The 111,723-nt window shown below is 61.6% G+C and carries 106 protein-coding genes, 10 tRNA genes, 1 pseudogene and 2 riboswitches (2 of these 119 running past the window's edge); of the genes and pseudogenes, 61 read left to right on the top strand and 56 right to left on the bottom strand.

Annotated features, from left to right (window positions below; translation table 11 throughout):
• The 12 genes from tapN to J9885_RS16945 form a co-directional block, all read left to right on the top strand.
• Positions 1 to 112, top strand: the end of a protein-coding gene (gene tapN / locus J9885_RS16890; protein ID WP_210550139.1) for a PilN family type IV pilus biogenesis protein TapN. The gene continues 458 nt to the left of window position 1, outside the view; 112 of the gene's 570 nt are visible here — the last part of the coding sequence; its start codon lies off the left edge, out of view; its stop codon occupies positions 110 to 112.
• Positions 109 to 708 (top strand): PilO family type IV pilus biogenesis protein TapO, encoded by a 600-nt coding sequence (gene tapO / locus J9885_RS16895; RefSeq protein WP_210550140.1) that lies wholly within the window; start codon positions 109 to 111, stop codon positions 706 to 708. Before tapN ends, tapO begins: the two co-directional genes overlap by 4 nt.
• Before the next feature lie 2 nt (positions 709 to 710).
• Positions 711 to 1,238, top strand: coding sequence for a pilus assembly protein PilP (locus tag J9885_RS16900; protein ID WP_043762127.1), 528 nt, complete (start codon positions 711 to 713; stop codon positions 1,236 to 1,238).
• Positions 1,239 to 1,254: 16 nt separating this feature from the next.
• A complete protein-coding gene (locus J9885_RS16905; RefSeq protein WP_210550141.1) occupies positions 1,255 to 3,480 on the top strand; it encodes a type IV pilus secretin PilQ family protein in 2,226 nt (741 codons plus the stop codon).
• 191 nt (positions 3,481 to 3,671) lie between these two features.
• On the top strand, positions 3,672 to 4,190 hold the full coding sequence (gene aroK / locus J9885_RS16910) for a shikimate kinase AroK (RefSeq protein WP_043762117.1): 519 nt from the start codon (positions 3,672 to 3,674) through the stop codon (positions 4,188 to 4,190).
• A 17-nt stretch (positions 4,191 to 4,207) separates the two neighbouring features.
• Positions 4,208 to 5,290, top strand: a complete 1,083-nt coding sequence (gene aroB, locus J9885_RS16915; RefSeq protein ID WP_210550142.1) for a 3-dehydroquinate synthase — start codon at positions 4,208 to 4,210, stop codon at positions 5,288 to 5,290.
• On the top strand, positions 5,280 to 6,845 hold the full coding sequence (locus tag J9885_RS16920) for an AAA family ATPase (RefSeq protein WP_210550143.1): 1,566 nt from the start codon (positions 5,280 to 5,282) through the stop codon (positions 6,843 to 6,845). Before aroB ends, J9885_RS16920 begins: the two co-directional genes overlap by 11 nt.
• A gap of 70 nt (positions 6,846 to 6,915) precedes the next feature.
• A complete protein-coding gene (locus tag J9885_RS16925; protein ID WP_043762112.1) occupies positions 6,916 to 7,788 on the top strand; it encodes a Dam family site-specific DNA-(adenine-N6)-methyltransferase in 873 nt (290 codons plus the stop codon).
• Positions 7,789 to 8,003: 215 nt separating this feature from the next.
• The gene (gene rpe, locus J9885_RS16930) at positions 8,004 to 8,675 is read left to right on the top strand and encodes a ribulose-phosphate 3-epimerase (RefSeq protein WP_210550144.1); all 672 of its coding nucleotides are present in this window, start codon (positions 8,004 to 8,006) and stop codon (positions 8,673 to 8,675) included.
• Complete coding sequence (locus J9885_RS16935) at positions 8,665 to 9,330, top strand: phosphoglycolate phosphatase (RefSeq protein ID WP_210550145.1); 666 nt, start codon at positions 8,665 to 8,667, stop codon at positions 9,328 to 9,330. Before rpe ends, J9885_RS16935 begins: the two co-directional genes overlap by 11 nt.
• A gap of 17 nt (positions 9,331 to 9,347) precedes the next feature.
• Complete coding sequence (gene trpS / locus J9885_RS16940) at positions 9,348 to 10,352, top strand: tryptophan--tRNA ligase (RefSeq protein ID WP_210550146.1); 1,005 nt, start codon at positions 9,348 to 9,350, stop codon at positions 10,350 to 10,352.
• Between the two features lie 123 nt (positions 10,353 to 10,475).
• On the top strand, positions 10,476 to 10,691 hold the full coding sequence (locus tag J9885_RS16945) for a hypothetical protein (protein WP_210550147.1): 216 nt from the start codon (positions 10,476 to 10,478) through the stop codon (positions 10,689 to 10,691).
• A gap of 238 nt (positions 10,692 to 10,929) precedes the next feature.
• Here J9885_RS16945 and J9885_RS16950 read toward each other — a convergent pair whose 3' ends face one another.
• The 6 genes from J9885_RS16950 to J9885_RS16975 all read right to left on the bottom strand — a co-directional run bounded on the left by J9885_RS16950 (position 10,930) and on the right by J9885_RS16975 (position 16,336).
• Complete coding sequence (locus J9885_RS16950; RefSeq protein WP_043762104.1) at positions 10,930 to 12,237, bottom strand: TRAP transporter large permease; 1,308 nt, start codon at positions 12,235 to 12,237, stop codon at positions 10,930 to 10,932.
• Between the two features lie 2 nt (positions 12,238 to 12,239).
• Positions 12,240 to 12,800 carry a TRAP transporter small permease gene (locus J9885_RS16955; protein ID WP_210550148.1) on the bottom strand — a complete coding sequence of 187 codons (561 nt, stop codon included), beginning with the start codon at positions 12,798 to 12,800 and terminating at the stop codon, positions 12,240 to 12,242.
• Between the two features lie 52 nt (positions 12,801 to 12,852).
• Positions 12,853 to 13,863, bottom strand: a complete 1,011-nt coding sequence (locus tag J9885_RS16960) for a TRAP transporter substrate-binding protein (protein ID WP_134697124.1) — start codon at positions 13,861 to 13,863, stop codon at positions 12,853 to 12,855.
• Positions 13,864 to 14,197: 334 nt separating this feature from the next.
• Positions 14,198 to 14,671, bottom strand: coding sequence for a YhcH/YjgK/YiaL family protein (locus J9885_RS16965; protein WP_210550149.1), 474 nt, complete (start codon positions 14,669 to 14,671; stop codon positions 14,198 to 14,200).
• Positions 14,672 to 14,760: 89 nt separating this feature from the next.
• Complete coding sequence (locus J9885_RS16970) at positions 14,761 to 15,381, bottom strand: bifunctional 4-hydroxy-2-oxoglutarate aldolase/2-dehydro-3-deoxy-phosphogluconate aldolase (protein WP_043762099.1); 621 nt, start codon at positions 15,379 to 15,381, stop codon at positions 14,761 to 14,763.
• Entirely contained in the window at positions 15,365 to 16,336 is a 972-nt protein-coding gene (locus J9885_RS16975; RefSeq protein WP_210550150.1) for a sugar kinase, read from the bottom strand. Before J9885_RS16975 ends, J9885_RS16970 begins: the two co-directional genes overlap by 17 nt.
• Before the next feature lie 308 nt (positions 16,337 to 16,644).
• Between J9885_RS16975 and kdgR the strand changes: the two genes are divergently transcribed.
• The gene (gene kdgR / locus J9885_RS16980; protein WP_152552636.1) at positions 16,645 to 17,436 is read left to right on the top strand and encodes a DNA-binding transcriptional regulator KdgR; all 792 of its coding nucleotides are present in this window, start codon (positions 16,645 to 16,647) and stop codon (positions 17,434 to 17,436) included.
• Positions 17,437 to 17,513: 77 nt separating this feature from the next.
• On the opposite strand, the gene J9885_RS16985 is transcribed toward kdgR, so the two are convergent.
• The 3 genes from J9885_RS16985 to kduI all read right to left on the bottom strand — a co-directional run bounded on the left by J9885_RS16985 (position 17,514) and on the right by kduI (position 19,773).
• Positions 17,514 to 18,029 (bottom strand): YgjV family protein, encoded by a 516-nt coding sequence (locus tag J9885_RS16985; RefSeq protein ID WP_210550151.1) that lies wholly within the window; start codon positions 18,027 to 18,029, stop codon positions 17,514 to 17,516.
• A gap of 63 nt (positions 18,030 to 18,092) precedes the next feature.
• A complete protein-coding gene (gene kduD / locus J9885_RS16990) occupies positions 18,093 to 18,854 on the bottom strand; it encodes a 2-dehydro-3-deoxy-D-gluconate 5-dehydrogenase KduD (protein ID WP_043762093.1) in 762 nt (253 codons plus the stop codon).
• 82 nt (positions 18,855 to 18,936) lie between these two features.
• Positions 18,937 to 19,773, bottom strand: coding sequence for a 5-dehydro-4-deoxy-D-glucuronate isomerase (gene kduI, locus J9885_RS16995; RefSeq protein ID WP_210550152.1), 837 nt, complete (start codon positions 19,771 to 19,773; stop codon positions 18,937 to 18,939).
• A gap of 465 nt (positions 19,774 to 20,238) precedes the next feature.
• Here kduI and J9885_RS17000 point away from each other — a divergent pair, with 465 nt between their 5' ends.
• From J9885_RS17000 to J9885_RS17025, 6 genes are all read left to right on the top strand, one after another.
• Positions 20,239 to 20,820 (top strand): aminodeoxychorismate synthase component II, encoded by a 582-nt coding sequence (locus J9885_RS17000; protein ID WP_210550153.1) that lies wholly within the window; start codon positions 20,239 to 20,241, stop codon positions 20,818 to 20,820.
• A 278-nt stretch (positions 20,821 to 21,098) separates the two neighbouring features.
• Positions 21,099 to 22,316 (top strand): aspartate aminotransferase family protein, encoded by a 1,218-nt coding sequence (locus J9885_RS17005; RefSeq protein ID WP_134697130.1) that lies wholly within the window; start codon positions 21,099 to 21,101, stop codon positions 22,314 to 22,316.
• 75 nt (positions 22,317 to 22,391) lie between these two features.
• Entirely contained in the window at positions 22,392 to 23,411 is a 1,020-nt protein-coding gene (astA, locus tag J9885_RS17010) for an arginine N-succinyltransferase (protein ID WP_042078978.1), read from the top strand.
• Positions 23,412 to 23,472: 61 nt separating this feature from the next.
• Positions 23,473 to 24,942 carry a succinylglutamate-semialdehyde dehydrogenase gene (gene astD / locus J9885_RS17015; RefSeq protein ID WP_210550154.1) on the top strand — a complete coding sequence of 490 codons (1,470 nt, stop codon included), beginning with the start codon at positions 23,473 to 23,475 and terminating at the stop codon, positions 24,940 to 24,942.
• Between the two features lie 68 nt (positions 24,943 to 25,010).
• Positions 25,011 to 25,808 carry a DUF1338 domain-containing protein gene (locus J9885_RS17020; RefSeq protein ID WP_043762087.1) on the top strand — a complete coding sequence of 266 codons (798 nt, stop codon included), beginning with the start codon at positions 25,011 to 25,013 and terminating at the stop codon, positions 25,806 to 25,808.
• Between the two features lie 181 nt (positions 25,809 to 25,989).
• The gene (locus J9885_RS17025; protein ID WP_210550155.1) at positions 25,990 to 26,241 is read left to right on the top strand and encodes a hypothetical protein; all 252 of its coding nucleotides are present in this window, start codon (positions 25,990 to 25,992) and stop codon (positions 26,239 to 26,241) included.
• Positions 26,242 to 26,280: 39 nt separating this feature from the next.
• Here the strand turns inward: J9885_RS17025 and J9885_RS17030 are convergent, their stop codons facing one another.
• The 6 genes from J9885_RS17030 to pnuC all read right to left on the bottom strand — a co-directional run bounded on the left by J9885_RS17030 (position 26,281) and on the right by pnuC (position 30,134).
• A complete protein-coding gene (locus J9885_RS17030; protein ID WP_210550156.1) occupies positions 26,281 to 26,922 on the bottom strand; it encodes a beta-phosphoglucomutase family hydrolase in 642 nt (213 codons plus the stop codon).
• A 154-nt stretch (positions 26,923 to 27,076) separates the two neighbouring features.
• Positions 27,077 to 27,460, bottom strand: a complete 384-nt coding sequence (locus tag J9885_RS17035) for a DUF1622 domain-containing protein (protein ID WP_210550157.1) — start codon at positions 27,458 to 27,460, stop codon at positions 27,077 to 27,079.
• A gap of 67 nt (positions 27,461 to 27,527) precedes the next feature.
• On the bottom strand, positions 27,528 to 27,851 hold the full coding sequence (yqfB, locus tag J9885_RS17040) for a N(4)-acetylcytidine aminohydrolase (protein ID WP_210550448.1): 324 nt from the start codon (positions 27,849 to 27,851) through the stop codon (positions 27,528 to 27,530).
• Positions 27,852 to 27,890: 39 nt separating this feature from the next.
• Positions 27,891 to 28,562, bottom strand: coding sequence for a Crp/Fnr family transcriptional regulator (locus J9885_RS17045; protein WP_210550158.1), 672 nt, complete (start codon positions 28,560 to 28,562; stop codon positions 27,891 to 27,893).
• A 127-nt stretch (positions 28,563 to 28,689) separates the two neighbouring features.
• Complete coding sequence (locus J9885_RS17050) at positions 28,690 to 29,415, bottom strand: nucleoside phosphorylase (RefSeq protein WP_210550159.1); 726 nt, start codon at positions 29,413 to 29,415, stop codon at positions 28,690 to 28,692.
• The gene (gene pnuC / locus J9885_RS17055; RefSeq protein ID WP_210550160.1) at positions 29,412 to 30,134 is read right to left on the bottom strand and encodes a nicotinamide riboside transporter PnuC; all 723 of its coding nucleotides are present in this window, start codon (positions 30,132 to 30,134) and stop codon (positions 29,412 to 29,414) included. The genes J9885_RS17050 and pnuC overlap by 4 nt, the downstream gene beginning before the upstream one ends.
• Positions 30,135 to 30,400: 266 nt before the next feature.
• Between pnuC and J9885_RS17060 the strand changes: the two genes are divergently transcribed.
• On the top strand, positions 30,401 to 32,233 hold the full coding sequence (locus J9885_RS17060) for an SLC13 family permease (RefSeq protein WP_210550161.1): 1,833 nt from the start codon (positions 30,401 to 30,403) through the stop codon (positions 32,231 to 32,233).
• A 178-nt stretch (positions 32,234 to 32,411) separates the two neighbouring features.
• Here the strand turns inward: J9885_RS17060 and J9885_RS17065 are convergent.
• From J9885_RS17065 to lolB, 14 genes are all read right to left on the bottom strand, one after another.
• Positions 32,412 to 32,495: transfer RNA gene (locus tag J9885_RS17065), tRNA-Leu, on the bottom strand.
• A gap of 8 nt (positions 32,496 to 32,503) precedes the next feature.
• Positions 32,504 to 32,580 (bottom strand) — tRNA-Met (locus J9885_RS17070).
• 36 nt (positions 32,581 to 32,616) lie between these two features.
• A tRNA-Gln gene (locus tag J9885_RS17075) sits at positions 32,617 to 32,691 on the bottom strand.
• Positions 32,692 to 32,735: 44 nt separating this feature from the next.
• Positions 32,736 to 32,812, bottom strand: a tRNA-Met gene (locus tag J9885_RS17080).
• A gap of 38 nt (positions 32,813 to 32,850) precedes the next feature.
• Positions 32,851 to 32,925 (bottom strand) — tRNA-Gln (locus tag J9885_RS17085).
• Positions 32,926 to 32,966: 41 nt separating this feature from the next.
• A tRNA-Gln gene (locus J9885_RS17090) sits at positions 32,967 to 33,041 on the bottom strand.
• 41 nt (positions 33,042 to 33,082) lie between these two features.
• Positions 33,083 to 33,157, bottom strand: a tRNA-Gln gene (locus J9885_RS17095).
• Between the two features lie 8 nt (positions 33,158 to 33,165).
• A tRNA-Met gene (locus tag J9885_RS17100) sits at positions 33,166 to 33,242 on the bottom strand.
• Between the two features lie 1,495 nt (positions 33,243 to 34,737).
• On the bottom strand, positions 34,738 to 35,829 hold the full coding sequence (ychF, locus tag J9885_RS17105) for a redox-regulated ATPase YchF (protein WP_043762075.1): 1,092 nt from the start codon (positions 35,827 to 35,829) through the stop codon (positions 34,738 to 34,740).
• 91 nt (positions 35,830 to 35,920) lie between these two features.
• Entirely contained in the window at positions 35,921 to 36,517 is a 597-nt protein-coding gene (gene pth, locus J9885_RS17110) for an aminoacyl-tRNA hydrolase (RefSeq protein ID WP_210550162.1), read from the bottom strand.
• A gap of 361 nt (positions 36,518 to 36,878) precedes the next feature.
• Positions 36,879 to 37,826 (bottom strand): ribose-phosphate pyrophosphokinase, encoded by a 948-nt coding sequence (locus J9885_RS17115; RefSeq protein WP_010673845.1) that lies wholly within the window; start codon positions 37,824 to 37,826, stop codon positions 36,879 to 36,881.
• 185 nt (positions 37,827 to 38,011) lie between these two features.
• Positions 38,012 to 38,086: transfer RNA gene (locus J9885_RS17120), tRNA-Gln, on the bottom strand.
• Entirely contained in the window at positions 38,066 to 38,965 is a 900-nt protein-coding gene (gene ispE / locus J9885_RS17125) for a 4-(cytidine 5'-diphospho)-2-C-methyl-D-erythritol kinase (RefSeq protein ID WP_246876999.1), read from the bottom strand. Before ispE ends, J9885_RS17120 begins: the two co-directional genes overlap by 21 nt.
• Positions 38,965 to 39,543: a lipoprotein insertase outer membrane protein LolB gene (lolB, locus tag J9885_RS17130; RefSeq protein ID WP_210550163.1), complete on the bottom strand. Its 579-nt coding sequence runs from the start codon at positions 39,541 to 39,543 to the stop codon at positions 38,965 to 38,967. Before lolB ends, ispE begins: the two co-directional genes overlap by 1 nt.
• A 125-nt stretch (positions 39,544 to 39,668) precedes the next feature.
• Here lolB and hemA point away from each other — a divergent pair, with 125 nt between their 5' ends.
• From hemA to J9885_RS17165, 7 genes are all read left to right on the top strand, one after another.
• A complete protein-coding gene (hemA, locus tag J9885_RS17135; protein WP_210550164.1) occupies positions 39,669 to 40,928 on the top strand; it encodes a glutamyl-tRNA reductase in 1,260 nt (419 codons plus the stop codon).
• 51 nt (positions 40,929 to 40,979) lie between these two features.
• Complete coding sequence (prfA, locus tag J9885_RS17140; protein ID WP_043762070.1) at positions 40,980 to 42,068, top strand: peptide chain release factor 1; 1,089 nt, start codon at positions 40,980 to 40,982, stop codon at positions 42,066 to 42,068.
• Positions 42,068 to 42,901, top strand: a complete 834-nt coding sequence (gene prmC / locus J9885_RS17145) for a peptide chain release factor N(5)-glutamine methyltransferase (protein ID WP_210550165.1) — start codon at positions 42,068 to 42,070, stop codon at positions 42,899 to 42,901. The genes prfA and prmC overlap by 1 nt, the downstream gene beginning before the upstream one ends.
• 43 nt (positions 42,902 to 42,944) lie before the next feature.
• Entirely contained in the window at positions 42,945 to 43,328 is a 384-nt protein-coding gene (locus tag J9885_RS17150) for a SirB2 family protein (RefSeq protein WP_134696349.1), read from the top strand.
• Positions 43,329 to 43,339: 11 nt separating this feature from the next.
• On the top strand, positions 43,340 to 44,140 hold the full coding sequence (locus J9885_RS17155; RefSeq protein WP_210550166.1) for a tetratricopeptide repeat protein: 801 nt from the start codon (positions 43,340 to 43,342) through the stop codon (positions 44,138 to 44,140).
• 97 nt (positions 44,141 to 44,237) lie between these two features.
• Positions 44,238 to 45,092 carry a 3-deoxy-8-phosphooctulonate synthase gene (kdsA, locus tag J9885_RS17160; RefSeq protein ID WP_043762065.1) on the top strand — a complete coding sequence of 285 codons (855 nt, stop codon included), beginning with the start codon at positions 44,238 to 44,240 and terminating at the stop codon, positions 45,090 to 45,092.
• 290 nt (positions 45,093 to 45,382) lie between these two features.
• Positions 45,383 to 46,666, top strand: coding sequence for a dicarboxylate/amino acid:cation symporter (locus J9885_RS17165; protein ID WP_043762064.1), 1,284 nt, complete (start codon positions 45,383 to 45,385; stop codon positions 46,664 to 46,666).
• Between the two features lie 83 nt (positions 46,667 to 46,749).
• Here J9885_RS17165 and grcA read toward each other — a convergent pair whose 3' ends face one another.
• A complete protein-coding gene (grcA, locus tag J9885_RS17170) occupies positions 46,750 to 47,130 on the bottom strand; it encodes an autonomous glycyl radical cofactor GrcA (protein WP_043762063.1) in 381 nt (126 codons plus the stop codon).
• A 637-nt stretch (positions 47,131 to 47,767) separates the two neighbouring features.
• Here grcA and ung point away from each other — a divergent pair.
• Entirely contained in the window at positions 47,768 to 48,454 is a 687-nt protein-coding gene (gene ung, locus J9885_RS17175; RefSeq protein WP_210550167.1) for a uracil-DNA glycosylase, read from the top strand.
• Positions 48,455 to 49,154: 700 nt separating this feature from the next.
• Here the strand turns inward: ung and J9885_RS17180 are convergent.
• Positions 49,155 to 49,370 (bottom strand): DUF1107 family protein, encoded by a 216-nt coding sequence (locus J9885_RS17180; protein WP_210550168.1) that lies wholly within the window; start codon positions 49,368 to 49,370, stop codon positions 49,155 to 49,157.
• A 181-nt stretch (positions 49,371 to 49,551) separates the two neighbouring features.
• Between J9885_RS17180 and yfcD the strand changes: the two genes are divergently transcribed.
• From yfcD to J9885_RS17195, 3 genes are all read left to right on the top strand, one after another.
• Positions 49,552 to 50,067, top strand: coding sequence for an NUDIX hydrolase YfcD (yfcD, locus tag J9885_RS17185; protein ID WP_210550169.1), 516 nt, complete (start codon positions 49,552 to 49,554; stop codon positions 50,065 to 50,067).
• A 96-nt stretch (positions 50,068 to 50,163) separates the two neighbouring features.
• A complete protein-coding gene (locus J9885_RS17190) occupies positions 50,164 to 50,637 on the top strand; it encodes a peroxiredoxin (RefSeq protein ID WP_210550170.1) in 474 nt (157 codons plus the stop codon).
• A 123-nt stretch (positions 50,638 to 50,760) separates the two neighbouring features.
• Positions 50,761 to 51,729, top strand: a complete 969-nt coding sequence (locus tag J9885_RS17195; RefSeq protein ID WP_210550171.1) for a calcium/sodium antiporter — start codon at positions 50,761 to 50,763, stop codon at positions 51,727 to 51,729.
• A gap of 68 nt (positions 51,730 to 51,797) precedes the next feature.
• Here the strand turns inward: J9885_RS17195 and J9885_RS17200 are convergent, their stop codons facing one another.
• A complete protein-coding gene (locus J9885_RS17200) occupies positions 51,798 to 52,946 on the bottom strand; it encodes a type III PLP-dependent enzyme (protein ID WP_210550172.1) in 1,149 nt (382 codons plus the stop codon).
• Positions 52,947 to 53,453: 507 nt separating this feature from the next.
• Positions 53,454 to 53,564, top strand: a riboswitch (glycine riboswitch).
• A 107-nt stretch (positions 53,565 to 53,671) separates the two neighbouring features.
• Here J9885_RS17200 and J9885_RS17205 point away from each other — a divergent pair.
• Positions 53,672 to 55,048 carry a sodium:alanine symporter family protein gene (locus tag J9885_RS17205; protein WP_210550173.1) on the top strand — a complete coding sequence of 459 codons (1,377 nt, stop codon included), beginning with the start codon at positions 53,672 to 53,674 and terminating at the stop codon, positions 55,046 to 55,048.
• Between the two features lie 103 nt (positions 55,049 to 55,151).
• Here J9885_RS17205 and J9885_RS17210 read toward each other — a convergent pair whose 3' ends face one another.
• Positions 55,152 to 55,853, bottom strand: a complete 702-nt coding sequence (locus tag J9885_RS17210; protein WP_210550174.1) for a protein ligase — start codon at positions 55,851 to 55,853, stop codon at positions 55,152 to 55,154.
• A 242-nt stretch (positions 55,854 to 56,095) separates the two neighbouring features.
• Here J9885_RS17210 and J9885_RS17215 point away from each other — a divergent pair, with 242 nt between their 5' ends.
• Positions 56,096 to 57,235, top strand: a complete 1,140-nt coding sequence (locus J9885_RS17215) for a GGDEF domain-containing protein (RefSeq protein ID WP_210550175.1) — start codon at positions 56,096 to 56,098, stop codon at positions 57,233 to 57,235.
• 21 nt (positions 57,236 to 57,256) lie between these two features.
• Here the strand turns inward: J9885_RS17215 and J9885_RS17220 are convergent, their stop codons facing one another.
• Both J9885_RS17220 and J9885_RS17225 read right to left on the bottom strand, forming a co-directional pair.
• Positions 57,257 to 57,505, bottom strand: coding sequence for a YciN family protein (locus J9885_RS17220; RefSeq protein ID WP_043758882.1), 249 nt, complete (start codon positions 57,503 to 57,505; stop codon positions 57,257 to 57,259).
• A 130-nt stretch (positions 57,506 to 57,635) separates the two neighbouring features.
• Entirely contained in the window at positions 57,636 to 59,015 is a 1,380-nt protein-coding gene (locus J9885_RS17225; protein WP_134697256.1) for an MATE family efflux transporter, read from the bottom strand.
• Between the two features lie 120 nt (positions 59,016 to 59,135).
• On the opposite strand from J9885_RS17225, the gene J9885_RS17230 reads away from it, so the two are divergent.
• Both J9885_RS17230 and J9885_RS17235 read left to right on the top strand, forming a co-directional pair.
• Positions 59,136 to 59,993, top strand: coding sequence for a helix-turn-helix transcriptional regulator (locus J9885_RS17230; RefSeq protein ID WP_210550176.1), 858 nt, complete (start codon positions 59,136 to 59,138; stop codon positions 59,991 to 59,993).
• Positions 59,994 to 60,048: 55 nt separating this feature from the next.
• Positions 60,049 to 61,743, top strand: a complete 1,695-nt coding sequence (locus tag J9885_RS17235; RefSeq protein ID WP_043758888.1) for an NAD-dependent malic enzyme — start codon at positions 60,049 to 60,051, stop codon at positions 61,741 to 61,743.
• A gap of 76 nt (positions 61,744 to 61,819) precedes the next feature.
• On the opposite strand, the gene J9885_RS17240 is transcribed toward J9885_RS17235, so the two are convergent.
• The 4 genes from J9885_RS17240 to J9885_RS17255 form a co-directional block, all read right to left on the bottom strand.
• On the bottom strand, positions 61,820 to 62,908 hold the full coding sequence (locus J9885_RS17240; protein ID WP_210550177.1) for an OmpA family protein: 1,089 nt from the start codon (positions 62,906 to 62,908) through the stop codon (positions 61,820 to 61,822).
• Between the two features lie 230 nt (positions 62,909 to 63,138).
• Entirely contained in the window at positions 63,139 to 64,140 is a 1,002-nt protein-coding gene (gene ompA, locus J9885_RS17245) for a porin OmpA (RefSeq protein ID WP_043758892.1), read from the bottom strand.
• A 413-nt stretch (positions 64,141 to 64,553) separates the two neighbouring features.
• Entirely contained in the window at positions 64,554 to 65,573 is a 1,020-nt protein-coding gene (gene ompA / locus J9885_RS17250; RefSeq protein ID WP_043758893.1) for a porin OmpA, read from the bottom strand.
• 306 nt (positions 65,574 to 65,879) lie between these two features.
• Complete coding sequence (locus tag J9885_RS17255) at positions 65,880 to 66,473, bottom strand: hypothetical protein (protein ID WP_210550178.1); 594 nt, start codon at positions 66,471 to 66,473, stop codon at positions 65,880 to 65,882.
• Between the two features lie 257 nt (positions 66,474 to 66,730).
• Between J9885_RS17255 and J9885_RS17260 the strand changes: the two genes are divergently transcribed.
• Together J9885_RS17260 and J9885_RS17265 are read left to right on the top strand one after the other, a co-directional pair.
• Positions 66,731 to 66,997, top strand: coding sequence for a helix-turn-helix transcriptional regulator (locus tag J9885_RS17260; RefSeq protein WP_005298604.1), 267 nt, complete (start codon positions 66,731 to 66,733; stop codon positions 66,995 to 66,997).
• Positions 66,998 to 67,192: 195 nt separating this feature from the next.
• The gene (locus J9885_RS17265; protein ID WP_210550179.1) at positions 67,193 to 68,554 is read left to right on the top strand and encodes a sodium-dependent transporter; all 1,362 of its coding nucleotides are present in this window, start codon (positions 67,193 to 67,195) and stop codon (positions 68,552 to 68,554) included.
• 63 nt (positions 68,555 to 68,617) lie between these two features.
• Here the strand turns inward: J9885_RS17265 and J9885_RS17270 are convergent, their stop codons facing one another.
• Together J9885_RS17270 and J9885_RS17275 are read right to left on the bottom strand one after the other, a co-directional pair.
• Positions 68,618 to 69,481, bottom strand: coding sequence for a patatin-like phospholipase family protein (locus J9885_RS17270; RefSeq protein WP_210550180.1), 864 nt, complete (start codon positions 69,479 to 69,481; stop codon positions 68,618 to 68,620).
• A gap of 34 nt (positions 69,482 to 69,515) precedes the next feature.
• Positions 69,516 to 71,072 carry a diguanylate cyclase gene (locus tag J9885_RS17275; RefSeq protein WP_210550181.1) on the bottom strand — a complete coding sequence of 519 codons (1,557 nt, stop codon included), beginning with the start codon at positions 71,070 to 71,072 and terminating at the stop codon, positions 69,516 to 69,518.
• A gap of 210 nt (positions 71,073 to 71,282) precedes the next feature.
• Between J9885_RS17275 and J9885_RS17280 the strand changes: the two genes are divergently transcribed.
• From J9885_RS17280 to J9885_RS17290, 3 genes are all read left to right on the top strand, one after another.
• Complete coding sequence (locus J9885_RS17280; protein ID WP_210550182.1) at positions 71,283 to 72,335, top strand: efflux RND transporter periplasmic adaptor subunit; 1,053 nt, start codon at positions 71,283 to 71,285, stop codon at positions 72,333 to 72,335.
• Positions 72,335 to 75,514 (top strand): efflux RND transporter permease subunit, encoded by a 3,180-nt coding sequence (locus J9885_RS17285; RefSeq protein ID WP_210550183.1) that lies wholly within the window; start codon positions 72,335 to 72,337, stop codon positions 75,512 to 75,514. The genes J9885_RS17280 and J9885_RS17285 overlap by 1 nt, the downstream gene beginning before the upstream one ends.
• A 196-nt stretch (positions 75,515 to 75,710) precedes the next feature.
• Positions 75,711 to 78,107: a YgiQ family radical SAM protein gene (locus J9885_RS17290; protein ID WP_210550184.1), complete on the top strand. Its 2,397-nt coding sequence runs from the start codon at positions 75,711 to 75,713 to the stop codon at positions 78,105 to 78,107.
• Positions 78,108 to 78,371: 264 nt separating this feature from the next.
• Here the strand turns inward: J9885_RS17290 and J9885_RS17295 are convergent, their stop codons facing one another.
• Together J9885_RS17295 and J9885_RS17300 are read right to left on the bottom strand one after the other, a co-directional pair.
• Complete coding sequence (locus J9885_RS17295) at positions 78,372 to 79,871, bottom strand: hypothetical protein (RefSeq protein ID WP_210550185.1); 1,500 nt, start codon at positions 79,869 to 79,871, stop codon at positions 78,372 to 78,374.
• Positions 79,871 to 81,526 carry a hypothetical protein gene (locus J9885_RS17300; RefSeq protein WP_210550186.1) on the bottom strand — a complete coding sequence of 552 codons (1,656 nt, stop codon included), beginning with the start codon at positions 81,524 to 81,526 and terminating at the stop codon, positions 79,871 to 79,873. The genes J9885_RS17295 and J9885_RS17300 overlap by 1 nt, the downstream gene beginning before the upstream one ends.
• A 484-nt stretch (positions 81,527 to 82,010) precedes the next feature.
• Between J9885_RS17300 and J9885_RS17305 the strand changes: the two genes are divergently transcribed.
• Positions 82,011 to 82,238, top strand: a complete 228-nt coding sequence (locus J9885_RS17305) for a hypothetical protein (RefSeq protein ID WP_043758907.1) — start codon at positions 82,011 to 82,013, stop codon at positions 82,236 to 82,238.
• Between the two features lie 32 nt (positions 82,239 to 82,270).
• On the opposite strand, the gene J9885_RS17310 is transcribed toward J9885_RS17305, so the two are convergent.
• Positions 82,271 to 82,774 (bottom strand): DinB family protein, encoded by a 504-nt coding sequence (locus tag J9885_RS17310; protein ID WP_210550187.1) that lies wholly within the window; start codon positions 82,772 to 82,774, stop codon positions 82,271 to 82,273.
• Between the two features lie 214 nt (positions 82,775 to 82,988).
• On the opposite strand from J9885_RS17310, the gene J9885_RS17315 reads away from it, so the two are divergent.
• The 3 genes from J9885_RS17315 (at position 82,989) to aqpZ (ending at position 85,581) form a co-directional block, all read left to right on the top strand.
• On the top strand, positions 82,989 to 83,897 hold the full coding sequence (locus tag J9885_RS17315) for a Gfo/Idh/MocA family oxidoreductase (RefSeq protein ID WP_210550188.1): 909 nt from the start codon (positions 82,989 to 82,991) through the stop codon (positions 83,895 to 83,897).
• A 174-nt stretch (positions 83,898 to 84,071) separates the two neighbouring features.
• Complete coding sequence (gene ruvC / locus J9885_RS17320; protein ID WP_043758913.1) at positions 84,072 to 84,593, top strand: crossover junction endodeoxyribonuclease RuvC; 522 nt, start codon at positions 84,072 to 84,074, stop codon at positions 84,591 to 84,593.
• Positions 84,594 to 84,894: 301 nt separating this feature from the next.
• Positions 84,895 to 85,581, top strand: coding sequence for an aquaporin Z (gene aqpZ / locus J9885_RS17325; protein ID WP_134696645.1), 687 nt, complete (start codon positions 84,895 to 84,897; stop codon positions 85,579 to 85,581).
• Between the two features lie 116 nt (positions 85,582 to 85,697).
• On the opposite strand, the pseudogene J9885_RS20205 reads toward aqpZ, so the two are convergent.
• A pseudogene (locus tag J9885_RS20205) lies at positions 85,698 to 85,806 on the bottom strand (lytic transglycosylase domain-containing protein); the annotation flags it as partial.
• 17 nt (positions 85,807 to 85,823) lie between these two features.
• Complete coding sequence (locus J9885_RS17335) at positions 85,824 to 86,585, bottom strand: lytic transglycosylase domain-containing protein (RefSeq protein ID WP_167576856.1); 762 nt, start codon at positions 86,583 to 86,585, stop codon at positions 85,824 to 85,826.
• A gap of 337 nt (positions 86,586 to 86,922) precedes the next feature.
• On the opposite strand from J9885_RS17335, the gene J9885_RS17340 reads away from it, so the two are divergent.
• Entirely contained in the window at positions 86,923 to 87,381 is a 459-nt protein-coding gene (locus J9885_RS17340; protein ID WP_043759036.1) for a GNAT family N-acetyltransferase, read from the top strand.
• Between the two features lie 4 nt (positions 87,382 to 87,385).
• Here J9885_RS17340 and J9885_RS17345 read toward each other — a convergent pair whose 3' ends face one another.
• Positions 87,386 to 87,928, bottom strand: a complete 543-nt coding sequence (locus J9885_RS17345) for a DUF1439 domain-containing protein (RefSeq protein ID WP_043758926.1) — start codon at positions 87,926 to 87,928, stop codon at positions 87,386 to 87,388.
• 96 nt (positions 87,929 to 88,024) lie between these two features.
• On the opposite strand from J9885_RS17345, the gene cls reads away from it, so the two are divergent.
• On the top strand, positions 88,025 to 89,506 hold the full coding sequence (cls, locus tag J9885_RS17350; protein WP_043758928.1) for a cardiolipin synthase: 1,482 nt from the start codon (positions 88,025 to 88,027) through the stop codon (positions 89,504 to 89,506).
• A 107-nt stretch (positions 89,507 to 89,613) separates the two neighbouring features.
• On the top strand, positions 89,614 to 90,879 hold the full coding sequence (locus J9885_RS17355) for a DUF945 family protein (RefSeq protein WP_134696647.1): 1,266 nt from the start codon (positions 89,614 to 89,616) through the stop codon (positions 90,877 to 90,879).
• Between the two features lie 61 nt (positions 90,880 to 90,940).
• Here the strand turns inward: J9885_RS17355 and purU are convergent, their stop codons facing one another.
• Entirely contained in the window at positions 90,941 to 91,777 is an 837-nt protein-coding gene (purU, locus tag J9885_RS17360; protein WP_246877001.1) for a formyltetrahydrofolate deformylase, read from the bottom strand.
• Positions 91,778 to 91,983: 206 nt separating this feature from the next.
• Positions 91,984 to 92,138: riboswitch (FMN riboswitch) on the top strand.
• Positions 92,139 to 92,242: 104 nt separating this feature from the next.
• On the opposite strand from purU, the gene ribB reads away from it, so the two are divergent.
• Together ribB and J9885_RS17370 are read left to right on the top strand one after the other, a co-directional pair.
• Positions 92,243 to 92,896, top strand: coding sequence for a 3,4-dihydroxy-2-butanone-4-phosphate synthase (gene ribB, locus J9885_RS17365; RefSeq protein ID WP_043758934.1), 654 nt, complete (start codon positions 92,243 to 92,245; stop codon positions 92,894 to 92,896).
• Between the two features lie 225 nt (positions 92,897 to 93,121).
• Positions 93,122 to 93,364 (top strand): Lpp/OprI family alanine-zipper lipoprotein, encoded by a 243-nt coding sequence (locus J9885_RS17370; RefSeq protein WP_010634682.1) that lies wholly within the window; start codon positions 93,122 to 93,124, stop codon positions 93,362 to 93,364.
• 134 nt (positions 93,365 to 93,498) lie between these two features.
• On the opposite strand, the gene J9885_RS17375 is transcribed toward J9885_RS17370, so the two are convergent.
• Both J9885_RS17375 and J9885_RS17380 read right to left on the bottom strand, forming a co-directional pair.
• On the bottom strand, positions 93,499 to 94,347 hold the full coding sequence (locus J9885_RS17375) for a tetratricopeptide repeat protein (protein ID WP_210550190.1): 849 nt from the start codon (positions 94,345 to 94,347) through the stop codon (positions 93,499 to 93,501).
• Positions 94,344 to 95,066, bottom strand: a complete 723-nt coding sequence (locus J9885_RS17380; protein ID WP_210550191.1) for a 4'-phosphopantetheinyl transferase superfamily protein — start codon at positions 95,064 to 95,066, stop codon at positions 94,344 to 94,346. Before J9885_RS17380 ends, J9885_RS17375 begins: the two co-directional genes overlap by 4 nt.
• A gap of 277 nt (positions 95,067 to 95,343) precedes the next feature.
• Here J9885_RS17380 and J9885_RS17385 point away from each other — a divergent pair, with 277 nt between their 5' ends.
• The 3 genes from J9885_RS17385 to J9885_RS17395 all read left to right on the top strand — a co-directional run bounded on the left by J9885_RS17385 (position 95,344) and on the right by J9885_RS17395 (position 97,896).
• A complete protein-coding gene (locus J9885_RS17385) occupies positions 95,344 to 95,832 on the top strand; it encodes an NlpC/P60 family protein (protein ID WP_010673526.1) in 489 nt (162 codons plus the stop codon).
• A gap of 151 nt (positions 95,833 to 95,983) precedes the next feature.
• Complete coding sequence (gene rlmF / locus J9885_RS17390) at positions 95,984 to 96,937, top strand: 23S rRNA (adenine(1618)-N(6))-methyltransferase RlmF (RefSeq protein WP_102948762.1); 954 nt, start codon at positions 95,984 to 95,986, stop codon at positions 96,935 to 96,937.
• 233 nt (positions 96,938 to 97,170) lie between these two features.
• Positions 97,171 to 97,896 (top strand): MaoC family dehydratase, encoded by a 726-nt coding sequence (locus J9885_RS17395; RefSeq protein WP_043758946.1) that lies wholly within the window; start codon positions 97,171 to 97,173, stop codon positions 97,894 to 97,896.
• 282 nt (positions 97,897 to 98,178) lie between these two features.
• On the opposite strand, the gene J9885_RS17400 is transcribed toward J9885_RS17395, so the two are convergent.
• Both J9885_RS17400 and J9885_RS17405 read right to left on the bottom strand, forming a co-directional pair.
• A complete protein-coding gene (locus tag J9885_RS17400; protein ID WP_210550192.1) occupies positions 98,179 to 99,165 on the bottom strand; it encodes a DUF481 domain-containing protein in 987 nt (328 codons plus the stop codon).
• A gap of 21 nt (positions 99,166 to 99,186) precedes the next feature.
• Positions 99,187 to 100,104, bottom strand: a complete 918-nt coding sequence (locus J9885_RS17405; RefSeq protein WP_210550193.1) for a L,D-transpeptidase family protein — start codon at positions 100,102 to 100,104, stop codon at positions 99,187 to 99,189.
• A 365-nt stretch (positions 100,105 to 100,469) separates the two neighbouring features.
• Here J9885_RS17405 and J9885_RS17410 point away from each other — a divergent pair.
• A tRNA-Ser gene (locus J9885_RS17410) sits at positions 100,470 to 100,559 on the top strand.
• 115 nt (positions 100,560 to 100,674) lie between these two features.
• On the opposite strand, the gene J9885_RS17415 is transcribed toward J9885_RS17410, so the two are convergent.
• The 4 genes from J9885_RS17415 to J9885_RS17430 are packed head-to-tail and all read right to left on the bottom strand — an operon-like array spanning position 100,675 to position 103,917.
• Positions 100,675 to 101,316, bottom strand: coding sequence for a flavodoxin (locus J9885_RS17415; protein ID WP_210550194.1), 642 nt, complete (start codon positions 101,314 to 101,316; stop codon positions 100,675 to 100,677).
• Positions 101,317 to 101,332: 16 nt separating this feature from the next.
• Entirely contained in the window at positions 101,333 to 101,971 is a 639-nt protein-coding gene (locus tag J9885_RS17420; RefSeq protein WP_210550195.1) for an SDR family oxidoreductase, read from the bottom strand.
• Positions 101,972 to 102,020: 49 nt separating this feature from the next.
• Positions 102,021 to 102,950, bottom strand: a complete 930-nt coding sequence (locus J9885_RS17425; protein ID WP_095592663.1) for an alpha/beta hydrolase — start codon at positions 102,948 to 102,950, stop codon at positions 102,021 to 102,023.
• 49 nt (positions 102,951 to 102,999) lie between these two features.
• The gene (locus J9885_RS17430; protein ID WP_210550196.1) at positions 103,000 to 103,917 is read right to left on the bottom strand and encodes an alpha/beta hydrolase; all 918 of its coding nucleotides are present in this window, start codon (positions 103,915 to 103,917) and stop codon (positions 103,000 to 103,002) included.
• Positions 103,918 to 104,040: 123 nt separating this feature from the next.
• Here J9885_RS17430 and J9885_RS17435 point away from each other — a divergent pair, with 123 nt between their 5' ends.
• The 8 genes from J9885_RS17435 to J9885_RS17470 all read left to right on the top strand — a co-directional run.
• On the top strand, positions 104,041 to 104,964 hold the full coding sequence (locus tag J9885_RS17435; RefSeq protein ID WP_210550197.1) for a LysR family transcriptional regulator: 924 nt from the start codon (positions 104,041 to 104,043) through the stop codon (positions 104,962 to 104,964).
• A 184-nt stretch (positions 104,965 to 105,148) separates the two neighbouring features.
• A complete protein-coding gene (locus J9885_RS17440; protein ID WP_210550198.1) occupies positions 105,149 to 106,723 on the top strand; it encodes an arylsulfatase in 1,575 nt (524 codons plus the stop codon).
• Between the two features lie 52 nt (positions 106,724 to 106,775).
• Positions 106,776 to 108,071, top strand: coding sequence for an anaerobic sulfatase maturase (locus J9885_RS17445; protein WP_210550199.1), 1,296 nt, complete (start codon positions 106,776 to 106,778; stop codon positions 108,069 to 108,071).
• Positions 108,068 to 109,066, top strand: a complete 999-nt coding sequence (locus J9885_RS17450; RefSeq protein ID WP_210550200.1) for a MoxR family ATPase — start codon at positions 108,068 to 108,070, stop codon at positions 109,064 to 109,066. The genes J9885_RS17445 and J9885_RS17450 overlap by 4 nt, the downstream gene beginning before the upstream one ends.
• Positions 109,066 to 109,971: a DUF58 domain-containing protein gene (locus J9885_RS17455; protein WP_134695857.1), complete on the top strand. Its 906-nt coding sequence runs from the start codon at positions 109,066 to 109,068 to the stop codon at positions 109,969 to 109,971. The genes J9885_RS17450 and J9885_RS17455 overlap by 1 nt, the downstream gene beginning before the upstream one ends.
• 34 nt (positions 109,972 to 110,005) lie before the next feature.
• The gene (locus tag J9885_RS17460; RefSeq protein ID WP_043758959.1) at positions 110,006 to 110,446 is read left to right on the top strand and encodes a DUF4381 family protein; all 441 of its coding nucleotides are present in this window, start codon (positions 110,006 to 110,008) and stop codon (positions 110,444 to 110,446) included.
• Positions 110,439 to 111,422 carry a VWA domain-containing protein gene (locus tag J9885_RS17465; protein WP_043758960.1) on the top strand — a complete coding sequence of 328 codons (984 nt, stop codon included), beginning with the start codon at positions 110,439 to 110,441 and terminating at the stop codon, positions 111,420 to 111,422. The genes J9885_RS17460 and J9885_RS17465 overlap by 8 nt, the downstream gene beginning before the upstream one ends.
• On the top strand, positions 111,415 to 111,723 hold the 5' portion of the coding sequence (locus J9885_RS17470; RefSeq protein ID WP_210550201.1) for a VWA domain-containing protein. 1,218 nt of this gene lie beyond the right edge of the window; only the first 309 of its 1,527 coding nucleotides appear in the window; its start codon is at positions 111,415 to 111,417; its stop codon lies off the right edge, out of view. The genes J9885_RS17465 and J9885_RS17470 overlap by 8 nt, the downstream gene beginning before the upstream one ends.

Raw genomic sequence — 111,723 nt, forward strand, 5'->3', positions numbered from 1 at the left:
GCAGCTCAGCACCATCTTCACGGCGGAGGTGGCCCCCATCGCGCTGAGCCAGTTCTCCATGATGTTCCAGATTGCCACGACGATGCCGAGCGCGGCTAAGGGGCAAAAATGAATCTGCAGCAGTTCAACCAACTGGAACTCAATGACATCGCGCGCTGGCCCAGGGTCGCCCAGGGCGTGTTCATTTTCTTCTGCTGTGCGCTGCTGGGAGGGGCTATTTACTACTATGTGATTGCCAGTTCCCTGACTGCCTTGAACCAGGAGGCGGAAAAAGAAACGTCGCTAAAAGCCCAATTCGAGAGCAAGGCGATGCTGGCCGCCAATCTGGAGGCATACAGGAAGCAGATGGTGCAGTTGGAGCATCTGGTGGACGCCCAGCTCAAACAGTTGCCCAACACCCATGAAGTGGCTGGATTGCTGGATGACATCAGTTTCATTGCCACCGACAACGGTCTCACATTGAACAGGATCAACTGGGAGCCGGAGATCAAGCATGAATTTTCGACCGAGTTGCCCATGCGTATCGAAGTGGTGGGCACCTATCACGAGCTCGGCAAGTTCACGGCGGACATGGCCGCGTTGCCGCGCATCGTGATCCTGGATTCGTTTCAGCTCAGTCAGGGCAAGGGACAGGACGACGTGATCGGCATGTCCATGCAGGCCAAAACCTACAAATACAACGGTAAAAGCGTGGAGCAGAAGCCATGAGCATGAGAGTGAGCGCACTCCTCTTGTCGGCGCTGTTGTTGACGGCTTGCGGCGGGCAGGAGGACATGGATGAATACGTCAGACAGACCAAGGCAAGGAAGCCCATTCCGATCGAACCCTTGCCGGAGATAAAGCCGTTCTCGCCCATGGCCTATCAGCGCAACGATCAGCGAAGCCCCTTCATTGCCCCCCAGCCGGAGACCAGCTCCAGGATGGATGCCAAGGCCAAGCCTGATTGTGCCCAGATAGTGGCCAATCGGGAGAAGGAAGTGCTGGAACGTTATTCGCTGGCCAGCCTGAGCATGAAGGGATCCATCGGCAAGCAAGGGCAGCTATGGGCATTGATCAATACCCCGGACGGGCAGGCCGTGCGTGTCGGGCTCAATCAGCATATGGGGCTGGATCAGGGGAGAGTCATCAAGATAACGAATACGCATGTTGACTTGATGGAGACAGTACCGGATGGCAAAGGATGCTGGGTCACCCGAGAAACCCAGCTGGCCATGGCCAATCTCGACGCAAAACTATGATCAGGGATGAGCAGAGATGAGAACAACAATAAGAAGGATGACCGGTGTGGCGCTGTTGTGTCTGGGCGGATGCACTCAGGTATGGGCGGTACCCGCGTTGCAGGAGGTCAAGGTGAACCCCCTGCTGGCCGATCAGCTCTTGCTGGAGCTCAGTTTCAGCGAGCCCGTGAGCGGTTTTACCGACAGGCTATCGTATGAACCCAATCAGCTGCTGTTGCATGTGCCCGGAGCGGTCGGGGCATTGACGGTCAACCCGCTGCCCATCAAGCAACAAGGGGTGAACAATCTCAAGGTCGAGGGAAAGGGGCAGGGGCTCGACATCAGGATAGCGCTCGATCAGCTGACCCCTTATCAGGTTCATCAGCAGGGTAACAAACTGCTGGTGTCGCTGGGGGAGAAGGCCGGTCAGCCGGTAGCTTCTGCGGACACCCCTGTAGCCACCAGCCAGTCTGCGCTTGTCAGAAGTCAGCCGGTGACCCAATCCGCGTTGATCGACACCCAGCGGGTCGCCCAGAACCAGGCCCAGTATCAGGCACAACCTGCTGTAGCACAGACCCCGGCCGTGGTGCCGGCTCCTGCCGCTGCCAGCAAGCCCGTGCTGTCCGTCTCGCCCGCCAGCACGGGAGGCGCCTATTTCAACTCGGTCAAGGGCGTTGATTTTCGTCGTGGCAAGGAGGGGCAGGGGGAGTTCCTCGTGACCCTGGACAACAGCTCGGCCGCCGTGGACGTCAGCAGCCGCGGTCAGAAGGTGTTTGCCAAGTTCCACGGCACCCGGGTGCCGGACGATCAGCTCAATCTCATCAATGTGCAGGACTTTGCCACCCCGGTCTCCCAGGTGGAGGTGTTCCGCCAGGGCAGCGACACCCTGTTTGAACTCTCGGTCAACGGCCAGTTCGATTACCGTTACGATCAGGCCGACAAGATGTTCATCATCGAGGTGAAGAAGCGGGTGGCCACCACGGCGGCCAGGCAGTATCAGGGCAAGCCGATTTCGCTCAACTTCCAGGATATTCCGGTGAGAACCGTGTTGCAAATCATCGCCGATTTCAACAATCTCAACCTGGTGACCACAGACTCCGTCTCCGGCAACATCACCTTGCGTCTCGACGGCGTGCCCTGGGAGCAGGCGCTGGACATCATCCTCAAGGTGAGGGGGCTGGACAAGCGGCTGGACAACAACATCCTGCTGGTGGCACCGGCAGACGAGATCGCTGCCCGCGAGAAGCAGCAGCTGGAGAGCCGCAACCAGGTGGCCGATCTCGCGCCGCTCTACACCGAATACCTGCAGATCAACTATGCCAAGGCATCCGAAGTGGCCGCCCTGCTCTCCTCCGAGAGCACCAAGCTGCTCTCTCCCAGAGGTGCGGTGAGTGTGGATGAGCGTACCAACGTGCTGGTGGTCAAGGACACTGCGGACGTCATCGGCAACGTCAAACGGATGCTGGACATCCTCGACATCCCGGTCAAGCAGGTGGTGATCGAGGCGCGCATGGTGACCATAGACGACGGCTTCGACGAGGCGCTGGGGGTGCGCTGGGGCGTGACCAAGACGGACGGCCACGGCAACGGCACCTCGGGCACCATAGAGGGGAATGACGGCGCTGGCAACAATGACGGCAGCTCCACCATCACCCGTCCCGGCGTGGAGGACAGGCTCAACGTCAACCTGCCGGTGACCAATGCCGCCGGCACCCTGGCGTTCCAGGTCGCCCGTCTGGCCAATGGTACCCTGCTGGACCTTGAACTCTCCGCCCTCGAGAAGGAGAGCAAGGCCGAGATCATTGCAAGTCCCAGGGTCACCACCGCCAACCAGAAGCCGGCCCTTATCGAGCAGGGGACCGAGATCCCCTATGTGGAGTCTTCTTCCAGCGGGGCGACCTCGGTCACCTTCAAGAAGGCGGTCTTGAGTCTCAAGGTCACTCCGCAGATCACCCCGGACAACAGGGTCATCCTCGACTTGACCGTGACCCAGGATACCAAGGGGGAAACCGTGCCAACGGGTACCGGAGATGCGGTTTCCATCAACGCCCAGTCGATCACCACCCAGGTGCTGGTCAACAATGGCGAGACCCTGGTGCTGGGGGGCATCTATCAGCAGACCATCAAGAGCGACGTCAGCAAGGTGCCGCTGCTGGGCGACATCCCCGGCCTTGGCTATCTGTTCAAGAAAACCACCAATGAAAACAAGAAGCGTGAACTGCTGATTTTCGTGACGCCGAGGATAGTCACCGACGCCCTCTGAAAACTTTACATGTGAGAGCAAAACACATATAACCTTACGCCCCGATGAGGCTGGGGCGTAAGGGCTGCGGTTGCCAGTCCTGGTTTCTATTGAGATAATCCCCCTCCTGATCCATCGCAAGATAAGGTTCATAGGTACCCCGGTCGAGAGTTTACCGGGGCCATACAGTTTGTAATTACTAACGAAAAGACATGGCTGAGAAACGCAATATTTTCCTGATAGGTCCCATGGGTGCGGGCAAGAGCACCATAGGTAGACATCTGGCAGAACAACTGCACATGGAGTTTTTCGACTCGGATCATGAAATTGAGCGCCGCAGTGGTGCCGATATCGGCTGGGTGTTCGATGTTGAGGGTGAAGAGGGTTTCCGGATCCGCGAAGAGAAGGTGATCGGTGAACTTGCCGAGCATCAGGGTATCGTGCTGGCAACGGGTGGCGGTGCCATCAAGAGCCGCGAGACCCGCAACAAGCTCTCTGCCCGTGGCATCGTTGTCTACCTCGAAACCACCATTGAAAAGCAATTGGCGCGGACCCAGAGAGACAAGCGTCGCCCCCTGTTGCAAACCGAAGAGCCGCCCCGGGAAGTGCTGGAGCGTCTGGCTCTCGAGCGCAACGCCCTGTATGAAGAAGTCGCCGACTTTGTCATCCAGACAGATGATCAGAGTGCAAAAGTTGTCGCCAATCAAATCGTCAAGTTGATCGGCATGTAATCCATTAGAGGACGTCCATGGAAAGGTTGAAGGTCGAACTGGGTGAACGCAGCTACCCGATTGAGATAGCTGCTGGTCTGTTGCAACGTCCCGAGGTACTGGCGCAGACGATCAGGGGCAAGCGGGTCATGATAGTGACCAACACCGTGGTCGCGCCCTTGTATCTCGAGCAGATCATCCAGTTGCTGCCCGGCTTTCAGGTGGAACACCTGATACTGCCGGACGGCGAGGCCTACAAGACTCTGGCGACCTTCGAGCGGATCATGTCCGCTCTGCTGGAAACCAGCCATGGCCGTGACACCACCCTCATCGCTCTGGGGGGCGGCGTGATAGGCGACGTTGTGGGCTTTGCTGCGGCAAGTTATCAACGAGGCATTCCGTTTATCCAGGTGCCGACCACGCTGCTCTCCCAGGTCGACTCTTCCGTCGGCGGCAAGACCGCCGTCAACCATCCCCTCGGCAAAAACATGGTGGGCGCCTTCTATCAGCCCAAGCATGTGATCATCGACACCGACTGCCTCAAGACATTGCCGGCCCGTGAGTTTGCCGCCGGCATGGCCGAGGTGATCAAGTACGGCATCATCTGGGATGAGCCCTTCTTCTCCTGGCTCGAAGCCAACATGACGCGCCTGCAAGAGCTCGATGCCGATGCACTCTCCTACGCCATTCGCCGTTGCTGCGAGATCAAGGCCGAGGTGGTCGGGCAGGACGAGACCGAGCAGGGGGTGCGCGCCCTGCTGAATCTGGGCCATACCTTTGGTCATGCCATTGAGGCAGAGCAGGGTTATGGCAACTGGCTGCACGGCGAAGCCGTGGCGGCGGGCACCATGCTGGCGGCGGACACGGCCCTGGCCCGTGGCGACATGACCGCAGAGGAAGTGGCGCGGGTCCGCGCCCTGCTGCTGGCGGCCAATCTGCCGGTGACGGCGCCGACCGAGATGGACTTTGCCGCCTTCATTCGCCATATGCGCCGCGACAAGAAGGTGCTGGAAGGCAAGCTGCGACTGGTGTTGCCGGTCGGGATCGGACGTGCCCAGGTCGTGGCCGATGTGACAGATGCGCAATTGATGGCTGTGATCGAGTCTGGTCGTGACCACTAACAAACTGCTCAAACTGCCCTCCCAGCGGCAGCTGGTCGACCGGCTGCTGCACCTGATTGAGTTCAATCACCCCTTTATCTTCCTCTCTGGCAAACCGGGTAGCGGTCGTGGCACGCTCTGCGAGTCACTGCTTGCCCAGCTGCCCGAGTCGGTGCGCGTGGCCAGCCTCATCGGCAGCCCTGCCATGAAGATGGCGGATGTGCGCCAGCTGCTGCTGCAGCAGGTGGTGGTGCGTCCCCTGTTCAATCCTCAGGACGCGCTGGCCGACAGCTTCTTCCGCATGCTGGGCGACAAGCCCGCCAGCTTGCTGCTCATCATCGAGCGCGCCGACACGCTGCCTGCCGAGCTGGTGGGGGAGTTGTGGGCGCTCTGTCGTCACAATGACACCCTGGCTTCTCCCCATAAACTGGCTATCCTGCTCTCCGGCGGTGACGACTGGTGTCGCACCCAGAAGAGCGGCCTCAAGGGGCGAGCCATGCCCGCCCTCGAGCTGGAGGTCCTGCCACTGAGCGCGCCGGAGCAGCGCATCTTCTTGTATGAAAAGGCCAAGGAGCTCAAGATACCGACGGCCCTCTTGCCCAAGCCGAAAGTGGAAGAGATCCTGAGTGGGGCGGGCGGACACCCTTCCGCCATCATGCAGTTACTGGAGGATATCATGACCGACAGAAGGCCCAAGAAACGTCCGGCCCCATTGCCCGTCAAGAAGATGGCGACCGTGCTTGCCCTGGTGGCGGCCGGCTTGCTGGCCCTGAGTTACCTGCCCCTGTTCGATGAAGGGAGCAAGGATGACACCCAGGAATCGTCCCAGGGGATGGCGTTGCCCGACCCCGTCACGACGGATCCGCTGAACGTCGGCACGGCGAGTGCAGCCCAAGGCACCCAGGAGAGCGGCGCCAGCACCGGCATCTCGACAAGCAATCAGGTCGCCCGGGATTGGCAGTCCGATGCCAAGCCTTTGCCCAAGAAGGTCGAGAGCGAGACGGTCACCACGGAATCGACCAACTACGAGGGGCGCCGTGTGGTTATCTCCGACGAAGTGGTCGAGAAACTGATGAAGCAGCCCAGCGTCAGCGGCGCCCTGCCCACGACGGTGGTGGACGAGCTGATGGGGGGCTCCCGGGCGGTGCCGACCCAGACGACGCAGACCAATGCGCAGACCAAGGCGCAAGGCAGCACGCCGCCAGCCAAACCGGCCGAGCAGGGGAGTGTGGCCAAGCCAGCTTCCGGCACGACGGCTGCGGCGCCGGCCCCCAGAGTGGCGTTGACGCCGGTCGCGACCCTCAACCAGAAGTCGAAGAGTCACTACAGCATTCAGCTGATGGGGGCGAGCAACACCAAGGCCGTCGACAGCTTCGTGGCGGAACACGGGCTGGCGGGCAAGGTCTGGGTCTACAAGACGAGTTTCCGTGGCAGTCCCTGGTATGTGGTGGTACAGGGAGACTACGCCAGCAGCACCCAGGCCAAGGCGGCTATTCGCAAACTCACCCCCGCCTTGCTGAAGGGACAACCCTGGCCCAAGTCATTTGCCCAGATACAAAAAGAACTGAAGCAATAGCCAGCCGCCCGGAGAAGGGGGTAGAATCACCCCCCTTTTTTGGGCATTGCCTTGTCAACACCGGATATCCATGAAAAAAACACGCGCGTTTTTAAAATGGGCCGGGGGAAAATACTCCCTGGTCGAAGAGATCGCCGAGCGCTTGCCGGCCGGGCGTGTGTTGCTGGAGCCCTTCGTCGGGGCGGGATCCGTGTTCCTCAACACGGATTACGATGCCTATGTGCTCAACGACATCAATCCGGATCTCATCGGTCTCTACAACCATCTCAAGGAGCAGCCTGACCGCTTCATCGCCGAGGCGCGCAAGCTCTTCGTGGCCGAGCACAACCACAAGACCGCCTACTACCGTCTGCGCACCCAGTTCAACCAGGCCGAGGCCGGGTTCGAGCGTGCCCAGTTGTTCCTGTTCCTGAATCGGCACGGTTTCAACGGCTTGTGCCGTTACAACAAGAAAGGCGGGTTCAACGTTCCTTTCGGTTCCTACAAGAAGCCCTACTTCCCGGAGAAGGAGCTGTGGGCCTTCGCCGAGAAGGCGCAGAAGGCGACCTTCATCTGCGAGAGCTATGCCGATGCCATGGCGCGCGCCGAGGAAGACTGGGTGATCTACTGCGATCCCCCCTATGCCCCCCTCTCCACCACGGCGAGTTTCACCACCTACTCGGCGGGCGGCTTTACCCTGGACGATCAGGCCCTGCTGGCCCGGCTGGCACGCCATACCGCCGCCCACAAGGGGGTGCCGGTGCTCATCAGCAACCACGACATCGAACTGACCCGGGAGCTCTATCGCGGGGCCCGGCTCGACGAGATCCTGGTCAAGCGCACCATCAGCCGCAACGGCGGCGGGCGCAACAAGGTGGCCGAGTTGCTGGCGCTCTATCCTCCCGGCATCGAGCCCGAGCAGGGCTATTATCCCGGCGAGGCGGAGCTGGTCGTCGTCGGTTGAGTCATCAACGGTCCCTGCGGGGACCGTTGTCGTATCGGTGGCGCGGGCGGGGATGGGGTTTGTGCGGCAGGGGCGTTGTCTGCCTCATTCGTGGGCCCTGTCTGCCGGCGGCAAGCACGGAGGCCTGTTTCCGTTGTAGATGCGGGTCGTTTTCATCGCCCTTTTGCGATAAAATTGCGCCGTTTTTTCTGCCACGCTGCCAATGGATGACGCTGATGAAAGACTTTCTGATTGCCCCCTCTATCCTCTCCGCCGACTTTGCCCGCCTGGGCGAGGACGTGGCCAAAGTGCTGGCCGCCGGAGCCGACGTGGTTCACTTCGACGTGATGGACAACCATTATGTCCCCAACCTGACCATAGGCCCCATGGTGTGCCAGGCCCTGCGCGACTACGGCATCCAGGCCCCCATCGACGTGCACCTCATGGTCAAGCCGGTGGATCGCATCGTGCCCGACTTCGTCAAGGCGGGTGCCAATCTGATCACCTTCCACCCGGAAGCCTCCGATCACGTGGATCGCACCCTGGGTCTCATCAAGGAGCAGGGCTGCCAGGCCGGTCTGGTGCTGAACCCCGCCACGCCGCTCACCTGCCTCGACTACGTGATGGACAAGCTGGACGTGATCCTGCTGATGTCGGTCAACCCGGGCTTCGGTGGTCAGAGCTTCATCCCCGGTACCCTCGCCAAGCTGCGCCAGGTGCGCCGTCTGATCGACGAGAGCGGCCGCGACATCCGTCTGGAGATCGACGGTGGCGTCAAGGTCGAGAACATCCGCGAGATCGCGGCCGCCGGTGCGGACATGTTCGTGGCGGGCTCCGCCATCTTCGGCAAGCCGGACTACAAGGCGGTGATCGACGAGATGCGGGCGGAGCTGTCCCATGTCCGTTGAGCGTCCCTTTGACCTGGTGCTGTTCGACCTCGACGGCACCCTGATCGACAGCGCTCCCCAGCTGGCGCTGGCGGTCAACCGTACCCTGGCGGATCTGGGTCTGGCCGAGGCCGATGAGGCCGTGGTACGCACCTGGGTCGGCAATGGCGCCGACAAGCTGATCCAGCGCGCGCTGGATTACCGCGAGGCGCCCACGCTGTTTGCCCGCGCCCGCGCCCTGTTTGACCAGCACTACCAGGCCTGCCTGCTGGAAGGGCTGGACATGTATGAGGGGGTCGAGCAGAGCCTGCGTCGCCTGCAGACCCTGGGTTACCAACAGGCCGTGGTGACCAATAAGCCGAGCCACTTCGTGCAGCCCATCCTGGATGCCCTCGGCATCGGCGACTGCTTCGCCCTCTGGCTGGGGGGCAACTGCGTGCCCGTCAAGAAGCCGAGCCCGGAGCCGCTGCTGCACGCCTGCCACGAGCTCGGCGTCAGCCCCTCCCGCACCCTGATGGTGGGGGACTCCGAAAATGACGTGCTGGCCGCCCAGGCTGCCGGCATGAAGGTGGTGGGGCTCACCTATGGCTACAACTATGGCCGTCCCATTGCAGATTCCCGCCCGGACTGGGTTTGCGAGCAGTTTGCACAGCTCGATGCCCTGCTGGCCGAATAACAAGGATCAACACATTCATGGCTAAACCAATCGTATTGAGCGGGGCCCAACCCTCGGGCCAGCTGACCATCGGCAACTACATGGGCGCTCTGCGCCAGTGGGTCAGCATGCAGGACGAGTACGACTGCCTCTACTGCATCGTCGATCTGCACGCCATCACCACCCGCCAGGAGCCCGCCGCCCTGCGCAAGGCCTGCCTCGACGCCGCCGCCCTCTATCTGGCGGTCGGCATCGACCCGGCCAAGAGCACCGTCTTCATCCAGTCCCACGTGCCCCAGCACGCGGAGCTCGGCTGGATCCTGAACTGCTACACCCAGATGGGTGAACTGTCCCGCATGACCCAGTTCAAGGACAAGTCCGCCCGCTTCGAGAACAACGTCAACGTCGGTCTGTTCGGCTATCCGGTGCTGATGGCAGCTGATATCCTGCTCTACCAGGCCAATCAGGTGCCGGTCGGCAACGACCAGAAGCAGCATCTGGAGCTGACCCGCGACATCTGCACCCGCTTCAACAACCTGTACGGCGAGGTGTTCACCCTGCCGGAGCCCTTCATCCCGACCGAAGGGGCCCGGGTGATGAGCCTGCAGGATCCTACCAAGAAGATGTCCAAATCCGACGACAACGAGGCGAACTTCATCGGCCTGCTGGAAGATCCCAAGCAGATCGTCAAGAAGATCAAGCGGGCGATGACCGACTCCGACGAGCCGGCTGTGGTGCGCTTCGATCCCGAGAACAAGCCAGGGGTCTCCAACCTGCTGACCCTGATGTCCGGGGTGACCGGTCGCTCCATCCCCGAGCTCGAGCAGCACTTCGAAGGCAAGATGTACGGCCACCTCAAGAGCGAGACGGCGGATGCCGTGGTCGCCTTGCTGGAGCCCATCCAGGCACGCTTCCGCGAGCTGCGTCAGGATGAGGCTCACCTGCAGGCCATTTTGGCGGCTGGCGCACAAAAGGCACGGGAAAGGGCTGAAAAAACCCTGGCCAGTGTATATGATGTCGTCGGCTTCGTTCCTCGAGCCTGACATACTGGGAAGGTGTAGTCGTAGAGAGCCGGGTATTTGCCTGGCTTTCTTTGTTTTACCCGTCCCCCGGTCTGTCGGTACATTTTTCAGCGTCACACACGGGCGATCGCCCCAAGAGAAAGCATGTCTGTCGAATCACATATCCTGATTGAAGAGCTGGGTGACAAGGGCCACTGGCTGCGCAAGTTTCGCAAGGCCAAGAACCTCAACACCCTGCAGCTGATGGTCTCCAACGCCATCGACAAGCACCACAAGACCCCGGCCATCGCGGCAGCCATCTACCTGGCCGAGTGCCAGCGCGAGCGCGAGCTGGAGCAGGGACGCCTGCTGGACCGTTGAGGTCTGCCTGACCGAGCATCCTCCGTGGCGGGCGTCTCTCCCCGCCGCTCAGTTTTCTGCCTTATCCTCTTCCGTGTGCCGTGTGCCGTGTGCCGTGTGCATGCGCCAGCGCCCGTCCATATTCCCTGCCTGTTCTCTCTTACTGCCAGCACCATCATGAAAAAACCGGGTGCATGGTGCACCCGGTTGATTTCCGATCTGGGTCGGCGACACCTCGCCGCCGTGCCGTGCTCTGGCGTCAGTTGACCAGTCCCATCGCCTGGGGCAGTGCCATGGAGATGGCTGGCACATAGGTGACCAGCAGCAGCACCAGCGCGATGACCGCAAAGAAGGGCAGCAGCGGCTTGATGACCCCCTCAATCTTGATCTCCCCTATCTTGCAGCCAGTGAACAGGATGGGGCCGACCGGTGGCGTGATGGTGCCGAGGGAGAGGTTGAAGATCATCATGATGCCGAACTGCACCGGATCCATGCCGAACTGGGTGCAGATTGGCAGGAATATAGGGGTGAAGATCAGCACCGCCGGGGTCGGGTCCATGAAGGTGCCCACCAGCAGCAGCACCAGGTTCATGATGAGCAGGATGAGCAGGAAGCTGTCGGTGAAGGAGAGCAGGCCCGAGGCGATCAGCGCCGGGATCTTGGTGAAGGCCATCACCCAGGACATGATGGAGGAAGCCGCCAGCATCAGGATCACGATGGCCGTCATCTTGGCGGTCGCGAGGAAGATGGCGGGCAGGTCGGCCGCCTTGATGTTGCGGTAGCAGATGCCCAGGGCCAGGGAGTAGACCACGGCGATGGCAGACGCTTCGGTGGCGGTAAAGATCCCGCCCAGAATGCCGCCGATGACCACCACTATCATCATCAGGCTGGGCACCGCATCCAGCAGCAACTTGAGGTGCTGCCCCTTGAGAGAGCCCTTGTCTGCCACGTAGCCGCGGCGCTTGGCGATGAAGCCGGCCACCAGCATGACGCCCAGACCCCACAGGATGCCGGGAATGTAGCCCCCCATGAACAGGGCGGTAATGGAGACGCTGCCTGCCACTGTGGCATAGACGATCAGCGAGTTGCTGGGGGGGATCAGCATGCCGGTCGGGGCCGAGGCGATGTTCACCGCGGCGCTGAAGGCGGGGTCGTAGTTATCCTTCTTCTGGATCGGGGACATGATGCCGCCGATGGCCGCCGCGGAGGCGACGCCGGAACCGCTGATGGATCCGAACAGCATGTTGGCCACCACGTTGGTCTGGGCCAGGGGACCGGGCAGGAAGTTGCTGAGGATCTTGGCGCAGTTGATCAGGCGGATGGCGATGCCGCCGTTGTTCATCAGGTTGCCGGCCAGGATGAAGAAGGGAATGGCCAGCAGGGCGAAGGAGTCCAGACCGACGAAGACCCGCTGGGCCGAGGTCAGGATGGCGCCGTCAAACGGCAGGATCAGGGCCATCGCCAGGAAGGAGGAGAGCCCGATGCTGATACTGATGGGGGCGCCGATGAACAGCAGGAAAAAGGCACCGATGAACATCACCAGCGCAACAACAACCGCAATATCCATGGTTACACCTTTTGCTTGAAGGAGAATTGCTTGGCCAACCCGTACTGGTTGTACAGGCAATAGAAGAGGGTCAGCGCGCCGCACAGGGGGATGGCGGCATAGATGACCCCGACGGGGATCTGCAGCGCGGAGTCGAGCTGCCCCATCTGGCGATTCATGCCGATGTAGCCGCCCACCGTCAGGACCAGCAGGGCAAAGGCCGCGGTGGCCAGCTCGCCGAGCATCTCCATCAGGATGCGGACATTGTGAGGCATGCGATCGCGCATGAAGGTGATGGCCATGTGCTCGCGCAGGCCGAAGACATAGGCGCTCCCGATCAGCACCAGCCAGATGAAGAGGTAGCGGGAGAGCACTTCGCTCACGGCGCTCGGGCTGTTGAACAGATAGCGGGTCACGACCTGGTAGGTGACCAGCACCGTCATCACCCCCACGAGGGCGATGCAGAAATAGGCGACGGCGAGATCCACCCTCTGCTTGAACCTGGCCAGGGCGGCGCAGAAACCGCCCTGAAGGGGGAGCTCATGAGGTGCAGGGTGAGAAGCCGATGGGCGAGGGGATGTCATGATGGATCCTTATAGGAGGGGCCACCATGGCAGCCCCTGACAGCAGCAGGCATCAGTTGGCTAATGCGCGGATCTTGGTGAAGATGTCTTTCTGCTCCGGGGTGGTCAGCAGGGTCTCTTGCAGCGGCTTGCAGCGCGCCTGGAAGGGGGTGATGTCCACTTCGGTGAAGGTGGCCCCCTGGCTGGTGGCGGTCTGCTTGGCCGTTTCCAGCGCCTGGGCGAAGAGGTCGAACTCGGTCGCCGTACTCTCCTTGGCCAGCTTGCGGAAGGTGGCCTGATCGGCGGCATCCATCTGTTCCAGGAAGTTCTCGTTGACCACCAGCAGATCGGCCACCATCACGTGACGGGTGTAGGAGAAGTGGGGGGCCACTTCGTACTGCTTCAGGTCGGCGTAGGTGATCTCGTTGTTTTCAGCCCCGTCCAGTACCCCTTGCTGGATGGCGGAGTAGACTTCTCCCTGACCCATGGGCACGCCGGTGCCACCCATGCAACCCAGCATCTTGACCATGGTGTCGGACTGCATGACGCGGATCTTCTTCCCTTTCATGTCTTCGGGCGTCTGGATGGGGGCACCCTTGACGTACATGCTGCGGGCGCCGGCGGTATAGGCGGTCAGCACCTCGAAGCCGTTGCCCTTGGTGGAGCTGAACAGGGCGCTCAGGGTATCGCCGGTAAACACTCTGCGCTGGTGCTCCGGGTTGTCATAGATGTAGGGCATGGCGAGGACGGAGAAGTTCTTGTTGAAGTTCTCGACCAGGGGGTTGGCGACCACCGCCAGCTGGATGGCGCCGGACTGCACCAGCTCCAGGGCGGCACGCTGATCACCCAGCAGCTCGTTCGGGTGGATCTCCAGCTTGTACTTGCCGCCGGTGGCGGCTTCCAGTTTCTGGCTGAAGTCTTCGAGCGCCTTGAACTGGGGGTTGTGTTCGGACTGGTTGAACGCCGTCTTCAAGATCACGGGACCAGCAGCCTTGCTGTCTTCACCACATCCCGCCAGCAGCAGACTCGCGGCGACCACTGTGCCAATCAGAGACAACTTGGGCAGAGCATTCATTGTACGCATGTGTGACCCCTTCTGGGTTTGGTTATTTTGATGATGCTCATGCTACGCGAATCCGGCGCCATTTCAGTGATCAAACTCAAGTTAATGAAATGGCGTTCCGGATTTGTGGAAATCAAAAATCAAAATTTGTGATTGCAGATTGCTGCCGGGATTGAAGGGCGATTCATTTGGGCTTTAGATGTCATTTCTCGGGGGAGAAAAAGGGGAGCCTGGGCTCCCAAGGGACAACGGAAAGGGGGAGAAACTGCGGTGAGGGGAGGCCGGCTGACCGGCGTTTGGCTCTGGGCGGTCGGGAAAACCGAACGCCCCTAGAACTTGGGAGCAGAGAGGCGCCTCACTGGGTGGCGAGCCATTCCTTGCAGATCTTGAACACGACCTTGCGGATCCTGGCCGGGGCGCCGACCTGGCAGGTGGGCCTGTGTACCTCGCCGGGGTAGAAGACGGCGAAGTCGCCGGCCGCCAGCTGCAGTCGGCTGGTGATCGCCGGGTTGTCCAAAAAGATAAGGTCTGGACGGGTCTCCTGATAGGCGTGGGGGGAGGAAACGGTGGGACTGAGGGCGATCCCCTCCTGCCCGGACAGCACTATCTGGATATCCAGGTAGCGGTCGTGAAATTCGCTCCTCAGATTCGCCTCCTCGTCCGTGGTGGGGGTGGAGACGAGATAGAAGACGGCGTCGTCGATGACCTCGTGCCTGCCTTCCTCCTGCTGCTGCAGGCGCTGCAGGGAGAGCTCGGGACGGGAGAGGAGCCGCAGCAGGGCGGGGGGCAGCATGGCGATGTCGAGCTGCTTCAGGTTGCCAACGATCATGGGCAATGTCCTTGGGTGGGGCCATCGCCGTGGCGGGGATGGCATCGGGAACGGAAAAGGTGGGCCCGTTGCGGCGGGCCCGACCGGGATCAGAGGGCCATCATGGCCTGCTTGGTGAGGGCACCAATCTTGTCCCATTCACGGTTGTCGATGAGGTTGGCGGGCACCATCCAGGTGCCGCCGCAGGCGAAGACCGCGGGCAGGGCGAGGTAGTCCTTCACGTTGCTCGGGCTGATGCCGCCGGTGGGCATGAAGGAGACCGGGTAGACGGCGCTCATGGCCTTGAGCATGCCGAGCCCGCCGGAGGATTCCGCCGGGAAGAACTTGAGGGTGTTCAACCCGAGTTCCATGGCCTGCTCGACCAGGCTGGGATTGTTGACGCCGGGGATGATGGTCGCCCCGCGGGCCTGGCAGTATTGCACGATGCGCGGGTTGAGCCCCGGACTCACGATGAAGTCGGCGCCCGCCTCGATGGCCTGGTCGACCTGGGCCGTGGTCAGCACGGTGCCGGCACCGATCAGCATCTGGGGGAAGGCCTGGCGCATGCGGCGAATGGCCTCGGCGGCGGCCGGGGTGCGGAAGGTGATCTCGGCGCTGGGCATGCCGTTCTCCATCAGGGTGCGGCCGAGGGCGACGGCGTCGTCGGCGTCCTGGATGGCGATGACGGGAATGACTTTCAGCAGGGCGAGTTGTTCAAGCAGTGTGGACATGGGAAACCTCGTTGGAGTGTTGGTCTGTCGTGACGGATTGCGGCATGGCTGCCAGGGGGATGATGGCGCCCCGATGTTGAATGACGGTGCTGGCAAGTTGATGGGCGTAGCGGGCCGACTCGGCCACGGGTTGCCCGGCCAGCCGGGTGGCGAGATAACCGGCGCTGAAGGAGTCGCCGGCCGCGGTCGTGTCGATCACGCGCGCCTTGGGCAGGGCCACGGCCGGCACCTCGCAGCGCTCCGCATGGCGGACGATGAGGCAGGGCTCGGCGCCGCGCTTGATGACGATCTCGTCCACGCCAAGAGCCCGGGTCCGGGCCAGGCACTGGTCTTCATCGCTGTCGCCCCAGAGCGCCACGTCGTCATCCAGGGTCAGGAAGGCGAGATCGGTCAGGGCCAGCATGGCGCCATAGGTCTGCTGCGCGGCTTCCCGGCTCTCCCACAGGCGCGGGCGATAGTTGTTGTCAAAGGCGATCCTGACGCCGGTGGCGCGGCAGTCGGCCAGCAGCCGCAGCAGGGTCAGCCTGTCATCCGGTGACAGGATGGCGAGGCTGATCCCGCTCAGGTAGATGTAGTCCACATCGTGCAACTGCTGGCAGATGGCGACGGCTTGCGGGGTCTGCAGCCAGTAGCGTGCCGCCGCATCGCTGCGCCAGTAGTGGAAGGTGCGCTCCCCCCTGTCATCGGTTTCGATGAGGTAGAGGCCCGGCAGCTTGTGGTCGAGGCGCTGCACCAGAGCGGTGTGCACCCCCTCCTGCTGCCACTGCGCGAGCATGGCCTCGCTCATGGGATCGGTGCCGAGGGCGCTGACATAGTGCACCGAGACCTGTGGATTGGCCCGCGCCAGGTAGACGGCGGTGTTGAGGGTATCCCCTCCGAAATGGCGCACGATGCCTGCCTGGTTTTCCGACAGCTCGATCATGCACTCGCCGATGACGGCGACCTTGACTGACATAACTCCTCCCGCGTAATCCGCGTTGGTGACCTGGCCATTTTATTTAATGGTGCTTCAATAAAAAACTATTGAAACGTAATTTCATTAAATTTGTGACGTTGGTCTTGTGTCTGGCGGGAGAGAGGTTTTCTAGGGGGAGGCGAGGCGGTGGGAGGAGCGGGATGCGGTGGGACCCTGCGTGAGCAAGACCACATTCTCTACCTATAAATGATGGATTTGGCTGGATAATTGTCAGCATCCCTATGATGCCAGGTTCATTTTAAATACAATGAAACGGCCAACCATTTTTTTGGAAATGAATCATGTCGATGATAGACAACTCACCAGAATCGGTGTCATCGGTACTCAAGGTATTCGGCATACTGCAGGCGCTGGGGGAACAAAAAGAGATCGGGGTGACCGAGCTCTCCCAGCGGATCATGATGTCCAAGAGCACCGTCTACCGCTTCTTGCAGACCATGAAGACCCTGGGGTACGTCTCCCAGGAGGGGGAGACGGACAAGTATGCCCTCAGCCTGAAGCTGTTCGAGCTCGGTGCCAAGGCGCTGGAGCACCAGGATCTGGTGCAGATTGCCGACGAGCAGATGTACCGTCTCGGCAAGCAGACCAAAGAGACCCTGCACCTGGGGATGCTGGACGAAGACAGCATCGTCTACCTGCACAAGATCGACTCCGAATACAACCTGCGGATGTACTCCCGCATCGGCCGTCGCCGCCCGCTCTACAGCACCGGCCTTGGCAAGGTGATGATGGCCTGGTTGCCGGAGACCGAGGTGCGCGCCATGCTGGCGGGCGTCACCTTCGAGCGCTTCACCGAGCACACCCTGGCGGACGTCGATGCCCTGCTGGTGGAGCTGGCCCAGGTGCGCGAGCAAGGCTATGCGGAAGACAGGGAAGAGATGGAACACGGTCTGCGCTGCTTTGCGGTGCCCATTTACAGCCGTATGGGGCGGATCATCGCGGGGCTTTCCCTGTCCCTGCCCTTGGTGCGCTTCCACGAGGAGGACAAGGCCTCTCTGGTGGCCCAGCTGCATGAGGCGGCGGCCAGGATCTCTGCCGGTCTCGGCTTCCACGACTACCCCTTCGGCCATCGCGGCTGAAGCGGCTTCATCGCAATGCAAAAGAGCAGGCTCCGGCCTGCTCTTTTTGTTTCTGCCCCGGCATCGGGCCCTGGTACTTATCCCCGGGCGTCCTGGGGAGTGGTCTTGTAGAGCCGGAAGATGGTGTGGCTGTTGATGACGAAGAAGATGCTCTCCTGCAGGATGCCGCCGATGGAGCCCGCCCAGATATTGTGGGTCAACCAGCAGACGGTGCTGCACAGCATGCACAGCCTCATGGCGACGCCGTTCAGGCGAAACAGGGCATAGGTGCTGAGGGTCGTGCCGATCAGGGTGAATATCTGGGCCGGGTGGCCAATCTGGGGAATGACCAGCAACCAGGCCAGCGCCAGAAACAGCACCATGACACCGAGGCCGCGGTAGTAACCGGACACCCAGTTGCGCACCGCACAGAGCAGGCAGTTGATGGCGGCCACCGAGGATCCCAGCAGCAGAAAGTGCAGCCCCATCAGGGTGCCATTGAGGGTGAGGTGGAGCCGAAGCTTGCTGTCCTGGCGCTGCATGAACGCCGTGGCACCCACCAGGCAGGCCAGCAGGCCGATCCCCTGGGCAAACCAGAGACTGTCGAGGAACATGGTGTCTTCCTGTCAGAGCAACGACAAAAGGCGCCGGGTGGCGCCTTGTCTATGAAGCGGGGATCAACGGGCCAGCCAGCCACCGTCCACGGCGACGGTGTAGCCGTTGATGTAGTCCGAGGCGGAGGAGGCCAGGAATACCACGGGGCCCATCATGTCGTCCGGCACACCCCAGCGACCCGCCGGGATCCGCTCCAGGATGGCGGCGTTGCGGTCATCGTCGGCACGCAGGGCGGCGGTGTTGTTGGTGGCCATGTAGCCGGGGGCGATGGCGTTGACGTTGATGCCCTTGCTCGCCCACTCGTTGGCCAGCAGGCGGGTGATGCCCATGACGCCGCTCTTGGAGGCGGTGTAGGAGGGCACCCGGATGCCACCCTGGTAGGAGAGCATGGAGGCGATGTTGACGATTTTGCCACCCTCGCCCTGGGCCATGAACTGCCTGGCCACCGCCTGGGACATGAAGAAGACGCTCTTGATGTTGATGTTCATCACGTCGTCCCAGTCCTTCTCGCTGAAGTTGATGGCGTCTTCCCGGCGGATGATGCCGGCGTTGTTCACCAGCACGTCGACACGACCGAAGTGGGAGACCGCCTGATCCACCAGCGCCGGCAGGGTGTCCACCTTGCTGACATCCGCCTTCAGGCTCAGGAAGCGGCGACCGATGGCCTCGACCTTGGCGATGGTGTCGGTGGGCTCGACGATGTTGATGCCGACGATGTCACAACCCGCCTCGGCGAGTCCCAGAGCCATGCCCTGGCCCAGACCGGTGTCGCAACCGGTGACGATGGCGACCTTACCTTTCAGATCGAATGCATTGAGAATCATGTTGTTACCTCTAAGCCACAGGAGGGCGTGGGATTAAGTGTCTCGCAGGAGCCGCCTGGGCGGCTCGCGAGGGGGAAGCCGGTCAGCGCAGGTCCTGGACGGCGACATGGTCCATGTCACCGAATACCTGGTTCTCGCCCACCATTCCCCAGATGAAGGTGTAGGCCTGGGTGCCGACGCCGGAGTGAATGGACCAGCTCGGGGAGATGACGGCCTGTTCGTTGTGCACCAGCAGGTGACGGGTCTCGTCCGGCTTGCCCATCATGTGGAAGACGGCGGCGTCTTCCTTCATGTTGAAGTAGAAGTAGACCTCCATGCGGCGCTCGTGGGTGTGGCAGGGCATGGTGTTCCACAGGCTGCCCTCTTCGAGCTGGGTCATGCCCATGACGAGCTGGCAGGTCGGCAGCACGTCCGGCACCAGGTACTTGTAGATGGTGCGACGGTTGCTGGTGGCCGCATCCCCCAGGGTGGCCGGAGAGGCCTGATCCTGGGTGACCTTGCGGGTCGGGTAGCGGGTGTGGGCCGGGGCGCTGTTGTAGTAGAACTTGGCCGGCTGGGCGGTATCCACGCTGGCGAAGCTCAGCTCGCGGGCGCCCTGGCCGACGTAGAGGGCCTCGGCCCTGCCCACTTCATAGGTTGTGCCATCCACCACCACCAGGCCGGGGCCGCCGATGTTGATGAGGCCGAGCTCGCGCCGCTCCAGGAAATAGGTGACCCCGAACGCCTTGCCGAGCTCGTCGGAGAAGGTGAGCGGTGCATCGAGGGGCATGATGCCGCCGAACACGATGCGATCGATGTGGCTGTAGGTCATGGTCAGCTGGTTCGGGGTGAAGATCTCCTCCACCAGAAACTCACGGCGCAGGCCCTGGGTGTCGAGCTGTTTGGCGTGATCGCTGTGGATGCTTTGACGAGTTTGCATGTTGAACCTCAGTGCCTGGCCGCAAGCGGCATGGATGACGATATGTCGGGGAATCCTGTCGTTGAAGGCACGATAGCAAAATGAAAAACTGCGATCAAATTAAAATGAAACTTCGTTTTATGTTTTTGCGATGAAGGTTGCAGTTTTGAATTTCAAGGGGGCGTCTCTCAGTTCACGACGGAATGCGGGCCGGCTCGTCGCCGATCCTTGTCAGGCGGCTGCGCCTCGCCCCATCGTCGCCACAGGGAGGTACCTGACCGGGACGAGGTGTGGCCATCATGACAAGGAAGAGGAGGGGCGATCCCGGCCGCAGGGGGCCGGCCACCCAGGGCGGCCCTGTCGGCGGTTATCGGGCCGCAGGCGTTTATTAACCGGGGCAGACGTGCCAGAATGCGCGGCGTTTGTCTGCCGACGCTCGCAATGGGCTGTCCGATCACCGTCTCTGTTTACTCCCAGGGTTTTTGCATGCTGCTACTCATCGACAACTACGACTCCTTTACCTGGAACCTGGTGCAATATTTTGGTGCCCTGGGGCAGGAGGTGCTGGTGAAGCGCAACGACGAGCTGAGCCTGGAGGAGATAGCCCGGCTTGCTCCCCGCCATCTGGTGATCTCCCCCGGCCCCTGCACGCCGAACGAGGCGGGCATTTCACTGGCGGCCATCTCCCGTTTTGCCGGCGAGATCCCCATTCTCGGCGTCTGCCTCGGCCACCAGTCCCTGGCCCAGGCGTTCGGCGCCCGGGTGGTGCGTGCCCGCCAGGTGATGCACGGCAAGACTTCTCTCATCCGCCATCGGGGGGAGGGGGTGTTCAGGGGGCTCAACAACCCGCTGCGGGTGACCCGCTACCACTCTCTGGTGGTGGAGGCGCAGACGTTGCCGGATTGTTTCGAGGTCACCGCCTGGAGCGAGCACGCCGATGGCAGTCGGGACGAGATCATGGGGCTGCGACATAAAACACTGGCGCTGGAAGGGGTTCAGTTCCATCCGGAGAGCATCCTGAGCGAGCAGGGCCACCAGCTATTGGCCAATTTTTTGGCCGTTTCCTGAAAAAATTGTGACGTGCGCCTCAAAACCGAGATGAGGCGAAAAAAATTTTCCCTGACACTTTATTCACCCTCCTCCCTGTCCAAATTATCTCTTGCCAACACCCCCTGAGCCGTTATGCAATGCGGTTGCCTAAAATCTCACGGGCAATCGAACAATGTTCCTCATAGGCGGTCAAGTTACAGACTTTTTACTTTTTTTCTGTGATAATTCCGCCACGTTTACACGGATTTAACTTTTGGGCGGTGGATTATTCTGCCGCGGGATAGCAGGAGAGCAATATGTCAGAGTTGTTGGCAGTGACACGTGAAGTGTTTGATGAAGTGATGGTTCCCAACTATGCACCGGCCAAGATCATTCCGGTCCGCGGCGAGGGATCACGTGTCTGGGATCAGGAAGGCCGCGAGTATGTCGACTTCGCGGGCGGGATCGCGGTCAATGGCCTGGGCCATTGCCATCCCAAGCTGGTCGAAGCCCTGAAAACCCAGGGTGAGAAGCTGTGGCACCTCTCCAATGTGATGACCAACGAGCCGGCCCTGCGTCTGGCCAAGAAGCTGGTCGCCGCCACCTTCGCCGAGAAGGTCTATTTCTGCAACTCCGGTGCCGAAGCGAACGAAGCCGCCCTCAAGCTGGCCCGCCGCTACGCCATCGAGAAGTTCGGGGCCCACAAGACCCAGATCATCGCCTTCCACCAGGGCTTCCACGGCCGTACCTTCTTCACCGTCAGCGTCGGCGGTCAGGCAGCCTACTCCGATGGCTTCGGTCCGAAGCCCGCCGACATCACCCACGTGACCTACAACAACTTGGAAGAGCTGGCCTCCGTCATCTCCGACAATACCTGTGCCGTGGTGATGGAGCCGCTGCAGGGGGAAGGTGGCATCATTCGTCCCACCGACGAGTTTGCCCGTGGCGTGCGCGAGCTGTGCACCAAGCACAACGCCCTGCTGATCTATGACGAAGTGCAGTCCGGTGTCGGCCGTACCGGCGAGCTCTATGCCTATATGGGTCTGGGCGTCACGCCGGACATCCTCACCAGCGCCAAGGCGCTGGGCGGCGGCTTCCCCATCGGCGCCATGCTGACCACCACCGAGATCGCGGCTCACCTGAAGGTGGGTACTCACGGCTCTACCTACGGCGGCAACCCGCTGGCTTGCGCCGTGGCCGAAGCGGTGCTGGACGTGGTCAACACCCCGGAAGTGCTGAGCGGCATCAAGCAGCGCGAGCAGCTGTTCCGCCAGGGTCTGGAAGCCATCAACGCCAAGTACCACTGCTTCAGCGAAGTGCGCGGCCAGGGTCTGCTGCTGGGCGCCGTGCTGAACGATGATTTCAAGGGCCGCTCCCGCGACTTCCTGCTGGCCTCCGTCGATCAGGGCCTGCTGGCGCTGGTAGCGGGCACCAACGTGGTGCGCTTCACACCGTCCCTGGTGATCCCGGAAGCGGACATCAAGGAAGGTCTGGCCCGGTTCGAGAAAGCAGTCGCCCAGGTGGTCAACGCCTGAGGCTAGTTGAGGTGGGGAACCCGCCCGGCAGGAGCCGGGCCCCCACCTGTCGTCAATGAAAGGGAGTTGTCATTTATGTTGGTTATCCGTCCTATCGAGCAGCGCGACTTCGCCGGCCTCAAAACCTGTGCCATCGAATCCGGCACCGGCATGACTTCACTGCCGGTCAACGATGAGTTGCTGCAACGCAAGATCGATGCCTCGACCCAGACCTTCCTGGACAAACCGGCCGGCAAGGGAGATTGTCTCTACTTCTTCGTGGCCGAGGATCTGGAAACGGGCGAGATGGTCGGCACCTGCGCCATCGACGCCGCCGTCGGCCTGTCCCAACCGTTCTACAACTATCACATCGGCAAGGTGGTGCACTCGTCACCCAAGCTCGGCATCTACAACGTGGTGGAGACACTCACCCTCTCCAACGACTACACCGGCAATTCCGAGCTCTGCACCCTGTTCCTGCGTGAATGTGCCCGCGAGGGGCTCAATGGCCGCCTGCTTTCCAAGCATCGTTTCCTGTTCATGGCCGAGCACCCCGAGCTGTTTGACAGTACCGTCTTTGCCGAGATGCGTGGCGTCTCCGATGGCAACGGTCACAGCCCCTTCTACGAGTGGCTGCAAAAGCATTTCTTCTCGATGGATTTCCCCACCGTCGACTATCTGACCGGCATCGGCAAGAAGCGCTTCATCGCCGAACTGATGCCCAAGTACCCCATTTACGTGAACCTGCTGAGCAACGAGGCGCGCGCCGTCATCGGCCAGACCCATGAAAAGACCCGTCCGGCCATCAAGATGCTGCAGGACGAAGGCTTCGTGAACCGCGGCTATGTCGACATCTTCGATGCCGGCCCCACCGTCGAGTGCGAGGTGAAGAACATTCGCAGCGTGCGCCGCAGCCAGAAGCTGGCGGTGCTGGTGGGCGAGCCCATCGGCGGCCACACCTACCTCATCTGCAACGCCAGGTTCGAACAGTACCGTGCCTGCTACGGCAACATCCGGGTCGATCTGGACAAGCACGAAGCCATCATTCCGCCCAAGATGGCGGCCGCCCTCAAGGTGGAAAATGGCGACATGGTACGGGTCGTCGATCTGGAATAACGGGTAAATCCGCATTGAGACAGGCTGCCGAGGCGGCCTGTGCACCACAGGGAGTGAATTGATGATGTCTTTAGTCCAGTTTATCGATGGCCAGTGGCTGGCCGGTGAAGGCAAGCCGTTCGAATCAAAAGATCCGGCCAAGAATCAGGTGATCTGGCACGGGGAAGCCGCCAGCCAGACCCAGGTCGATGCCGCCGTCAAGGCCGCCCGCAGCGCCTTCTACCATTGGTCCGATCTGGCCCTCGAGGAGCGTCTGGCCATCGTGCGCCGCTACGCCGACCTGCTCGGCGAGCACAAGGAGGCGCTGGCCCTGACCATCGCTCGCGAAACCGGCAAGCCCCTGTGGGAGACCCGCACCGAGGTCGCCGCCATGCAGGGCAAGATCGCCATTTCCATCCGCGCCCATGACGAGCGCACCGGCACGGTCGAGAACCCCATGCCGGGCGCCAAGGCGTTCGTGCGCCACAAGCCCCACGGCGTGGTCGCCGTGTTCGGCCCCTACAACTTCCCGGGCCACCTGCCCAACGGTCACATCGTTCCGGCGCTGATCGCCGGCAATACCGTGGTGTTCAAACCCTCCGAGCTGACCCCCATGGTCGCCGAGACCATGGTCAAGGTGTGGCAGGAGGCGGGGCTGCCCAAGGGCGTGCTCAACCTGGTGCAAGGGGAAGTGGACACCGGCAAGGCGCTGGCCGGCAATCCGGACATCGACGGCCTCTTCTTCACCGGCTCGTCCCGCACCGGCCACTTCCTGCACCAGCAGTTTGCCGGTCAGCCGGGCAAGATCCTGGCCCTGGAGATGGGCGGCAACAACCCCCTCATCGTCAAGGACGTGAGCGACATCGACGGTGCCGTGCACGCCATCGTGCAATCCGCCTTCATCACCTCGGGCCAGCGCTGCACCTGTTCCCGTCGCCTGTTCGTCGAGCGCGGCGAGCGGGGCGATGCCCTGGTCAAGCGGCTGGTGGACGTGGTCGGCCAGATCAAGGTCGGTCTCTATGATGCCGCCGAGCAACCCTTCATGGGCGCCATGATCAGCGAGCGCGCAGCGCTGGGCATGGTCGAGGCCCAGGCCAACCTGCTGCGCCTCGGTGGCCAGAGCCTGCTCACCCTCAAGCACCTGGAAGCGGGCACCGGCTTCGTCTCCCCGGGCATCATCGACGTGACCGCGGTCAAGGCGCTGCCGGACGAAGAGTACTTCGGCCCGCTGCTGCAGCTCATTCGCTACGACGACTTCGACGCCGCCATCGACCAGGGCAATGCCACCAGCTTCGGCCTCTCGGCCGGCCTGCTCGGTGACAACGAGGCGGACTGGAACCACTTCTTCAAGCGGATCCGCGCCGGCATCGTCAACTGGAACAAGCCCATCACGGGCGCCTCCAGTGCCGCGCCGTTCGGCGGCATCGGGGCCTCCGGCAACCACAGGGCGAGCGCCTACTACGCCGCCGACTACTGTGCCTACCCGGTTGCCTCCGTCGAAGACAGCAAGGCCGCCATGCCGGAGCAGCTGTCTCCCGGCCTGACCTTCTGATAACAAGAAAATAAAAGAGGGGCACCCAGAGGTGCCCCTGTCTGTACCCGCAATCAAAGGAAAGAGAGATGCAAAAGGATATCGATACCCTGTTTGGCCATCTGTGGGACAACTACATTCGGGTCACCCCCAGTGCCCACAAGGTACATCAACTGCTTGGGGGCGGCGCGCCCATCATCAACGATCACGTGGCATTCCGGACCTACAATCTGCCCAAGCTCGGTCTCGAGAAGCTGGCGGCCCACTTCCGTGCCCTGGGGTACGAGGAGAAGGGGGAGTACGTGTTCAAGGCCAAGAAGCTCTATGCCAAGCACTTCGAGCACGCTGACCCGGACGCTCCCAAGGTGTTCATCAGCGAGCTGAAGGTGGAAGAGCTCTCCGAGACGGCCCAGGCCATCATCCACAAATTGGTGGATCAGGTGCCGGAGCACCTGACCGATACCGCCGCCTTCCTCTATGCCGGCGCGCCCTGGCAGGTCTCCCACTCCGACTACCAGACCCTGCTGGCGGAGAGCGAGTACGCGGCCTGGATGGCGGCCTGGGGCTACCGTGCCAACCACTTCACCGTCAACATCAACCGCCTGGCTGACTTCGACACCATCGAGCAGGTCAACGCCGCGCTCAAGGCGGCGGGCTTCGTGCTCAACACCGTTGGCGGCGAGGTGAAGGGGGATCCCGAGGTGATGCTGGAACAATCCTCCACCATGGCGGACAAGGCCGAGGTGGCCTTCAGCGACGGCGTGCGCGCCATCCCGAGCTGCTTCTACGAATTCGCCCTGCGCTACCCCCAGGCAGACGGCGTGCTCTACCCGGGCTTCGTCGAGGCCTCTGCCGACAAGATCTTCGAATCCACCAACGCCATGTGATGGCTGCCGTGAGCAAAACGCCCCGCCCGGGGCGTTTTTTTATGGATTTTCGCCGGCCTGACACGATCTTTACCTCCCCTTGACCCATCAGCCCGCGGCGAGCCGCTAGCATGATGCCGCCCGCTGCCGTGGGCCATCGCCGCACCGTGCCGGCGTATGCCACCCGTTTTGGAGTCATGTCATGAAGATTGTTCTGCCCTTGCTGCTATCCCTCACCACCCTGACCGCCGCCGCGGGCGATCAGGGCAGCCGTACCCCGCCCAAGCCCCCGCGCGAGATGTCGGCCGAGATGAAGGCGGCGTTCGATAGCTGCAAGGAGCATGGCAAACCGGGGGAGTCGGAGTTTGACAACTGCATGTCAGATCTGGGGGTTGAGCGGCCGGATGGCCCGGCCCCGACGGGTGGAAAAGAAGGGGAACCTGAGGCCGAGTAAGCTGGTGCGGACCCGCCGGTCAGGCCGGGCCCGCGTCAGTCATACCCGTTGCAGCGCGCCTTCGGTGGCCAGCAAGGTGGTCATGCCCGCGGCCTTGCCCGCCTGAATGCCGATCCGGGTGTCTTCGAACACCAGGCAGTTGGCCGGGTTGGCGCCGAGCAGCTCGGCCACCCTGAGGAAGGTATCGGGATGTGGCTTGTGGTTGTCGACGTCGTCGGCGCTCACCAGCACGGGAATGAAGGCGTCGAGCCCGGTCTGGCGCAAGATGTGCGCCGCATGCTCCCGGGATGAACCCGTGCCTATGCCCATGGGCACCTTGCCGTGGTACTGCCTGACCAGATCCCACATGGCGGGAAACACCCGGACGTCGTCAATCCGTGCCAGATAGAGGGCGACCTTGCGTTGGGCGAAGGCCTCCACGTCGATCTCCAGCCTGTGCTGCTCTGCCAGCATGGCCACTATCTTGCGGGTGGGGATGCCGCCGTACTCGTTGAGCTGCACCCGATCGAACGGCAGACCGAATTCGGCGCTGGTCGCCTCCCAGGCATCCAGGTGCAGGGGCATGGAGTCCACCAGGGTGCCATCCATGTCGAAGATCAGGGCGTCGTAGTCTGCGCATTGAGCGCGTTCAAACGGCGCGTGTTCTGGCTGCGAGTGTTCAAGCGGGGCATGTTCGGGCATGGGGCGTCCTCTGTGGCAAAGGCCCACCCTACCAGATCCGGGCCGCAGATGCCGCATCCCAGGTCACGATAGGCTGCGGTGCGGGCCTGAGGCCCATTTGACCAGGGCGCTCGCGTTCACTTGGCTTTGGCTGTCGCGGCACAGGGCGCAGCCTTCAGCGCCGAGCATCCTGGCGCGCCAGGGCCCCTTGCCCCTGCTGGCGTTCGGCCTGGGCGTCCAGCTCCTTGCCGAGGAAGTAGTTCAGGAAGGTGCGGATCACTGCGATGATGGCGAGGCGGACCAGCTCCTCCTTGCTCGGCGCCACCGTGGTGGCCAGGATGTCGGCGGCGAGCTGGAACTCCAGCGCCAGGATGAGCCAGCTGCCGAAACAGAGCCGGATGCGGGGGAAGCCGGGCTCGTGATCCCGCCCCCGCACCGCCAGCCAGAGGGTCTTGCCGAGCCCCATCACTACGCAGGCGATGGAGATGAGCTCCAGCAGCAGCTGGAACAGCTCGACCCCGTGCATCATGCCCTCTCGCAGGCTCACTATCTCAAGCACTCGGGTCACCTCCCTGTTTCAAAAGAGGACACTATTAACACATCGCTCGGCAAAGACCAAATCCGGCTCAGGCAAGCAGTTTGAATTCAATGACATAGAGTGGCGGCAGGGTGGGGTAGATATCGCGGATGACCTGTTTGAGCTCAGGGAGGGTCATGTTCTCCTGGCGGGCGTGCTCGTCGTTCAGATCCTCGAAGGCGACGGCCTTGACGGAGATCACTTCGATGGTGCCAAAGGGCTGGTGCTCCGGGTTGGTGAACAGCGCCAGGCGCTGGCCGGGCTGCCAGTTTGCCTCGCTCTCGTCGCGGATGGTGATGGTCTTGCGGCCGGCCTGGATGTCGGCGACGAAGCGGCTGAAGAAGGTGAACTCGGGGTAGTGTGAAACAGACATGTTTGATGCAGGCATGGGGACTCCTATGGTGAATGAAGGTCAAAGATCGAGATAGGTACGCAGCCTGGCCAGATCGGCGATGATAGGGCCGTCGGGGCCATCGGCGACGATGCCCTGTTCGATCAGCTCCTTGAGGGCGCGCCGGTAGACCCGCTCCGTGGTGCCGAAGCGCGCCGCCTCGTGGGCCCGCTTGCGCGAGCCGAGCATGGGGGTGCGCTGGCGTTCGCGCCACAGCTCGAAGGCGATGTTGTAGGCGATGGGGTGCAGCAACCGGCTGGTGGTGATGTCCAGGGTATCCAGGTAGTCGCTGGCGAGCGCCGCGGCGAAGAAGAGGGTCAGCTCGGGCTCGGCCAGCAGCCGTTTGGCCAGCTTGTCGGCGCAGATGACGGCGGCGTCCAGCTCGGTCTCGGCCACCACGCTCCACTGCACCGGGGTGGCGCTGAAGAACTCCATCTCGCCGAAGATCTGGCGCTGGCACTCGATTTCGCCGAGCTGAAACAGCCGCCCGGAGTGCACCGCACTGTTGAGGGAGACGCGTCCCTGCGCCACCAGATAGAGGTGCTCGCACTGCTCCCCCTGGCGCATGATGGGGTCGCCCGGCAGGTAGCGGCGCGAATAGAGGGTGCAGGCCGCCAGCGCCACGGCAAAGCGCGGCTCGAGTGCGGCAAGCTCGGCGTGAAAGCGACCGAGGGGATAGGGCTGTTGCTGCATGGGGAAGGCCCGACTTGACGAGGGCCATGAGGCTAACAAGGGCGGGGGCGGGATGCCAGCATCGGCGCCCCCGAATGTGCCGGGCTTAACGTTTTGCCGGGGCCGCAACGTGCCCCGGCAGACCCGGCTATTGCGTCAGGGCGTGGAGGGCGGCGGCGATGGCCAGCCGCTCGCCGACCATCATGGCGGCTTCGCTGGCGGCGTAGTCGCTCACCCCCTCTTGCACATCCTGCTCGAAGGCCACCACGTTGCAGAGCACGGCGGCCACCCGCACCTTGCGCAGGCGCCCCACGGCGAGCAGGGAGGCAGTCTCCATGTCTGCCCCCAGCACCCCCCGCTGGTGCCAGTAACGACACACCGCCTGCTCGTCATCCCGGTAGAAGCTGTCGTGGGAGCGCACCAGACCGTGCCAGTGGGGATGCTCGCTGGCGGCGAGATGGGCGAGCAGGGCGGCCTGCAGGCGGATGTCGGCGCAGGCGGGGTACTCAGGCGGCAAATAGGCCTGCGATGCGCCTTCGCTGCGCACCGCCCCCTCCACCACGATAAGATCCCCCAGCGCGATCTCATGCTGCAGGGCGCCGGCGGAGCCGACCCGGATGAGGATACGGGCTCCCGCCTGGACCAGCTCCTCCAGCGCGATGACGGCGGAGGCGCCGCCGATGCCTGTGCTGCACACCGTAATGGGCAGCCCCTGATGGCGGCCGTTGATGAGGCGAAACTCCCGGTGCTGGCCCAGCACGTCACACTCATCGAGCTGGCCGGCGATGCGGTCGACCCGGGCCGGGTCGCCGCACAGCACCACCCGCTCGGCGATCTGATCCGGGCGGCATTGCAGATGGGGCAGCAGGCTCATGCGATCACTTCCTGTTGCGGACGTTTGGCGCTGACCATCCACAGGCGAGTGCCGTTGGCGGCGATGAACAGCAGGATCAGGTACTCCAGGGACATGGCATAGACCCCCTGGGCGGCATAGACGCCGATGCTGATGATGTTGATGACCACCCAGAGGATCCAGTTCTCCACGTACTTGCGGGTCATCAGGATCTGGGCCACCACGGAGAGCACCGTCATGCTGGCATCCCAGAAGGGGAAGGCATCGGGGGAGGGCTCGGGCGTGGCAAGATTGGCGCCAAACAGGTTGAGCAGGGTGACGGCAGTGCGCGCCAGGGCGGCGAATACCGGGTCGATGTAGAGGGTCAGCAGGGCGATGGCCAGCACGCTCACGGCGGCGGTGGCGACGAGTTTGGACTTGCTGAGCCAGCGGATCTGCAGAATATCCCCCTGGGCGTTGGCCGGACGGGTCCAGGCGTACCAGCCATAGAGGTTGGCGCAGAAGAAGAACAGCTGCAGCAGCAACAGGCCGTAGAGCTGGATCTGGAAGAAGATGATGGCGAACAGGCTGACGTTGATGAGACCGAACAGGTAGTTGATGGTCTTCTCCTGGCTGGCGCACCAGATGCAGGCCAGCCCGAACAGGGTGCCGATGGCCTCGATCCACGACATGGCGTAGCCACCGCCCAGGGGGATGGTCACCAGGGTGTGATTGATGCTGAACCACTCGAATATGCTCATTTTCGATTCCTTTGAAAATTGGGGGCGTGAACCGGGCGTATTCTAGGGGTGACGCGAGGGCGTTTGCAGGACTTTTGTCCGCCCCGGGCCGAGCCATCTCAAAGAATGAGCAAAGAGAAGGGCAACTTTAGGCCCCCGATGACACCCTGATATGCGATGATGCCCTGCCCCTTTATTGATATGTCACAAAAGGGGGATGAGCTGGCTGTGGTCTGATGGGATCCGCCCCGGTGCGCTCGGGGTGGCGAGGAACGAAAGGAGCGAGTGTGAATTCCGAGTTGATCTGGGTGCTCAGCATGCTGGTGGGCGCCATCTTCCTGTTTATTACCAACAAGGTACGCATGGATGTGGTGGCCTTGCTGATCATCATACTGTTCGTGGTGAGCGGCACCCTGACCCTGCCGCAGGCCCTGGCAGGCTTCAGTGATCCCAACGTCATCCTGATCGCCGCCCTGTTCGTGGTGGGGGAGGGGCTGGTGCGCACCGGCATCGCCTATCAGGTGGGGGACGCGCTGGTGAAGGTGGCTGGCAGCAGCGAGACCCGCATGCTGGTGTTGCTGATGGTGGCGGTGGCCACCCTGGGCGCCGTCATGAGTTCTACCGGCGTGGTGGCCATCTTCATCCCCGTGGTGCTGAGCGTGGCGAACCGGATGGGGATCCCGCCCGGGCGACTGATGATGCCGCTGGGTTTTGCCGGCCTCATCAGCGGCATGATGACCCTGGTGGCAACGCCGCCCAACATGGTGGTGAACAGCGAGCTGATGCGCCACGACATTCACGGCTTCGGCTTCTTCAGCTTCACTCCCATGGGGGTCATCATTCTGGTGATGGGGATCCTCTACATGCTGCTGATGCGCACCTCCCTGGTGCGTGACGAGGAGGAGGGGAAGCACAAGCAGAGCGGGCGCAGCACCATGCGCGATCTCATTCGCGACTATCGGCTGGCCGGGCGAGCGCGTCGCCTGGCACTGCGGCCCGACTCCCCCCTGATCGGCCAGACCCTCGACGAGCTGCAGCTGCGAGCGCGCTACGGGGCCAACGTCATCGGGGTGGAGCGCTGGCGCAAGTTCCGCCGGGTGATGGTGACCGTCTCCGGCGTCACCGAGTTTCAGGCCAAGGACGTGCTGCTCATCGACATGTCCGATCCCGAGGTGGATGTGCGGGAGTTCTGCAGCGAGGCGCGGCTCGAACCCATGATACTGCGCGGGGAGTACTTCTCCGATCAGGCGCGGGAGGTGGGCATGGCCGAGGTGTCGCTCATCCCCGGCTCCCGTCTGCTCGGCAAGAGCATCCGCGAGGTGGCGTTTCGCTCCCACTACGGCCTCAACGTGGTGGGGATCCGTCGCGCTGGCGAGGCGCTGACCGGCAAGCTGGTGGACGACGCCCTGCAGATGGGGGACACCCTGCTGGTGGTGGGGAACTGGAGCCTCATTCGCCAGCTGCAGACCCATCATCGCGACTTCCTGTTGCTGGGCCTGCCCGCCGAGGTGGACGAGATGGCGCCGGCCCGCAGCCAGGCCATTCACGCCCTGATCGCGCTCGGGGTCATGATAGTGCTGATGGTGACGGACCCCGTGCCCAACGTCATCGCGGCGCTCATCGCCTGCCTGATGATGGGCAAGTTCCGCTGCATCGATCTGGAGAGCGCCTACAAGTCCATTCACTGGCCGACCCTGATCCTCATCGTCGGCATGCTGCCCTTCGCGCTCGCGCTGCAGCAGACCGGCGGGGTGGATCTCATCGTCGGCGCGCTGATCTCGGCGGTGGGGGAGATGGGGCCGCGGGTGATGCTGGCCAGTCTGTTTGTGCTGTGCGCCGTCATCGGCCTCTTCATCTCCAACACGGCGACGGCGGTGCTGATGGCGCCCATTGCGCTAGGCACGGCGCAGCAGATGGGCATCTCCCCCTATCCCTTTGCCATGACGATCGCCATCGCCGCCTCGGCGGCCTTCATGACGCCGGTCTCCTCGCCGGTCAACACCCTGGTGCTCGGGCCCGGCAACTACAGGTTCGTGGATTTCGTGCGCATCGGCGTGCCCTTCACGGCGCTGGTGATGGTGGTGAGCGTCATCGCCATCCCCTGGTTCTTCCCGTTCTGACGGCATCGATGAGAAAGGCGGCCTGCGGGTCGCCTTTTTGTTGACTGACTCTCAGGGACAGGATCGGAGGGGGTTCAGGGAATATGTTGGCGTGTAAACGGGGGAAGAGAAACATCGGGAGGCAAACGCTGGATACAAAAAAACCAGCCTAGGCTGGTCTGTTTGGTACTGCTTTCGATGGTGCGGAAGGAGAGACTCGAACTCTCACGCCTAGGGCGCCAGAACCTAAATCTGGTGCGTCTACCAATTTCGCCACTTCCGCAAGAATAATGGTGGCTATGACGGGATTCGAACCTGTGACCCCCGCATTATGAGTGCGATGCTCTAACCAACTGAGCTACATAGCCGTCTTGTGCACGACTTTCGTCGAATACAAGCAAAAATGGCTGGGGCACTAGGATTCGAACCTAGGTATGGCGAGATCAAAACCCGCTGCCTTACCGCTTGGCGATGCCCCAACAGTGTTCTTTGCAATCACTTGATTGAAGGAACGTTTTTTAAATGGTGGCTATGACGGGATTCGAACCTGTGACCCCCGCATTATGAGTGCGATGCTCTAACCAACTGAGCTACATAGCCATTGCTATCAACCACCGGAGTGGAAGAGAACAGAAAAATGGCTGGGGTACTAGGATTCGAACCTAGGGATGGCGAGATCAAAACCCGCTGCCTTACCGCTTGGCGATACCCCAACAGCGATGCCTGACAGAGACTATCAAACATCTTTTAAAAATGGCTGGGGCACTAGGATTCGAACCTAGGTATGGCGAGATCAAAACCCGCTGCCTTACCGCTTGGCGATGCCCCAACAAGGATGCCTGACAGAGACTATCAAACATCTTTAAAAAATGGCTGGGGTACTAGGATTCGAACCTAGGGATGGCGAGATCAAAACCCGCTGCCTTACCGCTTGGCGATACCCCAACTAGAGATGGTGGCTATGACGGGATTCGAACCTGTGACCCCCGCATTATGAGTGCGATGCTCTAACCAACTGAGCTACATAGCCAACCTTGCTTCCAGTGCTTCGTTGCCTCATCACTGTGCGGCCGGAATTATGCGTATCTGGCTCTGGGGCGTCAACCCTTTTTTCCCCAGAAAAACGCAAAAGCGGTGTGTTTGGCGACTTCTTCGCCCGTGCTGCACAAAAGCCCAACAATTCTCGCATTTTCAGCCCTTGCCGAGGCATTTTCGGGTGAGTGTCACCCGGGGGCGGCAGGCCAATAGAGGGTCCCGGCAGCATGGAACCGGATGAGGGCGTGGCGGGACAAGAGAGTTAATATCAGCGAAATCATGCCGTTGCTTTCATTTGTTGCCTGTTTTTCGCGCCGTCACTCGAGCCGCTGCATTCCGCCCAGCCAGAGGTGGGCACCAAACCTGCTAGGTGGGGTGGTCTTTGACGACAAGAGAGGAAAACGCCTGTTCAGGGGCCAAGCCGGCCTGCCACCTCCTCTCTGGCTGGCGATGACAGTGGTTTTCAACGATGGCGCCCTGTTTTTGGCTGAAACCGCGATCTTCTCTACGCGCTCGAGGGCAGGCAACGTGCCAGCTGTCTTTGCCTTCGTGAGTGCGTGGGCATCTTCCTGCGTGCTGGCCTCGATAAGAGAGGATGAGTGGAGGCAATGTCTTGTACAGTAGTTTTAATGTTAATTATTTGTAGAAACTCTTTTGATAATGAGTTGAGAGCGCCTGCGTATTGAATTCAAAAAAGATTTTGGTTGGCAGGCCAGCGAGGGTCAATGTGGACCTTGGCCATAAGGAGTCCTGTGCGAGCGACTGAACTAAAATGATACTCGCAAGTCCAGCCCATTGGCTGGACAGAGGACGTTGATATGAAAACGTTAAAGCTTGCCTTGCTAATAGCAGCACCGCTATTTCTCGCCGCCTGCTCCTCCTCGCCCATTCCCGATGATCCCACTTCATCGGGGGGGGCTTCCTGGGAAGAGATGAGAAGTCCTTATGGCAAAGGAGGGGGTCGAAATTACTTTGTGGCTATCACGCCACAGGTTGATCAGAGAGAAGTCGTTGTTGTAACAAGATAAGTGTACAGCCCTGGCTCGCTTCCCCGGGGCCTACACCGTTGTTCTTCCCCGTCTCGGCATACTCTTCCCCAGCGAAAAGCCCGCTCTCTCCCATCCCGATATCTGAAGAGATCACCCAGAGTGCTTTCTTCAGGATCCGTCTGTTTCGTGGACATTCGTTTTATTGATTCCTGCCCCACGCATGCCACAAAGCGGCGATCTCGCCTTGTGCGCTGGAAGCGGCAATATGGGAGCAAGAAAAGGCATTGAGAGAAGGGGGTGAGCAATCCCGATGACGTACAGAGGGGCGCCGTTGCAGGGGATGGTGATTGGTGGGGGAGATGGAAGGCCGGCTGGCCGGGATGACTGATGAGGGCGGGACTATGGTCGCAGCCTGACAGCAAGCGGGGTTGCTTCCTGGCTCGAACGGTGCCGAGCTCAGGGAGCAACCCCGCCATCAATGCGCTTTGATGGCGCAGGTGATTACACGTTGAACAGGAAGTTCATGATGTCGCCATCTTTGACGATGTAGTCCTTCCCTTCGGCGCGCATCTTGCCCGCTTCCTTGGCGCCTTGCTCACCCTTGTAGGTGATGAAGTCGTCGAAGGCGATGGTCTGGGCGCGGATGAAGCCTTTCTCGAAGTCGGTGTGGATCTTGCCTGCCGCCTGCGGGGCAGTGGCGCCGACCGGAATGGTCCAGGCGCGTACTTCCTTCACCCCGGCGGTGAAGTAGGTTTGCAGGTTCAGCAGCTCGTAACCGGAGCGGATCACCCGGTTCAGGCCCGGCTCTTCGATGCCCAGATCCGCCATGAACTCGGCGCGATCTTCGTCGTCCAGCTCGGCGATGTCCGCCTCGATGGCGCAGCAGACCACGACTACCACGGCGTTCTCGGCGGCGGCGATCTCACGCACCTTGTCCAGGAAGGGGTTGTTCTCGAAGCCGTCTTCCGCCACGTTGGCGATGTACATGGTGGGCTTGAGGGTCAGGAAGTTGAGGTGGGCAACGGCGTCCAGCTCCTCCTTGTCCAGCTTCATGCCACGGATCATCTGGCCGTTTTCCAGTGCCACCTTGATCTTCTCCAGCACTTCCACTTCTAGCTTGGCATCCTTGTCGCCGCCCTTGGCACGCTTGGACTGGCGGTTGATGGCGCGCTCGCAGGCGTCCAGGTCGGAGAGGGCCAGCTCGGTGTTGATCACCTCGATGTCGTCGGCCGGGGAGACCTTGCCTGCGACGTGAACGATGTTCTCGTCTTCAAAGCAGCGCACCACGTGGCCGATGGCCTCGGTCTCACGGATGTTGGCCAGGAACTGGTTGCCCAGGCCCTCGCCCTTGGAGGCTCCGGCGACCAGGCCGGCGATGTCCACGAATTCCATGGTGGTCGGCACGACACGCTGCGGATTGATGATGGCCGCCAGCTGGTCGAGACGAGGATCCGGCATGGGAACCACACCCGTGTTCGGCTCAATGGTGCAGAACGGGAAGTTGGCGGCTTCGATGCCGGCCTTGGTCAGCGCATTGAACAGGGTGGATTTGCCTACATTGGGCAGGCCCACGATACCGCATTTAAAACCCATGGATTGTTACCTTACTTGATGGATGCTGTTTGAGGGCCGCGCGGGCGACCCGTCGTGTTGTTCGCGCCTGGCGTCTTGCCAGGCTCCGTGTTCAGACTTTCTCGGCCTTGAAACTGTGCAGGCGGTTCATGGCCTTGGTCATGTCCTGCTTGAACAGGATGTCGGTGGCGCGCAGGGACTCGTCCAGTGCGGCTTCGATCAGGCTCTGTTCACTGCTGGGTGCCTTGGTGAGCACGAAGCCGGCGACCAGCTCCTTGGCACCGGGATGACCTATCCCCAGACGCAGCCGGAAAAAGTTATTGTTGTTGCCCATCCTGGCGATGATGTCCTTGAGGCCGTTGTGGCCACCGTGGCCGCCACCCTGCTTGAACTTGGCGATGCCGGGGGGCAGGTCAAGCTCGTCGTGGGCCACCAGGATCTCTTCAGGGGCTATCTGGTAGAAACGCGCGAGCGCTGCCACGGCCTTGCCGGAGAGGTTCATGTAGGTGTTCGGGATGAGCAGGCGTACATCCTGCCCGTCCACCAGGATGCGGGCGGTGTGGCCGAAGAACTTGGACTCTTCGCGCAGGCTGACATTGTGCCAGCGGGCCAGCTGCTCCACATACCAGGCCCCCGCATTGTGGCGGGTCTTGGCATATTCGGGGCCGGGATTTCCCAGCCCGACAATCAGTTTGATTTGACTTGTCACGCTTGATGTCTTCACTCGCTACTTGCCATGAGCGGATGGCCCGGGGCAATGGGACGCAATATTCTAGCCGCCGACTGGCGATCACTCAACCAAAGTGCGGCAACGGTCAGCGAAAAGCCGGGATCCTGTGGTCATGGGCTGGCCCCTGATGGTTTTTCACGTCGACATGTTGGTGTCTGCCCGGCGGCCTGGGGGCGAAGCGCAAGCGCCGTGGCATCAAGCGTGAAGTGGGAAGCCGGGGTCAGCTTTGCGGGCGCAGGTGTGGCCGCTCAGGTCGGTGGGGATCCCGGGAGGTTGCGGTGTGCAGGAGACCAAAAAAACAAAAACCGCCGTTCGGCGGTTTTTGTCACAACGGGGTCTATCAATGCTCGAACATGGCAGAGATGGACTCTTCGTTGCTGATACGACGGATGGCCTCTGCCAGTACGGAAGAGAGGGTCAGCTGCTTGACCTTGCCGACTGCCTTCATCTCCGGGGTGAGCGGGATGGAGTCGGTGATGATCAGCTCGTCGATCACGGAGTTCTTGATGTTTTCAACGGCAGTGCCGGAGAAGACAGGGTGGGTCGCATAGGCGAACACGCGCTTGGCACCGCGCTCTTTCAGCGCTTCGGCGGCCTTGCACAGGGTACCACCGGTGTCGATCATGTCGTCGACGATGACGCAGTCACGGCCGGCTACGTCGCCGATCAGGTGCATGACCTGGGAGACGTTCGGGCGGGGACGACGCTTGTCGATGATGGCGATGTCGGTGTCGTCCAGCAGCTTGGCGATGGCACGGGCACGGACCACGCCGCCGATGTCCGGCGACACGACCACGGGGGATTCGAGGTTCTTGGCCTTCATGTCTTCCAGCAGCACAGGGCTGCCGAACACGTTGTCGACGGGGACGTCGAAGAAGCCCTGGATCTGCTCGGCATGCAGGTCAACGGTCAGCACACGGTCCACACCCACGCTGGAGAGGAAGTCGGCGACGACCTTGGCGGTGATGGGCACACGGGCGGAGCGGACGCGGCGGTCCTGACGGGCATAACCAAAGTAGGGGATAACGGCAGTGATACGGCCAGCTGAAGCACGACGCAGTGCGTCCACCATGACGATCAATTCCATCAAATTGTCGTTGGTCGGGGCACAGGTGGATTGAATGATGAAGATATCGCCACCGCGTACATTCTCGTTGATCTGTACGCTGATCTCGCCGTCGCTAAAGCGACCTACGGCAGCATTGCCGAGTTTGATAAACAGGCGATCTGCGATCTTCTGGGCTAGTTCCGGCGTTGCGTTACCAGCAAACAGCTTCATGTCAGGCACGGTTTGAAACCTCGGGGTTGCATCCAGTATGTGGGGAGTCTGATTCCAGACCCGGATCGTTTGGGGGCAAACGATTCAGCAAGATGACGGACAAGGTCACAGCACAGGAAAAATGGCCCCGCATCACCCCCTACAGGGTGGGTGGACAGGGGGGCGTCCACCTCTGATGCGTCATCATGCCAGTTTGGCTGGGGTACTAGGATTCGAACCTAGGAATGGCGAGATCAAAACCCGCTGCCTTACCGCTTGGCGATACCCCAATCACTGACTTGTTGCAAAGTGGCGAAGAGTGGTGATATGTTCTCGCCCTTGGCGACAAACCCATCCCAGCCTTCCGGCACTTTGGCCAACACCTTCCGAGCAGCCATTTCGTCTTCAAATTGAGCAAAGACGCAGGCGCCAGTGCCCGTCATTCTTGACGGCGCGTATTCTAGCAACCAGCCGAGCGCATTGGCAACCTCGGGGTGGCGCTTTTTCACCAGCAATTCGCAATCGTTTTTCCACTCTCCGTCCAGCAGGTTGTGCAATGCCATTTTCGGGGTATTTCTCGGCAGATCCGGATCCTGGAACACGGCCGCCGTTGCGACATGGCAGTCTGGCTTGAGCACCAGATACCAGGCAGAAGGCACCTCGACCGGCTGCAATCGTTCACCCACCCCCTCGGCAAAGGCGGCCTTGCCGCGCACGAACACCGGCACGTCGGCGCCGAGTTGCACGCCGAGTTCGGCCAGCTCGTCTTCACTCAAGCCGGCTTGCCAGAGGTGGTTCAAGGCCACGAGGGTGGTGGCCGCATCGGACGAGCCGCCGCCGATGCCGCCACCCATGGGCAGCACCTTCTCCAGCCGGATGTGGGCCCCCTGGGGGCTTGGCAACCTGGCCTGGAGCAGGCGGGCGGCGCGGATGATGAGGTTCTGCTCATCGGGCACGCCGGGGATCGCGGGGCTCAGGGTGAGCTGGTCGCTGGCCGGGATCGGCTCGAACGCGAGCCAGTCGCCGTGATTGAGGAAGATGAACAGGGTCTGCAGCTCGTGGTAGCCGTCGGGGCGGCGACCGTTGACGTGCAGGAAGAGGTTGAGCTTGGCCGGTGCAGGCCAGCGGATCTGGCCCGGGCTCATCATGGTGCTGTGCTCCTGGGTCATCACTGTGCCAGCGTCCACTGGTTGATCTGCAGCTTGAGGCGGCTCTCCTGACCCGTCATGGTCAGCAGGTGCGGCAGGCGGTAACCGTCCTGATCCCGGTAGTCGCCATAGACGATCTGCCACTGGCCATCGCGCACGCTGGCGAGGCTGGCGTCGGGGTTGAGTTCGAACTCGGCGTTGCCCGGCAGCCCCTTGATCCACTCCGGCAGCCCGGCCACCGGGATGTGCCAGCCGGTGAGCTGGTAGACGAGCGCCTCGGCATCCTGGCTCTGGTGCAGCTTGCCGTCGTTGTCGAGCAGGCTCACCTCCCCCTTGTTGCGGGAGAGCTCCAGGATGTGGGTGCCGATGAGGCTGGTGAGGTTGAGGCGGTAGTCGTCGCCGTTTTGCTGCCAGTTGAGGCGGGCGCTGCCCTTCTGCCGGGCGGTGATGATGGCCATCTTGCCCGACAGCTGCCAGTGGGTGAGGCGCTCGAGACGGGCTCGCTCCTGCTGCCAGTTGACCTGATCCCGCTGGGGTTGAGTGGTGGTACAGCCCGCCAGCACCAGCAGGCAGGCGAGGGAGAAGATACGCAAGAACAAGGTCGTGCTCCGAACAAAAGGTTTGCCACAGTATACGGGGCGGCCGTATCGCTTTTAAAGACTTACCCTTTCTCGTACAATTGTCGGCCTTTACACCCTGTGCATGAAACGATCATCACCCATCCATGAGTCTGCTTGCCCTCGGAATCAACCACAACACCGCCAGTGTCGCCTTGCGGGAGCGGGTCGCCTTTGGCCCGGACCGCATCGATCGCGCCCTGCGTGAGCTGGTGGAGCAGCCTGGCGTCAGCGAGGCGGTGATCGTCTCCACCTGCAACCGCACCGAGCTCTACTGCAGCCTGGAGCAGGGGCAGGGGGAGCAGGTCCTGAACTGGTTGCAACGCTTCCACGAACTGGAGGCGAGCGAGGTGCTCTCCGCCATCTACCAGCACAGGGACGAGGAGGCGGTGCGCCACCTGATGCGGGTCGCCTGCGGCCTCGACTCCCTGGTGCTGGGGGAGCCGCAGATCCTGGGGCAGATCAAGCAGTCCTACGCCCATGCCCAGCAGGCGGAAGCGGTGAAGGGATCCCTGGAGCGGTTGTTCCAGAAGTCCTTCTCGGTGGCCAAACGGGTGCGGACCGACACCGAGATCGGCGCCAGCGCGGTCTCGGTGGCCTTCGCCGCCGTGAGCCTGGCCCGGCGCATCTTCTCCGATCTCTCCCAGACCAAGGTGCTGCTGGTCGGTGCCGGCGAGACCATCGAACTGGTGGCCCGTCATCTGCGCGAGCAGAACGTCACCCGCATGATGGTGGCGAACCGCACCCTGCAGCGGGCCCAGCTGCTGGCCGAGGAGTTCGGTGCCCAGGTGATGACCCTGGAGGAGATCCCGGACTACCTGCACGAGGCGGACATCGTCATCAGCTCCACCGCGAGCCCCTTGCCCATCCTCGGCAAGGGCATGGTGGAGCGGGCGCTGAAGGCCCGCCGCTTCAGGCCCATGTTCCTGGTGGACATCGCCGTGCCTCGCGACATCGAGGCCGAGGTGGACGAGCTCTCCGACGCCTACCTCTACACGGTGGACGATCTGCAGGGCATCATCGAGCAGAACCTCGAGACCCGCAAACGGGCGGCCGCCGAGGCGGAGCTCATTGTCCAGGAAGAGCGCGACGACTTCATGGGCTGGTATCGCAGCCAGCACTCGGTGGATCTCATCCGCGATTATCGCCACCAGTCCCAGCAGGTGGCCGACGAAGAGCTGCAACGCGCCCTGCTGGCCCTGCAACAGGGCGAGCATGCCGAGCAGGCCCTCAAGGCACTGGCGCACCGCCTCACCAACAAATTGATCCACGCACCGACCCAGGCCCTGCGCCAGGCCGCCGCCCAGGGGGATACCCACAAGCTGGCCCAGCTGCGTCAGGTGCTGGGGTTGTCACAAGAGTCATAGTGTTGGGGCGGCCCCCTGGCCGTCCCGTCCTCCATCGAGAATCCAAGAGTTATGAACCCGTCATTGATCAGAAAGCTGGAAGGCCTCATCGAGCGCCACGAAGAAGTACAGGCCCTGCTCGGGGAGCCCGGGGTCGCCTCGGATCAGGACAGATACCGCGCCCTGACCCGGGAATATGCCCAGCTGGAAGACATCGTTCACGGCTTCCAGCGCTTCCGTCAGGCGGAGGAGAACCTCGAAACCACCCGGCTGATGCTGGAAGAGGAGGATGCCGACCTGCGCGAGATGGCGCAGGAGGAGTTGCCGCTGGCCAAGGCCGAGTTCGAGGCCCAGGAGCAGGCGCTGCAGGTGATGCTGCTGCCGCGCGACCCCAAGGATGACAACAACTGCTATCTGGAAATCCGCGCCGGCGCCGGTGGCGACGAGGCGGCCATCTTCGCGGGGGATCTGTTCCGCATGTATTCGCGCTACGCCGAACGCCAGGGGTGGCGCGTCTCCATCGTCAGCTGCAACGACGGCGAGCACGGCGGCTACAAGGAGGTGATCGCCAAGGTGGATGGCGAGCATGTCTACGGCCGTCTCAAGTTTGAATCCGGTGGTCACCGGGTACAGCGAGTGCCGGAGACCGAATCCCAGGGGCGGGTCCACACCTCCGCCTGCACCGTCGCCGTGTTGCCGGAAGTGCCGGAAGCCGAGCAGATCGAGATCAACCCCTCCGAACTGAAGATCGACACCTTCCGCGCCTCCGGGGCCGGCGGCCAGCACGTCAACAAGACCGACTCCGCCATCCGCATCACCCACCTGCCCACCGGCCTGGTGGTGGAGTGCCAGGACGAGCGCTCCCAGCACAAGAACCGCGCCAAGGCGATGTCGGTGCTCTCCGCCCGCCTGCAGGCGGCCGAGGATGAGCGCCACCGCGCCGCCGAGCAGAGCACCCGCCGCAACCTGGTGGGCTCCGGCGATCGCTCCGAGCGTATCCGCACCTACAACTACCCCCAGGGGCGCCTCTCCGAGCACCGCATCAACCTCACCCTGTATCGCCTCGGCGAAATCCTGGAGGGGGATCTGGACTGCGTCATCACCCCCCTGGTGCAGGAGTATCAGGCCGATCAGCTCGCCTCCCTGGCCGAGAGCAACTGATGCAGATCCAGCAGGCCCGCGCCCACATCTTGGCGACGTTGGCCTCCGGGGAGTCCCCCCGCGCCGATGCCGATGCCCTGCTGTGCCATCTGCTGGAGTGTCGGCGCAGCTACCTGATGACCTGGCCGGAGCGCGAGCTCGATGCGGCCCAGCAGGCGACCCTGCAGGGCTGGCTGGCGCGCCGTCTGAACGGCGAGCCCATCGCTCACCTCATCGGGGAGCGGGAGTTCTGGTCGCTGCCGCTGAAAGTGAGCCCGGCGACCCTGATCCCGCGCCCGGATACCGAGGTGCTGGTGGAGCAAGCGCTGGTGCGGCTGCCGAGCGGCCTTTGCGCCCTGCTGGATCTCGGTACAGGTACCGGCGCCATCGCGCTGGCGCTCAAGTCCGAGCGACCCGATGCCGATGTATGGGCCGTGGACAGGATGCCGGAGGCCGCCGCCCTGGCCCGCGCCAACAGCGCCGCGCTGGGCTTGCCCGTCACGGTGCGGGACGGCAGCTGGTTCGAGCCGCTCTCGGGCGCCCCGCGCTTTGCGATGATCGTCTCCAACCCCCCCTACATCGACGGGGCGGACCCGCACCTCGATCAGGGGGACGTGCGCTTCGAGCCCCGCTCCGCTCTGGTGGCGGACGAGCAGGGACTGGCGGATATCCGCCTTATCGTGGCAGGCGCACCTGCCCACCTGGTTCCCGGTGGCTGGCTACTGCTGGAGCACGGCTGGGATCAGGGGGCCGCAGTGCGTCAACTCCTGCTGCAGCAGGGCTACGGCCAGGTGGAAACCGTGCGCGATTACGGTGATAACGAGCGAGTGACCCTGGGGCGGCTGGCTCGGTGATGATGACGGGCGGGAGGCTCCCGCCCTGGTGCAAGGAACTGTTATGTATGTTGCTCTCAAGCATCTGCACCTCGCCCTGATAGCCGGGGCCGTGCTGATGTTCATACTGCGCTTTTACTGGTTGCAGACCGGCTCCGCTCTGGCAGGGGGCGCCCGCACTCTCAAGGTGAGCGGCTGGCTCAACGGCCTGGTGGTGCTCACCGGCGTGCTGCTCTGCATGTTGCTGGGCCTCAATCCCTTGAACAACGCCATCCCCTGGCTCGCGGAGAAGCTGACCTCGGTGCTGGTGGTGGTGTTCCTGGCCATGATGGCCCTGCGCCTGGCACGCAGCAACGGCATTCGCTGGTTTGCCTTCCTGGGGGCCCTGGGGTGGATCTTCTTTATCGCCAAGCTTGCTGTCCTGAAACAGGCCAGCCTGTTCGGTTAGGGATGACGACGATGATACGCGTGGACGAATGGACCGATTTCGAAGCCCATGACATCGCCGAGCTGGCGCTGTCGGTGAGCGACGAGATCCGGGGGCAGGGTGGGAGCGGGGAGGCCGAACTGGCCCGCCTCGACGCCTGGCTGGACGAGGCGATTGCCGAGGGGGACTGCGACGAGGTGCGCCGTCAGCTGTTGCAGGGGTTCTACCAGACCCTGGGGTTTCGTGGCGACTGGCAGGATTACTTCTCTTCGGCCAATTGCGACCTGAACCAGGTGCTGACCAGACGCAAGGGCATACCGGTGAGCCTTGGCATTCTCATCATCCAGCTGGGGCGCAAGATCGGCCTGGATGTGGAGGGGATCTGCTTCCCCGGCCACTTCCTGCTGAGCTTCGCCGGTCTGGACGGGGAGGTCTATGTGGACCCCTTCAACGGTGACGAACTGAGCCGGCACCGCATTGAGCTGCTGCTGCGCGGTGCCCTCGGCAACCTGGCCATCCTGAGCGACGATCATTTGCAGCCTGCGGGCCAGTGGGAGATCATCGAGCGCCTGCTCAACGTCAGCAAGGGCGCCCTGCTGCGGGAGGAACGGATGACAGAGGCGCTGCGTTGCAGCGAACTGCTGCTGCGCATGAAGCCCGGCGATCCGCTGGAGACGCGGGACCGGGGCTTCATCTATGAGCAGCTGGACTGCCCGCGCTTCGCCGCCGACGATTTCGAATATTTTATCGAGCAATGCCCGGATGACCCTGTGGCCGATGTGCTGAAAACCCAGCTGGCCACGCTGGATCTGACCCCCAAGCCCCTCCATTGAGGAAGGGGCGAGATGAAACGTATCAAGGTCGACGTGCCCAGGCACAGCGGCTTAGCTTGGATTCGAACTCCAAGTCCCTTCACTGAGGAAGCCTGAGATGGAACAGAAGAATATCAAGGTCAATGGCATCGACGTCGCCAACGACAAGCCCTTCGTGCTGTTTGGTGGCATGAACGTGCTGGAATCCCGCGACATGGCCATGGCGGTGTGCGAGAAGTACGTGGAAGTGACCAGCCGGCTGGGCATCCCGTTCGTGTTCAAGGCGAGCTGGGACAAGGCCAACCGCTCCTCCATCCACTCCTACCGCGGCCCGGGTCTGGAAGAGGGGATGAAGATCTTCCAGGAGCTCAAGGCAACCTTCGGCATGCCGGTCATCTCCGATCTTCATGAACCGCACCAGGCCAAGGCGGTCGCGGAAGTGGTGGACGTCATCCAGCTGCCCGCCTTCCTGGCGCGCCAGACCGACCTGGTGGAGGCCATGGCCCGCACCGGCAACGTCATCAACATCAAGAAGCCGCAGTTCCTGAGCCCGAGCCAGATGAAGAACATCACCGACAAGTTCGAGGAGTGCGGCAACGATCGATTGATCCTGTGCGAGCGCGGCGTCAACTTCGGTTATGACAACCTGGTGGTCGACATGCTGGGCCTGGGCGTCATGAAGAAGAGCACGGGCGGCTACCCCGTCATCTTCGATGTGACCCACTCCCTGCAGTGCCGTGACCCCATGGGCGCCGCCTCTGGCGGTCGCCGCGAGCAGGTGGCCGAGCTGGCCCGTGCCGGCATGGCGGTGGGCCTGGCGGGTCTGTTTATCGAATCCCACCCTGATCCCAAGGTGGCCCGTTGCGACGGCCCGAGCGCCCTGCCGCTGGAGAAGCTGGAAGGCTTCCTCAAGCAGATGAAAGCCATCGACGATCTGGTCAAGGGCTTCGAGCCCCTCGACACCTCCGTCTGATCCCTCCGCTTTCCCGGACAACAATGCCCCGCCATGCGGGGCATTTTTTTATATTGAATATTCGAATGGCACTTGTTGTTGTCATATAACACCCATGTTTCCGTGGTGTTAATGATGTTAAATATGTTGTGTGATTGATGTCTCTTAATTGCCCTTTTTGACGTGCAAGAGTAGCGACCGTCTGGATGGTGAAAGGTATGAAGCGGGTGGGATAGCCAACTATCTCGCCGCGGATCGCTGCATGCATTTTTTGCCATCACCCGAGTCAATTAATTAACAGGACGTTGAGCATGCATAAGAAAATAGTCAGCAGCCTCTACTTTCAGGTGATATTGGCAATCACCATCGGCATATTGCTGGGGCATTTTTATCCAAGCCTGGGCGCCGATATGAAACCCCTCGGTGATGGCTTCGTGAAATTAATCAAGATGATCATCGCCCCCGTTATTTTCTGCACCGTGGTGACGGGGATCGCCGGCATGGAGAGCATGAAGGCGGTGGGCAAGACTGGGGCCATCGCGCTGATCTATTTCGAGGTGGTGAGCACCCTGGCCCTCATCATCGGCCTGTGCGTGGTCAACCTGCTGCAGCCCGGGGCCGGCATGAACGTGGACCCCTCTTCGCTCGACGCCAGCGCCATCTCGGTCTATGCGGATCAGGCCCAGTCACAGGGCATCGTCGCCTTCCTGCTGGACGTGATCCCGGCTAGCGTGATCGGGGCCTTCGCCGGTGGCAATATCCTCCAGGTGCTGTTATTTGCTGTCCTGTTCGGCTTCTCCCTGCATCATATCGGGGAGAAGGGAAAAACCATCTTCAATATCATTGATGGCTTCTCCCATGTTATTTTCGGGATCATCAACATGATCATGAAATTGGCACCGATCGGGGCATTTGGTGCCATGGCCTTCACCATAGGAAAATATGGCATCGGCTCCCTGGTGCAGCTGGGGCAATTAATCGCAAGCTTCTATCTGACCTGCCTGCTGTTTATTTTCCTGGTGCTCGGCAGCATCGCCAAGGCCAATGGTTTCAGCATTGTTCGCTTTATTTCCTACATCCGTGAAGAGTTGTTGATCGTGCTGGGAACCTCCTCCTCCGAATCCGTCTTGCCGCGCATGCTGGTGAAGATGGAGGCGCTCGGCTGCAAGAAGTCGGTGGTGGGTCTGGTGATCCCGACTGGTTACTCTTTCAACCTGGACGGGACTTCCATCTACCTGACCATGGCCGCCGTCTTCATCGCCCAGGCAACCAATACCCCGCTGGACTTGTTCCACCAACTCACCCTGCTGGTGGTGCTGCTCATCTCCTCCAAGGGGGCGGCCGGGGTGACCGGGAGCGGCTTCATCGTGCTGGCGGCCACCATCTCGGCGGTGGGACACCTGCCGCTGGCGGGGCTGGCGCTGATCCTCGGGATCGATCGCTTCATGTCGGAGGCCCGCGCCCTGACCAACCTCATCGGCAACGGCGTCGCGACCCTGGTGGTGGCCCGCTATTGCGATCAGCTTGATGAGGAGAAGATGCAGGAGGCCCTGGCGAAACCCGTGGCGGCCAAGCCGGTGGATCTGCGGGGCTGAATCGCCCTTTGATCATGAGGGTTACCCATAAAAAAACGGCCCGCGCGGGCCGTTTTTTTCATTCGTTTCTTGCGCAGAGTGACTTACAGGCTCTGGGTGAAGGTACGGGTGACCACGTCACGCTGCTGTTCCGGAGTCAGTGCATTGAAGCGCACGGCGTAGCCGGAGACGCGGATGGTCAGCTGCGGGTACTTCTCCGGGTTGGCGATGGCGTCTTCCAGGGTCTCGCGGCGCAGCACGTTGACGTTCAGGTGCTGACCCCCTTCGACCACCGGCTCGCTCTGGACCGGCAGTTCACGGTATTCGAACTGGCCGAGATCAGCCAGGTTGACTTCCTGATCGGCGGCGAAGCTGTCGCCCTTGGCGCAGATGCAACGAGCTTGCTGCTTCTCTTCGTCCAGCAGCCAGAAAGAGTTCAGCAGTGCGGTATTGGCGGACTGGGTGATTTGGATGCCCTTGATCATGGTATGACTCCTCATAGGAAAGCGGATTCAACGGTAAGCACATTACCCTGATGTTTTTAAACCACCTGGATGACGGGATGATTTAACGGGGCCTTGCCTTACACCTTTACTTCGTTGGGGTCATATATATCATGATGGTAATAATACGAAAATTGATCCAAATCAATAAATGCGCGTTTTTTCGGCGCAGCAAGATATTAATTTATTGAGTTTAATCAAAAAGAGATCATTTTTGCGATTTCGTAAGATATATAAATTATGCATTTTTTAATATTCATATCTAGTAAATTAACTACACCTTTGGTCCTTTTTTCATGTCACGGGATGGCTGAGGGGGAGGGGGAAGGCATGAACTCCCCCCCTGCCCGTGGCAGGAGGGAGCCGTCTCCCGGGCTATCCCCCTTGGTCGAATGCTCGTCTTCATACACTGAAAGCAGGCTGCGCGAGCCGCACCCATGGCGGGCAGCCCTGGCCGGGCTGCGGTTGCGTCTTGCCGCCCGGGCCCCTATCCTGAGCCCCTTGCTTCGTTGACCGGGGTGACGCGGCGCCGGCCTGGACAGAAAGGTGGCGTCGGAGCAGGGGAGGCTGGTGCGCCAGCCTGGGTTGTCGGTGTGATTTGTGAAGAGAGGAGACGGGCGTGCTGACCTGGAAAGATGTGATTGGCTCGGAGAAAGAGCAGGAGTACTTCAAGACGACCCTGGCGACGGTCAGGGCCGAGCGGGAGGCTGGCAAGGTGATCTATCCGCCGGCGACCGAGGTCTTCAACGCCTTCAAGCTGACCGAGCTGGACGAGGTCAAGGTGGTGATCCTGGGGCAGGATCCCTATCACGGCCCGGATCAGGCTCACGGCCTCTGCTTCTCCGTGCTGCCCGGCGTGCGCACGCCTCCTTCCCTGGTCAACATCTACAAGGAGATGCAGCGGGATCTGCCCGGTTTTGTCACACCGGATCACGGTTTTCTGGAGTCCTGGGCCAGGCAGGGGGTGCTGCTGCTCAATACGGTGCTGACGGTGCAGGCGGGCATGGCCCACTCCCACGCCCACCTGGGTTGGGAGACCTTCACCGACAGGGTCATCGAGCAGATCAACGCGAGCCGCGAGGGGGTCGTGTTCCTGCTGTGGGGGGCCCACGCCCAGAAGAAGGGCCGCTTTATCGACAGGTCGCGCCACCATGTGCTGAGTGCTCCCCATCCCAGCCCGCTCTCCGCCCATCGCGGCTTCATCGGCTGCGGTCACTTCTCCGAGGCAAACCGCCTGCTGACCCAGCAGGGGATGAGCCCCATCGACTGGCTCTCGGTCTGCCGCGACAGCCCCGAGCCGGCCTGACACTCTTTGTGTACGGCTATGTCTCCATACCTGTTGCATGAGGCGCCCTGGTGCCTCATGCAAGTACAGTCTGATGCTCATTATCCTTATCCTTCCATGACGCTCCAACATCCTGCGTCGAATCAGGTAATGCTTCAGGCCAGATAGCAGCCCCTGTCTTGCAACCATGACCACCGGGATGTCATTCCGTCCCGTTTCTCAGATTCGTCCTTTACCGCTCCGCTGTATGGCGGGACGTGACCAGACTGGTTCGCCTTTGAAGGACGCCAGAAAGAGGTCCTCATCTACGTCCACAATCCAACCTTCATGGTCCGCCCGGTGCTCTGCCATGGCGCGCAGAAAGCGATGGCGATACAGGAGGGTCGTGTTCCTGTAGATCTTTTGTGGGGTTGTTCGAGTCTGTATGTGCATGGCAATAGGGGCAGGCAGGGTAATCCGCTCGCAGGACTTTCATGGGAGGGTGACTGGGTTGTTGCAATTCATGCAGGGTGATATGCCGTTGTCGCACCGAGTGTTGTGGGAACGGGGTAAGGAAATGCTGGAAGGCTTGGATATCTATGATGTAGGCCACTCAGGATGGTGACCGTACTCAATGGCTTTCAACACATAACTGGGGCCGCGCCATAAAAAAGCCCGCACGCTCCGGTGAGCGGCGGGCAACTAAGAGCATGGAAGCAGACTACAGACAGAAAGGAGTATGTCAGCCCGGCAGCAGGGTGGTGGTGCGCAGGTCGCGCACGGCCAGGTTGATCTGCCGGGCCAGACGCAGGGCCTGACGACAGCTCAGCCCTGTCACATCGATGACGCCCCCCTGAAACTCGAACCGTCCCAGCGCCTCTACCATGAAGCTTCCATGATGGAAGCTCTTGATATAGCGGGCAATTCGACGGGGAGACAACTGCTTGAACACTTTCATGACCAGAGACCCTGTTGCTTGGACAGGGCACACTATGCCCAGCAAGGGTGACAGTGATGTGACAGTTGTGGGTGCTTTGTATGAATCCGCTTTTCGGCATGACGGCCTCAGGGGCTGGCGAGGGAAAAAGTAGTGCCGTACCGGGCCCTGGCCCCGATATACTGCGGCCATCTCTGGATTGATGAAGGTGCCGCGCGTGGAGTGGGTGGACATAGTAGATGAACAGGATCGGGTGATCGGGGTGGCCGATCGCGCCAGGGTGCGTCGGGAGAACCTGCGCCATCGTGCCAGCTACATTCTGGTGCTCGACGAGGCAGATCGGATCCTGGTGCAGCGTCGTACCCTGGCCAAGGACTTCTGTCCCGGCATGTTGGATGCCTGCGCTGGTGGCGTGGTGACCACGGGGGAGGCGATGGCGCCTTCCGCCCGGCGCGAGCTGGCGGAGGAGCTGGGGATTTGCGACGTCCCTCTGCAGGATTTTGGCACCTTCTATGCAGAAGGGGAGGCGAGGGGCGGGGCTTACCGGGTCTGGGGCGGTCTCTTCAGCTGCCATTATCAGGGCCCCGTGCAGCTGCAGGCGGAGGAGGTGAGCGAGGTGCACTGGATGAGCCTCGACGAGATCGCCGGGCGGGCCGAGGAGTTCACGCCGGACTCCCTGCTCGCGATCGCCACCTGGCAGGCGCGGCGCTCGCCATAGGGTGATGTCGCCAGACGCCGGCGTCTGTGACCTGTGTCCTTGCCCTCCGGCCTGGAGTAGACTGAGCCTCTTTCGGTCACCTAAGGATGCGTCATCATGATCACGGTCGGTCAATCCCTGCCCGCAGGGGAATTTACCTTTATCACCGCCGAGGGCAAGCAGGTACTGGACACCCGGGCCCTGTTTGCAGGCAAGCGGGTGGTGCTGTTTGCCGTCCCCGGCGCCTTTACCCCCACCTGCTCCAACGCCCATCTTCCTGGCTACGTGGTGCTGGCGGACCAGTTCAAGGCTGCGGGGGTGGATACCATCTGCTGCCTGTCGGTCAACGATGCCTTTGTAATGAAGGCGTGGCAGCAGGCCCAGAACGCCGATGCCATCACCATGCTGGCGGACGGTGACGGCAGCTGGACCCGGGCACTGGGTCTTGCCAAGGAGACCGGCGCTTTTGGTGGCGTGCGCGCCCAGCGCTTCGCCCTCATCGCCAACGACGGTGTGGTGGAGCAGCTCTTCGTGGAGGCGCCCGGCAAGTTCGAGGTCTCCGATGCCCAGAGTCTGCTGGCGGCGCTGTGAAAGATTAATCGTTGTTTGATTAGTCCTTGAAATAGCAAGCGGCCCCGTTACACTGAGCCCGTTTTTGGATGGAGCCAGGCTTGCGCCTGGCTCTCGTGTTTGCCGTGGATGAGATGGAAGAATATGACCCTGGCTTTTGTTGCCTTGATTGCCGGACTGGCGTTGCTGGTCTGGAGTGCGGACAAGTTTGTGGACGGCGCCGCCGCGACCGCCCGTTATGCCGGCATGCCGCCGCTGCTCATCGGCATGGTGATCATCGGTTTTGGTACCTCTGCTCCCGAGATGGTGGTGTCGGCCCTGGCCGCCTCCCAGGGCAACCCCGGGCTCGCGCTCGGTAATGCCTATGGCTCCAACATCACCAACATCGCCCTTATTCTCGGTTTGACGGCCCTGATCAGTCCCATTGCGGTGGCTTCCCAGGTGGTGCGCAAGGAGATCCCCATCCTGCTCGGCATCACGCTGCTCTCCGGTGCCCTGCTCATCGACGGCCATCTGGGCCGCACCGATGCGGTCATTCTGGGGACCGTGTTCGTGGCGTTGATGGGGTGGTCCATCTGGGCCGGCATGAACGGCAAGGGCGATGCGCTGGATACGGAGACCGAGGAAGACATCGAGAGCGAGGGCATGTCCCTCAAGGTCGCCCTGTTCTGGCTGGTGCTGGGGCTGGTGCTGCTCATCGGTGCCTCCCGCCTGCTGGTGTGGGGGGCGGTGACCATCGCCCATGGCTTTGGCATCAGCGATCTGGTGATTGGTCTCACCATCGTCGCCGTCGGTACCTCGTTGCCGGAGCTCGCTTCCTCCCTCATCGCCATTCGCAAGAACGAGCACGATCTGGCCCTTGGCAACGTGCTGGGCTCCAACCTGTTCAACACCCTGGCGGTGGTGGGCATCGCCGCCGGCATCCAGCCGCTGGAAGTGGCGCCCGAGGTACTCTCCCGGGACTGGAGCCTGATGATGGGTCTGACCCTGGTGCTGCTGGTGATGTGCCTGGGCCGCAAGGGACAGGGGCGTATCAACCGGCTGGAGGGGGGCGTGCTGCTCGCCTGCTTCGTCGCCTACACCGGTTGGCTGCTGACGAGCCAGTTCATCTAGCCTGACGATGAAACGAGAGAGGGGAAGCCGATGCTTCCCCTCTTTTTTTGTGCACTGTGTTCTGCCCGTCAGGCCACGGCGACCAGTTTCTGCTTCTGGGTGCTGTCCAGGATGAGGATGCTCGCCTTGGGGAAGAAGTTGAAGGTGGAGGCCGACGCCCAGGTGTAGGCACCCATCACCCGGCCCACGACCAGCTCCCCAATCTCGAGGTCCGGCAGCATGATGCCATCGCGAATGACGTCCACGCTGTCGCAGGTCGGGCCGGAGAGCACGGCATTGTGCAGAGGGCCCTGGGCGTAGGGGGTGCTTACCGGGTAGGTGACATGGTCGTAGAGCTGGCCGTTGTAGCTGCCGTAGAGACCGTCATCCAGGTAGTACCAGATCTTGTCGCCGCGATGGGCCTTGCCCATGACGCTGGCCACCGAGGTCATGGCCGGTGCACTGATGAAACGGCCCGGCTCGGCAATCTTCTGCACGGTGGCGGGCAGCTTGGCCAGGGCCTCGCGGATCGGGGCGCAGAAGCCGTCGATGTCGAACTCGCCCCCGTCATAGTCGACCGGGAAGCCGCCGCCGATATCCAGCACCCAGGGCTTGAGCCCGAGCGCCCAGGCCTGCTCCATGATCTCGCGGCAGGCGTCGATGGCCTGTACGTGGCGACGGGGGTGGGGGACCTGGGAGCCGACGTGGAACGACAGCCCCATCACCTTGATCCCCTTGGCCTGGGCCAGCTGCAGCAGCGGCAGTGCCTGCTCCGGCGTGCAGCCGAACTTCTTGGAGAGGTCGACCTTGGTCTCGGGGTTCGGGAAGCTGACCCGCAGCAGCAGTTTCACCTCGTCCTTGTAGGGCAGGAATTTCTCCAGCTCCAGCGGGTTGTCGTAGACGAACACGGTGCAGCCGTACTCCAGCGCATAGCGGATGTCGCTGTCGCGCTTGATGGGATGGGTATGAATGCAGCGTCCCGGGCGGACACCCTGACTGCGCACCAGATCCACTTCGCCATTGGTGGCCAGATCGAAACAGGCCCCCTCTTCCTTCAAGACAGAGACCACTGCCTCGTGGGGCAGGGGTTTGAGTGCATAGTGCAATCGTACATCGGGCAGGGCGGCCGCCAGGGCCCGATACTGTTTGCGGACGGCTGCCTTGTCGAGCAGCAGCAGGGGGGAGCCGAATTGTTCAACCAGCTGACGGTAATCTTGTGCAACCAGGGTCTCGTTCATTCTCTTTTGGTCATCCTTAGGGGGCGTGATATGCCCAAGCCATATGCGATTGAACCGGCGACGGCCGGGTCAGGCGAGCGGTCCGGTGGGACCAACCAGGCACACTGCATAACTTCCTTGCGAAGTGCTTAGTTATGCGCGGGATTATCGGCTTATTGAGTTTGTGTGCAACCCTTTTGATTGAATATGTCGTCAAGTTTTTCTGGTCGAGACGAAAGGGGCTATCGATATAAACCCCCTGTCGAGCGTCGGAAGGAACCGAATCCGGTGGTGAGAGGTAAAGCATTGATAGTTAACAAACATTTAGCATTTTTCCCTGTTCAGGGGGGAGAACGGAAAAAAGCGGCGGAGCAGGGCACGAGTGCGAGACAGCTCACATTTTTTGGATTACCATGCCCGCTTCCTAATCCAAACTAGTTCGGATGAAGGTAGCAGGAGAGCGATGGGCAACCATCCACCGAAGAAGTGAATCTTTCAGGTACCGGGCAACCGGTGTGGACTGCTACTGGACGATACTCTGGAGAGACCCGTTGAATCGGGCGCCGAAGGAGCAAGGCACCGTGATTGCATCGCAATCTGGCGCCGGAAACTCTCAGGCAAAAGGACAGAGGGGATGGGATGGTTGTACCTGGGCTTGGCCCGCATCCGATCGCCTCTGGCCGATCGCGACACCTATGGGAAGATCATCCTTCTCCTCCTTAATCGTTGTTTTTTAAGGAGGATGCATGTCATCAATTCAATCGGCGCTCGCCGCCATCGATAGCTTTGTCTGGGGGCCACCCCTGCTGATCCTGCTGGTCGGGACCGGCATCTATCTTACTCTGCGTCTGGGTTTGCTTCAGATCGTGCGTTTGCCGCTCGCTCTGCGGCTGGTCTTTGGCCGCGATCAGGGCCAGGGCAAGCAGGGGGATGTCTCCAGCTTCGGCGCGCTCTGCACCGCTCTCTCCGCCACAATCGGCACCGGCAACATCGTCGGGGTCGCCACCGCTATCAAGCTGGGCGGCCCGGGCGCCCTGTTCTGGATGTGGATGGCCGCCCTGTTCGGCATGGCCACCAAGTACGCCGAGTGCCTGCTGGCGGTGAAATATCGCCAGCAGGACGCCAACGGCCAGATGGCGGGCGGCCCCATGTACTATCTGGAGAAGGGGCTCGGCTCCAAACCGCTCGCCAAGCTGTTCGCCTTGTTCGGCATCGGCGTCGCCTTCTTCGGCATCGGCACCTTTCCCCAGGTCAACGCCATCAGTGATGCCATGAGCCTCTCCTTCTCGGTACCCCGTGAAGTGACCGCCGTGGTGCTGACCCTGATCGTGGCGCTGGTGACCCTGGGGGGTATCCAGTCCATCTCCAGCGTGTCGAGCAAGGTGGTGCCCTTCATGGCCATCTTCTATATCGTCGCCTGTCTGGGCGTGCTGGTGAACAACGCCAGCGCCCTGCCCGATGCCGTCATGCTGGTGATTGAGAGTGCCTTCACCGGCCATGCGGCCACCGGCGGCTTTGTCGGCGCCGGCATCATGCTGGCGATCCAGTCCGGGGTGGCGCGCGGGGTCTTCTCCAACGAGTCGGGGCTGGGGTCGGCCCCCATCGCGGCGGCAGCGGCCAAGACGGATTCCTGCGTGGAGCAGGGGCTGGTCTCCATGACAGGCACCTTCATCGACACCATCATCATCTGCACCATGACCGGCCTGACCCTGGTGGTGACCGGGGTGTGGAGCGGCGATGCGAGCGGCGCGGCCATGACCAGCCTGGCCTTTGCCCAGGGGCTGGATGCCCATGTCGGTCAGTACCTGGTGAGCATCGGCCTCCTGTTCTTCGCCTTTACCACCATCCTTGGCTGGAACTACTACGGCGAGCGCTGCACCGAGTACCTGTTCGGAGTGAAGGCGATCAAACCCTATCGCCTGGTCTATCTGGTGCTGGTGGCGAGCGGTGCCTTCCTGCATCTGGACATGATTTGGCTCCTGGCCGACATCGTCAACGGCCTGATGGCGGTGCCCAACCTCATCGGTCTCATCGGCCTGCGCCACGTGGTGATTGCCGAGACCCGCGCCTACTTCAGCCGGGACCGGGATACGGAGTCCGAGCCCGAGCCGCAGACGGCCTGATGCCACGACCATCCATTCAAATAAAAAAGCCACGACCCGGGTCGTGGCTTTTTTATTTGACCGTTGAAGGGAATGGTCACTCAAGGGGGCCACGGAAGAGCACTTAATCAGCCGTCAGCAGCCGCCGCAGCCGGTGGTTGACCTCGGCCACCAGTTCTCCATGGCTCTCTTGCCAATGGATGGCTTGCGCCAGGGTGGTGGAGGTGCCGGGGAGAAAGCGCAGCTCGCCGCCCGCCAGCTCGTAGAAGCGGCTCGCCATCCGGGTGCCTTCATCCACGTTGCCGGCCACCAGCAGCATGGCCTGAGCCAGCACGGCGCCACCGTGATCCTGCCCGGGGGCCAGCCAGCGCTGGGCGGTACCGGTCACCTTGCGCCCCCCGATCACCAGGTTGTACTGGCCGTCGCAAAACGAGCCGGGCACGAAATCATAGCTTCCCTCGAGGCCGTATCCGGCCAGCACACTCAGCAGCGGTGCCCCCAGCAAGCGGTAGTAGTGGGCGAGATCCGTGGTGGTGCGGGGCAGCATGAGGGACAGATTGAGGATGCCGGCGCCGTGGGGCACGGCGGTGCCGCCGCTGTCGCGCACGAACACGGGCCAGCCCTCGGCGGCGAGCTGCTCGCAGGCGTCCTGGTAGCGGGGCAAGCGGGTGTCCTTGCGGGTGACGATGAGGCACTGCGGGGCCTGCCAGAGGTGGGCGCGGGGCTGACCGTCCCGGGCGCACTCCCGCAGCCAGAGTTGCTCCTGGGCGAGGATGTGATCCGGCGTGTGACCTTCAGGCAGAGGGGGAAGCAGGCGATAAGGCATGGCAGGATCCTGAAGATTGACGGGTCTTGCACACTACCCGTGGCGGGCAGGCAGGTAAAGCCCCGCACGGCGGGGCTTTACCTGTGACATGGCGGGGCGTCAGGCCTGGGGAGTGTGTTCTGGCAGCAGCAGGTTCAGCACGATGGCGGTGAGGCCGCTTCCGTCACAAACCGGGCGCATGCTGATGCATCCCGACGGGGACGGTGTAGAATGAGCCCTCAGTTGGAAGATGGAGACTCTGGATGCTGAAGCTGTCGGAGTTCTGGAGTGCCCGTGCCCACTCCGAAGACTTTACCCTGACCCGCATGGGCTTCATGACGGTGCGGCTGCGGTTGCTCACCTGCCTGCTGATGGTGGGACTCCCCACCTGGGCGCTGGTGGACTGGCTGACCCTGCCTGCGGCCCAGTTCGAGGCGCTGTTCCAGCTTAGGATCTTCTGCCTGCTTGCCCTCTCGCCGCTGATCCCGCTCTCCTATCTCATCCACTTCAGGCGCGAACGCATGAAGCTGGCGCTGGGTTATCTGATGGCGGTGATGATGCTCTTCTCCCTCATCTGCCTGCACAGCTTCGGTGCGGATCAGGAGCTGCAGGCGGGCTACATGGCGTTTCCCTACCTGCTCATCAGCCTGTTTGCCATCTTCCCCATTCCCCTCTCTCTCAGCCTGCAGCTGGCGGGAGGCATCCTGGTCACCATGCTGGCCGGCAACTGGCTGCTGGTGGGGCAGCCCGTCTGGAGTGTGCAGACCCTCAACCAGATCTGGCTGCTGGGGCTCTTTGCCATCGCCAGTGCCTGGGTGCAGTGCGGCCAGCTCAACATGCTGTTGCAGCTCTACCGGGAGTCCACCACGGACGAGCTGACCGGCATGATGAACCGCCGCCTGCTGATGAAACAGCTGGAGAAGGCGAGGGCCGCCATGATCCGCAAACAGACGCCGTTTGCCGTGCTGCTGCTGGATCTGGACCGCTTCAAGCGCATCAACGACACCTTCGGCCATCTGGCGGGGGATGCGGTGCTCAAGGAGGTGGCGGCGACCCTGGCGGAGCAGCTGGAACCCGGCATGGTGCTGGGGCGCTACGGTGGTGAGGAGTTTGCCATCCTGCTGCCCCGCTGTCCGGATCAGGCCCAGGCAACACGGGTGGCGGAGCGGCTGCGAGTGGCGGTGGAGGCGCGGCTGGTGAAGAGCCCGACGTCCGACGAGCTGCTGGAGGTGACGGTGAGTATCGGCCTGACCCAGGCCCGGCGAGGCGAGGGCATCGAGGCGCTGCTCAACCGGGTGGACGAGTGTCTCTACATGGCCAAGATGGCGGGGCGCAACTGTGTGGTGGGGGAAGCCGGCAAGGTGCCCGACGAGCAGGGGGCCGCCGGGACGGATGCCGCCTGAGGGCGGCATCCCGGGGCGGGATCAGCCCAGCCGGTATTTGCCAGAGAGCTGCTGGGCCAGCAGCTTGAACATGTTGAAGACGGCCATGGTCTTGCCGGTCGGGGTGCCATCCTCGGCCAGGAAGAACTCCCCCTTGAACACCAGGATGTCCCCCTTCTGCTCCACCGTGTCGGCGCGCATGCCGTGGATGAAGTCCTCATGTTCCCGGATGATCTTGTTGGCCATCTCCAGCAGGGCCGTCTCGGTGATCAGCTCTTTTTGTGGTTGCATGTGCATCTCCTTTAACGACTGCTGACGGGGCGGGGCGCGCCCCGTCGCTGATTGAAGAGGCGGCCAGCATACTGCAAAGGGGGATTTTCTGTCATTGATATGACCCCGCATTTGCCCGGCTTGCCCCCTCTCAGCCCATCACCAGGTTGCGAAGCCAGCGGCGCTGGCGAATGCGGCGCTGCACCAGCAATACCTTGGAGAGCTCCTCCAGCAGCACCACGGCCACCACCCAGGAGAGGGGCCAGCCGAGCAGGCTGACCGCCACCCAGGCAAGCGGCAGGCCGATGCACCACATGCCGACGATGTCGATGAAGATGCTGTAGTTCACATCTCCCCCCGAACGCAGCACTCCGACGATACCCACCATGTTGAACACCTTGAGCAGCATGCCGAGACACAGGATGGCGAGTACCTGGCCCGCCTCTCCCATCAGCTCGCCGGGCAGATTGCCGACCCATTGCAGCAGGCTGGCTTGCAGCAGCCAGACGGCGATCCCCACCAGCAGGGCCCCGACGGGAGCAAGCAGCAGGAAGAGCTGGGAGTGCTGCCAGGCCTCGTCATACTCCTCGGCCCCGAGCCGGTGGCCGAGCAGGGTGGAGCAGGCCACCGCCAGCCCGAAGAAGAGGGAAATGAGGATGCTCTCGAGCGTCCCGAGGGTGGTCATGATGGCCAGGGAATCGGTGCCGAGGTGGGCGTAGAGGAAGCCGTAGAGCAGCATGCCGAAGGCCCAGAGTCCGTCGTGCAGCAGCAACGGCAGGGCGATCAGGGTGAAGCGCACCACCTCCTTGCGGCGAAAGGCCGCCCACCAGTCTGCCCTGCGCGGCACCAGACGGGGTTCGATGCGCCACACGTAAAGGAGCAGCAGCGCGGTCTGCAGCAGCCGTGAAATCGTGGTGCCCCAGGCCGAGCCGGCCACCCCCATGGCCTCGAAGCCGAAGTGGCCGAAGATGAGGGCATAGTTGAGGATGACGTTGGCAAGGATGGCGACGATGCCAATCCGGGTCGGCGCCGCCGCATTGCCGACCGAGCGCAGGGCCGCCTCCAGGGGGACCACCACGGCAGTGCAGAGGATGGTCGCGCCGGTGATCATCAGGAACTCGTCGGCCAGGGCGCGCAGTGCGGGATCCTGGCTGGCAAAGCCCAGCACGCTGCCCGGCGAGAGCAGGTAGACGAGGGCAAACGGCAGGCTCACCGCCAGGGCGCCCACCAGGGCCAGGGCCAGGGAGCGGCGCACCCCGGCCATCTCGCCGCGACCGTAATACTGCGCCGCCAACACCGAGACCCCGCCCGAGAGTCCCGCGATCACCAGCAGGTTGAAGAAAAAGACCCGGTTGCCCAAGCCGACCGCCGCCACTGCCGTGGTGCCGAGCTGGCTCACCATCATGATGTCGATGAGACCGAGCAGGGAGAACATCATGGACTGCAGCGAGACCGGCAGGGCCAGCCGCCACAATCGGGTCATGAACTCACGATCGGTGGTTTGTTTTAAAATCGCTTGCCAATAATTCATGTATGTTAACCGGGTATATGAAAATCAAGGTTTGTTGTGGGTATGATAGGGAAGGTAAGGGACGGCTTCACTGTGAGCCTCTCTCTGCTTTTTTGTGCAAAACTATCCTGTTGAGGTGTTATGCCCTTTGCGAACGAATGTCTTGAGATAGCACCGTCCTGCGAGGAGCGCATGCTGGGGCGTGAAGGCCTGCCTCTGCTCGGCGAGGCGGGCATCTTCCTGACCGGGTTGTCGAACATACGGGAGCACTACCTGATCCGTCGCAACCGGCCCGAATTTCACATCCTCATGATGAGCCACGACGAAGGGGGCGCTCTGCTCACCGATGATGGGGAGCGGGTCATTCCTGCCGGGGCCCTGGTCTTCCTGCCCGCGGCCGTACCGGGGGGCCTCAAGCTGGTGGGGGAGCAGTGGCGCACCAGCTGGATCCTGCTGGACGACGTGCCGCGCTGGCAGCACCTGCACCGGCTCGGTCACCGTATCTGGCAGGGGGAGGAGGGAGATCAGCTCTATCATCTGCTCAGCCTGATGCAGGGGGAGGGTATACGCTCGCCGCTGCAACCCCAGCTGCTGAGCCTGCTGCTCGCCCTGCTGGACCGCACCCTGCAGGGGGAGGGGCGCGGTACGCCGGAGCTGCGGCTGCAGGCGCTGTTTCGCCGGGTGGAAGCGCGTCTGGACGAGCCCTGGAGCGTGACCCTGCTCGCGGATCAGATGGCCTGCTCCGTGCCCCACCTGCATCGCCTCTGCCGGCAGGCGTTCGGCATGGGGCCCATGGCCTGGCTCACCCAGTTGCGCATGAACAAGGCGCGCCAGCTGCTGCTCTACACCAACTGGCCGCTGGCCGAGCTGGCCAGCCGGGTCGGATACAGCGACGGGGCCAACTTTGCGAACCGCTTTCGCCGGCTGACTGGTCAGACCCCCGGGTCCTTTCGTCGCCTGGGTCGCAAACCTTTCGCCACGGACGCGCAAACCCTTTGAAATTGTTGCCCCAAGCCCATAGGATCGACGGGCCACACAGTCAAGGTACAGATCCATGTTTGAAGATAATAATCAGAAACGTCCCCTCTATATTCCCTATGCAGGCCCGGCCCTGCTGGAGACGCCCCTGCTCAACAAGGGCAGCGCCTTCACCAGCGAAGAGCGCAGCAGCTTCAACCTGGAAGGCCTGTTGCCCCAGAACATCGAGACCATCGAGGAGCAGGCGGAGCGTGCCTATCGCCAGTTCATGGGCTTTGGCAACGACATGGACAAGCACATCTATCTGCGCAACATCCAGGATACCAACGAGACCCTGTTCTACCGCCTGCTGAACAACCACCTGACCGAGATGCTGCCGGTCATCTACACCCCGACCGTGGGCAAGGCGTGCGAGGAGTTCTCCAACATCTATCGCCGTGCGCGCGGCCTCTTCATCTCCTATCCGGACAAGGACAGGATCGATGACATGCTGCAAAACGCCACCAAGCAGAACGTCAAGGTGATCGTGGTCACCGACGGCGAGCGCATCCTGGGCCTCGGCGATCAGGGCATCGGCGGCATGGGCATTCCCATCGGCAAGCTCTCCCTCTACACCGCCTGCGGCGGCATCTCGCCGGCCTACTGCCTGCCGGTGGTGCTGGACGTGGGCACCAACAACCAGCAGCTGCTGAACGACCCCTTCTACATGGGCTGGCGCCACCCGCGCATCTCCGGGGAGGAGTACGACGAGTTCGTCGATGCCTTCATCCAGGCGGTCAAGCGTCGCTGGCCGGATATCCTGCTGCAGTTCGAGGACTTCGCCCAGGGCAATGCCACCCCGCTGCTCAACCGCTACAAGGACGAGCTGTGCTGCTTCAACGATGACATCCAGGGCACGGCCGCCGTGACCCTGGGCAGCCTCATCGCCGCCTGCAAGGCCTCCGGTGCCAAGCTCTCCGAGAAGCGGGTCGCCTTCCTCGGGGCGGGCAGCGCCGGGTGCGGCATCGCCGAGCAGATAGTGGCGCAGATGAAGGCCGAAGGGCTGACGGATGCCGAGGCTCGCGGCCGGGTCTTCATGGTGGACCGCTTCGGTCTCATCACCGACAAGATCCCGAACCAGCTCGACTTCCAGCGCAAGCTGTCCCAGCCGCTGGAGCGCATCAAGGACTGGCCGGTGGGGGACAACATCTCCCTGCTGGAGGTGATGGAGCACGGCCGCCCTGACATCCTGATCGGGGTCTCCGGCCAGCCTGGCCTGTTCACCGAAGAGGTGGTGAAGACCATGCACAAGCACTGTGCCCGTCCCATCATCTTCCCGCTCTCCAACCCCACCTCCCGGGTGGAGGCAACGCCGGCGGATCTCATCCGCTGGACCGACGGCCAGGTGCTGGTGGCCACCGGCAGCCCGTTCGCGCCGGTGGAGTACAAGGGCCAGCGCTACGTCATCGCCCAGTGCAACAACTCCTTCATCTTCCCGGGGATCGGCCTTGGCGTCATCGCCTCCGGTGCCAACCGGGTGACCGATGCCATGCTGATGTCGGCCAGCCGCGCCCTGGCGGACTGCTCCCCCCTAGTGAAGGGAGAGGAGGGCTCTCTGCTGCCGGATCTCGCTGACATCCACCAGGTCTCCCGCTACATCGCCAAGATGGTGGCCAAGACCGCCATGCTGCAGGGTAAGGCGGTGCAGACCCCGGACGAGGTGATCGATCAGGCCATCGAGGCGAACTTCTGGCGCCCGGAATACCGCCGCTATCGCCGTACCTCCTTCTGATGTTGGAAGGGTAAAGAAACGCAGAAGGGATGCATCAGCATCCCTTTTTTGTGCACGGCTGCGTGGAGAAGAGGGATTATTGTGCCGGCTCTTCGGCGGGCATGGGCTCGGCGGGGGCGGGTTCGGTGGGCGTATGGACACCGGTCACCCGGATCTCGACCCGGCGATCCGGGGCCAGGCAGTCGATGAGGGCGGCCCTGGCCTTGACGGCATCACACTGGGTGCCGGTAACCGGGTTGCTCTCGCCATTGCCCTGGGTGCTCACCTTGTCGGCAGGCAGCCCCTTACCGATGAGGAAGTCCGCCACAGTCCTGGCCCGTGCCTCGGAGAGCGCCTGGTTGTTGGCGTCCGAGCCGATGCGGTCGGTGTAACCCATCACCAGGGCGTTACCGTCCTTGGGCTTGACGTCGGCAATCTGCTGATAGAGATCATCCAGGGCGGCCATGCCTTCCGGCTTGAGGTCGGCCTTGCCAAAGGCAAACAGTACGTCCGAACTCAGGTTGAAGGTCTGATCCACGGGCTCGGGCGCCGGGGGCGGAGCCGCTACCATGGGGGCGGCCACCGGGGCTGCGGCGACGGTACGGTTGGGGTGCAGCACCAGCTCGATGGTGGCGGTGCTGATGTCGCTGACCCAGCGATGGGTGCCGCTGTCCACCTTGTCGTTGTCCGAGTCATCCCCCACTCGCACCAGATAGCGGTAGCGGGCCTGGATGTCGACCCAGTCGTGCAACCTGGCGGTCAGCCCGAGCCCTGCCAGCGGCGCCAGGTTGTCCTCGTTGCCGTTGATGGACTTGACGCTGTAGAGGTAACCACCCCCTTCGGCGAACACCGAGAAGATGTCCCCCAGGGGCAGACGGCCTATCACCGACAGGGTGGCCCCCTGGTTGCTGAACTCGTGGCCGTTGACGTCCCAGTCGCCTCCCGACAGATAGCCCAGCTCGGCCCCCAGGTTTTCGGTGAAGTTGTAGCCCACGAAGGCGTTGTAGGCGTTGTCACTGTCGTCGACGCCTTGAACCGTTTGCGTGCCTATCTTGAAGTCGTCGATGTCATGGGCCCACGCCCAGCCCGCCCCCGCGCCTATGTACCAGTCGTGAGCAGGGGCCGCCTGGGCGGCTCCCGTCGCCAATGCCAATGCAATCCAGATTGGTTTCAGTCTTATGTTCATCGCGTATCCTCGTCGATGTTGGGTGTTATAGGGCTCCCAGCCCTTTGTTATGTATAACCAACACTATGTATAGGCGATGTGGCCGCTTTAACCACATAAGTGGCGCATCTATATGGAAAATCTGTGAGAGCGACGGGCAATTTTTCTGCGTGGGAGCGGGAGGATGACAGCCTCGGCAGGCAATAAAAAAGGGACCGTATGGTCCCTTTTATTGCATGGTGCTTAAGCGATTACTGCTGTACTTCCTGCACGCCGGTGACGCGCACTTCGACGCGGCGATCCGGTGCCAGGCAGGAGATCAGCTCGTTCTTGCCCTTGACGCCGTCACACTGGTTGCCGGTGACAGGGTTGGCTTCGCCGCGACCTTCGATGGAGACCTTGCCTGCCGGCAGACCCTTGCCAACCAGGAAGTCAGCCACGGTACGGGCACGGGCTTCGGACAGCTTCTGGTTATAGGCATCGGAGCCGATGCGGTCGGTGTAACCCACCACCACGGCGCTGCCATCTTTCGGCTGAACGTCAACGATCTGCTGATACAGGGTGTTGAGGGCCTCGGAACCTTCCGGCTTCAGGGTGGATTTGCCGAAGGCAAACAGCACGTCGGAGCTCAGGGAGAAGTTCTTGTCGACCATGACGGGCTCAGGTGCCGGCTCCGGGGCCGGGGCGGGCACAGGTGCGACATAGGAGGTGCGGTTCGGGTGCATCACCAGTTCCAGGGTGGCGACGCTCATGTCGGTCTGCCAGGTCTTCTGATCGTCACCCAGATCCCACATGTAGCGGTAGCGGGCCTGCAGATCGAGGAGGTCGGAGAGCTTGGCGGTCAGACCCAGGCCGGCCAGCGGGGCAGTACCGTTGTCGCTGTCACCATTGCCGTTGACGTGGTTGAAGTAGGCGCCGCCTTCGGCGAACACGGAGAAGATGTCACCCATGGGCAGACGGGCGATACCGGACAGGGTCGCGCCCTGGGTCTTGAAGTCGACGCCGTCGACGCCAGCCTTGCCGGCATAGAGGTAGCCCAGCTCGGCACCAAAGTTTTCGGTGAAGTTGTAGCCGCCGAACAGGGAGAGCGCGGTGGCGTCCTTGTCAGCATCCAGGCCGAAGGAGTCCAGGTCATGACCATATGCCCAACCAGCACCCATACCGGTGTACCAGTCGTTGGCCGCCTGAGCGGTGGTAGTTCCCATGGCTGCGATAGCCAGAGCAATCAGGGTTGGTGCCACTTTCATTTTCATCGTTTTATCCTCGTTGAGTTGCCGTGCTACAGGCGAATGCGCACTCTTTGTTATACCGGTCGCAGATGACACTTCATGTTGCGACTCCGTGATGGATCACGGACGGCTTGAATAAAAAACGGATGGAAACCTGGATACTCATGAAGCTGTTCTCCATGGACAACTAACCGGGCGTTCAGCACTTTTAATAGTTCATCCAATGTCTTACAAGCGTTGCTACTGTATTCTTTTGAATCGGCATGATCAAGTTTCTGCTCAGATATGCAGCGCAGGCCCGGGTGCCAGGGGACAACCACGAGAGCAGAGGGAAAGAAGACAAACGGGGATGAGACAGGGGCTGTCGCTGGGGGAGATGACAAAGCAAAAGGGGATGCCGTGGCATCCCCTTTTTGCGTTATCTGAGCGAGGTCAGATTACTGCTGAACTTCTTGTACGCCGGATACGCGAACTTCTACGCGACGGTCCGGAGCCAGGCAGGAGATCAGCTGAGCCTTGGCCTTGACGCCGTCACACTTGGTGCCGGTGACCGGGTTGGCTTCGCCGCGACCTTCGATGGCAACCTTGCTGGCAGCCATGCCCTTGCTGACCAGGAAGTTGGCAACGGTGCGAGCACGGGCTTCAGACAGCTTCTGGTTGTAAGCGTCGGAACCGATACGGTCGGAGTAACCAACAACAACGGCGTTACCGTCTTTCGGCTGGAACTCGATGATCTGCTGGTACAGCGCGTTCAGAGCTTCCACGCCTTCAGCCTTCAGGGTGTCTTTGCCAAAGGCAAACAGCACGTCGGAGTTCAGGGCGAAGTTCTTCTCAACAACTTGCGGAGCCGGAGCCGGAGCTTCTTCAACAACCGGGGCCGGAGCCGGAGCTACGTAGGAAGTGCGGAACGGGTGGTAAACGGCTTCCAGGGTCGCAATGCTCTGGTCGGCTTTGTAGCGTACGTTGCCGTCGTGCAGATCAGCCACGTCCCACATGTAGCGGTAGCGAGCTTGCAGGTCCAGAGCGTCGTTGACCTTGTAGGTCACACCGGCGCCAGCCAGCGGGGATACCTTGCTGTCGCTGGTGCCCAGGCCGTCGGTGTGGCCCCAGTAGGCGCCGCCTTCAGCGAACAGGGAGAAGTCGTAGCCCAGCGGCAGACGAGCGATACCGGACAGGGTGGCACCCTGGCTCTCGTAACGGTTGCCATCGGTGTTACCACGGCCGGTGTACTGGTAGCCCAGCTCGGAACCGAAGTATTCGTTGAAGTTGTAACCGACGAATGCGTTGGCAGCAGTCGCGTCTTCTTCACCAGAGGTCACGCCTTCGATCTTGTTCAGACCGTTGAAGTGAGTTGCACCAACACCGGCACCGAAGTAGATGTCGTCAGCGGCGTGAGCTGCAGTTGCACCCATGGCAGCCATGGCGATGGCGATCATGGAAGGAGCCATTTTCATCATAAAATAATCCTCGTTGAGATGGCACGTTGTTCACGTGCTTCGCACTTGTAATTTATTTAAGCTGCTGGCTCTGTCGACCAACCTGAGTTGGCACGAACAGGGATCCTAGATCCATCCAGGAGGCACGCATCTGGGTGCACAAGTGATCGGGTTGCACTGTCGACAGTGCACAAACGCCGTCACGAACAGCCGAGTCATTCCGATGACGTGGCGCACTTTATGCCCATTTCAAAACATGATCAAGCTCACAGATAAGGGATGGGGCAAATTGTGTCGTATGGATAACTGGCTGTTTCTTCGAATTTATTAGTGATCCAAGTAGGCGCGGTGCAGCTTTTTCTCAAGCTTCATATAGGCCTGAGCCCAGTCATTCTGCGGGGTGGCGCCATTTTCCCTTGCCGAGAAGACGGCGAGATAATCTGCCTCAGTTGCTTCGCATAGCAAGGGTGTGAAACTGAGCAAAAAATGGCGGGCGAGATAGGGGTCGAGGGGCCAGATATTGAGGATGGCCCGCGCCACAGGCTGAACCGCGGCTGAACAGATGAAATGCAGGTGTCCGGCAGCGAGCCAGGTGTCCATCTCCTGAAGACCCTGCTCGGGGACAATACCCCCATCTCCTCTCTCCATGGAGAGCTTCATATGGTTTCCATTTCCAAGTTTCAGGGTGCCATCCTCCTGCAGGAGCCCGTCGTGGCTGCGCAGTGTCAGTGTCGTCGGACCTTCGAGATAGAGACTGCATTTGTCGGACAGCGCGGCCAGCACGGTGGCGGCGTCATCCTGCATGGTCGCGGGCAGCCAGAACGCCTCGGCCCGGGTCTGCTGGCCCTGGCTGAGTTGACGGAGGAGAGAGTCTGGCCCCGAACCGGGATGAAGACGGGAGATGATGCCGGGAAATGCCATATTGATTACTCCTGAAGGGATAATCGGCGAATTATACGAGCTAAGGCGGGGCAAGAATAAAGGTTTCTTTTCGAGACTGTTTACCTGAAGCGGCTCTGCGATTACCATCCCCGAGGTTTGTTAGGGTTGTCGTCGAAAGACGCTGATTATAGATAGAGACTCGACCATAACGAGTCCGTTCAAAACTGATACACTTGACTACGAGTCGTCGCGAAAAATAAAGGTGGAGTCAATCCGCCGAACGGAGTATGGAACACATGAATTCAAATATCGTAACTGTTGGCAAGAAGATCCGTCAGATCCGCGAAGCGGTAGGCCTGAGCCGTCCCAAGTTTGCTGATCTGCTGGGTGTCCCCCCAACCACGCTGAAGAACTATGAACTGGGTTACCGTGAAGTTGGAGGCGCCTTCCTGGTTGCCCTGGCTCACCACCCGGAACTGCACAAGTTCACCCTCTGGCTGCTGGCCGACAAGAAAGTCGCCGAAATCGGCCAGATTGGTCCGGACGATATTGCCAAGGCCTGATCGCCAGCCCCTGGATAAAAATGCCGCCTTCGGGGCGGCATTTTTTATTTATCAAAAAGTTACTCTGTTTAAATAAATATTACGTCGTGTTCCGTGAGTAAATATTTCAACTGAATCAATTTGTTGAACTGGATTAATCCCCGGAATATTCCGACGCTTTGAGTTCATATCCCTGATGCATGTGACGAGACAAATATGAGTCATTCCACTCCCAAGGCAAGAGATGGTTTCACCAGTACCTTTGGCGTGCTGGCCGCGACCCTGGGGTCGGCCGTCGGGCTCGGCAATATCTGGAAGTTCCCCTACCTGACCGGGGAGAATGGCGGCGCCGGTTTTCTGCTGGTCTATCTCCTCGCCACCCTGCTGGTGGGGCTGCCGGTGATGATCTCCGAGATCATGCTGGGGCGTCAGGCGAAGTCCGACGTGGTGAGCGGGCTCATCAAGCTGGCCCCCAAGGGGCAACCCTGGTGGCTGATTGCGGCCATGGGGGTGACGGCGGCCTTCCTCATCATGTCGTTCTACTCCGAGGTGGCGGCCTGGGTGTTTGCCTATATCTTCAAGGCGGCCAGCGGCGACATCCTCTCGACCGATCCCGCCGTCACCGGCGCGGCCTTCAACGCGCTCATCACGGATCCCTGGCAGAGCCTGCTGTGGCAGTGGCTGGTGCTGGCCCTGATGGGAGGGATACTGCTGATGGGGGTAGCCAAGGGGATCGAGGCGGTCACCAAGAAGCTGATGCCGCTGCTGTTCATCCTGCTGCTGGTGATAGGCATCCGCAGCTTGACCCTGCCCGGGGCAAGCGAGGGGTTGCGCTTCCTGTTCTCACCGGATTTTTCCAAGGTGACCGCCGGAGTCGTGCTGACGGCCATGGGACTGGCGTTCTTCAAGCTCTCCATCGGCATGGGCACCATGATGACCTATGGCAGCTACTTTCGGGATGATCAGCACATCCCCCTCACCACGGTCCGGGTGATGTGCGCCGATCTCTTCGTCTCCATGCTGGCGGGGATCGCCATCTTCCCGGCCGTGTTCGCCTTCGGCTTCGAGCCAAGTGCCGGCCCCTCCTTGCTGTTCATCACCATCCCGGCGGTGTTTGCCAGCATTCCGTTTGGCCACCTCTTCATGGTGCTCTTCTTCGTGCTCTCCGCCATTGCGGCCACCGGGGCCATGCTCTCGATCCTGGAGGTGCCGGTCTCGGTGCTCTCCGAGCGCTTTCAGATGAGCCGGCGCAAGGCGACACTCATCAACCTGCTGGTGCTGGGGGCGGTCGGCTCGACCTGTGCGCTCTCCAACAGCACGCTGGCGCAGGTGCAGATCGCCGGCAAGACCTTCTTCGATCTGTTTGACTTCATCTCCTCCAACGTACTGATGCCCCTTGGCGGCATCCTCCTCTGCCTGTTCGTCGGCTGGGTCTGGGGCTTCGAGCGGATGAAGGGGGCACTGACCAATGGCGGCACGCTGGCACTGCCCATCCTCAAGCCGCTCTTCTTTATCATCCGCTACGTGTCGCCGCTGCTGATCCTGGTCGTGATGCTCAAGGGGCTGGGGCTGTTCTGAAACACCGGGCCAGAGAGCAAAAGAGCGCCTTATGGCGCTCTTTTCATTGGTATCCCCCGAGTGTCAGAGCAGGCCGAGCCGGGAGAGCTCCTCCTTGAGCTGGTCCAGGTTGCGCTCGACGCAAGCCTCTCCCTCGCTGATGGCCTCGCCTGCGCGGTGAAAATCCATGATGGAGAGGTTGCCAAGGCGGGGGCAGAGCTGGATCTCGGGGGGATCGCCGGCCATCCGGGCCCGGGTGATACGTTCCTGCATGATGTTGATGGAGCCGGTCATCACCCCCCACATGCCCGGGGTACTGGGCTCGCCGCGGCTGAGCCACTGGCTGAAGAGGCCGCCCGGGGCGGGCTCGTCCGGTTCGTCCGTCCAGGGTTGGTGCAGGTCGGTGTTGAGGTTGACGGCGATCACCACCTCGGCCCCCATGGCGCGGGCCAGCGAGATGGGCACGGGGTTGACCACGGCGCCATCCACCAGCCAGCGGTCGTCGATCCGGGTCGGGGTCAGAATGCCGGGCATGCCGCAGGAGGCGCGCACGCACTGGCGCAGGGGACCTTGCTGCAACCAGATCTCGCGGCCGGTATCGAGCTCGGTGGCGACGCAGGCGAAGGGGAGCGGCAGACTCTCCATGGGGGGATCCCCCAGATGGGCGGCGGCGATGCCGAACACCTTGTCACCGCGGAACAGGCCGCCGGAGAGGGCGGGATCGAGCAGCCCCATCACCTGCAAGCGGTTGAAGCCGCGTACCCAGCTCTCCAGCTTGTCCAGTTCACCGGCGGCATAGGCGGCGCCGACGAAGCTGCCGATGGAGCAGCCCGCCACCAGATCCGGCTTGACGCCGAGGCGCTCCAGCGCCCGTATGATGCCGATGTGCGCCCATCCTCGGGCGGCGCCGCTGCCCAGGGCCAGGCCCAGGCGGGGTTTTCGTGACACAGTGCGTCTCCTGATGGTGAGTTGGGGGTCCAGCTTACCCCGACTGTCCCTGCCCGTCATCCCGCCAGCCTTCGCTTCGATTGCGACCCTTGGCCTTGGCCTGATAGAGGGCGAGATCGGCGCGGCGGATGGCCTCCTGCAACGTGGCGGCCTGACTCTGGCGGCAATGGCCCAGGCTGACCGTGACCCTCAGGTCGGGTGCGATGTCGGACCAGGGGTGTGCCTCGATGGCAAGGCGCAGCCGCTCGGCGAGGGGGGCCAGGGGGAGGCGCCGGTCGGTGACGAGCAGCAGAAACTCCTCGCCCCCCCAGCGGATCAGGTGGCACTCCCGGGGCAGCAGGGTGTGGCACAGCGCCACCAGCCGGATCAGCACCTCGTCCCCCACCTCGTGGCCGAAACGGTCGTTGACCTGCTTGAAGTGATCGCAGTCGAACATGATGGCGCCGATCTGGCGGGTGCCGGCCTCGGCATGACTGTGTTCGAAGGCATCGAAGTAGTGGCGGTTGAAGGCGCCGGTCAGGGCATCGTGGCGGGAGAGGTAGTTCAGGCGCTGGTTGAGGCGGCGGACGTGCAGGCTAGACAGGGTTGCGATCACCAGGCAGAGCACGGTGAGCAGCGCCGTGGCCGACTCCCACAGCAATATCTGCAGCAGGGGCAGCAGCGCAATGCGATGGATCAGGGTGAGCGGGGTGCCGGGGATGGTGTGCGTGAGCTGCAAGGCTCCCTGCTGCCAGTGATACGCCTCCTGTTGCGCCTGCCGGGTGAGGGGCGGGGCCGTGCCGGACTGGCTGCTGGCGAGGATCTGCTGGTGCGCATTGACCAGAAACAGGGTACCCACCTGGGGGGCGAGCCGGCGCAGGGTCTGCGCCAGGGTGGCGGTCTCGATGTCGATGCTGATCAGGCCGGTGATCTCGCCGGTCTGGGTAATGGGCTGGGAGAGGGTGACCATCCGTCCCTGGCCCGCAAGATCCTGATAGGGGCGCGACAGGATGGCGTGCTCCGAGGGGGAAAGTTGAGTAATAGCCTCTTGCCAGTAAGCCGTGTTGTAGATGAGGGGGCTGAAGCGAAACTGACTCGATGGCACCCAGGGATAGAGATAGATGAAGTTGTCCTTGCCGGTGAAGTAGATCCAGGCCGCCTCCTTGCCCAGCAGCTTGCTGGCGGTGGCGAGCAGGGGCGAGAGGCTGAGGGCCAGGTGCATTCTGGCTTCCCGCTGACTGTCCGCCGGGGGCCGCGGGCTCAACCCGGTCAGATTGCCGATGAGGGCGGGAGGCAGGCCGACGGGGATGCGATCCAGGGTGATGCCGTGTTCCCCGTCGACCTGCAGCGCCTGATACAGCTGGTGGGAGAGCACGGATCTGGGGTCGGTGCGCAGGCGCTCTTCCGCCTGGCCGCGCATGGCTTCAAGAAAGGCCTCCATGCGCTGGTACTGGCTGCTGAAATGGGTGGCGGCATTGATGGTGTCGCGCTTGTTCAGCTCGGTGACCTGATGAAAGGCGTGCTGCAGGGCGAGCAGCAACAGAAGCAGGCTCAATCCCAGCAGCAGCCACTGCAAGCGATATCTGGCAAAGGCAGGGGAAGGTATGGGCATGAGCGTTCCGGGCTGATGGCAGGAATCGACGTTCAGTCTAAGGTACAACACCCCTTATCGTCCCGGGAAGATGACATTTTGGTGATCCTCTGCCGCCCCGTTACGTTTTGTCACATTTATACATAGTCACGGCATAGTCAGGGAGTAACATGGTGCCATCCTTGATGAAGTTCCTTCTCTTCTTCTCATTTTGACGGCATGGATCCCTTGATGAAAACGCGTGTGTGGCTGTGGCTCTTCCCTCTTCTTCTGTTGCTGGCGGCGGGTGCCTGGCACCTGCGCCAGGATGCTCCCGCCAGCAAGCCTGCGCCAAAGCAGATCAACATTCGGGCCGAGACGGTCAGGCAGAGCCTGGCCGAGCCCTCCATCAAGCTGGTGAGCAAGCTGGCGGCCAATCGTTCCGTGGTGGTGAGCCCGGAGGTGACCGGCCGCATCGTCACCATAGCGGTGCGCTCCGGCCAGCAGGTCAGGCAGGGGGAGACCCTGATCGCCCTGGACGCGGGCAAGCAGCAGGCGGAGCTGGCCGAGCAGAGCGCCAGCGTGCGTGACGAGGCGCGCAAGCTGCGGGACATGCGCAAGCTGGTGGCCCGCGGCGCCGTCACCACCTCCGAACTGGAAGGGCAGGAGGCCACGGTAGCCCAGGCCCAGGCCCGGGTGGACGCGGCCCGCTACGAGCTCTCCCTGCGCACCCTGGCTGCCCCCTTTGACGGCACCGTCAGCCTCATCGACTTGAGCGAAGGGGCCCTGGTCAACAGCGGCGACGTGCTGCTGCACCTGGACGAGCTCGCCAGGCTGCGCCTCGATCTGGCGGTGCCCGAGCGCTACCTCTCCCTGCTGCGCCCCGGCATGACGGTGACGGCGACCAGCTCCGCCTGGCCGGATCAATCCTTCTCCGGCGTGCTGGAGACCCTCGATAGTCGCGTTTCAAGCGACACCCAGAACATCAAGGCGCGGGTGATCCTGCCCAATCCCGGCGGCCAGCTGCGCCCCGGCATGCTGATGAACGTGGAGCTCTCCCTGCCGGCCCAGAAGATGACCCTGATCCCCGCCCAGTCGGTGGAATACGCCGGCGAGCAGCGCTTCGTCTATCGCCTGGAGGCGGACGGCCGGGTGAAGCGCATCCCGGTGGAACTCGGTGACACCCACGGTGAAGAAGTGTGGGTGCTGAAGGGGTTGAACGTCGGCGATCGCATCGCGGTCGAGGGGCTGGTGAACCTGCGCGACGGTGCCCTGGTGCACGACCTGAGCGAGGTAAAAGGCTGATGTGGCTCTCCGATATCTCTGTGCGCCGCCCCCTGGTGGCGGTGGTCATCAGCGCCCTGCTCACCGTGTTCGGCCTGGTGGCCTTCAGCAAGCTGACGGTCAGGGAGATGCCGGACGTGCAGACCCCGTCCGTCTCCATCACCACCACCTATGAGGGGGCCGCCCCCGAGGTGATGGAGAGCCAGGTCACCAAGCCCATCGAGGACCAGCTCTCCGGCATCAGCGGCATCAAGAACATCAACTCGGTGACCCGCAAGGGGCGCTCCTCCATCACGGTGGAGTTCAAGCTCGGCTGGAACATGCTGGAGGGGACCTCCGACGTGCGCGACGCCATCTCCCGCGCGAGGCCGAGGCTCCCTGACGACGCCGACGAGCCCATGGTGACCAAGGACAACGGCAACGGTGACGTGGCGATCTGGCTGAACTTCAGCAGCACCCAGATGGACCGCACCGCCCTGACCGACTACGCGAACCGCATGCTGGTGGATCCCCTGAGCCTGGTGGACGGGGTGAGCGAGGTCTCCCTCTCCGGCGATCTGACCCAGGTGATGTATGTGCGGCTGCGCCCCGCCGACATGGCCGCCCGCGGCATCACGGTGGCAGACGTGCAGGATGCCCTCAAGCGGGAGAACATCGAGCTGCCGGGGGGGGAGATCCGCAACAACAGCATGACCATGGCGGTACAGATCGCGCGTCTCTATCACAGCGCCGAGGATTTCCGCTCCCTGCCGGTGACGACCGCCGCGAACGGCGAGAGCATCTACCTGGCCGACATCGCCGATGTGGAGGTGGGGGCCAAGAACGAAGACAGCGCCTACCAGCGCAACGGCCGCGAGAGCCTGGGGATTGGCATAGTGGCCCAGTCCACCGCGAACCCCCTGGCCGTGGCCCAGGGCATCGAGAAGAAGCTCGTGGAGATGCAGCGCTTCCTGCCGGAGGGGGCCAGCCTGGAGGTGGACTACGACTCCACCATCTTCATCAAGCAGGCCATCGACGAGGTGTACGAGACGCTCGCCATCTGCGCCGTGCTGGTGGTCGCCGTGCTCTACCTCTTCCTCGGGCAGGGGCGCACTACGCTGATCCCCGCCATCACGGTACCCGTCTCCCTCATCTCGGCCTTTATCGGTGCCTGGTATCTGGGCTTTTCCATCAACCTCATCACCTTGCTGGCGCTGATCCTCGCCATCGGCCTGGTGGTGGATGACGCCATCGTGGTGGTGGAGAACATCCACCACCACCTGCAGCGGGGGGAATCCCCCCTGATGGCGGCCTGGCACGGCACCCGGGAGGTGGGCTTCGCGGTCATCGCCACCACCGCCGTGCTGGTGATGGTGTTCGTGCCCATCGCCTTCATGGACGGCATGGTGGGCCGGCTCTTCACCGAGTTTGCCATTCTGTTGTCGCTCGCCGTGCTCTTCTCCTCTCTGGTGGCCCTGACCCTGACCCCGGCCATGGGCTCCTGGCTGATGCGCGCCGTCCATAAACCCAACGCCCTGACCGCCACCCTGGACCTGGGCCTTGGCTGGGTGGAGGAACGCTACCGCCGCCTGCTGGGCTGGGTGCTGCGCCGTGCCATCTGGATGCCCCTGGTGCTGCTGCTCTGTCTCGGCGGCATCGGCGCCCTCTTTGGCAAGCTGCCCGCGAGCCTCACCCCGACCGAGGACAGGGGCGTGCTCTACGTCTTCGTGAAAGGGGCCGAGGGCACCAGCATCGAGCGCATGAAGCGCAACATGCAGCAGGTGGAGGCCGCTATCCTGCCGCTGCTCGGCCAGGGGGTGGTGCAGGCCATGAGCTTCAGCACCCCGGCCTTCGGGCGCGGCGGCGATCAGACCGGCATGGCCATCATCCAGCTCACCGACTGGGCCGAGCGGGATGTGACCGCCACCGAGTTTGGCCGCAGCCTCAGCGGCCTGCTCGCCGGCATCCCGGACGTGATGATCCGCACCTTCCAGCCGGGCTTTCGGGGCGGCTCCACCGCCGCCGTCCAGTTCGTGCTGCAGGGCTCCGACTATGGCGAGCTCTACCAGCAGGGGCTGGCGCTCAAGGAGGCCGCCACCCAGAGCGGCCTGATGCTGAGCCCGGATCTCGACTACGCCGAGAAGACCCCGGAGCTGCAGGTGACCATAGAGCGGGAGCGGGCGAGCCAGCTCGGCATCCCGGTGTCGACGGTGGCGAGCTCGTTGCAGGCCCTGCTCGGCGGCGTCAGCCAGACCACCTATGTGGACAGGGGCGAGGAGTATGACGTCTACCTGCGCGCCAACCAGACCCAGTTCAACGGCATCTCGGACGTCAGCCGCATCTATCTCAAGGCCGCGAGCGGCGAGATGGTGAGCCTCTCGACCCTGGCCACCGTCACCCAGGTGGCGAGCCCCCAGCGCCTCAACCACTACCAGCGCCAGAAGGCGGTCGCCCTCACCGCGGACGTGGCCCCCGGCCACACCCTGGGGGAGGCGCTGGACTTCCTGGACGGCTGGGCCGCGGATCACCTGCCCACCGGCATGTCGGTGGATTACGCCGGCGAGTCCAAGGACTATCGCGACAACCAGGGGGAGATGGTGCTGGTGTTCGGCCTCGCCCTGCTGGTGGTCTACCTGGTGCTGGTGGCCCAGTTCGAGAGCCTGCTGACCCCGGCGGTGGTGATGATGACGGTGCCGCTCGGCATCTTCGGCGGCCTGCTCGGCCTCTGGCTCACGGGGCAGGAGCTCAGCATCTACAGCCAGATCGGCATGATCATGCTGATCGGCATGGTGACCAAGAACGGCATCCTCATCGTCGAGTTCATCAACCAGCTGCGCCAGCGCGGCGAGGGGTTCGAGGAGGCGATCATCGCAGGCTCGGTGCGCCGCCTGCGCCCCATCTTGATGACCTCGCTCACCGCCATCATCGGCGCCGTGCCCCTGATGATCTCCATGGGGGCGGGCTACGAGAGCCGGATGGCCGTGGGCACCGTGGTCTTCTTCGGGCTGTCGCTGGCGACCCTGGTCACCCTGCTGGTGGTGCCCGCCATCTATCAGCTGATCGCCAGACGCGCGGGCATGACGGGGGCGAGGGACAGGCTGGTGGACGAGGTGCTGGCGGGCAAAGTGCTTGCGGGCGATGCGCTGGCGGCGACGCCAGAGAGCCAGCCCCTCCCGGACGAGGGAACGCCCCAGAAAGGGCGGGACCAGCCGGCGGCCTAGCTGGCCGACCCACGATGCCATAAACAGGGCGCCAATGGGCGCCCTGCTTGTTGATGAGATCCGAGTTTGTCACGCCGGCCTGCCACGTCCGTGCAAAGGGGCCCTTTCCCCTCGCGTTCTGTGGGGGCAAAAAGCCGTCGCCCCCGCCTGGCTCTGCCGGTATAATGCGCGACCCGAATTGTTCCAGGTGGTCAAAATGCAGCCGGTTACCAACCTCTTCTCCTATCCCCGTTACTGGGCCGAGTGCTACGGCACGGCGCCCTTCCTGCCCATGTCCCGCGCGGAGATGGACAAGCTCGGCTGGGACAGCTGCGACATCGTGCTGGTGACAGGCGACGCCTACGTGGATCACCCGAGCTTCGGCATGGCGGTGATCGGCCGCATGCTCGAATCCCAGGGGTTTAGGGTCGGCATCATCGCCCAGCCGGACTGGTCGTCGAAGGATGACTTCATGCGCCTGGGCAAGCCCAACCTCTTCTATGGCGTCACCGCGGGCAACATGGACTCCATGATCAACCGCTACACCGCCGACAAGAAGCTGCGCCACGACGACGCCTACACCCCCGGGGATGTGGGCGGCAAGCGGCCGGACCGCGCCACCCTGGTCTACACCCAGCGCTGCAAGGAGGCCTATAAAGAGGTCCCTGTGGTCATCGGCGGCATCGAGGCGTCCCTTCGCCGCATCGCCCACTACGACTACTGGTCCGAGACCATCCGCCGCTCCATCCTGATCGACGCCAAGGCCGACATCCTCATCTACGGCAACGCCGAGCGCCCCCTGGTGGAGGTGGCCCACCGCATCGCAGGCGGCGAGACCATCGACACCATGCAGGACATTCGCGGCACCGCAGTGATCCGCAAGGAGCCGCTGCCGGGCTGGCGCGGGGTGGATTCGAGCAAGCTCGACCAGATTGGCCGCATCGATCCCATTCCCAACCCCTATATGGAAGGGGCCCCCTGCGCGGATGACGAAGGCACCGCGCCGGTGGAGCAGGAGGCCAAGCCCATCCTGGTGCAGCCCCCCAAGCAAAAGCCTTGGGAGAAGACCTACGTCAAGCTGCCGGCGTTCGAGCGGGTGAAGGAAGACAAGGTGCTCTACGCCCACGCGTCCCGCATCCTGCACCACGAGACCAACCCCGGCTGTGCCCGCGCGCTCTCCCAGGCCCACGGCGATCGCATCATCTGGGTCAACCCGCCCGCCTTCCCCCTCGAAACCGACGAGATGGACGGGGTGTTCGGCCTGCCGTACCAGCGGGTGCCACACCCGGCCTATGGCAAGGAGAAGATCCCGGCCTACGACATGATCAAGACCTCGGTCAACATCATGCGCGGTTGCTTCGGCGGCTGCTCCTTCTGCTCCATCACCGAGCACGAGGGGCGCATCATCCAGAGCCGCTCGGAAGAGTCAATTCTGAAAGAAATCGAAGAGATCCGCGACAAGGTGCCGGGCTTTACCGGCGTCATCTCGGATCTCGGCGGCCCCACCGCCAACATGTACAAGCTGCGTTGCAAGAGCCCCAAGGCCGAGCAGACCTGTCGCCGCGCCTCCTGCGTCTGGCCGACCATCTGCCCGCACATGGACACCGACCACAGCCCGACCATCAACCTCTATCGCAAGGCGCGCGACCTCAAGGGCATCAAGAAGATACTGATCGCCTCCGGGGTGCGCTACGACATCGCGGTGGAAGATCCGCGCTATATCAAGGAGCTGGCCAAGTACCACGTCGGCGGCTACCTCAAGATAGCGCCGGAGCACACCGAGGAGGGCCCGCTCTCCAAGATGATGAAGCCGGGCATGGGCAGCTACTACAGCTTCAAGGAGCTGTTCGACAAGTACTCCAAGGAGGCGGGCAAGCAGCAGTACCTGATCCCCTACTTCATCTCCGCCCACCCGGGCACCACGGATGAGGACATGGTGAACATGGCGCTCTGGATCAAATCCAACCGCTTCAAGCTCGATCAGGTGCAGAACTTCTACCCGTCGCCGCTCGCCAACGCCACCACCATGTATTACACGGAGAAAAACCCCCTCAACAAGGTGAGCCGCCAGGGCGGGGACGTGTTCGTGGTAAAGGGGGAGCGTCGCCGTCGCCTGCACAAGGCGCTGCTGCGCTATCACGATCCGGCCGGCTGGCCGATGATCCGCGAAGCCTTGCTGGAGATGGGCAAGGGCCACCTGATCGGCAACGGCCCCGACTGCCTGGTGCCGCCGGAAGGCCGTGGCGAAGCCAAGGCCGAGCGCAGTCGCAACAAGGGCCTGAAACCTGCCCTGACCCGCCACAGTGCCATCACCCATCAGCGCAGTAACGGGGCGGGTGCAGCTAATGCCCCGGCGGCCAGCCGAAATGGCGGCAAGGCGGGCAATGGCAAACCGGTAGGCGCCCAGCTCCAGAAAGGCTCTGGTAAAGGCAAGTCTGCCGCGCAGGGTTCTAGTCAGAGTGCTGGCCAAGGCAAACCGGCAGGGCAGGGGAAACCCGCCCACAAGGGCAAGGCCCCGACCCGCGCTGGCTCTGCCAAGCCGGGCGCCAAACCCGCCACTCAGGGCGGCAAGCCTGCGGCCAAAGGGAATGGCGCCAAGCGACCGGCGCGGTGAGTTTTCTTATTAGGAATCGATAGAAATAAAAAGGCGACCGGAAGGGCGCCTTTTTATTACGCACAATTCATTCTCGTAATAGGAGATAGGCTTTAAGCTGATGTCAGATGATAACTATAACTGTACAGATTACTACAACTGGTGGCGTCCACATCAACAAATTGGAAAGATAAACGTCTTTGGAGAGAATTACTTATATTTTTGACCGCCAAGCCGACCGTTAAAGTTAGCTGAAATAATTTATAAGTGTGCTTTGATTTTCTATTAAGTTAATAATTTTTTCATTTCAGCATCTAAGTATTCATCAACAGCATCAGCATCAATATGACCAGCGCTGTACCAAGCATATACTTCTTTGAGTGCTAAAGTACCAAATCGTGCCCAGCCGATTATGTTAGTTCTCAATAAAAATTGCACCATTTCGCCACCAGACTTAAGTGCAGCATCACCCGCGTCAATCAAACAGAGTGTGCCGTGAGCGACCAATAGCATCCGTCTTAACTCTGGATTAGCATCTAAAGGGATGCACTCTTTCCATAACTTCTTGTGATAAAATCGTTGCTTACTCGCCCACATTAGTCGGGTTAAAAGCTCTGTAATCAGAACTGGAATTGCCATGGCCACACCATGTCTTAAATCGTAACCTTTTTCGAAAACTTTTGTTGCTACAGTGGCAAAAGATTGTCTGTGTTGACCAAATTCACCAACATCTAATAGTAGCAGTAAGTTATAGAAAGGAATTGGAATACCCGCGCCACGCTCCGATGCACCAGAAGAACCGGCCATGTCTGAGAATAGATGTCCTAGCCAGTTGGCAAAACCAGAGAAAACCTTGGCTATAAAGTTGCCGCCTTTTAGCTCATGGGTTTCAGTATCAATAGTGATAATCTGACCGTTAGAGATAAAAGTAGAGGTATCGGTAAACTGATTTAAGATAGAGAAAAATAGACCAATAAGATCGGGAGAGTGCCCCAAACTCTTTAAGTGGTGATTCTTAGGTGAAAGGTTTTTGACTGCACCATCTGTCCCATTATTGCCAAATGTGGTCGCTTGGTCATAGTTAACTTTAAAGTTACGTTCTAGGTAACCAATTGCGCTCTGAGTTGAATCCCCTCCTTCTTTTACACCTTGCCAACCACAGGCCGAAGCAAATTTCTCGACAGCGGAGTCAACAGCGCTATCTGCAACTTTGGTTAGCTTTCCTACTCCAGGCATCCCGACGAAGAAAACATCGATAAGTCCACCGATGACACCACATGTGCCAGCAATGAGATAGTCGTACTTATCACATTGAGCATTCTGGATGGTGAACTCATCTTTGATACGTCTTTCGAGTTCTATCCGTTGAATTGGTGACATCAACGTAGTAAATGGATCGGCAGTTAAATCAACGTGGTTGCGCAAAGAATACTGTTCAACCGAACTCTGGTATTGTGCCCAGCTCATATTTCTATTGAAATCGAGGTTATCGAGCAGGGTTACTTGCGTAATGGTCATATCAACTTTCGAGTGTGTGATTGAGTTGTCTAGAACGAGTAACTCTTGTGAAATGTCGATATTTTCAGCCAGTTGAGAATTGAGGCCTTGATTGTCCAGCATAATGTCCAAATCTGCTAGCGCCTGATCAAGGGCATCATTATTGAATTGTTGGCTTTTCTGTAATGCATTAAGAACTGTGCCTAACTCGCTTATTTTGTTTTCCGATTGGTCCAGCTGGTGCTTTTGCACCAGCATGGCCGAAATTTGTTCATCTCGTTCAGTCACTATGAAAACATCCCTAACAATTTACCTTTGATGACATCAGCTGCGTTGAAGTAGCCAATTGCCTCAAATATCTTAGCAAGTTTTTCCATATCTAAAGTAGAGATGTTTTGTTTTAGAGCCAATACCTGAGCGGTTACAGCCACACCTTCTTGTTCACGTTCGACGGTTTTCACTTCGTAGAAAGACATAATAACAGTGTAAATTTGTTGCTTAGTTGCCTCGCGAGTAAGCGATTGAAGTTTTTCGTGATTAAGTTCTTTCGGACACTTCAGTTTGAAGCATTTGCTTTGAGTCGCATCACCTTTTTGTGTAAGCACATTCCCTGCTGAGGTTAGCAGCTTCACTTTTTGTAAAAGCAGTTTTACTTTTTCGTCTTGAACACCGTGAGAAAGAATAGTCTCGTTCAGCTTGATGGTAATGAAGTTGATATCTTCCATTAAGTGAGACACAGTTGCTTGAGTTTGTTTAATAACCTCGTTGAGCATCAGCTCTCTGCGCTTGGTTTTATCAAGCTCATTTGCCCCCGTTAAATGCTTAATGCCTTTGTAAGCGCCTAAACCCAGTAGGACTGCAACACCAATACCAGTCGCCATACTAGAGAACCCTAGCACGCCACCCAAACCAAGCGTTGCAAGGCCTGATGTTAAACCAGCAGCTGACATACCCACTACTGAGCCAGAAAGATAAACCGCAGCTAGAGGTACTCCCACTGCGGCAGCTTTTGCACCAAGCTCTTTCATGCCGTGAGTTAGCGCATCGTCGCTGAAGTCATCACTGAGCATTTTAAAGTCGAGTTTGAGAGCTGCGATAATTAGTTCAACTTCATCATCACTTACATTGAACAGGTAGTTATTATCTTTAAAGAAGGAGAAATTGTCATGCTGTCCATCGTTCACGCTCATGAACACGCTAAACAAATCTTTCACGAGCGAAATTTTAACAGATTTATTGTGGCTAGGGGGGCAGGTATCATCGATTTTTTGTATCAAGGATTCCAAGCTCTCTAGTACGCCAGCTGTGGTGATATATTCTCTTAGCACAAAACGTGATTCTGAACTGAGTTCTAAGCGAGTCATGAGAAGAAGAATTTGAGAAAATTCATCTTTATCGACCTCACCGTCGTCGGAGTACGCCATGTTCACGATAACTTTTAAGTAGGCGACTTTGAGCTCTTCCGACATTTCAGATAGTGAGACTAACTGATCTTCTTCTTCGAAGGTGTCAAATTGACTGCTGATGGTGTTTAAGAACTCAGCCAATTTTTCAAGATTGCATTCACTGATGTGTTCAACTTTAAAGGATGAGCCATCTTTTCGGGTGATTATGGTGTACTCAGTTATTTTCTCTTTACCTTTATCATTATTCGTTACGTTACGGACATATTCAGCTGTCTCCAAATCACTAAAGTTCACGACTTCAGGTGATTCAAAAGCAGGTTTGTAGACCATTTTCTCACCAGTAAATGCTAGGCCATCTTTACCACTACCGAATAAGGTGCTATCGAGCAGTGCGATAACTGAACCGATAGTATCTTCTAGGTTCATCGATTTAGCAGCATTGTTGAGTTTTTTCTCAGGAATATCTGGTGCTATGAGGAGACCGTTATGCGAAATTTGAATGACGTTTTCTTTAATAAAGATATTTATGTTATGCATTGCAAATACCTAAGTTTTAGCTGAACGTTTTTTGGTGTTATCACGATTAAAAATTATTAAATATCACCTAAATTTCACTGTGATATAGCAAAATAAAAGAAGAAACTCTGGAGAACCAAGGGAATTTCTGGGACACCCACCTTTCTGTGCAAGGTGTAAACCGCATGAAACCCACGCTACCGCCCGTGGATGACAGCTTCCAACATGCTCCATTGACCAGCGGGGGCAGCAACCCATCGCAGCTCAACAGGTTCCAGATAGCCACTGTAAGCCAAACGAAGCTGCCTGTGCGAGCATCGGCAGCGATATCACCAGCAGAACGTTGCGGTTTTTTGAACCCTGTCATCAAAGTGCCAGCAGGCTGCCGATAAAGGCAGCCAGGCGGGGGCGGTTTTGGTATCTTGGCGGCCGATTAATTTGGCGTGGGGGGCCATGGCGCACCCCGCACGAGCACCGATAAAGAGACCGGCACAGGAGCAATGAGATGGCAGTCAAAAGCAAATCCAGAAACGAGAAGATAGGCAGCGGGCTTGGGCTGGTGTTCGGGATCATCGGCTTCAATATGCTGGTGCCTGTGCTGTTCGGGCCCCAGGCGGGGTTTGAGCTGGCGCCGATGATCCTGGCCATGGTGAGCGCCGTGGTCGGCTCCGAGCTGGGGGCCCGAATTGGCAAGTGGGTCGATGCCAGAGCGCAGGCCAACTCCCCGGAGTAAAGGGCGACATCCGCCGCCCGCGCATGGCGGGATCAGCCGCCCCGCCGCCTGGGTTCGCTGCGATGCAGGAAGGTGGTCAGGGTGTCGCGGGGCGGCGTGATGCCGCACTGCACCAGAATCCGCCCGATGCCCCCCCTGTGATAACCGCCGTGGGTCACCAGATGCAGCAGCATCTCCTCGCGGCTCATCTGCCCCCTGTCCCCGTCCACAAAGTGAAACGAGATCACGGCCTCGCTCTCTGCCTGACCAAGGCTTGCCACGTAATCCAGATACCAGGCATCCAGCGCGTGGATGGCGGTGCGCAGCATATTGAGGGTCGGCGTCTCCGGGGGATTGGTGGCACTGAAGCCGTGGGGCTCTCCCAGCAGGTTGCCCTTGAAGATGGCGTCGACCACATGGAGATGGTTGAAGATGCGAAGGGCAGTGTGGCGCGCCTCGGCATATTGCTGTGGGTCCAGAGTGGCGAGGGCATCCAGCAGCTCGTCGTCGGCCCAGGCCTTGTAGCGAAAGAGGGATGGCAGGGTCGAGTGGCTCATGATCTTCCTTGATGGGTGGGCGCGCAAGGCTGGCATCTTAGCCAGCCGCCCAGGGCTTGGGAACCTCGTCGCCTGAGGTTGGAAGCTGACCTTCGTCTATTTTTCCTTGTTAATCAGTGGGCTGTGAAGCATCTCCCATACGGGGGCTTGCCCGGTTCGCCCAGGGGCGGGGACATGCTACCTTGCGGCCATCGTACCCAGAGGAGGAGTTCCCATGCGCATTGCCCTGATTGGCCTTGGTGATATCGCCCAGAAGGCCTATCTGCCGCTGCTGGCCAGCGACGAGCGAGTCACCCCGCTGCTCTGCACCCGTAACCCCTCCGTGCTCGGCAAGCTGGCCCGCCAGTACCGGATCCCCGAGTACTTTACCGAGGTCGATGCGCTGCTCGCGAGCCACCCCGATGCGGTGATGATCCACGCCGCCACCGCCGTGCACTTCGCGCTGGCGCGGCAATGCCTGGCGGCGGGCATCCCCACCTTCGTGGACAAGCCGCTCTGCTTTGAGTTCGCCGAGGTAGAGACGCTCGCCAACCTGGCCCTCGCGAAGGCGTGCCCGCTCTTTGTGGGCTTCAACCGCCGCTACTTGCCCGCCCTGGCCGCCGCCCGCAGTCAGCCGCTCACCGAGATCCACTGGCAGAAGCACAGGCACGATCTGCCTGGGCGGCCTCGCGCTTTCCTGTTCGACGACTTTATCCACGTGCTCGACAGCCTCTGCTTCTATGGCGGCGTGCCGGACGGCGACATCCATGCCCTGCTGCGGCGCAGTGCGCAGGATCCGGACATGCTGGTGAGCGCGAGCGTCGCCTGGCAGAGCGGGCAGGTGGCGGTGAGCGGCAGCATGAATCGCAGCGCCGGCATCACGGAGGAGCGCATCGACGCCTATGGGGACAACCTCTCTCTGCATATCGAGAACTGCACCCGGGGCACGCTGGCCCGAGACAAGGCCGTGCAGACCCTGGCGCCGGACGACTGGCAGCCGGTGCTGGCCCAACGGGGCTTCGTTGCGATGCTCGATCACTGGTATCGGCAGGTGGAGCTGGGGCGTGCCGACGGGCGACTTATCGAGAGCTACCTGCACGGCCACCGACTGGCGGAGCGACTGGTGGCCCTGGCGGGGGAGTGAGCCTCGCCAGCGCACGGAATCTTGGCAGGCAAGTTGGCGAGATAACCGGCAGACCACTGTACAAGATGGCGCATCCCTGCGCAGTCAGGCGCCCTAGGCGTTGCCGCGCGAGCCAAGCGGGGGGGAGTTTGCTATCTTGGCCGCCATGAACAGCCTTCAACACAGCAGAGTCTCATGAGCATTATTCTGGGGATCGACCCCGGCTCCCGGATCACCGGTTACGGCGTCATCCGCATCGTGGCGGGCAAGGCGCAATATCTGGGGTCCGGCTGCATCCGCACCGACCTGGGTGAGCTGCCGTCCCGCCTCAAGCAGGTCTATGACGGGGTGAGCGAGATCATCACCCAGTTCAAGCCGGACGAGTTCGCCATCGAGCGGGTCTTTATGGCCCGCAACGCGGACTCGGCCCTGAAACTCGGCCAGGCCCGTGGCAGCGCCATCGTCGCGGCGGTCAACGCCCTGCTGCCAGTGAGCGAATACTCTGCCACCCAGATCAAGCAGGCGGTGGTGGGGACCGGCGGGGCGACCAAGGAGCAGGTGCAGCACATGGTGACCCATCTGCTCACGCTCTCGGCGACCCCCCAGGCGGATGCGGCGGATGCCCTCGGGGTGGCGCTCTGCCACTTCCACACCCGGCAGAGCCTGATCCGGATGGCGGGGCGCGCCACCGGCGCGGTGCGCGGCCGTTACCGCTGATCCCCGCAGGCCCCCGGCAGGGGGCCGTCCTTCCCCGCCAAGTGCCCATGTTGCCGACAAAAGCGCTATTTGAGTCACTTTCTGTCGCACCTTCCGGACGGGACTCTCATGGAGAAGGGGGCGGCAATGAGGGATATCTTCCTACCTAATCAATAACTTGTGACTTGCGTCACACATTCTTCATGAAATGAGGCGGCTTCGTCTTGTTCCGCCACACTCCCATAATATGGCGCCTGTTTAATAACAGTGTCCGTACGAGCCCTTTTGGGCTCCTTGTTCGTCATCATCGGGAGAGACAAGAGTGAAACCTTTTGCTGCTGAATTTATGGGAACCTTCTGGCTGGTGCTGGGTGGGTGCGGCAGTGCCGTGCTGGCCGCCGCGTTTCCTGACGTGGGTATCGGCCTGCTGGGTGTGGCCCTGGCGTTCGGTCTGACCGTGCTGACCATGGCCTTCGCCATCGGTCATATCTCTGGTTGCCACCTGAACCCGGCCGTGACCGTGGGGCTCTGGGCCGGTGGCCGCTTCCCGGCTTCCAACGTGCTGCCCTACATCGTCGCCCAGGTCCTTGGCGGAATCGTGGCGGGTGGCGTGCTCTATGTCATTGCCAGCGGGCAGGCGGGGTTCGATGTGAGCGCCGGCTTTGCCTCCAACGGCTATGGTGAGCACTCCCCGGGTGGTTACAGCCTGCTGGCGGCCCTGGTGTGCGAAGTGGTGATGACCGGCTTCTTCCTGTTCGTCATCATGGGGGCCACCGACAGCCGTGCTCCGGCCGGTTTCGCCCCGATCGCCATCGGTCTGTGCCTGACCCTGATCCACCTCATCAGCATTCCGGTGACCAATACCTCGGTCAACCCGGCGCGCAGTACCGGTGTGGCGCTGTTCGTGGGTGACTGGGCCGTCGGCCAGCTCTGGCTGTTCTGGGTTGCCCCCATCGTCGGTGCCATTCTGGGTGCATTGGCCTATCGTGTGGTCGCCACGAAAGAGTGATGTGTTGCTAAATAACGTGTGGTATCGACACGCCTTCGGGCGTGTTTTTTCGTTTGAGGGGGAGGGAAAACGCGCCGCCAGGGCGCGGGAAGAGGGGAGACAGGAACCCGTGATCGTCACAGGCCCTTGGCGCTCAGCATGTCCTTGTAGCGCTGGTGCAGCAGCTTGACTCGTTCTACATAGGCCCGGGTTTCGGCAATGGATGGGAGGGATGTCGCCATGCTGTTGCCTTGCCCGAATGCTTACAAGCCCTTGGCGCTCAGCATGTCCTTGTAGCGTTGGTGCAGCAGCTTGACTCGCGCCACATAGGCCCGGGTTTCGGCGTAAGGGGGGATGCCGCCGTGCTTTTGCACCGCCCCTGCCCCCGCGTTGTAGGCGGCGGTGGCCAGGGCCACGTTGCCGTCGTACTGCTTGAGCAGCCCCGCCAGGTATTTCACCCCGCCGAAGATGTTCTGCTCCGCCATCAGGGCATTGCCGACCCCGAGCTCCCGCGCGGTGGCCGGCATCAGCTGGGTCAGCCCCATGGCTCCCTTGCGGGAGACCGCCAGCGGGTTGAAGGCGGACTCGGCGTGGATCAGCGCCCGAATGAGGGCGGGCTCGACCTGATAGGCCTTGGCCGCCGCCTTGATGGTGCTGGCGTAGTCGTAGAGGAAGAGCCCGGTCGTGCGCCAGTTGACCTTGGAGGCGGGGTCGCAGGCGTAGCAGTCGTTGAACAGCAGCAACTCGTAGTGGCCCTGCTCCGGCATCATGTCGGAGTAACGCACCACGCCGTTTTTTTGCACCGACTTGTAGACCTGGATCTGGCGCGTGGCAGGCTCGGGGGCGGGCGCTGATGCCTGGCGCGTGGCGTCGGGCTCGTCGGGTAAAGAAGAGGGGGCCGGAGGCGCCACGTCGGGTTTGTCGGGCAAGGGGGAGGGGGTGGACGTCAGGATCACCACCTCGGCCGGTGGCGGCAACTGGCCCCAGGCAAGGGGGGAAAACAGCGGGATCATGCCCAGCAACATCCATGCTTTCAACGGCTTGCTCCTTAAGCCTCGTTCGCCACGTTGAGTAAAGCATTCTGGGCGCGGCAGAACAAGTGCGCCAGCGGGGCGCCATCAGAAAAGTGCGCAGTGGAAGGGAGCCGGGATGCCGAGCACAGCAGGGGTTGCGAAGGCGACAATGCCCGGTGCGGCGGGCCTGGAGTCAACCCTGCTTTCTCTCTGGCTATTGGCTTTTTTGTAAGTTAAAGGCGTGTTATCTTGCTGCTGCTCTACTCTGGTCTGATCTCTTCGGGTCTGATCGCTTGGTGGGGCCGAGTGACGGGGCAGGAGAAGGCCGGGTGGCCATAACGACATGGGCATGACAAACAGGCGAGCGATGGAGCTCAGATTCGAAGAGTACTGTGATGCGGATCTTTCCCTGATCAGGGACTATTACGAGACGACGTTTTCCCACTATGTGCCGGATCTGGCCGAGCGGATCTTCGTGGTGCGAGATGCCCATTGGCTGGTGGGCGCGGTGCGCCTTAGGGACGAACAGGACTACTACCATCTGTGCGGTTTTCGACTGCTGCCCCACTACCAGTCCCTGGGGCTGGGCTCCAGACTGTTGCAGCATGCCTGCAGCAATCTGTCGGACAAGCCCGTGATCTGCCATGCCTTGCCCTTCGAGAAGCCCTTCTACCTCAAGGCCGGTTTTGCCCACCTCCCTCTGAACGAGCTCAGCGGGCCGCTTCATTCCCTCTATCACCAGCAGCACGAACAGGGTTACCAGATCGAGCTGCTGGTGCGTCAGGCCAAAGCCCCCGTTTTCAACTGACGTCTCATTGGGGCTTGGTCAGCAGGTGGATCTTGCCCGGTGACAGCTCCAGCCCCAGCAAATTCTCCTTGAGCCAGGCCTGGTTGGGATCCTTGTCATCGAGTTTGTAGACAGGCTGGGTCTCCAGCCGTTTCTCCATGCTCTGCAGCAGCATGCGCAACATGAAACCGAACTTCTGCTCGGCCGCCGCCGGCTCCAGCTTGTAATCGATGAGCTTCATGTTGTCGAGGAAGAGCGCGCTCTGGGCCTTGTCGTAGCGGGGTCTGGCCTCATAGGTCATGTTCAGCAGGGCGTCATACTCGGTCTGGTCCGGCAGCGCTATTTTCAGCTTGCCCTTGCCAAACACCCTGGCGGTGTCGGGGCTCTGGCGGCCAATCTGCACGTCGCTCTGCTCGAGCCGCACGTGAGCCTTGATGATGCCGGGCAGTTCCAGCTGTTTGTCCACTTGTACCTGAGATTGCAGGTACTGATTTATCTGCTGCTCATTGATGTCATATGAGCCTTGGCCTAGCATGGCCAGACTCAGCAGCATAGATTGCAGGATCATGCTAACGACCTGATAGAATGGGTGTGTCCTACAGCATACCATCCCGGCCTTGTGGGATCTGCCCATGCCATTTGCCCAATACACCAAGGAGTCGTCTTGCTCGACGGTCTGGAATACGACATTCAGTTGCTGTTTTCCCGCTTTCTCGGCTGGCTGTTGCTGTTGTTTCACACTGTGATAGTGGCGGGGATCTCCCTGCGGGTGGTGATGAAGCGGCGTCCCATCGGGGTCTCCCTGGCCTGGCTGGCCCTCATCTATGCCATCCCCTTCGCGGGGGTCGGCTTCTACGTGTTGTTTGGCGAGATTCGGCTCGGCCGCAAGCGGGCAGAGCGCGCCCAGGCCATGTACCGCCCTTATGCCATCTGGATCCGCCAGCTGGCCCGTCTCTTCCCCCAGCACTGTTGCGAGGTGGGCAGCAAGGCACGCCCGCTCCACGACCTTATCCAGGGGCGGCTGGCCATGCCCATGCTGTCGGGCAACCGGATGACGCTGCTGCACAAGCCCGAGACCATCATCCAGGAGATAGTGCGCGACATCCGGGGCTCCTCCCAGTCCTGTTATCTGGAGTTCTATATCTGGCATCCCGGCGGGGATGTGGACGAAGTGTGCGAGGCGCTCATGGAGGTGGCGGCACGCGGCGTGGATTGTCGTGTGTTGCTCGATTCCATCGGCAGCAAGACCTTCTTGCGCTCCCGCTGGCCCAAGGCGCTGCGCGCTGCCGGCGTCAAGGTGGTGGAGGTACTGCCGGTCGGTGCCTGGCGTATCCCCTTCCAGCGGCAGGACCTGCGCATGCACCGCAAGCTGGTGGTGATCGATGACAGGGTGGGATACACGGGCTCCATGAACATGGTGGATCCCCGCTACTTCAAGCAGGACGCCGGTGTCGGCCAGTGGGTCGACATCATGATCCGGGTGCAGGGGCCCGTGGTGCCGCTGATGTGGTCCACCTTCGTCTGGGACTGGGAGATGGAGACCGGCGAGCGCCTGCTCGACAGCCTGCAGCACGAACCCGAAGCCTGGCCGCAGACCAACTACCGGGCCCAGCTCATCCCCTCCGGCCCCTTCGTGGGCGGTGACTGCATCCAGCAGAGCCTGCTGCTCGCCATCTATCAGGCCCGCCATCACCTGGTGCTGACCACCCCCTATTTCGTGCCTGATGACCCCCTGGCGGCCGCGCTCTCCTCGGCGGCGGCGCGCGGCGTGCTGGTGCAGCTGGTGCTGCCGGCGCGCAACGACTCCCTGATGGCGAACCACGCCAGCAACTCCTTCATGGAGGATCTGCTGGCGGCCGGGGTGGAGATCTACCGCTACGACGCCGGCCTGCTGCACACCAAGAGCGTGCTGGTGGACGATGACTTCGCCCTGGTGGGGACGGTCAACCTCGACAGGCGCAGCCTCTGGCTCAATTTCGAGATCACCCTGCTCATCGACAACCCGGTGTTCGTCGCCGAGATGAACCAGCTGGTACAGGGCTACATGCTGGAGGCGACCCCCATGTCCCTGACCAAGTGGCGTGCGCGGCCCTGGTACAAAAAACTGCTGGAGAACATCTTCTACCTGTTCAGCCCCTTGCTGTGACAGCCAGAGAGGGAACCCTGAGCCGCGATCCGGCTTGCGTGTGTTCCCATCCTCCCCGTAGAGTGCGCCCATGCACCCGCCATTGATAATGTGGAGAAAAAGAACAGATGAAGAAAAAAGTGGCCTTGGCCGTCGGGGCCGTCCTGGTGGTGGGGGGGCTTGGCGCCTGCTGGTACACGGGCAACACGTTCGACCGGATCCTGGCCGAGCAGATCGCCAGGGCGCAGCAGGAGAGCGGGGTCGAGATCAGCTGGCATCCGGCCACGGAGAACCTGTTCGTTCGCGACGGCCTGCTCAAGGTAGTGGTGCCGCCCCAGACGCTGGAGAGCTTTGATCCCCAACTCGCGGGGAGCGAGGCCATCGAGATGCAGTTCGCGTTCAACAGCCGCATGCTGCCGCTCTATATCAAGAGCCACCTCTTGCTGGACACCGCCGAGGGCTCCCTCGCACCCGTCTTCACGGCCCTCGGCATGGAGAAATGGCAGCTGGGGGCGGAGTCGGCCAGCAGCCTCTGGACCATGAGCAACAGCTCCCGATTCTGGGCCAGCGACTTCAAGGTCAAGGAGGGGCTCAACGAGTTCCAGTTCCTGCCCCTGAACGGCGACTACCGCGGCGATCTCGACGGCAATGGTCATCTGACCGCCCACTGGCTGGGCATGACGGTACACGATGCGCAGAGCAAGACGGATCTGGCCCTGGCCGATCTCAAGGGCAGCGCCGACATGGCGGAGATTAGCGGCCTCTGGCTCTCGCCCCGCAGCGATGCGACCCTCTCCGCCCTCTCCCTGACACAAGGGGATCTCAAGGTCTCCCTGCAGGGGATGACCACCGCCACCCAGCTGGCGGGGGATGATGTCCAGACACTCTCCACCCGTTATCAGATGAAGGTGGCGTCTCTCAATCTGGAAAACGAGGAGGACAGCCTGGCGCTGACCGAGGGCAACCTGGATCTGGCGCTCAACGGGCTGGATCTGGAGGGGTACCAGCGGCTGCAGGAGGCCAGCAGCCAGCGGGTGGACGAAGCCGCCATCCAGGAGGCGCTGGACAAGATGCTCCAGCGGGGGGCCACGCTCCTGCTGACGGACCTCAGCGCCCGCCTCAACGGCGAACCCGTCAACCTGCAGGGGGAGGCCAAGCTGGCCCCCACGACCCTGGCCGCGCTGATGGAGAGCGAGGAGGGGATGCAGGCCCTGTCAGGTCTGCTCCATGCGCGCCTAGGCGACAAGCTGGGCCAGGCGGTTCCACAGCTGGCCCCCATGCTGAGCCAGTTCACCGACCTGGGTTACCTCAAGGCGGAGTCGGCGGTGCTGAGCGCCGAGCTCAAGCTGGAGAAGGGGCAGGTCACCGTCAACGGTCTGCCACTGCACCAGTGAGTGCCCCCGCAATGAAAAAAGGCTCCTTCGGGAGCCTTTTTTTCTGGGGTCGGAACGCCGCTTACTTGAACACGACCGTCTTGTTGCCGTAGACAAAGACCCGTTCGTTCAGTACCAGCTCCAGGGCGCGGCTCAGCACGGATTTCTCCACGTCGCGACCGGCCTTGGCCATGTCGTCGGCGGTGAAGGTGTGGTCGACGTGGATGACGTCCTGCTCGACGATGGGACCCTCATCCAGATCGTCGGTGACGAAGTGGGCGGTGGCACCGATGAGCTTGACCCCGCGATCGAACGCCTGGCGATAGGGACGGGCACCGATGAAGGCGGGCAGGAAGGAGTGGTGGATGTTGAGGATCTTGCGCGGGTAGGCCGCGACGAAGCTCGGGGTCAGCACCCGCATGTACTTGGCCAGGATGACGTAATCCGGCTGGTAGCCATCGATGAGGGCGCGCACCTGATCTTCGTGTTCGGTGCGGCTGAGGTTTTCGTGGCTCACGCAGTGGAAGGGGATGTCGAATTTGCCCGTCAACTCGCCCAGGGTGTCGTAGTTGCCGATCACCGCCACTATGTCCATGTCCAGGGCGCCGGCGTAGTTCTTCATCAGGATGTCGCCAAGGCAGTGGGTCTCCTTGGTCACCAGGATGACGATGCGCTTCTTGCCCGCCTTGACCAGGCGGCGCTGGGCGCCCGCCGGCAGGGCATCATCGAGATCCGCCAGCAGGGTCTCGTCGTTGAAGCGGCCTTCCAGCTCGGTGCGCATGAAGAAGCGGCCGTTTTCATGGTCCACGAACTCGTCGTTCTTGTTGATGTTGAGCTGGTGCTTGTAGCAGATGTTGGTGATCTTGGCGATGAGCCCCTTGGCGTCGGGGCAGTCGGTCAGCAGTATTTTCTTTTCCATCTCTGTCATGATTCCGTTTGTGTTGTTGGCGCCCAGTCTGCGCGGGCAGCACGTTTTTTTGGCACTATGCCACAAACAAAATCAGAAAAGACAGCGTGCCGTGCATCGGCGTGACCGGTTGGCTGAGGCGGGCCGCCGGGAGCAACCGTTTGTCGTTGATGGGTTTTGGGCTGGCATCCTGCGGCGATTTTCTTTAGGCTGTCTGCGCTTATTCTCAGGGCGGGGTGAAATTCCCCACCGGCGGTATCCCGATATGACTCGGGGAGCCCGCGAGCGCCCGACCCGGTTTGACGGGGCGGGGTCAGCAGATCCGGTGAGATGCCGGAGCCGACGGTCACAGTCCGGATGAAAGAGGATAAGACAGATATTGCTGGCAAGCCCCCTGTGGGCCGGCCGCTGCATGCCTATCTCTGTCTGCCTTTCCATGCCCTGATTCTGGTCCTTGTCTTTTTTAGGAGTCTTACCATGAATCAGTCTCTGCTCAGTGAATTCGGTGATCCCATTGCTCGCGTCGAGGCCGCGCTGGCCGCACTGCGTGCCGGCCAGGGTGTGCTGGTGGCCGACGATGAAGATCGGGAGAATGAGGGTGACCTCATCTTCGCCGCAGAATCCATGACCAACGAACAGATGGCCATGATGATCCGCGAGTGTTCCGGCATCGTCTGCCTCTGCCTGACCGACGAGCGGGTTCGCCAGCTCGAGCTCCCCATGATGGTGGAAGCCAACTCCAGCCACTACCAGACCGCCTTCACCGTGACCATCGAAGCGGCGCAGGGGGTGACCACCGGGGTGTCCGCCGCCGATCGCATCACCACCATACGTGCCGCCATCGCCGACGGGGCCAGACCGTCCGACCTGCATCGCCCCGGCCATGTCTTCCCGCTGCGTGCCCGTACCGGCGGCGTGCTGACCCGGCGCGGTCACACCGAAGCCACGGTCGATCTGATGCAGCTCGCCGGGCTCAAACCTTACGGTGTGCTGTGCGAGCTGACCAGGGAGGATGGCTCCATGGCCAGGTTGCCGGACCTGGTGGCCTTCGGTCGCCAGCACCAGATGCCGGTGCTGACCATCGAGGATCTGGTGCAATATCGTCAATTGCTGTCAGAGCGTTCAGCCTGAGCCTCATACGAAATTGTAATAAGCCGAAATTTTGGTTACGCTTTGCACGAACCTCATCCGGAGACACTCTTTTTTGATTAAAGTTTGCGCATAAAGTGTGCAACTAAAAAAAAATGAGGGTTTTAACGCATTTATCTGTGATGGGGCCTATCCAAAGTATGATTTTTTTGTGCCATAATCACGCCGCTTGCTAAACGTCTGGCGAGTTAAAGGGAGCTTTTAAAAATGAAAAAAATGTTGTTGGTAGGTGTTGTTGGTCTGTCCGCTCTGCTGGGCGGTTGTGCAAACACCAGCGAACTGGAAACTTCCGTTCAGAATCTGTCTAACAAAGTTGACCAACTGGCTCAAGATGTTAGCGCTGTTCGTGCTGATCAGTCCAAGATCGCTGCTGATGTTGCAGAAGCCAAGCAAGAAGCTATGCGTGCTAACCAGCGCATCGACAACATGGCTACTTCCTACAAGAAGTAATCCATGCGAAAAAATGGCGCATTTTAATGCGCCATTTTTTTTTGCCTGAAATCTGGCAATTCTCCGTGTTTGACTCCCGCCTGAACAAGGCAATGCCGACCGATCGGCATTCCCCGTCCTGAATATCCCTTCGATCAATAAAGCAGGCTGTAGAGCTTGCGGCGGTAATTCTGCGCTGCCGGATGTGCGCCCATGGTGGCCAGCACATCGAGATAGATCTTCTTGGCATCCCCAAAGGCCAGATCCCGCTTGAGAATGGCGAACAGCAAGGCCAGAGCCTCTTCCTGTCGACCGACCTGGCTGTAGAGTACCGCCAGCTCCTGGGCGAGGGCGTCATCTGCCGGTTGTTCGGCGTGACGCAGCTCCAGAGCGCGCAGTTCAGGGCTGTCACTGGCCTGCAGCGCCAGCGAGAGGCGAGAGCTCAGGGTCTGATAGTGATCGTCCTGTGCCACCATGGGGATGGCGGCGAGCAGGGCTTGCGCCTCGTCCAGCAGGTTCAGATCCAGGGCCGCCTGTACCAGCCAGAGGCTGATGTCGTGACGCTCGGGGGCGAGGCGGTGGGCCTTGCTCAGGTGGGCGTGCGCCACATCGGCCTGCTCTGCGGCCAGTGCCTGCTTGGCCTGCTCCAGCAGCAGCTCTTCTTCCTTGGGGGCGAAAGCAGCGAAATACTGGCGCAGGGTCGCTTCATCCTGCGGGCCTTCCAGGATGGCCTGCTCATCCGGACGCCCCTGATGGAACAGCACCAGGGCGGGTAACGCACGCAGGGCCAGCTGGCTCGCCAGCGGCTGTAGCTGGGGATCATTCATATCGACTTTGGCCAGGGTGACGCCAGGATTGGCCTGACCAACCAGGGCTTCCACCAGGGGGGTCATGGCCTGACACTCCGGCATCTGCGGGGCGTGGAAGTAGATGACGACCGGCTTTTTCAGGGATGCATCGATCAGTTCGGCGTGAAAATTCTGGGGAGTGATGTCGACGATCATGAGGCTGACTCTCGGAAAATGGTGTGGATCAACATGGGGTCCAGCGGAGTGGATTTCAAGCTCCCGTCCAGCAGATAGGCATCGACCTGGCGGGTCGGGGCGGCGAGGCTGAGCCATCCTCTGCCAATTGGCCAGTCGCTCACTTCATAGAGGCGGGTATCGAGCAGGTTCTCCAGCCGCCACCCTTGCTCCGGCAAGAAACAGACCTTCTCCAGCCCGGCGGCGATGCCGGCGCCGTGGGCCTTGAGCACCGCCTCCTTGCGCGACCACAGCCGATAGAAGGCCGAGTCCTGTTCCTGCACTGGCAGGGTGCGCAGCCACTGGTATTCCCCGGGGGCATAGAAACGCTCTGCCAGGGGCAATATGGGGCGGCGGCGCAGGCCCATTTCGATATCCACGCCGAGGGGACCCTCCCGACAGAGGGCGAGCACCAGCCAATCACCGCTGTGACTGAGGTTGAACTGCCAGTGGTGGTCGCACAGCATCGGCTTGCCGTGCTCGCCGATGTGAAAGGTCAGAGACCCGGCCGGGCAGTGGAGCCGCTCGGCCAGCAGGCGGCGAAGCAACACCCGGCCCAGCAGGTACTCCCGCTGGCGGCCGGGTTGGCGGATCTCGTGCCAGTGGCGGTATTCCTCCGGGGAGAGCCCGGATGGCAGCCCGATCAGCTGTTCAGTATCGACGAGCGCGGTATTTAACAAATAGAGATCCGCAGAAAGCATAATATTTCACTTAAAAATGGGGTCGAAGTAGCGATAACAATCCGTTTGGAGAGGCCGAAACCGATGCTTTCAAGATTGTATATTGTTTGGCCATGATCACATAAATTGCGCTAAACAGAGCATTTCCTTGCAAAAATGTGAGTTCGATTGGGATTTTCGCTTGCCTCGATAGAATTCTTGGATATAGTCGGGTGCTGTTGCCTTATAAATTGCCCTGTCGGGCTGCATTTTAACAAGTTTCACTCTTTTTTGTGGGGATAAAGGATTGCGCCACCTGATGCTACTGCTGGTCGCGCTCGGAATGGTAGGTTGTGCTTCGGCACCCCAACCCGAGGTCGCGAGCAAGATCGAGGTTTCCATGATGGAACCCGTGATTGAACCCGAAGTTTCGCCTACCCCGGATGTCAACGAAATCCTGACCGTATACAAAGAGTGGCGTGGTACCCCCTATCGTTATGGCGGTACCACAGAACGAGGCATCGATTGCTCGGCGTTTACCCGTGAAGTGTTCCGCAATGCCATCGGCATCGAATTGCCCCGCGATACCCGCTCCCAGGTCCACGAAGGCTCTCGCGTTTCCAAGCAGGATCTGGTCGAGGGGGACCTGGTCTTCTTCAAGATCAACCCGCGTCTGAACCATGTCGGCATCTATGTCGGCAACGGTGAATTCATCCATGTCTCCTTCCGTGCCGGCGTCACGCGCTCCAAGCTCGACAATGTGTATTGGCGCAACAAGTTCTGGCAGGCACGCCGGATCGATATCTGAGTCAGGCTGGACAAACGGCTCGCAGTACGGACTGTTTTTCCAACCTCACTTGAACCGGACCCCCAGGGTCCGGTTTTTTTATGGCCCTCTTTTAGACTTTCCCTGGCCGACTCTCTATAGTGTGGCCCCCTTGATCCTCGGCAGGTCCAGCATGACACCCCAGCAGAAAACCGGATTGCACCCGCGCAATCGCCATCAGGCACCCTACGACTTTGACGCGCTCTGCCAGCGCACCCCGGCGCTGTCGCCTTTCGTGTTCGTCAACGAGCACGGCACCCGGACCCTGGATTTCGCCGATCCGGCCGCCGTCAAGGCGCTTAACCGGGCGCTGCTGGCGCTGCACTATGGCATCGAACACTGGGATCTGCCGCCTGGCTACCTCTGCCCGCCCATCCCGGGGCGGGTCGATTATCTGCATCGCGTCGCGGATCTGCTGGCGGAGAGCGCGGGCAAGGTGCCGACGGGCAAGGGCGTGCGGGTGCTGGATATCGGCGTCGGGGCAAACTGCATCTACCCCCTGCTGGGTGCCCGCGAGTATGGCTGGCGCTTCGTGGGGTCAGACATCGACCCGGTGTCGGTCAAGGCGGCGACCCTGCTGGCTGCCAGCAATGGCCTGGGGAGCCAGATTGCGTGCCGTCATCAAGGCAACCCGAAACACATCTTTCGCGGCATTCTGGGGCCGAAGGAGCACTTCGCCCTGACCCTGTGCAACCCGCCGTTCCATGCGTCTCTGGCCGAGGCGAGCAAGGGGACGGAGCGCAAGCTGCGCAACCTGGGCAAGGGGGAGGGCAAGGCGGTGACGGGGGCGCCCGTGCTCAATTTCGGCGGTCAGAAGGCCGAGCTCTGGTGCGAAGGGGGCGAGGCGGCATTTCTGGCCGGCATGATAGAGCAGAGCAGGGAATTTGCCGCCCAGTGCCTCTGGTTCAGTTCGCTGGTGTCGAAGAAGGAGAACCTGCCGGCCGCCCGCAAGGCGCTGACCCGGGCGGGGGCGCGGGAGGTTCGTGTACTCGATATGGCGCAAGGCAACAAGGTGAGCCGGATCCTGGCCTGGAGTTTCCTGGATGAGGAGAAGCGGGCAGCCTGGTGGTCTGCCATGGGCCGATGAGCAAGACCGGGGCACTGGCAAGGGCCCCGGTTCTCTTTTTCCGGACTGATTTATTCCCGCTTGCAGCCCTCGTTTCAATCGTTTTCCCACCTGATTTTTCCAGCATGTTAGTGACCACTCCCGCCCTCGGTACAGTTGTACGCCGAGATTTTTTTGTACTTACTGCTGAAACTTTCATAAAATGGGACTGGTTAGACCTCTTCACAGGCTGTTAATCGAATAGGGATCGGTACATGAAAGTTGTCGATTTTCTGAAGCACAAGCGCGAAATTCTGGCGCAGCACCCCTTTGAGCTCAAGGATTGGCTCTCCCCGGCTATCCGCGACTACTGGCGTGAGTTTCAGCAAAAGGCACACCTTCACCCCTTGCTGGGGCGAGTGCTGGATCTGCAAGGGGAGTCCCAGAACGCCCAGCAGCAGGAGAGCGCCAGAGTGGCACAGGTGGCCAACGGCCAGCCGGCCATGACGCAGGATCCTGTCGTCGAGCTCGACGGGGAGGCCGCCGCACTCTATGCCGAGCTGCAGAACCGGCTCGGGGAGGAGACCCATGTCGGCGAGTGGCTGCAGGTGACTCAGGCGCTGATCAACCAGTTCGCCACCGTGACCGGGGATCACCAGTGGATCCACACCGATCCCGAGCGCGCGGCGGCCGAGTCCCCCTTCAAGACCACCATCGCCCACGGCTTCCTGACCCTGGCCCTGCTGCCGCAGCTGACCGGCTCGGTGGATGAGACGACGCCAGAGTTTCCCACTGCCCGCATGGTAGTGAACTTCGGGCTGGAGCAGGTACGCTTCCCCTATCCCATCAAGGTGGACAGCAATATCCGGGCCCGCACCAAGCTTTCCCGGGTCACCCCCATCAAGGGCGGGATCGAGCTGCTCAAGGAGATCAAGATCGAGATCGAGGGGATCCGTCGTCCGGGGTGCGTCATCGAGTCGGTGACCCGCATCTATTTCTGATCACGCCTTCACTGTTGATGGTTGAACGGGCTCGCTGTTGCAGGCCCGTTTTTGTATCCGGCACAGATGGCCAGCCCCAGGACAAACGGATCCGCAGTTGGATGTGACTCATAAAACCGGTGCTGTCGCAGCTAGCCGGTTTTCTTTTGATAAGGTTGTGAGCTGGTGAGATAGCACTGCATGCCGCGATTGAAGCTTGCATCTGACCCTGGAGAACATCGCGCCTATTAATGAAAAAGAGGAGCCGCTATGACTCCCCTTTGCATGTGACTGGTCACTGGTTCAAAAACTGGCACCCAGGCTGATCAGATGGCGGACCTCGCTCTCCTTGAGACTCTGCCCTGCCCCCTCAAAATGGAACTCCCCATCTTGCCAGTCGAGTTCGCTCGACCAGGAGAGGCGAACGTTGTCGTTGAAGTAGTAGCGTAGTCCTAGGCTGCCATTGATGTCCTGATCCAGGGTGAGATAGGGGGACTGCTGTGACAGGTATTTCAGATAACTGCCCTTGCTGAACAGCTCGAACTGCTGCCGCCAGAGCGAGAATGGCTGGCGATAATCCCAACTCAGACTGCCGATGGGGTAGCTGATGATGCGCGAATCAAACAGAAGCAATCCTGCCCAGCCGCCATCGCGAAAATAGGCGCGCTGGACACCTGCTTGGGCAATCAGTTCCAGTCGCCTGCGCTTGTCATTCCAGAAGCGGTAACCGGGACCGGAGCTGAAATCGAGCTGGAGATAGTTTTCATCGAGCATGTTGTATTCGGCATTGAGAGAATTGCGAACAAACCAGTGATCGTTGAAGAAATAGTCCAGGGTCGGGTTGAGGGTATAGTCGTGGCTGTCGGTCTCGCCATTGGCGGTTTCGTAGTTGTATTCCCCTGACAGGCTGTAACGCCAGTCGAGATTGGCGACCTCCGTCTTGCCCTTGATGTTGATGTCGTTGGTGCGGGTTTCATTCTTCTTGAGCTTGATGTTCAGGTCGCCATTGCCGGTCCAGAGCCAGGCGTTGCCCTCGTCCCCCTCAGCCTGAAACAGCGATATTCCCCCCTTGGCCGTGGCCTTGGGCTTGTCCTGCTTTTCCAGTCGCCAGCGTTTGACTGCTTCCCGTTTGACCGTTACTGCCTGGCTGTAGGGCAGGGCAATGCGTACCGACTCTGGAGTGATCTCCTCTATGGTGCCCGTCAGGCGATCGCCGTTGCGCATCCAGAGAATGTCCTTGGCCCACGTCAGCGGGCTTGCCAGGATAAACAGAAGAAGCAGGTATCTCATGAGTGATGATGACTCCGGTACTTAGCCGCTGATAGGGCGGGGTAGTCCATTCTTGCTGTCCAGTGCGGCGGTGACGTCGGCCTGGGTGACCTCGGGCGCGCTGATAAATTGCTCGACGGCCGGTGGCAGGATCAGAGGGGCGCCATTTTCGAGTTCGTCCTCGGTACGGGAGAGGGGGGAGTGCACCTCCAGCCAGCGGCGTCCATCGGGCTCCACTGCCATCTTGACCGGCTGGTTGATCACCCGCACCGGCGTGCCGACCGGCACCAGGCCGAACAGCATCTCGATGTCATCCGGGCGCAGCCGGATGCAACCGGCGCTGACCCGCAGGCCAACGCCGAAGTCCTTGTTGGTGCCGTGAATGAGGTAATCCTTGTTGCCATAGCCCAGGCGCATGGCGAACTTGCCGAGGGGGTTGTCCGGGCCGGGCGGTACCACGGCGGGCAAATCGATCCCCTTCTGCTCCAGCCAGGATTTGCGCACCATGGGGCCGGGCACCCAGGTCGGGTTGGGATTCTTCGCGATGACGGTGGTGGTCATCTCCGGTGTCTCGCGCCCGATGTCCCCGATGCCGATGGGCAGCACCATCACCTCGTTTTTGCCCTTGGGGAAATAGTAAAGGCGCAGCTCTGGCAGGTTGATGACGATGCCCTCCCGCGGCACGTCGGGCAGCAGCATCTGGGTCGGCAGGGTCAGCCGGGTGCCCGGTTTGGGCAGATAGGGGTCGACGCCGGGGTTGGCCTCGAGCAGGGCCAGAAAACCGATCTGGGTATATTTGCCCACCAGCTCCAGATGATCGCCCGGCTGGACTATGTAATCTTCCAGCTCGCCGATGAGCCGGCTGTCGGCGGGCGGCAGGGGATAGGTTTTGGACCAGGCCGGCGCGGCCCAGAGGCTGACGGCGGCCAGCAGCAGTGAGACGATACGTGTATTGAACATGGTTCTTCCTATCGAATGTGGGTGAGGGAAGCCCTCCTTCCCAAAAAATGAGCTGGGATTGTCAACCAATCGTCCGGGGATTACCAGCCTCGCACCAGGGTCTGCCGGGTGGGGTGGTGGCAGTTTGCATCAGCGTTGCAGCGAAGAACCCGTGTTGCCGGGAATGACGGCCCATGGGAAGCCGCGTCATGGCTCCCTGCCCAGTGGCCGCTACTGACACTGCGGATCATGTTTGCCATGTGGTCGGCGTGGGCAGGGGAGGGGCGCAAGGTGTGGAAGGGTGGCGTTTTTATCGCCAGTTGTCTGATCTACAACGAGATTTACGTTGATTTCCCGGCTTGGGTTGAGTCAATATGAGGGCCCGTGGAGAGATGCCGGAGTGGCCGAACGGGATTGACTCGAAATCAATTGTGGCAGCAATGCCACCCAGGGTTCGAATCCCTGTCTCTCCGCCATTTACCAAGCCCACGCCAATGCGTGGGCTTTTTCATTGGGAGTCGCCGCCCTCTCGGCTCCCCGCCGCCTCTTCCCATGAGGGTCGATGACTTGTCCCGCAGAGGCACCGGGCGCTCAGGGATGGCGCTTGGGCAGCCAGTCGTCGATTGCCGCCACCATCTGATCGGGTGTCAGCTGGCGGGTCATCCGTCCCCGCAGCACATGGCGATGGCTGAAGGATCTGGCACCACGGGCCATCACCTTGGTCCTCAGGGCTGCGATATACTCCTCGCCGAAGTGGCTGTTGTAGGTGTTGAACAGCACCACGTCCTTGCCATCGAAGCGGTTGTGCTCGACGAAGGCCCAGATGGGCGGCGCCGGGCTGTAGAGCCAGACCGGGGAGCCGAGCCACACAGCATCGAACGTACTCAGATCGAGGATACGCGGTACGATATCGGGCAGGGCCTCTGGCGCACGCTTCAAGGTATTCGCATCGGCGAGGGCCTGCACCAATCCCCCGGGGCCGAGCCGGTAGGCGGGGGCATCCAGCGCAAAGATCCGTGCCCCGAGTCGATTTGCCAGGTGGCGGGCGGCCAGCGCCGTATTGCCCGAGCGTGAGAAATAGACCACCGCTGTGCGGGGGTTCGCCACCTGCTGATTCTCGGCCTCCAGCCCTGCCAGATCATGTGCCTGCCGACGCTCGATAAAGGAGACCGCCAGCAGCACGACCACCACGGCAGCGGCCAGCGCAGCAAGTGTGATAAAGACCCAGTTCATCGTCCTTGACCTCACATTACATGAAGTACGGCTTGTCGCCCTCGCTGCCGGGTTGGTGGATGCCAAGGTTCTCCCCCAGATGCAGCTCGGGCGAGACCAGGATCCGGGTGATGAGATCCCCCACGCTCCTGCGCGACACCACTGTGCCCTGGAAGGGCTGGCCCTTGGCGGTCAGTGCGTAATCCACTTCATCCTCATCGGTCAACCAGGCCGGGCGCAAGATGGTGTAATCCAGCCCCGATGCCTCGATGGCGTCTGCCGCGCGCCGGTAGGGTTTAAGCTCCTCGCCGATGATGCCACGATTCCACTCGCCGAACTTGCCGGGCACCTCGTCGTAGATCCCAAGCGACAGCACGAAGACCAGGCGCTTCACCCCGGCCGCCCGCATGGCGGCGATGACCGCCTGGGCCTGCTTGTCCAGGTTGTCGCCACTGAGGTTGGCGTAGACGATCTCTTGTCCTGCCATCGCCTCCTTGAGCAGCGGCTTGTCCAGCACGCTGCCGATCACCACCCTGGCGTTGGCCGGCTCACGGCCGCTCAATTTTTTGGGATCGCGCAGCAGCAGGGTCTGGCGGATGTCGCGCTGCCCGGCGAGCCCCTTGACCACCCACCGGGCTATCTGGCCGCTGACGCCGAGGATCAGTACGTTTCGCATATCGGTTTACCTTGTCGCTTGAATGGGTGGGGATGCCCCCACCGCGGGATCACAGGGTGCGCTGGAAGAAGGGCACGAGGCTTGCCATGGCGATGGCCACCGGCTCGGGTTTATCGTAGAGGTCGTAGTGGGACCAGCCTTCGGCCACGACAATGTGCTTGTCGGTGGAGGCGGCGCGGCCGTAGATCTCCCAGCCGTCCCGATAGGCCCCAAAGCCTCCCGCCTTGTCGCCGATGACCACCATCAACGGCTGGGTCAGCAGCACCTCGGCATGGAGGAAGGCATCCCACCCCATGGCGGCGCCGGTGAAGGACATCAGCTGGCGGGTCGCGCCATGGGGCTGCTGACCGCGCGCCGTCTTGTAGTACTCGGTGGCCTCCAGCACGTCGATGTCGGTGATGCCTGCCGCGGTGGCCGCTGCCACTGACGCCGGCAGCAGATCGGCGGGCTCCATGGCGCTCCCTTGTGCCTGCGCCGTGCGCATCCGGGCGATGCCCAGGGCCAGCTCAAGAGGCTTGAACTGGGCGAAGCCTTCGCGGATCAGGCGGCCATAGTTGACCCCAGTGATGGAGACCAGCGCCTTGAGGCGGTGATCCGTGATGCCCGCATGGATGGTGTAGGCGCCCCCACCGCACACACCGATGGCGCCGATGCGATCGCTATCCACATAAGGCAGGGATTGCAGGTAATCCACCGCGAAGCGGATGTCGGAGACCCGAATGGCCGGATCCTCGATAAAGCGCGGCTCACCGCCGCTGGCACCCTGGAAGCTGGCATCGTGCACCAGCACCACGAACCCCGCCGCAGCCAGCCCTTTGGCGTAGACATTGCCGGCGGTCTGCTCCTTGCAGCTGCCGATGGGGTGGGTGCTGACGATGGCCGGGTAGCGCTTTTGCTCGTCGAAATCGGGCGGCAGGTAGAGGTCGGCCGCCGTCTGCCAGCCCAGGTTCTGATAGGTCAGGTTCAATACATGGCTCATGATGATGCTCCTCGATAAGCGAGAGGGGTTTCCCCCTCTCGCGGGCCGATTAGTTCAGGGTCCGCAGGAAGAAGGGGGCCAGCTTGGCGACGGCCTCGTCGACATAGTGGGGCACGTCGTAGAGGGACATGTGGTTGGCCCCCTCCACCACATGCAGGGTCTTGTCAGTGCTCGCGGCGCGCGCCAGCAGGTCATCGCTCATCCACTTGCTACCAGCCACACTGCCAGCCACCGCCAGGATCGGCTGGGTCAGGAAGGCCTCGGCCTTGTGATAGGCGTCGTAGGTGATGATCTGGTTCAGGTTGCGGGTCAGCGCAAAGCCCGGCGCATTGGGGTGCTCGCAACGCGGGGTATGGTAGTACTCCCAGGCTTCGCGCAGCTCCTCGTTGGGAGCATCCTCTTCACGCAGGGGGGCCAAGGGGATGGTGGCGTAGCCGCTGCCGGTCGCATCTGCGGTGCGCGCCTGAGAGCCGAACGCCAGATACCCCATGGCATCGGCATCCTTGACGCTGTTGTCCCAGCCATTGCGGAACATCTGGCCGATGTTGACCGCGCTGACCATGCCGAGCGCCTTGATGCGGCGATCCTGGATGGCGGCATTGGCGCTGTAGCCGGCACCGGCGCAGATGCCCATGGCCCCGATCCGGTTCTGATCGACATAGGGCAGCGTGGTCAGGTAGTCCACCACGGCGCTGACGTCCTCGCTGCTGACATGGGGATTCTCCAGCTGGCGCGGCTCGCCCGAGCTCTCGCCCTGATAGGAGCGGTCAAAGGCGATGGCAACGAGGCCTTGCTCGGCCAGCTTGCTGGCGTACAGGCCCGCAGTCTGCTCCTTCACCCCGCCGCCGGGGTGGGAGACTACGACCGCCGGGTACTGCTTGCGCTCATCGAAGTGCGGCGGGAAGTGAACGATGGCGGCCATGGTGATGCCTTGGCCGTTGCGATTGGGGAAGGTGACGTGGGACATGGTCGGGCTCTCCGTTAGGTTCAGGGGCGTCATGCTTGACGCGAGTTCGAGCTAATAGTAGTAAGTCTATTGAGCTAGATATACGCACCTATCCAGACATGACTGATTAGCCAGGCTAAACAAATGCCCATAGAACCTTCACTCGTCGCGTCACTGACGTGGTTTGCCCACATCGCCCGTCACCGCAGCTTCACCAAGGCCGCCACCGAGATGGGGGTGACCCGCGCCGCCCTCTCCCAGCACCTCAAGGGGCTGGAGCAGCAGCTGCAGGTGCGGCTGCTCAACCGCACTACCCGCGACATGTCGCTGACCGAGGAGGGGCAGCGCTTGCTGGATGTGCTGCAACCCTCCCTCACGGCCATCGAACGGGTGGTGAGCGAACTTAATGACTCCCACCTTGAGCCCTCGGGCCTTATTCGCATCAACAGTTCGCGCATCGCCGCCAGGCTGCTGCTCGAGCCCCACATGGGTGAGTTTCTGGCGCGCCATCCCAAGCTGCGGCTGGAGCTGGTGATGGCGGACGGTTTTTCCAACATCATTGCCGACGGGATGGATGCCGGCATTCGCCTGGGAGAGAGCCTGGATGAACACGTGGTGGCGGTGCCCATCACCCCCCCTCTGACCATGGCCATTGTCGGCGCCCCCGACTATTTCAGGCAGCATGGCACGCCGCAGACCCCGGGCGATCTCACCCGGCACAACTGCCTGGCCTACCGCTTCACCTCCAGCAACACCATAGACCGCTGGTCGTTTACCTCCCCCGATGAGGAGCAGCACACCCAGATCGTCGATCCCAAGGGCAACGCCGTGTTCAACGACGACGACAGCATGCTGCAGGCGGCCCTGCAGGGGGTGGGGTTGGTCAAACACCTGGATCTGCGGGTGCGCCAGCACCTGAGTGACGGATCGCTGGTGCGGGTACTCGCCCCCTGGTGCCCCCCCTTCCCTGGGTTTTATCTCTATGTGCCGTCGCGGGCCCAGATGCCGGCCAAGATCCGGGCGCTGATGGACTTTCTGGTGGAGAAGCGGGAAGGCGTTGCCAGGTAGCGTGAGCGGGCGCTCTGGTAGTCATGGATGACAGTTGGGGATCCAAAGAGGCTTGATGCATTTTTATTGCGATGGAAACAATATAATTATGGTTCAGGTGTGGTTAAGGCTTGACCGTTTCCATCTTAACTTATTTAGTTATCATTGCATTTGAATCCCACCCACCGGAAATGGAGTCATTGCAATGCTGAATAACATTCCATCTAAACGGACGTTGATAGCCAGCATGCTGACGCTGGCCTTTGGCGCCACCGCAACCTCTGCGGTACAGGCAGCCACGACGGCCGCCGAACAGGATAAAGGCAAGCCCAACATTGTTGTTATCTTTGGCGATGATATCGGCTATTGGAACCTCAGTACCTACAACCAGGGCATGATGGGTTACAAAACGCCCAATATCGACAAGATCGCCGCAGAAGGCGCCAAATTCACCTCCTATTATGCAGAGCAGAGCTCTACCGCAGGTCGTTCTTCCTTTATTACCGGCCAGATGCCGTTCCGTACCGGCATGAGCAAGGTGGGGATGCCGGGTGCACCTCAGGGTCTCCAGAAAGAGGATCCCACCATCGCCAACGTGCTCAAGCAGCTGGGTTATGCCACGGGGCAGTTCGGCAAGAACCACCTGGGTGACAGGGACGAATTCCTGCCGACCGCCCACGGCTTCGACGAGTTCTTCGGCAACCTCTATCACCTGAACGCGGAAGAGGAGCCGGAAAACCCGGACTATCCGAAAGATCCCGCCTTCCGCAAGCAGTTCGGCCCGCGCGGCGTCATCAAGAGCACCGCCGATGGCAAGATTGAGGATACGGGTCCACTCACTGTCAAGCGGATGACCACGGTGGACGAGGAGACGCTGGCGGCCAACAACGACTTCATGGAGCGTCAGGTCAAGGCCAAGAAGCCCTTCTTCACCTGGTTCAACACCACCCGCATGCACAACAAGACCCACATCAAGCCTGATCACCAGGGCAAGACGGGTCTCGGCGATTATGCCGACGGCATGGTGGAGCACGACGCCATCATTGGCGAGGTGATGAAGAAGATCAAAGACCTGGGGATCGAGGACAACACCATCGTCGTCTATACCACGGACAACGGCCCCATGACCGCGACCTGGCCGGACGCCGGTTTCACGCCCTTCCGCGGCGAGAAAAACACCGGCTGGGAAGGGGGCTTCCGCGTGCCTGCCATGGTCAAGTGGCCAGGCCATATCCAGCCAGGTACTGTGCTGAACGATATCTTCGGCAGCAATGACTGGTTCCCGACCCTGATTGCCGCCGCCGGCGAACCCGAGATCAAGGAGAAGCTGCTCAAGGGGTACAAGACCTCGGCGATGACCTACAAGGTCCACCTGGACGGCTACAACCAGCTCGACTATCTGCAGGGCAAGTCACCGAGTCAGCGCCAGGAGTTCTTCTACTGGAGCGATGACGGCGATCTGCTGGCCATGCGCTACGGCCGCTGGAAGGCTCACTTCATGATCCAGGAGCATACCGGTCTGGCGTTGTGGCAATACCCCTTCACCAAGCTGCGTACCCCGATGATCTTCGATCTGGAGGTCGACCCGCTTGAGAAGGGCAGTGATGGGATGGGTTACAACACCTGGTTCTATGATCGTCTCTTCCTGCTTGGCGGCGCGCAGAAGTATGCCACCGACATGATCAAGAGCTTCCAGGAGTTCCCGCCACGGCAGAAACCGGGTAGCTTCACGATATCCGACGTGAGCGCCCTGATCGAGCAGGGTGCGAAGAGCAACTGATTCTCGGCGTATACGGGTGAGGCCCTGGCCTCACCCGCTTTCAGGGGTAACGATGAAACACAGCACCACCATGCCCATCAAGGCGCTGGCATCCGCAGAAAAATATGCCGGCAAGGGGCCAGCCTGGGTTCGCCGCTTTCATGTGATGGCCAAGCCGACGGGTTCCACCTGCAACATCGATTGCACCTACTGTTTCTACCTGCACAAAGAGGGGCTGCTCCATCAGGAGCGTCACACCCACATGAGTGACGAGGTGCTGGAGAACTACATTCGCCAGTACATCGACAGCCAGGATGGCGAGCAGGTCGTCTTCTCCTGGCAAGGGGGCGAACCAACCCTGATGGGGCTGGATTTCTTCCAGAAAATCGTCAAGTTACAAAAGCAGTATCAAAAGGCAGGCCAGCGGATCGAGAACGATCTGCAGACCAACGGCATCCTGATCGATGACAAATGGGCCGCCTTCCTGAAAGAACACCATTTCCTCGTGGGGCTCTCCATCGACGGGCCGCGCGAACTGCATGACAGATATCGGGTGACCCGCAGCGGCAAGCCCACCTTCGACAAGGTGATGGAAGGGGTGGCCGCTCTCAAGCGACACGGGGTGCCCTTCAATGCCCTGGTAACCGTCAACCGGACCAATGCCCGCTTCCCCCTCGAGGTGTATCGCTTCCTCACTCGCGAGCTGGGGGCCACCTACATCCAGTTCAACCCCTGTGTCGAGCCCGTGGATTTCACCAGGACGGCGCCGCAGTTCTGGCACGATGACACCATTCCCGTAACCGGTAGCCGCCGCGCCAAACCGGGGGATCTGGACTCCATCGTGACAGACTGGTCGGTGGACCCGGATGACTGGGGCCAGTTTTTGATCGCGGTGTTCGAGGAGTGGGTCAACCACGATCTCGGCCGGGTGCAGGTCAACCTGTTCGAGACGGCGGTGGCCCAGACCATAGGCATGCCCGCCCAGATCTGCGTGACCTCGGAGTTTTGCGGCAAGGGACTGGCCATCGAGAAGAACGGGGACATCTATTCCTGCGATCACTACGTCTATCCGGAGTACCGGCTGGGCAACATCGATGACACTCCGCTGTCCCACATGGCCTTCTCCGAGCGTCAGCAGGCCTTCGGGTTTGGCAAGCGGGATACCCTTCCCGCCTATTGCCGGGCCTGCCCCTATCTCAAGCTGTGCTGGGGGGAGTGCCCGAAGAACCGGATTGTACGCACCCCGGATGGGGAACTGGGACTGAACTACCTCTGCCCCGGCATCAAGGCCTTTTTCGACTACGCCCAGCCCATAGTGGTGGGCATAGTCACCATTTTGCAGGGGCAACCGGCAGGAGATAAGGCATGAGCAACAGGGAGAGGCTGCTGCAGCTCGAGCAGCGCATGAACGAACAGGTGCTGGGGCAGGAGAATCTGGTCAGGATGCTGATCATCGGCCTGCTGTGCGATGGTCACGTGCTGCTGGAAGGGCTGCCCGGGCTCGCCAAGACCCGGGCGGTGCGGGCGCTCTCCCGCCATATCGACGGGGACTACAGCCGCATCCAGTTCACACCGGATCTGCTGCCATCTGACATCACCGGCAGCGAGATCTATCAGCAGCATGCGAGCTCTGAGCAGGAACAGTTCCGCTTCAGACCCGGCCCTGTGTTCGGCAACATCATACTGGCGGACGAGATCAACCGGGCATCGGCACGGGTGCAGTCGGCCCTGCTGGAGGCCATGGAGGAGCGCCACGTGACCGTGGCGGGGAAGAGCTGGCCACTGCCCGGCCTCTTCATGGTGCTGGCGACCCAGAACCCGGTGGATCAGGAGGGGACCTGGCCACTGCCGGAGGCGCAGCTGGACCGCTTCCTGATGAAGGTGCTGGTGGACTACCCCTCGAAGGCCCACGAGCAGCAGGTCATGCAACTGGTCCGTGAAGAGCAGCGGCAGAAATATGCCCGGAGCGATCGGGGAGAAGAGGCTGCCACGGCCCCGGATCTGCGGATCACCCAGGAAGAGGTGCTGAGCTGCTGGCAGGAGATAGCCCAGGTGCACGTCGCCCCGACCATCGAGGCCTACATCGTCAATCTGGTGGGGATGACCCGCTACCCGCAGGGGGTGAGCGACGAGCTGGCGAGCTACATCAGCCTCGGGGTCAGCCCTCGCGGCACCCTGGCCCTCGAGCGTTGCGGGCGGGCCAATGCCTGGCTGGCGGGTCGCGACGCTGTCCTGCCACAGGACATCAAGGACGTCGCCCACGCCGTCTTGCGTCATCGCCTGATGATGAGCTATCAGGCCAATGCGGACGGCTTCTCGGCGGACGATGCCATCCAGACCCTGCTCGATACCGTGGTCGCCTGATGGCCACGGGACTTTGCATCGATCGCGCCGATCTGATGGCGCTGGCGGGGGAGGCCAGGCTGCTCCGAAACGACCCGGAGCGGATCGCCAAGGGCGCCCTTGCGGGGGAGCGTGTCTCGCGCCAGCAGGGGCGGGGACTCAACTTCGAAGGCTTGCGGCGCTACCAGGCGGGGGACGATGTCCGTCTCATCGACTGGCAGGCCACCGCCCGCCTGCGCACCCCCTGGATACGGCTCTATAACGAGGAGCGCGAGCGCCCCGTCTTCCTGCTGATCGATCAGCGTCTCGACATGTACTTCACCACCCGTGGCCACAGCAAGTCGGCGGCGGCGGCCATGATCGCCGGGCTCTATGCCTGGCGCAGCTGGCACGACAGCGATCGGCTTGGGGCCCTGGTGTTCAATGACGAAGAACTGGCGGTGCATCCCTGCCGCTCACCCAAGCAGAATCTGGGCCGCGTCATCGAGGATCTCTGCCGTTTCAATCAGGCGTTGCCGGCGGCCTATCCCCAGGAGCCGCGCCCGGAGGTGGACCTGGCCCGCGTGCTGCAGCAGATCCAGCCGCTGGTCCCGCCAGGCGCCTGGCTCGGGATCATCAGCGATTTTCATGACCTGGATGCCCGCTGTGATGCCCTGCTGGCGGGGCTCAGGCGTCGCTGCGAGATCACGGCCTTCGTGGTCTATGACGACCTCCATCTGCGGCTGCCGACCCGGGGGGCGTTGTGTGCCCGCTATCAGGGCAGCGATGCCACCGTCGCCCTGTCGCCACAGATGAGGGACGATATCCAGCATGCCATCGGCAGGCGTCTGGCGGATCAGGAGGCGCGGCTGACCCGACTGGGGGCCAGGGTGCGCAACATAGTGACCAGCCAGGATCTGGTGCGGCAGCTGCAAAAGGGAACATGAAAGGGAACATGAAAGGGAACATAGAGGGGGGCTGATGCTCGAGAAAGGGTTTTCTGTACCGGCACTGCTGGATCCATCCCTGCCAGAGCGTGTCTCCTGGTGGCCGCTGGCGTTTGGCTGGCGATGGCTGGGAGCCTTGCTGCTGCTGGCCCTGTGCGTGATGGCCCTGTCCCGCCTTGCCCGCTGGCGGCGCAACCGCTGGCGCCGCGAGGCCGGCGCCATGATGGCGACCCTGAGGGACGTCGACGGCTGGCTGGCGATGATCAAGCGCATCCGTCTGGTCCATCACCCTCGCGCCGAGGTCGCCCGGGCCATCTCCCCGGCCGAGATCCTGGCCGGGGTCCCCGTCGACGAGGCCTCCCGGCACCTGTTGTGCGAGCGCTACTGCCGGCCTGACAGTGAACTGACGCCTGCCCAGAACGCCCGTTTGGCCAGGCAAATCGCCGCCTGGCTGGAGAGCCTGCCTCATGTCTGACTGGTTATCCCGCTTCGATTTCGCCTGGCCCTGGGCATGGCTGCTCCTCTTCCTGCCGCTCCTCGGCCGCTTCCTGCTGCCCCAGGTCAGGCCGCAGGCAGACTATGTGCGGGTTCCGTTCCTGCCCCATCTGATCGAAACCCTGAACCTCAAGGAGAGCCCACCGCAAGCCAGCCGCTGGCAGCAGCTGTGGTTCTGGACGGTCTGGCTGCTCCTGGTGTGCGCGCTGGCGAGGCCCGAATCCCTGACACCGCCCCAGCACATAGTAAAACCGATGAGAGACATGGTGCTCATCCTCGATGTGTCGGGCTCCATGGGAAAGAATGATCTGCCCGGGGGAGAGACCCGTCTCGCCGCGATGCAGGCCTCCGTGGCCAGGTTCGTGGCAGCCCGCAAACAGGATCGCATCGGACTGGTGATCTTCTCCAGCAGTGCCTACCCCTTTGCCCCCCTGAGCGAGGACAAGCAGGCACTGCAGGCCCGCATCACCCAGCTCTCCTCCGGCATGATCGGCGAGCAGACGGCGATCGGCGATGCCATCGGCGTCGCGGTCAAGATGCTGGATACCGCCCTGCACGGGGAGAGCAGCAAGCTGGCCATTCTGCTTACCGATGGCAATGACACGGCCTCCCAGCTGCCCCCCGCGCTGGCGGCCAGGTTGGCGGCGGATCACCGGGTTCAGATCCACACCATCGCTTTCGGCGACGAGAACACCAGCGGTGACGACAAGGTGGATCTGGACCTGCTCAAGGAGATCGCGGACACAACCGGCGGTCGGAGCTGGCAGGCCGCTCGCAGCGGCGCGGCCCTCGATGAGGTCTGGAAGGAAATAGACGCCCTGACCCCGGTAGAGGTCAAGACGCTGGGCTGGTCCTGGCACCAGCCGTTGTATCCCTGGCCGCTCGGCCTGGCCCTGCTGCTGTTGCTGGCGTTCACCCTGCTGGATTACCGCAAGGAGTCAGCGACCCATGAGTGACTTCCACTTCCTCTACCCATGGCACCTGCTGGGGTTGCCGCTGTGCATCGCGCTCTGGTTTGTGGTGCGCCGTCCCCCCAGCGCCTGGTATCAGTTGATGGACAAGCCGGTGGCCGAGGCGCTGCTGGTGGGCAAGTCCCGCCCCCTGATGCAGTTGCTGCCCTGGCTCTTTGCCGCCGGCGTGCTGGCGCTTTCCGGGCCGACCTGGCAGAGGGAGATCCCGGCTGCACTCTCCCCGCAGGGGAGCGTCATGGTGCTGCTGCAGCAGAACCTCGGCATGTATGCGCAAGATCTGGCGCCC

Source organism: Aeromonas sp. SrichE-2G, from assembly GCF_017939565.1.
GTDB lineage: Bacteria > Pseudomonadota > Gammaproteobacteria > Enterobacterales > Aeromonadaceae > Aeromonas > Aeromonas taiwanensis.

Excerpts from the sequence above, each read along its gene's own strand:
- J9885_RS17305 (WP_043758907.1), top strand. The coding sequence starts at position 82,011 with ATGGCAGTCAAAAGCAAATCCAGAAACGAGAAGATAGGCAGCGGGCTT.
- kdgR (WP_152552636.1), top strand. The coding sequence starts at position 16,645 with ATGATAGACAACTCACCAGAATCGGTGTCATCGGTACTCAAGGTATTC.
- J9885_RS17045 (WP_210550158.1), bottom strand. The coding sequence starts at position 28,562 with ATGCAGCAACAGCCCTATCCCCTCGGTCGCTTTCACGCCGAGCTTGCC.
- J9885_RS17310 (WP_210550187.1), bottom strand. The coding sequence starts at position 82,774 with ATGAGCCACTCGACCCTGCCATCCCTCTTTCGCTACAAGGCCTGGGCC.
- J9885_RS16965 (WP_210550149.1), bottom strand. The coding sequence starts at position 14,671 with ATGATCGTTGGCAACCTGAAGCAGCTCGACATCGCCATGCTGCCCCCC.
- J9885_RS16975 (WP_210550150.1), bottom strand. The coding sequence starts at position 16,336 with ATGTCAGTCAAGGTCGCCGTCATCGGCGAGTGCATGATCGAGCTGTCG.
- J9885_RS17200 (WP_210550172.1), bottom strand. The coding sequence starts at position 52,946 with ATGAACGAGACCCTGGTTGCACAAGATTACCGTCAGCTGGTTGAACAA.
- J9885_RS16960 (WP_134697124.1), bottom strand. The coding sequence starts at position 13,863 with ATGCGTACAATGAATGCTCTGCCCAAGTTGTCTCTGATTGGCACAGTG.
- J9885_RS17400 (WP_210550192.1), bottom strand. The coding sequence starts at position 99,165 with ATGAGATACCTGCTTCTTCTGTTTATCCTGGCAAGCCCGCTGACGTGG.
- J9885_RS17345 (WP_043758926.1), bottom strand. The coding sequence starts at position 87,928 with ATGATCCTGCAATCTATGCTGCTGAGTCTGGCCATGCTAGGCCAAGGC.
- J9885_RS16950 (WP_043762104.1), bottom strand. The coding sequence starts at position 12,237 with ATGGATATTGCGGTTGTTGTTGCGCTGGTGATGTTCATCGGTGCCTTT.
- trpS (WP_210550146.1), top strand. The coding sequence starts at position 9,348 with ATGGCTAAACCAATCGTATTGAGCGGGGCCCAACCCTCGGGCCAGCTG.
- prfA (WP_043762070.1), top strand. The coding sequence starts at position 40,980 with ATGAACCCGTCATTGATCAGAAAGCTGGAAGGCCTCATCGAGCGCCAC.
- J9885_RS17445 (WP_210550199.1), top strand. The coding sequence starts at position 106,776 with ATGAAACACAGCACCACCATGCCCATCAAGGCGCTGGCATCCGCAGAA.
- rlmF (WP_102948762.1), top strand. The coding sequence starts at position 95,984 with ATGACACCCCAGCAGAAAACCGGATTGCACCCGCGCAATCGCCATCAG.
- J9885_RS17290 (WP_210550184.1), top strand. The coding sequence starts at position 75,711 with ATGCAGCCGGTTACCAACCTCTTCTCCTATCCCCGTTACTGGGCCGAG.
- ompA (WP_043758893.1), bottom strand. The coding sequence starts at position 65,573 with ATGATGAAAATGGCTCCTTCCATGATCGCCATCGCCATGGCTGCCATG.
- J9885_RS17225 (WP_134697256.1), bottom strand. The coding sequence starts at position 59,015 with ATGAATTATTGGCAAGCGATTTTAAAACAAACCACCGATCGTGAGTTC.
- J9885_RS17430 (WP_210550196.1), bottom strand. The coding sequence starts at position 103,917 with ATGTCCCACGTCACCTTCCCCAATCGCAACGGCCAAGGCATCACCATG.
- astA (WP_042078978.1), top strand. The coding sequence starts at position 22,392 with ATGTTGGTTATCCGTCCTATCGAGCAGCGCGACTTCGCCGGCCTCAAA.
- ribB (WP_043758934.1), top strand. The coding sequence starts at position 92,243 with ATGAATCAGTCTCTGCTCAGTGAATTCGGTGATCCCATTGCTCGCGTC.
- J9885_RS17025 (WP_210550155.1), top strand. The coding sequence starts at position 25,990 with ATGAAGATTGTTCTGCCCTTGCTGCTATCCCTCACCACCCTGACCGCC.
- J9885_RS17050 (WP_210550159.1), bottom strand. The coding sequence starts at position 29,415 with ATGAGCCTGCTGCCCCATCTGCAATGCCGCCCGGATCAGATCGCCGAG.
- J9885_RS17395 (WP_043758946.1), top strand. The coding sequence starts at position 97,171 with ATGAAAGTTGTCGATTTTCTGAAGCACAAGCGCGAAATTCTGGCGCAG.
- J9885_RS17335 (WP_167576856.1), bottom strand. The coding sequence starts at position 86,585 with ATGTTGCTGGGCATGATCCCGCTGTTTTCCCCCCTTGCCTGGGGCCAG.
- J9885_RS17440 (WP_210550198.1), top strand. The coding sequence starts at position 105,149 with ATGCTGAATAACATTCCATCTAAACGGACGTTGATAGCCAGCATGCTG.
- J9885_RS17285 (WP_210550183.1), top strand. The coding sequence starts at position 72,335 with ATGTGGCTCTCCGATATCTCTGTGCGCCGCCCCCTGGTGGCGGTGGTC.
- J9885_RS17265 (WP_210550179.1), top strand. The coding sequence starts at position 67,193 with ATGAGTCATTCCACTCCCAAGGCAAGAGATGGTTTCACCAGTACCTTT.
- J9885_RS16900 (WP_043762127.1), top strand. The coding sequence starts at position 711 with ATGAGAGTGAGCGCACTCCTCTTGTCGGCGCTGTTGTTGACGGCTTGC.
- J9885_RS17155 (WP_210550166.1), top strand. The coding sequence starts at position 43,340 with ATGATACGCGTGGACGAATGGACCGATTTCGAAGCCCATGACATCGCC.
- J9885_RS17210 (WP_210550174.1), bottom strand. The coding sequence starts at position 55,853 with ATGCCTTATCGCCTGCTTCCCCCTCTGCCTGAAGGTCACACGCCGGAT.
- J9885_RS16925 (WP_043762112.1), top strand. The coding sequence starts at position 6,916 with ATGAAAAAAACACGCGCGTTTTTAAAATGGGCCGGGGGAAAATACTCC.
- J9885_RS17465 (WP_043758960.1), top strand. The coding sequence starts at position 110,439 with ATGTCTGACTGGTTATCCCGCTTCGATTTCGCCTGGCCCTGGGCATGG.
- aroB (WP_210550142.1), top strand. The coding sequence starts at position 4,208 with ATGGAAAGGTTGAAGGTCGAACTGGGTGAACGCAGCTACCCGATTGAG.
- J9885_RS17340 (WP_043759036.1), top strand. The coding sequence starts at position 86,923 with ATGACAAACAGGCGAGCGATGGAGCTCAGATTCGAAGAGTACTGTGAT.
- J9885_RS17420 (WP_210550195.1), bottom strand. The coding sequence starts at position 101,971 with ATGCGAAACGTACTGATCCTCGGCGTCAGCGGCCAGATAGCCCGGTGG.
- J9885_RS17405 (WP_210550193.1), bottom strand. The coding sequence starts at position 100,104 with ATGTTCAATACACGTATCGTCTCACTGCTGCTGGCCGCCGTCAGCCTC.
- rpe (WP_210550144.1), top strand. The coding sequence starts at position 8,004 with ATGAAAGACTTTCTGATTGCCCCCTCTATCCTCTCCGCCGACTTTGCC.
- astD (WP_210550154.1), top strand. The coding sequence starts at position 23,473 with ATGATGTCTTTAGTCCAGTTTATCGATGGCCAGTGGCTGGCCGGTGAA.
- J9885_RS16985 (WP_210550151.1), bottom strand. The coding sequence starts at position 18,029 with ATGTTCCTCGACAGTCTCTGGTTTGCCCAGGGGATCGGCCTGCTGGCC.
- kduI (WP_210550152.1), bottom strand. The coding sequence starts at position 19,773 with ATGCAAACTCGTCAAAGCATCCACAGCGATCACGCCAAACAGCTCGAC.
- J9885_RS17275 (WP_210550181.1), bottom strand. The coding sequence starts at position 71,072 with ATGCCCATACCTTCCCCTGCCTTTGCCAGATATCGCTTGCAGTGGCTG.
- J9885_RS17260 (WP_005298604.1), top strand. The coding sequence starts at position 66,731 with ATGAATTCAAATATCGTAACTGTTGGCAAGAAGATCCGTCAGATCCGC.
- J9885_RS17425 (WP_095592663.1), bottom strand. The coding sequence starts at position 102,950 with ATGAGCCATGTATTGAACCTGACCTATCAGAACCTGGGCTGGCAGACG.
- aroK (WP_043762117.1), top strand. The coding sequence starts at position 3,672 with ATGGCTGAGAAACGCAATATTTTCCTGATAGGTCCCATGGGTGCGGGC.
- ruvC (WP_043758913.1), top strand. The coding sequence starts at position 84,072 with ATGAGCATTATTCTGGGGATCGACCCCGGCTCCCGGATCACCGGTTAC.
- J9885_RS17415 (WP_210550194.1), bottom strand. The coding sequence starts at position 101,316 with ATGAACTGGGTCTTTATCACACTTGCTGCGCTGGCCGCTGCCGTGGTG.
- J9885_RS17195 (WP_210550171.1), top strand. The coding sequence starts at position 50,761 with ATGACCCTGGCTTTTGTTGCCTTGATTGCCGGACTGGCGTTGCTGGTC.
- purU (WP_246877001.1), bottom strand. The coding sequence starts at position 91,777 with ATGGAAAAGAAAATACTGCTGACCGACTGCCCCGACGCCAAGGGGCTC.
- J9885_RS17215 (WP_210550175.1), top strand. The coding sequence starts at position 56,096 with ATGCTGAAGCTGTCGGAGTTCTGGAGTGCCCGTGCCCACTCCGAAGAC.
- J9885_RS17000 (WP_210550153.1), top strand. The coding sequence starts at position 20,239 with ATGCTGCTACTCATCGACAACTACGACTCCTTTACCTGGAACCTGGTG.
- J9885_RS17300 (WP_210550186.1), bottom strand. The coding sequence starts at position 81,526 with ATGCATAACATAAATATCTTTATTAAAGAAAACGTCATTCAAATTTCG.
- J9885_RS16935 (WP_210550145.1), top strand. The coding sequence starts at position 8,665 with ATGTCCGTTGAGCGTCCCTTTGACCTGGTGCTGTTCGACCTCGACGGC.
- kdsA (WP_043762065.1), top strand. The coding sequence starts at position 44,238 with ATGGAACAGAAGAATATCAAGGTCAATGGCATCGACGTCGCCAACGAC.
- J9885_RS17180 (WP_210550168.1), bottom strand. The coding sequence starts at position 49,370 with ATGAAAGTGTTCAAGCAGTTGTCTCCCCGTCGAATTGCCCGCTATATC.
- J9885_RS17280 (WP_210550182.1), top strand. The coding sequence starts at position 71,283 with ATGAAAACGCGTGTGTGGCTGTGGCTCTTCCCTCTTCTTCTGTTGCTG.
- kduD (WP_043762093.1), bottom strand. The coding sequence starts at position 18,854 with ATGATTCTCAATGCATTCGATCTGAAAGGTAAGGTCGCCATCGTCACC.
- J9885_RS17020 (WP_043762087.1), top strand. The coding sequence starts at position 25,011 with ATGCAAAAGGATATCGATACCCTGTTTGGCCATCTGTGGGACAACTAC.
- prmC (WP_210550165.1), top strand. The coding sequence starts at position 42,068 with ATGCAGATCCAGCAGGCCCGCGCCCACATCTTGGCGACGTTGGCCTCC.
- J9885_RS17435 (WP_210550197.1), top strand. The coding sequence starts at position 104,041 with ATGCCCATAGAACCTTCACTCGTCGCGTCACTGACGTGGTTTGCCCAC.
- J9885_RS17450 (WP_210550200.1), top strand. The coding sequence starts at position 108,068 with ATGAGCAACAGGGAGAGGCTGCTGCAGCTCGAGCAGCGCATGAACGAA.
- J9885_RS16970 (WP_043762099.1), bottom strand. The coding sequence starts at position 15,381 with ATGTCCACACTGCTTGAACAACTCGCCCTGCTGAAAGTCATTCCCGTC.
- ispE (WP_246876999.1), bottom strand. The coding sequence starts at position 38,965 with ATGACCCAGGAGCACAGCACCATGATGAGCCCGGGCCAGATCCGCTGG.
- J9885_RS17455 (WP_134695857.1), top strand. The coding sequence starts at position 109,066 with ATGGCCACGGGACTTTGCATCGATCGCGCCGATCTGATGGCGCTGGCG.
- J9885_RS17255 (WP_210550178.1), bottom strand. The coding sequence starts at position 66,473 with ATGGCATTTCCCGGCATCATCTCCCGTCTTCATCCCGGTTCGGGGCCA.
- J9885_RS17460 (WP_043758959.1), top strand. The coding sequence starts at position 110,006 with ATGCTCGAGAAAGGGTTTTCTGTACCGGCACTGCTGGATCCATCCCTG.
- J9885_RS17230 (WP_210550176.1), top strand. The coding sequence starts at position 59,136 with ATGCCCTTTGCGAACGAATGTCTTGAGATAGCACCGTCCTGCGAGGAG.
- J9885_RS17190 (WP_210550170.1), top strand. The coding sequence starts at position 50,164 with ATGATCACGGTCGGTCAATCCCTGCCCGCAGGGGAATTTACCTTTATC.
- J9885_RS17375 (WP_210550190.1), bottom strand. The coding sequence starts at position 94,347 with ATGATCGTCGACATCACTCCCCAGAATTTTCACGCCGAACTGATCGAT.
- yqfB (WP_210550448.1), bottom strand. The coding sequence starts at position 27,851 with ATGTCTGTTTCACACTACCCCGAGTTCACCTTCTTCAGCCGCTTCGTC.
- J9885_RS17165 (WP_043762064.1), top strand. The coding sequence starts at position 45,383 with ATGCATAAGAAAATAGTCAGCAGCCTCTACTTTCAGGTGATATTGGCA.
- ompA (WP_043758892.1), bottom strand. The coding sequence starts at position 64,140 with ATGAAAATGAAAGTGGCACCAACCCTGATTGCTCTGGCTATCGCAGCC.
- J9885_RS17150 (WP_134696349.1), top strand. The coding sequence starts at position 42,945 with ATGTATGTTGCTCTCAAGCATCTGCACCTCGCCCTGATAGCCGGGGCC.
- J9885_RS17030 (WP_210550156.1), bottom strand. The coding sequence starts at position 26,922 with ATGCCCGAACATGCCCCGCTTGAACACTCGCAGCCAGAACACGCGCCG.
- hemA (WP_210550164.1), top strand. The coding sequence starts at position 39,669 with ATGAGTCTGCTTGCCCTCGGAATCAACCACAACACCGCCAGTGTCGCC.
- ychF (WP_043762075.1), bottom strand. The coding sequence starts at position 35,829 with ATGGGTTTTAAATGCGGTATCGTGGGCCTGCCCAATGTAGGCAAATCC.
- yfcD (WP_210550169.1), top strand. The coding sequence starts at position 49,552 with ATGAAGGTGCCGCGCGTGGAGTGGGTGGACATAGTAGATGAACAGGAT.
- J9885_RS16905 (WP_210550141.1), top strand. The coding sequence starts at position 1,255 with ATGAGAACAACAATAAGAAGGATGACCGGTGTGGCGCTGTTGTGTCTG.
- J9885_RS16945 (WP_210550147.1), top strand. The coding sequence starts at position 10,476 with ATGTCTGTCGAATCACATATCCTGATTGAAGAGCTGGGTGACAAGGGC.
- J9885_RS17235 (WP_043758888.1), top strand. The coding sequence starts at position 60,049 with ATGTTTGAAGATAATAATCAGAAACGTCCCCTCTATATTCCCTATGCA.
- J9885_RS17355 (WP_134696647.1), top strand. The coding sequence starts at position 89,614 with ATGAAGAAAAAAGTGGCCTTGGCCGTCGGGGCCGTCCTGGTGGTGGGG.
- J9885_RS16955 (WP_210550148.1), bottom strand. The coding sequence starts at position 12,800 with ATGACATCCCCTCGCCCATCGGCTTCTCACCCTGCACCTCATGAGCTC.
- J9885_RS17315 (WP_210550188.1), top strand. The coding sequence starts at position 82,989 with ATGCGCATTGCCCTGATTGGCCTTGGTGATATCGCCCAGAAGGCCTAT.
- J9885_RS17370 (WP_010634682.1), top strand. The coding sequence starts at position 93,122 with ATGAAAAAAATGTTGTTGGTAGGTGTTGTTGGTCTGTCCGCTCTGCTG.
- J9885_RS17005 (WP_134697130.1), top strand. The coding sequence starts at position 21,099 with ATGTCAGAGTTGTTGGCAGTGACACGTGAAGTGTTTGATGAAGTGATG.
- pnuC (WP_210550160.1), bottom strand. The coding sequence starts at position 30,134 with ATGAGCATATTCGAGTGGTTCAGCATCAATCACACCCTGGTGACCATC.
- J9885_RS17240 (WP_210550177.1), bottom strand. The coding sequence starts at position 62,908 with ATGAACATAAGACTGAAACCAATCTGGATTGCATTGGCATTGGCGACG.
- J9885_RS17385 (WP_010673526.1), top strand. The coding sequence starts at position 95,344 with ATGCTACTGCTGGTCGCGCTCGGAATGGTAGGTTGTGCTTCGGCACCC.
- J9885_RS17220 (WP_043758882.1), bottom strand. The coding sequence starts at position 57,505 with ATGCAACCACAAAAAGAGCTGATCACCGAGACGGCCCTGCTGGAGATG.
- J9885_RS17380 (WP_210550191.1), bottom strand. The coding sequence starts at position 95,066 with ATGCTTTCTGCGGATCTCTATTTGTTAAATACCGCGCTCGTCGATACT.
- J9885_RS17205 (WP_210550173.1), top strand. The coding sequence starts at position 53,672 with ATGTCATCAATTCAATCGGCGCTCGCCGCCATCGATAGCTTTGTCTGG.
- grcA (WP_043762063.1), bottom strand. The coding sequence starts at position 47,130 with ATGATCAAGGGCATCCAAATCACCCAGTCCGCCAATACCGCACTGCTG.
- tapO (WP_210550140.1), top strand. The coding sequence starts at position 109 with ATGAATCTGCAGCAGTTCAACCAACTGGAACTCAATGACATCGCGCGC.